Genomic DNA, 109,065 nt, shown 5'->3' with positions numbered 1-109,065 from the left:
ATTTTAATCCATTTAAAATTGATAATTTTTTTATAATAATTATTTATTAAATTTATTTAATGGCGAAGAAAATAACAAGTAACATCATTAACTATCTTCTTTTTGTGATATTTTATAGAAGCTTTACTAGATATGCTTCTAATGATTTTTCAATTGGCGTTAAGCAACTATGTATACAACAAATTCATCTCCCTCATCCTATTGGAATTGTTATTGGTAAGGGGGTTTTGCTAGGTAAAAATTGTGTTATTTATCAGGGGGTAACTATTGGAAAATCTAATGCACACTCTGATTTTTATCCGGTCATTGGTAGCAATGTTACTATTTATACCGGCGCGGTTATTATAGGTAATATAAACATTGGGGATAATTGTGTAATTGGTGCTGGTAGAGTTGTCTCTAGGTCACTAGAGGCTGGAACAATCTTGAAGTGTTTGAGCGATTGAAATGAATAAAATAAAAATCATGTTTCTTATGCCATTTTTGGGGGGAGGAGGAACTGAACGGGTTATAAGTTTATTGTGTAATAACCTCGATCCTGAAAAATTCGATGTTACTTTAACTCTGGTTAAAAAAGAAGGGCGCTACATCGACAATGTATCAGACCATGTAAAAATTATTACTATTGACAAACCAAGAGTGCGTAACGCAATTTTTGATATAGTAAAACTAGTTAACTCAGAAAGGCCTGATATACTTTTTAGTTCTTTAGGTGAGTTTAACTTAGTGGTAAGCATGATTAAATGCTTCTTCAATAAATATACTGTTGTTATTACTAGAGAATCTAATACCGTTTCAAGTGCCAACAAAGATAAATCATACCCAGCATTATACAACTTTCTATATAAGACTGTTTATAAAAATCTAGACAATATCATATGTCAATGTCATTTTATGGAACGTGACTTAATCGAGAACTACGGGATAGACAAAAATTCGATAAAAGTAATAAATAATCCTGTGGATGTAAAGTATATTTGTGGAATTACGGAAAATTCTGAACGATCCTTAAGTCAAATTCAAGATAAATTGCGGATTGTAGTAGCAGGGAGGCTGGAAAATCAAAAGGGCTTCGATTTACTGTTGAGGGCTCTCTCTCGTGTTAAACGAAAATATGAGCTTATCATATTGGGTGATGGTACTAAGAAAGAAGAGCTAGAAGATCTTGCTAGTAAGCTTAACATCTCGGACAAGGTAAAGTTTAAAGGTACAGTATCTAACCCATTTTTTTACTTCAAAAATAGCGATGTTTATATACTAAGTTCACGCTATGAAGGTTTCCCAAACGTAGTATTGGAAGCATGTATTATTGGACTACCTATTATCGCCTATAATTCTCCAGGTGGTACAGCCGACATAATTAATTCGAACATTATAGGTGATTTGGTTACTTACGGTGAGTGCGAAGAAATTAATATTGAATGCTTAGCTGAGTCAATCGAAAAATTTGATTCTGGTCATTACAAAAGTGATGAGATAATAAATGACATCACTAATAGATTTGGCGTGGATAAGATAATTGAAGAATATTCAAGATATTTCTTTAGTTTGGTTGAAAGTCGAGTTGTATAATTTTAGTGCTAGACGTGATATTTTTTTGGTGGTTATCTTGATAGATTATATAAAAAGTGATTTGTGTCGCTACGTTGGAATAGATAAGGTTAATATTATTAACTTTATTAGGCATTACTTATTCAATCCAGGTTTTAAGTTTTCTTTTTGGTTGAGAGTTTGTCGTTTTAGTAATAGTAAGTTTTTGAAGTTTATTGCTAAGGTGCAGCATTATCGTTTTCGAAGAAAATATATGTTAGATATACCAGTGTGTACAAATATAGGTTATGGTCTTTACATCGGACACGGTTACGCAATTGTCATTAACGGCTCTGCGATACTTGGTAATAATATTAATTTATCTCAGTTTACAACAATAGGGTCTAACCATAACAAGGCAGCCGTTATCGGTGATAATGTCTACATAGGACCGAATGTTTGTATTGTTGAAAACGTTATTATTGGAAAAAACGTCAAGATAGGTGCAGGTGCTGTAGTGACACGCGATATCCCAGATAATGCCACATCTGCGGGAGTACCGGCGAATGTATTAAAGATAGATGTAGGTGAAAATAATTACGTAAATAAAAGATGGGAAACAGTAAGTAATTAGTAACGATAAGTTATTTAAATGTATGATATCGTAATTTAATATATAAATATTTCTCTAGTAACACTAATGCTTTATTAAAATATACAAGTAATTGTTGACATGATTCGCCACTGCCTCTTTACAGAAAAGGTTGCAACATGACCAACATGACCAACATGACTGTGGCCACGGGGCGTGCTAAAAGCTTGCAGGCGGATCAGGGCAACCGTATGAGTTAGAAATTTGTTATCAGCAAAAAATTACCAACAAGTGCAGACCGAAAATCGAAATACTAATGTGTGATTTTTAAACGTCATATCTAGATTTTGTTTTCTTTTATAGCGCAATTTCGGCCAGTGATTACAATATATAAGACTTTGGTTAACATAAAACCAACTCATACGGTCGCCCTGGCAGGCGGATTACTTCAATGAGAATTATGATCAGGTGTATCAAAAAGGAATCAATAAAGAACTACTGCGTAGTACATTTTTATTTGCAATGAGATATGAAAGGTCTGGAGCATGAGGTTTGTCTGGCAAGGAATTGTAGGCATAGCCCATTTGCTGTTGTATTGGGGCGTGACTTGTGAATTGCTCAAACTAAGACTGTGAGAAAATGGGAAGATATTATGAAACCGCTGCAAGTTGCAGTCTTGATAGTTATCCTTCTCGGTCTGTAGCGTTAAAAATCAAGGCGAACGCATGAGTAGATTTTTTGTTAACGAAACAAATTAAAAGTGTAGCTAGAAGCTAATCTACGTTTTTGTATCTACATTTAACCATTAATGGCTGATTGAGAAATAACCTATATTTCGCTAATAAGTATTTTTAGAAGTTAAATAAGTGTAACAATTAACGGAATGATAACTCATGCGTTCGCCCTGCGTTAAGAATATTGTTGTTTAACAATTCTGTATCCGTTGGCGCTGCTTTAGATATAAATCCTTGTTATCAGATTATATAAAATCAACAATTTAAAAGTGAACAGATTATGAAAATTGCAATTGCCGGTACAGGCTATGTAGGCTTATCTAATGCGATGCTATTATCACAGCGTCATGAAGTTGTAGCCGTCGATATTATCGAAGAGAAAGTAAAATTACTGAACGATAAATTATCTCCAATTGTCGACGCTGAAATCGAAGATTTCTTGGCGAATAAGTCATTAAACTTCACCGCAACGCTCGATAAAGAATTGGCTTACTCCAATGCTGAGTATGTCATCATCGCAACGCCTACCGATTATGACGTAGAGACGAACTACTTTAATACCTCTTCCGTTGAAGCGGTAATTAAGGACGTGATGGCGATTAATCCTAATGCAGTGATGGTGATTAAATCGACCGTTCCTGTGGGTTATACCGCGCGCATTAAAGAGGAACTTGAATGTGAAAACCTGATGTTTTCACCTGAGTTCCTACGTGAGGGTAAAGCGTTATACGATAACCTGCACCCGTCTCGTATTGTAGTAGGTGAGCGCTCTGAACGTGCAAAAGTTTTTGCGAACTTGTTGTTAGAAGGTGCGGTTAAGAAAGACGTTGAGATCCTGTATACCGATTCAACCGAAGCCGAAGCCGTAAAGTTGTTCTCTAATACCTATTTGGCGCTGCGTGTTGCTTACTTTAATGAGCTAGACACTTATGCCGAATCTCACGGGTTAGATACACGTCAAATTATCGATGGCGTCAGCTTAGACCCTCGTATTGGTTCGCACTACAACAACCCTTCATTTGGTTACGGTGGTTACTGCTTACCAAAAGATACTAAACAGCTGCGCGCTAACTATTCGGATGTACCAAACAATATTATCGGCGCCATTGTTGACTCTAATACCACGCGTAAAGATTTTATCGCCGATTCAATTATTAAAAGAAGCCCTAGACGCGTCGGTATTTACCGCTTAGTGATGAAGTCAGGTTCTGATAACTTCCGAGCTTCAAGCATTCAAGGCATTATGAAACGCTTGAAGGCAAAAGGCATTGAAGTGGTAGTATTTGAACCAGAGCTGAAAGAAAAAGAGTTCTTCCGCTCACTAGTACTCACGGATTTCGAGCAGTTCAAGTCAAGTTGTGATGTCATTGTCTCAAACCGCATGGCTCAAGAGTTGGCGGATGTGAAAGACAAAGTGTATACGCGCGATCTATTTGGTTCAGATTAAGGAAGAAAATAATGAAATATTTGGTAACGGGTGCGGCGGGTTTTATCGGTAGTGCCGTAGTAGAGCAATTAACAGCGAAAGGCCATCAGGTTGTCGGTATTGATAACCTGAATAACTACTACGATGTCGCATTGAAAGAAGCACGCTTGGATCGAATCCAACACGACGACTTCAAATTGGTTCATTTGGATATTGCCGATCGCGATGGTGTTGCTAACTTGTTTGAAGCTGAGCAATTTGATCAAGTGATCCACTTGGCCGCACAGGCTGGGGTTCGCTATTCTATTGAAAACCCACATGCCTATGCAGATTCGAACTTAGTCGGTCATTTGAATATTCTTGAAGGGTGTCGTCATAATAAAGTGAAGCACTTGGTTTATGCCTCTTCAAGCTCTGTTTATGGGTTGAATGCTAAAACACCATTCGCTACGTCAGATTCGGTCGACCACCCAGTTTCATTGTATGCGGCGACTAAGAAGTCGAATGAGCTGATGGCGCACAGCTACTCTCACCTATATGATATTCCAACCACAGGCCTACGTTTCTTTACCGTTTACGGCTCGTGGGGACGTCCGGATATGGCACCGTTTATTTTCACGAAGAAGATTCTCGATGGCGATACGATTGATATTAACAATAACGGTGATATGTGGCGTGATTTCACACACGTGAACGACATTGTTGAAGGGGTGGTGCGTATCACTGATGTGGTGCCAACGCGTGATAACGATTGGACAGTCGAAGCGGGTTCTCCAGCAACCAGCTCTGCGCCTTATGCGGTGTACAACATTGGTCATGGCTCTCCAATCAACTTGATGGATTTTGTGAAGGCAATTGAAGACGAGTTAGGCGTTGAAGCGAAGAAAAACTTCCGTGAAATGCAACCTGGTGACGTTTACCAAACTTATGCTGAGACACAAGACTTGTTTACTGCTACGGGCTACACGCCAAAAGTAACGGTTAAAGAAGGCGTCGCTGAATTTATTCAGTGGTACCGCGAGTTCTACAACAAGTAGAGTTTCAAGTCTCCACTTGGAAACGACTCGGTTTGTTTCAAGTAATACCCTGTCTACCAATAACACCTTCTGATAGCTAAAGTACCTCATTCCATACTGGTTTGAGGCACTTTTCTTCGTTATATCTGTTTTATCCTCAATATTTATATATACGTCAGTTAATAACACATTAGAATTTAAATAATGATCAAACACTGCTTATTCCCCGCTGCCGGTTATGGTACGCGCTTTTTACCTGCAACTAAATCCATGCCAAAAGAAATGATGCCTATTGTTAACAAACCGCTTATTGAATATAGCATTGACGAGGCGATTCAAGCGGGCATGACCAGCATGGCCGTTGTTACTGGCCGTGGCAAAAGCTCATTAATGGATCACTTTGATAAGAATTATGAGCTTGAGCATCAAATTCAAGGCACCAATAAAGAACCTTTGCTCGATGATATACGCTCCTTGATTGATTCGGCGCAGTTCACTTTTATTCGCCAACGTGAAATGAAAGGGCTAGGGCATGCCATTTTAACGGGAAAAGAGTTAGTGGGTGACAACCCATTTGCTGTCGTTCTGGCTGATGACCTTTGCATTAATGATGACCAAGGCGTGCTAGCACAAATGGCCGCGCTGTACCGTCAGTTCCGCTGCTCTATTGTTGCGGTGGAAGAAGTACCAGAATCGGAAACGCACAAGTACGGTGTGATTGCCGGTGAGCACTTAAGTGATGATCTGATTCGTATTACCGATATGGTCGAGAAGCCTGAGCAAGGTACCGCGCCAAGTAACTTAGCGATTATTGGTCGTTATATTCTAACTCCAGATATCTTCGATATTTTAGAAGAGACACTACCAGGTAAAGGCGGTGAAATCCAAATTACGGATGCGCTTTTAGAGCAAGCCAAAAATGGTTGTGTGATTGCGTACAAGTTTAAAGGTAAGCGTTTTGATTGTGGTAGCGTCGATGGCTATATCGAAGCGACGAACTACTGTTATAAAAATGTCTATCTGAAAGGCAGCAAAGCAGAAATGGGCCCAACGGCTACAGAAAAGGTGTAGTGAATCCAATCTCATCCCCTATTGGGGCGTGATCCTTGTGGTTCTTTTTTTCGCCTTTAATACAGTAACCTACAAACAAACTGTCTCAGGACCAAAATACCGGACACCCATGTATTTGACAGGTTTCAAATCGCCGACTAGCCTTAGTCTATCTGTTTGGATTATGTTCACTGGTGGTGTAGTGGTCAACTAACAAAAATACAGGACACCCATCAATTTGACAGATTTCAAGTCGCCGACTAGCCTTACTTTATCTGTTTAGATTATGTTCACTGGTGGTCAGGATGACTCAAGCACGTTCAACTCAAGTTTCCCTTCAAGATACGGCGTACTATCACTGCATTTCACGGTGTGTACGTCGCGCGTTTTTGTGTGGTGAAGACCATTATTCAGGGCAAAACTTTGAGCATCGCCGAGTTTGGTTGGTCGAGCGTATGAGGTTGCTTAGTCAAGTGTTTGCGATTGATGTGTGTGCCTATGCCATTATGTCGAACCACTACCATTTGGTGTTGCATGTTAATACGGCATCGGCGGAATTTTGGAGTGATGAAGAGATCGCTCAGCGTTGGACTGCCTTATACAAAGCGCCTTTACTTGTGAGTCGTTGGCTGGGTGGTGAGTTAAAATCTACAGCTGAAATCAATAAAACGCTTGAGCTTATTGATGAATGGCGTGAGCGTTTGCAAGACATCTCTTGGTTTATGCGTAACCTGAATGAGTATGTCGCCCGTGAAGCGAATAAAGAAGAGGGTTGCAAAGGCCGGTTTTGGGAAGGGCGTTTTAAATCTCAAGCCTTGTTGGATGAAAAAGCACTGCTAAGTTGTATGGCTTATGTCGATTTGAATCCTGTTCGGGCTGATATGGCATCATCGCTTGAAGAGTCTGAGTTTTCCTCCATCTATGAACGCATTCATTCAGTGGCTTGCAAAGGCGATGATGGTAAAGGAGAGATCGCCTCTTTACCCGCTAAAGGCTTGGTTGGCTTTTTAGGTAATGAGCGAAAAATGCAGCCCTCAGTGCTCACCAAGTTAGGTGGTATTGAGTTCTCTTTATTGGATTATTTAGCCCTAGTGGAAGCGTTAGGCCAAGTGGTTCGGCCAAATAAGCGTGGTTATATTCCACCGAGTCATAATACGATTCTTGAGCGGCTTAATATGAGCGCGGAGGAATGGCTGAAACTTTCTGAAAGCTTTGGTGGTAAATTTCGTTGTGCAGTGGGCTCAACCAGAGAGCTTGAAAGTTACGCACTTCATACCAACAGAACCTGGGTGTCGGGGAAATGTGCTATGCAGGCTTGCTACCTTTAGTTTATTTACATTTATTGAGGGATTAGGTAGCTTAAGATTTACGTTAAACTTGTCTCTTCCCTTACCCCTAGGCGGTTAATATGAATTCAAATCCAGACCGTTGGAAGCAACGACTGCAACATTTAATCAAAGCGCAGCAGAGGCTTGAGAGAGCGTGCTCGCAAGAGAGCTATAATGAGCTAGAACTAGCAGGATTGGTTCAAACCTTTGAGTTTTCTTTTGATCTCACATGGAAGACTCTAAAAGACTTACTTGAGTTCGAAGGGTTTGATGTCGCTTCGCCAAGAAGTGTGTTTCGTACCACGTTAGAAGCAAAACACTTATCTTCGGAACAATGTGAAATCATGCTTGAAGCTCTAATAAAGCGAAATTTATTGTTTCATACTTATGATGAGGCAAATGTTCTTGAAGCTCAGGCCCTAATCTTAGAGTCCTTCTCACCCGTGATAGGGCAAGTCACGCGCTATTTAGAGGAGAAATGCGCGCAAGGGGAAAGGCGTGAGCAATAGCAACATGCTCAAGGCTGGCTCTATTGGCCTTAAGCCACATCAATATCAGTTGATTGAGGATATTGTGTTAAATAACGACGTCGTCACCCATGCCTGGGTATTTGGCTCTAGAGCACTCGGAACTTATAAAGATTACTCCGATATTGATATTGTTATCGAGGGAAATGGAATTCCCTTAAGTGTTGTTGCCGTCTTGTAAGATCGTTTAGAGCAGTCGTCATTGCCGTTTAAGGTTGATTTGATCATTAAGCATAAAATTATATCGAGTGAGTTGCTTACCCACATTGAAACGCATGGGACTAAACTAACCCATGTTAGATGTTAGATGTTAGATGTTAGATGTTAGATGTTAGATGTTAGATTTGATTATTGATAATAAAATGGCTAAGTTCATCGTCTGAATTTAGCCATTTTGCTTTCTGGGGTTGGAAATTGTGTAGAGCGCACGGTAATAAGGTTGGCAGATGAATGCTTAGTAAGCCTTCTCTGGTAAGCCTCTAGAGCGGCGAATCCAACTGGTAATGCGCCAAACGTAGTTCATTGCCATGGCATAACAAATAAAGCAAATCATGAATAAAATGAACATCGTTGATTCACGGATAACAGATAACTCACCATAAATACCAAAGCCCGCGAGCAGACTTGCAAAACTGCAGATAACAAACAGTGTTTGGCGAGAGCTTAAACCGAGTCGTTGGAAAATATGATGCAAATGCTCGCGGTCAGGTTTAAAGGGCGAATGCCCGCGCTTAACACGTCGGATCATAATGGCCGCCATATCCATGAGCGGTATCGCGATTAACCAAAGTGCAGTGACAGGTCTAATTGAGTTTGTTGAGTGCTCTTGGCTTGCACCTAGAAGTAACCAGATAACGGTAAAGCCAATCACCATACTGCCGGCATCCCCCATAAACACTTTTCGTTTGCGGCCAAAGATACCCAAGTTCATACAAATGTAAGGGACGATCGCCGCAATGAAAATCACGCAAAGGTAGGCAAGGCCATGCTTACTTTCAATGTTGAGTAAAATCGCAATGCTGGCAAATGTCACTATTGCCAACCCGCCTAATAGCCCATCAATACCATCTACCATGTTAAAAGCATTGATTGCCCCTATAACCGCAAAAGTCGTGACGATAGGGGATAGCAAACCAAAATGAAGCTCACCAGTACCAAATACGTTACCAATGTTTTCTAGCTGGAGATTAGCAAAGACCATCATGCAGATGGAAAGCAATGCCTGAACGGTCAGTCTTATTTTAAAACTAATATCAAACTTATCATCAAGCACGCCCACAAAAATTAATACAGTGAGGCAGAATAAGAACAATTCGCTGTTGGGAATGATATCGGGTTTTGCTGTGAGGTATTGAGCGATGGATAGAAATATCGAAATCCCGCCAACGAGTGGGATCGCACCATCATGAAGTTTTCTTTCATTGGGCTTATCAACCAAGCCGATTGTTTTTGCCACTTTTCGCATCAAGAACAACGATGAGAATGAAAAAAAGCCAACAAAAGATAGTTCAATTAACATGTTAGGAGCTCTAGCCAAAGTGGATGGGAGATGGTTTTTCGAGTAATTATACGCTGTGTGAATGCTGGTGTATATGCAACTTAACAATTAAACCATCCATAGGTTAATTATAATAGTTATTTTATTTTTTATAATAGGTGTAATCATCTGTAATAAAATCACACAGTGAAAAACGGAAGATGATTTTGTATTGAATGTATTTAAAGGAGGGGAGGCGCTTCAGATAAAATAGAAGCAGGGCTGAGGTGTCTCAGCCCTGCTAAGGTCAATGGTGTTTAATGCTGAGTTATTGAACGCTATTGGGCCTTTGACTCCACTGCGAGCGAGCATCGGTTTGGTCAAATAGATAGTATTTTCTACTAAGCATTTGTCCGCCATCACGGGTGATTGGCTGCCAAGAGATTTTAGCTCTATTTGTACTTGGCTTCACGGTCATTAAATCGAATGGAATCGAGACGTAAAAGCCTTTGTTGTAACTGCCTTCGCCGTATTCTTCAGCGGTGAGATCTGTCAATGTTGCGTAAGCGCCTACGATGACGCCAGATTTAAACTGCTTAGAAAAATCCACTCGCGCACCAACGTCGCCACCTAAGAACTTACCCGCACTCACTTTAAATAAGGTGCTCTCAAACAATGCCCATTTTGGCATGTAATAACCGGTTAAGTGGCCAGTGGTGCCTTGGCTTAATACGTAAGCTTGGCACTGTGGCGTTGGGTTATTACAAGTCGCTTCATCGTAGAAGAAGTAATCTTCGCTATAGACGCCAAACCATGAATTCGGGTCACGCTGACTAATCAGGTTTGCATCCAAACCGACAGCCCAGTTTTTGCCATATGGTCGGTAAAGAATTTCACCGCCCACACCTGCAAACATAGACTCTAAGTAACCCCCATACATTTGGGTGTAAATGGCCTCAGCTGGTTGCTCAAACCAGGTTAACTGCAAACGGTTCAAGCGCAGGGGTTCATCCACGTAAGCACGGAACATGGTGCGTACACGTGGCGTGGCATAGTTGCGTACGTGAGGCGAGTTCTCGACATAGTTAAACTTATCGTAGTTATCCACTAGGTTAAGATAGATAGACCCGGCGACTTCAACATTGTCGCTTAGCCAGTAGTTCGATTTGGCATTCACGCCAAGACTGTATAAGTAAAATGCCTCAGGTGCACCGATAGTCTGTTTTAGTACTGGTTCAATGCCATAGCCCCAGCGTTCTTTCGTGGTTGCAATAGATTGATTTCGTTGAGTCGTCGTAGGTTCTCCACTCGAGAAACTGTTCTCTACCTTGGCACCAATCTGCATATTGTTCGCTGCTGCGATGTATTCTTTACGGTCAATGCGCGTTTCAGTTAGTTGCATACCATCTTTTTGCTCTACCACAACAAAAGAGTCGATTGAGTCATCACTGTTATTGGTGAGGATGGCCGCCGCTCGATCTAATGCTTCATTTCGATCGCGATATTTACTTTGCTCACCGGTGACAACGATCGAGTTGTCTTGTTTTGCGATAGTGTTTTTTTCGTAGCCAGCATTACTTTCTAGCTGGTTAGCGACTGTCTGCCAGTTTGTATTGCCGTTTGTGGTATTGCTTGACGGGCGCAGTAGCGATTGCTGCTTAGGCTCGTCTCGCCATACGGCTTGCATCTCATTAAAGTTGGTATAAAGGTTAAAACCGAGCGTCAGCGTGTCACCACGTTGGTAGCTCAGTTTGGCATCGCCCCAATCCCCAAGTCGGTAATTGATACCGATGTTCCAAGGTGTGTGTTGCGGCAATTCTTTCCCTCGTTTTACGGGAAAGTCTTCGCTGTAATCGTTACCTTCGTATTCCAGTTTCAAGCGTAGTGGAGCGTAGGGTGTTTGGTATTCAATGCCACCAAACAGTGAGGCTGGGCCTTTAAACCAACGATCGTAATCCACGCTACCACCGGTGCCTTTATAATCATCAGGGCGAGTACAAAATCGATCACTGGCTTTGCAAAATGGATTGGTGATTGATCCGCTTTGGCCTAAATAGCCCCAGCCTAACCCTAAGGTAAAATCGAGGTTTCCAAAGCGTTTTGTCGCCGCGATGTACTCGGCATCAAATAAACCCGTACCACCAAAGTCGCGCACGCCAATGGAGGTTTCCGGTAGCCATTGGCTCTCTTCGAGCAAGCGAATTTTAAAGTCGATGCCTTTATCGGTGTATAAGTTGTCACCGCTGTATTCACTGTCATTACTGAAATAGAGATCCGGCACACGCGTGTAGCGAATGGTGGTTTCTAACCAGCTCATTAATTGGAGTGAGACATTATAATGATGGTAGTCATCATTGAGGCTGATACCGACATTGAACTCACCTTCATCGGCCATTCGTCCCGTCGGGGTTTGCATCAAGCCTGTGCCACCAAAATCAGTCTGTGACACTTGCCATGTGGCGTCTGCATTTGCATTAGTGGCAGAGAGCAAGCTAAATGAGGACAACAGTAAGGTTAACTTGCGGATCTTCATTTTATGTTTGTTCTCATAGTTATTAGTTTCACGATTTGCTCTTCAAGCTTAAGGGTGTGGTCGGAGTCAGAATCAAAACCTAAAAAGATGACACTATTGGGCGTGAGTTGAATGATCTCTTCATTCCACTGGGCGTAGCCCACTCTGATGGTATGACCATCAGGATAAATGACCCAAGCATAACTAGGGTGGGCACTAGAGAAGATATCGACTTGGTTAATGTAGTCACGCAGCGTTAAGTTTGATGAAAAATTTAATGGCTGCGGTTGAAAGACGAGCCCTTCAATATTAACGAGTGACGAACGATTTTCTGCCACCAGTGCAAAATGGCCACTCAACATCGGATTTGCCGTTGGCTGGGTGCGAATGACATCAAAATCGAGATTGAGATTTTCTCTGTAAGCCACATTCCAACTTTCTATTTGGCGCGCAAGAAGTTCACTGGACGTTTTAAATTTTGAGCGCTCCAACGCTAACGCGTTGAGTTGTTCGAGTACCTGCTGCTTTAGCTGGTTAATTTGCTCTGCTTTATCAAGATTAAATAGCTTGTTGGCCACGAAGTACTGCGCTGGTGAAACACCTCCGCTTTGTGCTATGGCATCGGTAAATACCCTATCTAAACGTACAGGGTGCTCATAGCTGAGAGTAGTTTGTACTGCAGGTAGTGTTACGCTTAATGTGTCCGCTTGAGAGGGTGGGGACATAAATAGGCCAAGTAAGACCAATGAAAGCGCGCTGTTGCAGAGGCGATCTTTTTTATCGTAATTCATTCGGCGAAAATTCATCATTGTTTAGCCTGCATACGGCTTTAATACTTCAATTTCAATAAACAGTTCATTCGGTACCAGCGATTGTTCGCTTTTCACCACTTGGCCTTGTTTATCTATCCAATAGTCGTTTTGCATTTGTTGCTGAGTGTCGGCAAAGGTGATGATTTCACGCACTTGAATGGTGGGTTTAATCCACAACAATGACGAAAGAGTCTTTAAGCCCACAGGAAAGCTCTCCACCTGCGCCAGCTTGCTATAGTGATAGCCTGGTTGCCAATCATATACACTTTGCCAGGACGTCACTTGTCGATTAGGTAAAGCAAGTTGAGTATTTGATGAAAGGCCAACTAAATTTGCGCCAGGTAATGCCGTCGTTTTTATCACACGGCCATTTTCTGTGGTGATCATTGCGCCATCGGATGACATCCATTTTAACTGTTCATTGCCTGTTATTGGATTGATGTCGACCAGTGCCAATACCATGAATATTTGGGGACCATGGTTGATACGTGCATAAATACTGGCGTAATCCAGTTCTGCAACTTGGGCTTGGGTCATATTAATGTCATCAAAGCCTAAAAAGGCTTCTTGCATCGTGGCATTAACATCTTGGAATTTTTGTGAGCAGCCAGAAAGGGTTACGAGTACAAGGATCAGTAGGGCTCTGAAAAAGTGAATCATTAGTTCATCCTAAAAATGAAATAAGGAGAATCGGCTTATTTTGAATTTTATTAATTACGAACGACTAAAAAAACACCCTCAGCGAGGCTAAGGGTGTTTATATTTTGGGCTGAGCAATTATTGGCCAGTGCCGTCAGTGCCGTCAGAACCGTCGTTGTCATCAGAGGCAGCAACCGCCACTGCTGCCACGGTCACCGCAACGCCAACCGCAATTGCCGTTGATGTTGCAACGCCGGTGGCTGCTGCTGCTGCTGTCGTGCCGCCAGCGGTGCCGCCAGTTGCTGTTGCGCCAGCTTCAGTTGCAGCAAACGCATTTGTTGATGCGCCAAGGGCAACTAACATTGCTAAAGCAATATTTTTCATTATTTTATCCTTGTAAATTTACAGATTGAAACATTGGTGTTGGAGTTTTAAGCACTCCATGGCTTATTCTATGTGACATTTCTTATGCGGTAAATTGCACAAGGGTTTGTTTTTATAAATGCCATAAAATGTAATTCAATATAATTAACAGGTAATTATTTGTCACTCTTATACGCATAGTTATAGTAACCATAGCCGTAGGAGCTAGAAGCCTTTTTCTCTACCGCGTTAAGGATGACGCCTTTCACTTCAATACCGGCTTTCTCAAAACGGTCGCGGGCAACGTCAATTTCTTTCACGGTATTCAGTCCAAAGCGGGCCACCATTAAGGTTGTCCCCGCTAAAGCACCCACAATACTTGGGTCGGTAACAGCCAAAACAGGTGGCGTGTCAATGATAACTAAATCATATTCACGGCTAGCCCAATCAAGTAGTTCTTTAAAGCGAGCGTGCATTAATAGTTCGGATGGGTTTGGCGGTATTTGCCCACGGGTAATAATGTCTAAGTTTTCAATGCTCGTTGTTTTAATGGATTGAAGCTTATCTAATTTTCCACTTAATAGATCGGAAAGCCCATTATCCCATTGCATGCCAAAGCTTCTTTGTAGGTAGCCTTTACGCATATCCGCATCGATCAACAGGACACGCTGGCCTGTTTTAGCCGCAACGGCAGCAAAGTTGGTTGAAACAAAAGATTTACCTATACCAGGCGCAGGGCCAGAAATCATTAGTACATTGTTTTGTGCTTCCATCATGGCAAAGTGTAGGCTAGTTCGTAGACCACGAAGAGCCTCTATCGATAGGTCGGCAGGGTTGGCTTCTGCCAAAAGCTGCATTTGCTTCGATGTCGTCGCTTCTTTTTTTCTATTGGTTTTGCTAAAGCGGTTTTCTTGCATTTCAGAGCGAGGAATGCTGGCATACACGGAAAGACCAATCTGCTCAATCTCGTCTGGGTTTTCTACTCCACGATGAAACGCCGCTTTGATCAACACAAACGCCACACTGAGCATTCCGCCAAGTAGAGTCGCTAATACTGCAATTAGTGGTTTCTTTGGTTTTACCGGTGCTGCATACGTTTGCGCTGAGTCAAGAATACGCACATTACCGACGGTACTGGCCTTGATAATACTCAACTCTTGTACTTTATTTAGAAGTTGAATGTAAATCTGTTGATTAACTTCCACATCACGCGTCATGCGTAAAATTTCACGTTGTGTCTTTGGTAGCTTTTGTACTTGTTGGTTTAAGCGGTCTTTTTCGGCCAACAAGGTATTACGCTTGTCTAAGAGCGAAATGTAAGCGGGGTGATCCTTCGTAAAGCGTTGACTGATATCACTCTCTTTAAACGTTAGTTCATTTAACTGCGCTTCCAGCTCTACCATCACCTTTAAGGTGGATTGTGCTTCTAGGCCTAAATCAATCGATTCGTTTTTTTGACGAAAGTTATTCAAGGTATCTTCAGAGGCGGTCAAACTGGTTTTTATGTCCGGCAAATGTTGCTTTAGAAATGCTAGGCTTTTTTGTGCTTCTGCAGAATTGCGTTCCACGTTTTGTAAAAAGTAGGTTTGGCTGATGTGATCGACGATTTGCTTGATTAACGTGCGATCTTCACCTTCAAAACTTAAGCTTAGAATACCGGTTTGTTTACCACGCTCACTAATTGCTAGGTTTTGTTTCAGCCATTCAATCGCTTGCAGAGGGCTGCGTTGTGCAATGTCGAACTCAAATTCATTGTGAGATTGTAAGTCAGTAACAAATAGCGCATAGCCATCTTGCTGAGCAAGTTCACCAGCCTTACCTTCTAAAACAATTCGTTCATCTTCACGGACTAGCTGATACGTCTTTTGATCCGCATTGGTCACCACCAACTTATGCGCCATCATCTCTGCGAATGTTGGAGTGGTGAAACGACTGATACTAATGCGGTTCACATCACCGGAGAGGCGTGCGATACCTTTACCGAATAGAGGGAAGTAGTTAGGGGTCGCAACGGTGGTTAAGTTGAATTCCTCAACGGTATCGCCCAAGATCATGCGTGATTTAATGATCTCAATTTCAGTGGTCGCAGAAGATTCTTGGGAAAACATATCCCCCATGTCACCTACCATTGCAGAAATGCCACCAGAGCTTTTTTCTTCAATTTGCAGAAGGGCGTCAGCTTTATAGATCGGGGTCGATAGCAATGCAACGGTTACACCGATAACCGCAAACAAGGCCGTTACGGCAACAATTAGCCATTTTGCATCCAATAGAATGCCGAATAATTTGCCAAGGTCGATTTCATCAGAGTGATGCTCTGATGTATGTTGTGATTGTTGTGTTGTCATAATGAAAAATGAAGTCTTCTTAATTTGGCCATCCCAAAATTTTGGGGGAGTCACTGGTGAGCCGTTACAGTTTTTTAGCCCAAGCTTGCGCAGACTCTTCAATGAGTTGGTAAGCATAATCAAAGGCTTCCCGACTTTGCCTGTGGGGGTCGGGTATCTCTTTTTGTCCAATCCATTGACCAAAGAGCATCGTTTTACCTCGCGCTTCAGGCGCAATTGAGGTTAAAGCCTCAATATGGCCTTTTTCCATCACTAAAATCAGATCATATTGCGCACATAGTGCCGGCGTGAGCTGTTGTGCTAGGTGAGACGAAATATCAATACCGTGCTCTTGAGCTAATAGTGTGGCTGTTTTATCCGCCGGCCTGCCAGTTAAATGACTTTTTTCTGTGGCAATACCGGCAGACGCGATGTGTTTGTTGGGCAGTAGCTTTTTGAGAACGCCCTCACCGGTTGGAGAGCGACAAATATTACCTACGCAAACAACAAGAATTTTATTAAACATAGTTGTAGTGTCGCCTAACAAGGACCTTGTTAGGCGCTCCTTTTAAATGAATGAGTTACGTTCTATGGCCAGTTGCGTACGCGTAGTACACCCTCGGTTAGTTCATTAAAGCCCGTAATCGTTGGCAGTAGTTGTGCTATTACACGGTTCCAGCGCACGATAGGTGCTGCCGTAACATAAACAATATCGTAGGGCTGCAAGTCAAATTCAGTACCGATAACCAAGGCGGATGCATCATTAATATCCAGTTGGAAGATATCGGCTAGGTGTTCGGATTCTTTATCTGCAGTGCGAATAACAAAAACACCGGTAGCATCTGCGGAAAGTTGATTAATGCCACCCACATTACTTAGCGCTTCAGTGAGGCTCATGCCTGCACGATCTATTTTGAGCAGCTTGGGGTCATTCACTTCACCCATTACAAATACTTTTTGGTTGTCATTGCGTGGCACATGCACAATGTCGCCTGCTTGCAATAGGCGGTTCTGCATCAGATCACCACGTTGCATCAGTGCATAAAGCGAAATAGCCTCTTCTTTACCATTGCGCGTTAAGGTGACATTGCGCCAATCAGCGTCTTCTGCTAACCCACCCGCACGATTGATGGCATCAAGTACGGTTAGGGGGATGTTACTAATCGCTTGTTGTCCAGGTTTTTTTACTTCACCAGTGATGTAGGTTTTTTGTGAACGAAATGCGGCAACATTGACGTCGATTTGAGGGCTTTCAAGATAGCGTGCCAACTGCTGTGCGATATCACTTCTTATCTCACGCACTGTTTTTCCTGCAACGGCTACCGTACCGATGTAAGGATAAAAAATAGTGCCATCAGCGTGTACCCAGTTACCGGCTTCAGATGCACTGCGGTACGATCCTGCCGGAATGGTCAGTTCTGGGTGGTCCCACACGGTGACGTTCAATATATCTCCGGGGCCAATGTGGTATTCGTAATTGGCAACTTGTGAATCAAGTTTTGGATTCGGCTGGGAAGCAAAATGTTGTTGATGAGCAAAAGAACCAACAGTATGTGCCGTTAGCGGATAAAGGTTAATGTGCTCTGCTAACGTTGATTCCTGATTGTCATCAAACTCAACGATGTTTTTGTTGTCGATTGATAAGTGAGAACCTGGCGTAGTACACCCTGCTAATAAAGCGGGAAGGACCAGTGTAAGCAAAAGGTTTTTGTTGAATATCATGTTTACAGAGTCATTTAGTCAGTTTGGCTTACAACGTTCAGTCGTCATTATCAGAGTTTAAGTAAAAAGCGCGTGCCAAATTGTAAGTAATAAAAGTGCACGTATATTCAGATGACGAATATACGCAGTAAAAATTGCGTTTAGGGCTAACTGGTTAATTATCCATTCATTATCATATTGTCGCAACTGGAACTGTGTAAATCACGACCAATAATTGGACGATTCAGTAAAATAAAACGTGTACAGAAAATTCCAGCCGTAAGCTACATATTCTTACATTGCTTATGCGTTATGCAATTTACAAATTGCTTATAAAATGCACCGCGATTCTGCTTAGAAGCAGGAGTGTACTTGAGCATAGTTTTTATACAAGAGCGCAGTAAGATTATTGGGCTGAATGCATCATATGTTTGATGCTTAAGTGTAGAGACATGATTATGATAAATAAAATCACAGATTGAGAATGTGCATACAAGCATGTTCCCTTGAATTTTCTTAAACTGATCCGCATATACTCTTTTAGAAGTACATAACTATATAAGAGGCCCTACACGTGACTACCATCGTTTCAGTACGTCGAAATAACAAAGTTGTCATCGCGGGTGACGGACAAGTATCGCTAGGCAATACCGTAATGAAAGGTAATGCGCGTAAAGTTCGCCGCCTATATAACGGTAAAGTGTTGGCGGGTTTCGCTGGTGGCACGGCGGATGCGTTCACCTTGTTTGAACGCTTTGAAAGCAAGCTGCAAATGCACCAAGGCCACCTGACGAAAGCAGCGGTTGAATTGGCGAAAGATTGGCGCAGCGATCGCGCGCTACGTAAGCTAGAAGCGCTGCTGGTGGTGGCGGATGAAACCGCGTCATTGATCATTACTGGTAACGGCGATGTCGTTCAGCCTGAGCACGATCTGATTGCGATCGGCTCTGGCGGCAACTATGCACAAGCGGCGGCGATTGCCCTATTAGAAAATACCGATTTAAGTGCGCGTGAAATTGCTGAAAAAGCATTAACCATCGCGGGCGACATCTGTGTCTTCACCAACCATCATCACACTATCGACGAACTAGAAATCCCAGCCCAACCGAGCGCTGAATAAAAGATAGTGGAATAAGAACTTAAGGAACCTGATTATGTCTGAGATGACCCCTCGTGAAATCGTTCATGAACTGAATCGCCATATCATTGGCCAAGATAATGCTAAACGCTCAGTGGCGATTGCGCTGCGTAACCGCTGGCGTCGTATGCAGCTTGAAGAGAGCTTGCGCGTAGAAGTTTCACCAAAGAATATTTTGATGATTGGCCCAACGGGTGTGGGTAAAACTGAAATCGCCCGTCGTTTGGCAAAACTGGCCAATGCGCCATTTATCAAAGTAGAAGCGACTAAGTTCACCGAAGTGGGTTATGTTGGTAAAGAAGTGGAAACCATCATTCGCGATCTGACCGATGCAGCGATTAAGATGACCCATCAGCAAGAGATGGAAAAAGTGAAGTTCCGCGCGGAAGAGCAAGCGGAAGAACGCATTCTTGATGCTTTATTGCCGCCAGCACGTGATGCTTGGGGTCAAAATGAGCAACAAGAAGACAACAGCCAATCTAACACGCGTCAAATTTTCCGTAAAAAGCTACGTGAAGGTCAGTTAGACGATAAAGACATTGAGATTGATGTTGCTGCGCCACAGATGGGCGTAGAGATCATGGCGCCTCCTGGTATGGAAGAAATGACCAACCAGCTGCAAAGCATGTTCTCGAATCTTGCTGGCGACACCAAGAAAAAGCGCAAGATGAAAATCAAAGACGCGATGAAAGCGCTGGTTGAAGAAGAAGCGGCGAAACTGGTGAACGCAGAAGATCTGAAAGAGCAGGCGATCTTTAACGTTGAAAACAACGGTATTGTCTTCATCGATGAGATCGACAAGATCTGTAAGCGTGGTGAAAGCTCAGGCCCTGACGTATCCCGTGAAGGTGTTCAGCGTGACTTACTGCCATTGATTGAAGGCAGCACGGTTTCAACTAAGCACGGTATGGTGAAAACCGACCACATTCTGTTTATTGCATCTGGTGCATTCCAAGTGGCGAAGCCATCGGATTTGATCCCAGAGCTGCAAGGTCGTTTACCGATTCGAGTTGAGCTTGAAGCCCTATCAAGCAATGACTTCAAACGTATCCTAACCGAGCCTAAAGCGTCGCTGACTGAGCAGTATATTGCGTTGCTAAAAACCGAAGATGTGAACATCGACTTCACTGAAGATGGCATTACTCAAATCGCTGAAGCCGCTTGGACGGTGAATGAAACCACCGAGAACATTGGTGCGCGTCGTTTGCACACGGTGATGGAGCGCTTAATGGATGAAATTTCATTTGAAGCGACCGAAAAGCCGGGTAGCAGCATGACGATTGATGCGGATTACGTGCAAAAACGTCTTGGTGAGTTTGTTGAAGATGAAGACCTAAGTCGTTTTATTCTTTAATCAACATCAGTAAGAACAACATTGAAAAGTCGACTTCGGTCGGCTTTTTTATTCTCTGGCGTTTGAGAATGACAAATCTATGGGCAATAAAAAAGAGGCAGATGCTGGGCATCTACCTCTTGGCTTATGTTTCTAATCGGTGCTGTTAACACAGCTTGGAGAAGAGATTAGATCATAAAAACGAAAATTACCGCCAGTGCAGAGATTAAACCTGCAAATGCGTAACATGCGATCTTACCTGCCACACCGGTGTGGAATTTAAGGTCGTGCATGCCGTGGTGCACACGGTGCATCGCATGCCACATTGGTAGCGCAAGGCTGCCGATGATAAATAGCGCGCCGATGATGCTGGTCGCGAACTCAGACACACGATCGTAGCTCAATGCTTCCACATCAATAATACCTAGTGGTGCAAGGATGCCCAGTACCAATACCGTGATAGGCGTGATCATGGCAAACCATGTACCGCCCGTGCCAAATAGGCTCCACCAGATAGGCTCATCTGAGCGACGTGGTGAATGATCAACTTTGAAATTTGGGGTCATAACATCGCTCCTTAAACAACGATCAGAACAACAAGAGAAATAAACGCAACCGCTGCCCATTGAGCAAGGACGATCAATTTCTTATCGACTGTTTTGCCTTTGATGCGGATTGGCATCACTTGCGGCATCATGCTAAAGAAGGTTTGCGCGTGCAAAAGGCTACCAGCCAGTGCAACGATGTTGATCGCCACAACCAGTGGGTTGGCCATAAACTCAAGCCAAGCTTGCCATGCTTCTGGTCCTTTTACTAATGAGCCCAAACCGATGGTTAGGAACACAGTAAATAGAATCAAAGGTAGTACCGTTGCTTCACGCATCATGTAGAAGCGATAGAACGGGCTGCTTTGCCACCACGTACGTTTCATTTCACGAACGTAAGGTTTACGATTACTCATCCTTATGCCTCCTCGGTGCTTTTTACAGGTTTACCATCAGGCTTTAGCATCGCAATCACAAAGTCCATTGATGATTCAATTTTACCTTGGTTTACCGCAGCCGCAGGATCGACGTTCTTCGGACACACTTCAGAACAGTAACCCACAAAGGTACAGCCCCAAGCGCCGTTTTTACCGTTGATCAGCGCCATACGCTCAGCTTTACCGTTATCACGGCTGTCTAAGTTGTAACGGTGCGCCATGGTCAGTGCTGCAGGGCCGATAAACTCAGGGTTTAGGCCAAACTGAGGACATGCTGCGTAGCAAAGGCCACAGTTGATGCAGCCAGCAAATTGCTTGTACTTCGCCATTTGCTCAGGGGTTTGCAGGTTAGTGCCGTCTTCAGGTTTACGATCGTTACCGATGATGTAAGGCTTGATAGCTTCTAGGCGCTCGATGAACGGCGTCATATCAACAATCAAATCTTTCTCGATAGGGAAGTTCGCCAGTGGCTCGATCTTCACACCGTTCGGGTAATCACGTAGGAAGCATTTACATGCTAGCTTTGGCACGCCATTGACCATGATGCCGCACGAACCACAGATTGCCATACGGCAAGACCAGCGGTAAGAAAGGTCTTTGTCTAGGTGATCTTTGATGTAGCCTAGAGCATCAAGCACAGACATGGTGTCATCAAATGGCACTTCAAATGTTTGAATGCGAGGTTCTGAATCGTGCGCTGGGTCATAACGTAGAACATCGACTTTCTGGATGCGATTAGCTGACATTATGCTTGCTCCTCTACTTTCTTCTCTGCTGCTTTTGCTTCTTCTGCGGCTGCTTTTTCAGCGGCTTCACCGTACAAACGGGCTTTAGGCTGTGATTTAGTGATAGTGACATCGCTGTAATCAATGTTTGGTGCCGCATCAGGTTGGTAGAAAGCAAGTGTGTGCTTAAGGAAGTTCACATCGTCACGCTCAGTGCAGTTGTCATCAAGACGTTGGTGCGCACCGCGAGATTCTTTACGTAAAATCGCTGAGTGAACCATCGCTTCTGCCACTTCAAGGCCGTAACCGATTTCGATAGCGTAAAGAAGGTCAGTGTTGAACACTTTGCCTTTGTCTTTGATGCTGATTTTTTTGTAGCGAGCTTTAAGCTCAGTGATCTTATCGATCGTCGCTTGCATCAAATCTTCTTGGCGGTAGATACCACAACCCGCTTCCATGGAACGACCCATTTCAGTACGGATTTCAGCCCAGTTTTCATCGCCTTCTTGGTCAAGTAGCGCCGCAATGCGTGCTTCAACCGCTTTCACTTGCTCAGCAATTGACTCGTCATTCCAGCCTTTGAATTCTGCTGCACGAGCAACCGCTTGTTCACCGGCAACACGGCCAAATACAACAAACTCAGCCAGTGAGTTAGAACCAAGACGGTTTGCGCCGTGCAGACCAACAGAAGCACATTCACCAACGGCGAATAGACCTTTGATGCGAGTCTCACACTGGCCGTTAGTTTCAATACCACCCATGGTGTAGTGCACGGTAGGGCGAATTGGAATTGGCTCTTTTGCAGGGTCAACGTTCACGTAAGCTTTAGCGAGCTCACAGATAAACGGTAGACGCTCTTGCAGGTACTCTTCACCTAGGTGGCGAAGGTCAAGGTGAACCACATCACCCAGTGGGTGTTGAATGGTGTTGCCTTTTTGCTGCTCATGCCAGAACGCTTGAGAAACTTTGTCACGTGGACCCAGTTCCATGTATTTGTTTTTTGGCTGGCCAACCGGAGTTTCCGGGCCCATGCCGTAATCTTGTAGGTAACGGTAGCCGTTCTTGTTAACGATGATACCGCCTTCACCACGACAACCTTCCGTCATCAAGATGCCCGTACCCGGTAGACCGGTTGGGTGGTATTGAACGAATTCCATATCACGTAGAGGTACGCCGTGACGGTAAGCCATTGCCATGCCGTCGCCCGTAACGATACCGCCATTGGTGTTACAGTGGTAAACACGACCTGCGCCACCCGTTGCTAATACAACCGATTTTGCTTTAATCGTAACAAGCTCGCCTTCCGCCATATGGATAGCAACAAGACCTTGCACTTCACCTTCGTCAACCAATAGGTCAACCACAAAGTATTCATCAAAACGTTTGATGTTTTGGTACTTTATTGAAGTCTGGAAAAGGGTGTGAAGCATGTGGAAGCCAGTTTTGTCGGCCGCGAACCAAGTACGCTCAACCTTCATACCGCCGAAACGACGAACGTTCACTTCGCCGTTTTCTTTACGGCTCCATGGGCAGCCCCACTGTTCCATTTGAATCATTTCGCGGGTTGAATTCGCCACGAAGTATTCAACAACATCCTGTTCACATAGCCAGTCACCACCACCAACGGTATCGTTGAAGTGATTGTCTAAGCTATCTTCTTCCTTGATAACTGCTGCTGAGCCACCCTCGGCTGCAACCGTGTGGGAGCGCATTGGGTAAACTTTAGAAATTAAAGCAACTTCTAAGTCAGGGTTTGCTTCAGCCGCTGCAATAGCAGTACGAAGACCAGCGCCGCCAGCGCCGATGACTGCGATATCTGTGATGATAGTTTGCACAGTTATCCTCCAGTGTGTAAGTGCGGTCAATTCCGCTTGTTATAGTAAGAGAGTGCGTGCAGGTATTGGTTACAGACAGTGTTCTGTACAAGAATGACGTGCTACACGTAACTCAAAAGTGGTACAACTTAGTGTAAGAGAGGGGAAAGATGTAAAAATTGATGTATTCCGGATTTTGTTCCGGTAATGCAAAAGAGAGCATAGAAAATGCAGGATATGTGAGAGTAATCACGGCATGGTATTTTTATGTGCAGAGGGGGATGTAAATGGTGTTGCGGGCATGTTGAAATTTATCTGTAGCACGTTGGGTTAGGTGTTAATCAATATCCGTTTTTAGACACAAATTTTTCTCAATCAAGCGCGAACTGAAAGGGCTTGGTTGTTGCGCTTGCGTCTAGAATGAAAAGTGATATGTTCGCCGTCTGTGTAAATATGCTTAAAAAAATAAGGCTAAAATATGAATTGGCAACCGACTGCATCGATAGAATTACTTAAACAGCGCGCTGAATTACTCAGCAAAATCCGTCAGTTTTTTTCCTGTCGTCATGTGCTGGAAGTGGATACACCCTCGATGAGTCATGCCACGGTTACCGATTACCATCTACATACTTTTCAAACGGATTTCATCGGCCCTGGTTATGCCGATGGCAGCAAACTGTATTTGATGACTAGCCCAGAATTTCATATGAAGCGCCTGCTTGCGGCGGGCAGTGGCTGCATCTACCAAATCAACAAAGCTTTTCGTAACGAAGAAAACGGCCGTTATCACAACCCTGAATTTACTATGCTGGAATGGTATCGTGTTGGGTTTGACCATCATCAGTTGATGGATGAGATGGATGACTTATTGCAGTTGATCATTCAATGCAGTGCAGCAGAGCGAATGACTTATCAGCAAGCCTTTATGAAGGTGTTGGGGATTTGCCCGCTTGAAGGCTCAATGGCAGAGCTAAAACGCGCGGCGGCATCACTGGGTTTGAGTGACATTGCCGAGCCAGAAGAAGACCGTGATACGTTGCTACAACTGCTGTTTAGCATTGGCGTTGAAGCGAAGATTGGCCAAACCGTACCGGCTTTTGTTTATGATTTCCCCGCGTCACAAGCGGCACTGGCGAAGATCAATCCAAACGACCCGCGTGTGGCGGATCGTTTTGAGGTCTACTTTAAAGGCATTGAATTGGCTAATGGTTTCCATGAGTTGGACAACCCAGATGAGCAATTGGCGCGTTTTGAGCAAGATAATGCCAAGCGCATCGAGATGGGATTGAGCGCACAACCGATCGATTATCATTTAATTGCGGCATTACAATCCGGCTTGCCTGCGTGTGCGGGAGTGGCATTGGGGATTGATCGTTTGATTATGCTGGCGCTCGGCCAAGATCATATTGATCAAGTCACCGCGTTTCCATTTCCGATCGCTTAGGTCTGATTGTTCTGGTTCGATTGTTTAGGTTCGAGTGTTCAGGTCTCATTGCTAGGGCGGCCAATGGGTAAGAAAAGAATTGTCGACAGTAATCCCGCAAAGCGTGGTCACGATCGCTGATTCTTTCGGTTCTGGACTCGCCTAGAACAACCAAGCCCGTTATACTCCCACTCTGATTTAAAACTAGGGCTGATCGTCGGCCCTACTATCTATACAAGAGCACAGGATATGCAAGAGTACATCGCGTTTTTCCAAGAAAATATGATCATGTCTGTGGTTTGGGTCGGCCTACTTATTGCCCTAATCATGAATATCGTTAAAACATCAACAGCGGCTTACAAAGAGATCTCTGTGGGTGAGACCACTCAACTGATCAACCGTGAGAACGGTGTGGTGGTTGATATTCGTGCGAAAGACGAATTTAAAAAAGGTCATATTACCGAAGCACTTCACATTTTACCTTCGGATATCAAAGCGGGTAACTTCGGTAGCCTTGAAAATCGTAAATCAGACCCAATTATCGTGGTATGTAAAACCGGTCAAACAGCACAAGAGAGTGCAAACCTTCTAGCAAAAGCAGGCTTTGAAAAAGTCTACGTGCTGAAGAGTGGTTTGATTGCTTGGAGTGAAGGCAACCTACCGCTTGTTCGCGGTAAGAAGTAATCACCGCAAGTAACGCTGGCGAATTAAGCAGCGGTTGACGCTGAGAGATGTGAAGATTGCCACGAATTTGTTGGCAAGTTTAGTGTTAAGCGCCTCTCTCAGTTAGTCTCAAGCAAACTTTGATATTAAGGCATAAAGGATTCAATAATGGCTGAAGCAGCACCAAAACAAGAAGCACAGAACTTCGCAATTCAACGTATCTTCCTAAAAGACGTTTCTTTTGAAGCGCCAAACTCACCTGACATGTTCCAAAAAGATTGGAACCCAGAAGTGAAGTTAGATCTAGACACGCAAAGCCGTGAACTAGGTGCGGGCGTTTACGAAGTGATTCTTCGTTTAACTGTAACCGTACAAAATGCGGAAGAAACGGCATTCCTATGTGAAGTTCAGCAAGGTGGTATTTTCTCTGCTGATAACATGGAAGCGGGCCAATTGGCACATTGCCTAGGTGCATTCTGTCCAAACGTGCTATTCCCATACGCACGTGAAACGATTTCAAGCCTAGTTGTGAAAGGTACTTTCCCTCAACTAAACCTTGCACCAGTGAACTTTGATGCATTGTTTATGAACTACCTACAGCAACAAGCTCAGCAAGGTGAAGCTCAAGCTGAAGCTTAATTAACGTTTTATCACGTTAAGCGTATTTGAAATGCACAAGGCATCGTAAAGCGAATGCATTGTGCATTTTTCGTTTATAGCAGAGTGGTTGATACCAAAGTGGTTTAATAACCATTAAACTCTTTAGGTATAGCAACTTGTTTATCAGTTAACAGGCGGAACAATGACAAATTCAAACATCAACAATGCCTACGGCAAAGAGATCGCAATGACCGTATTGGGCGCAGGCTCTTACGGCACTTCTCTGGCGATTTCTTTGGCTCGTAATGGCGCCAATGTGGTGATTTGGGGGCATGAGCCTGAGCACATGGCAAAGTTGCAAGCTGAACGTGCAAACCATGAATTTTTACCAGGCGTTGATTTCCCAGAGTCACTGATTGTTGAATCAGATTTAGAGAAAGCCGTGTCGGCCACTCGTGATTTGTTGGTTGTGGTACCAAGCCATGTGTTTGGTATCGTGCTGAAAAGCGTAAAACCATTCTTGCGCAGTGACTCGCGTATCTGTTGGGCAACCAAAGGGCTTGAGCCTGAAACCGGTCGCCTGCTGAGAGATGTCGCGCATGATGCGCTGGGCGAAGGCTATTCATTGGCGGTATTATCAGGCCCTACTTTTGCGAAAGAACTGGCGATGGGTTTACCTACAGCCATTTCAGTCGCTTCTCCTGACGCGCAATTTGTCGCGGATCTACAAGAGAAAATCCACTGCAGCAAAACATTCCGTGTGTACGCGAATAGTGACTTTACGGGCATGCAATTGGGTGGCGCGGTGAAGAACGTGATCGCCATTGGTGCGGGTATGTCGGATGGTATTGGCTTTGGCGCGAACGCGCGCACGGCATTGATTACACGTGGTCTGGCCGAAATGTGCCGTCTTGGCGCCGCATTAGGCGCGCAAAAAGAAACCTTTATGGGTATGGCGGGTTTGGGTGATCTTGTCTTAACTTGTACTGATAACCAATCCCGTAACCGCCGCTTTGGTCTTGCACTTGGTGAAGGCAAAGATGTCGATACGGCACAGGCTGAAATTGGCCAAGTGGTGGAAGGTTATCGCAATACCAAAGAAGTCTGGATGTTGGCGCAACGTATGGGTGTCGAAATGCCAATTGTTGACCAAATCTATCAAGTATTGTACCAAGATAAAGATGCACGAGAAGCAGCAAAGGATTTGTTGGCGCGTGACAAAAAAACAGAAGCATAATTCAGCGGCAGCGAGATGCTGCCCAGAAGGTTACAACATGAAGCATTGCGAAAAACAACAGGTATGGCAAACCATCGTTCAGGAAGCAAGGCAGCAATCTGAACAAGAGCCAATGTTGGCAAGTTTTTACCACGCCACCATTATTAAGCACGATAGTTTATGTGCGGCACTGAGCTATATTCTGGCCAATAAATTGAATACCGCCTCGATGCCTGCCATGGCGGTTCGTGAAGTCGTGGAAGAAGCTTTTGCTTCTGACCCGAGTATTATTGAAGCGGCTGCATGTGATATTTGCGCGACGGTCAATCGTGACCCTGCGGTCGCGATGTATTCCATCCCATTACTCTACCTTAAAGGCTACCACGCTCTGCAAGGCTACCGAGTGGCAAACTGGTTGTGGAAGCAAGGTCGTATTGCGTTGGCGACGTATCTGCAAAACCAGATCTCTGTTGCTTGCCAAGTGGACATTCACCCGGCTGCAACGATTGGTCGTGGCATCATGCTCGATCACGCAACCGGTATTGTGATTGGTGAAACCGCTGTCGTAGAGAACGATGTCTCCATTTTGCAAGACGTAACCTTGGGTGGTACGGGTAAAGAGAGCGGTGATCGCCATCCTAAGATTCGCGAAGGGGTGATGATTGGTGCTGGGGCGAAAGTGCTAGGTAATATCGAAGTGGGCGTTGGGGCAAAAATTGCTTCTTGTTCAGTGGTATTACAGCCCGTTCCGCCGCATACCACGGCCGCAGGCGTTCCAGCCAAGATTGTCGGCCGACCAAAATCGGATATGCCATCACTAGATATGGATCAGCAGTTTAACGGCAAGTCGCAAAACTTTGTTGATGGTGACGGCATTTAGGTAATGGCATTTAGGTGATGCATCTAGGTAATAGCATCTCATTGAGATGACCATTCGTGACTATCCACAAAAAAAGTCTTAAACGAAAAATGGGTTGGCCAAGTGCCAACCCATTTTTTTTGCTCAACTCGCAGTACGAATGAGCCGTAAGCGGTTTTGATTAAGCGATAGCTTCAAGTTCCGCTAGCGTTTCATCAGCCCAAACGATCCAAGCCTGACGTAGCAACAGGTTGCGACGCAGTGTTAAGCGTTCAAGGCGTTGTGATTTATCCAGCGCAGTCACATTCGAGTAGTAAGCGCTTTCGATATCTTGATAGTGCGTAACTAGTTTGCGTGACTCTTCAACCAGTTCAGCAAGTTGTGCTTTGAACGGTGCAGAAGGCTGCACAGAACACGCCATCAGCTTTGCTGAGAACTCATCACGTACTGTTGGGTGCGCGGTTGGTTGATCAAACCATTCACCTAGAGCAATACGGCCTGCATCGGTGATGGAATACACTTTACGGTCTGGTTTACCTTCTTGAGGCTCAAGAACACAAGTAACAAGTTGGTTTTGAGCCATCTTGTTTAGTTCACGATAAACCTGTTGGTGGCTGGCTTTCCAAAAGTAGCCGATCGTCGCAGAAAACTCTTTTGTGATGTCGTATCCAGTTGCATCGCGTGTACTGAGAACGGTCAGAATAACGTGTGGTAATGACATGTCTTTAATCCAAATATGGTCAATTAAACTGTAATTCAACTGCTAACATCTTGGTGTGCTTCTTGAGGCACGTGTATTATGTTGATGAGAGCAGCGCCAACGAAGCGTTGGCCATGTCACCTTGATAAGCCGGTTTGTCACCTAATTCGATAATTGCTTATCGAGACTGCGATATATTATTTTTTTGTGTACCGCAGGAAAGCGTTATTATATCTAAATAATAAGCATAAAGTGGAATAGATGAGTGAAACAAACCAAAAAACTGACAAAAATCTCAATAAAACGATAAGCCCGATTATTGTTCCGATTTTGACTTTTGGTTGTCTCTTTTTTAGTATTTTATTTCAATATTGTCGTTTTTAATGTGATCTACGTCAATGTGGGAGTTATGGGCGGCCTGAATAAAAGGCTGGCCACCCATTGAGTGGCCAGCAAAAATTAGCCTGTGTTTCGCATGCCGGCAGCGATACCGGCAATAGTCACCATGAGGGCTTCTTCAAGCTCAGGTGATGGCTCATCGGTTTGACGAGTACGGTAAAGTAACTCGGCTTGCAGCATGTTGAGCGGCTCAACGTAGATATTACGTAAACGGATGGACTCTTGACCCCAAGGGTCGCTTTGCATCAAGTTTTCATTGTTCTCAACGTTAAGTACCGTTTTAATGTCTTGTTGCAATTGAGCACGTAGGCGATCACCTAGCGGCAGCAATGCTTCATCGGCTAAGCGCTCATCGTAGTAACGTGAAATACCGATGTTACATTTCGAGTAAACCATTTCCAGCATACCTAAGCGTGTAGAGAAGAAAGGCCATTCGCGGCACATCTCTTCCAACAGCTCTTGATGCCCCTTATCAATCGAATATTGAATCGCTTCACCAGCGCCTAACCAGGCAGGCAATACCAGACGGTTTTGGCTCCATGAGAAAATCCATGGGATGGCACGTAAACTTTCTACGCCACCATTTGGGTTACGTTTCGCTGGACGAGAGCCCAGAGGCAGTTTACCCAACTCTAATTCTGGCGTAGCTTGACGGAAGTAAGGGACGAAATCGGCTTCACCACGAACCACATTACGGTACGCTTCACAGCTGACTTCAGACAGCACGTTCATCAGATCGCGCCACTCTTGTTTTGGCTCTGGTGGTGGCAGAAGATTCGCTTCTAATATCGCACTGGCGTACATATTGAAGCTGTTTACGGCAACTTCAGGTAAGCCCAGCTTAAAGCGGATCATTTCACCTTGTTCGGTTACACGCAGACCACCTTTTAAGCTTTTTGGTGGCTGAGAAAGGAGCGCGGCATGTGCTGGCGCACCACCACGACCAACCGTACCGCCACGACCGTGGAATAAAGTCAGCTCCACGCCTTCAGCTTCTGCCACTTTTACCAACGATTCCATCGCGTGATATTGTGCCCAGCCTGCGGCCATAACACCGGCGTCTTTGGCTGAATCAGAGTAGCCGATCATGACCATTTGGTGGTTTTGGATAAAGCCGCGGTAGAGATCGATCCCCATCAATTGTTGGATCACCGATTCTGCGTTATTAAGATCTTCCAGTGTTTCAAACAATGGACAGACGTCCATGCGATAAGGGCAGCCAGATTCTTGCAGTAGCAGGTGAACCGCTAATACATCGGACGCTGTTTTCGCCATAGAGATGACGTAAGCACCAAAAGCATCACGTGGTTGTGCGGCGATAATCTTACACGTGTCCAACACTTCTTGAACGGCTTCAGAAGGCTGCCAGTTACGTGGGAAAAGCGGACGTTTAGAGCTGAGTTCTTGCGTTAAGAACGCCACTTTATCTTGCTCGCTCCAGTGATCGTAATCACCAATACCAAGGTAGCGAGTCAATTCAGAGAAGACATCGGCATGACGGGTGCTTTCTTGGCGAATGTCGAGACGAACGAGGTGAACACCAAACGCTTTTACGCGACGTAAGGTATCCAGTAGAGAACCATCGGCAATCACACCCATACCGCACTCATGTAGTGATTTATAACAAGCCAGTAGCGGCTGCCATAACTGCTCTGCACTTTGCAGTGGCGCTTTAATCGCAAGTTTTTGACCATGGATCTTTGCATCTAGAATGTCTTTTGTGTCGCTCAATAGCGTACGTAGACCTTTTAGAAGGGCGCGGTAAGGTTCGTGCTCGTCATCACCGGCTAATTCACGAACGTCATCATTACAGCGAGTCATCGACAGTTCGCTAACCAGCTCGTTAATGTCGGTGAGGTAAAGGTCAGCGGCTTTCCAGCGAGACAACAGCATGACTTCACGAGTAATGGTGTGCGTGACAAATGGGTTACCGTCGCGGTCACCGCCCATCCACGATGAGAAGTGCACAGGGCGAGCATCGATAGGTAAGCCTTCACCAAGGTGCAATTTTAAACGCTCATCCATTTCACGTAGAAAATCAGGAACGGCTTCCCACAGTGAGTTTTCGACCACTGCGTAGCCCCATTTGGCTTCATCAAGTGGGGTTGGGCGCTGTTGACGGATGACATCCGAGTGCCAGCTTTGGGCAATAAGTTGCTCGAGGCGACGCTCGGTTTTATGGCGTTCTTTGACCGATAGGTCACTCAGTTCAAGTCGAGATAAGCATTCGTTAATTTTGACCAATTTATTGATCATGGTTCGACGGGTAATTTCCGTCGGATGTGCCGTCAGTACCAATTCAATGTTGAGATCGCGCACGGCTTGTGCGGTATCTAACTTGCTGATGTCATTCTGGTTGAGTTTTGAGAACAGCGTGTTGAGTACATCGGGTTCACAAACGTGCGCATCGCAATGGCGTGAAATTGTATGGTACTGCTCCGCCATGTTGGTGAGGTTTAAGAACTGGTTAAATGCGCGAGCGACGGGAGTCAGTTGCTCATTAGGCAGGCTTTTAATTTCTTCAATCAAGCCATCACGGTCTGCTTGGTTGCCTGCTCTCGCGGATTTGGAAAGCTTACGAATCGTCTCTACTTTTTCAAGAATAGCCTCTCCATGTGCATCCTTGATGGTATTGCCGAGCAAGTGGCCTAACATGCTCACATTGCTTCGAAGTGCAGAGTATTTCTCGTTCATTATCATCCTGCCTTGTAAATAAATTACATCCATTGTTCCCTGTTAGGTAGACAATCTAGCTAAAAATATCGTTCCGAGTCAATTGCCACAGCATAAGTTTGCGAAAATTGTGCAATAGGATGCGACAAGAGGATTGAGCACAATTTGGTCTAAATTACTGAAACTTTATTACAAATAATCATTGTTAGACAAATGGTTACATAAGAGTGCGTAGATTGGTTACTTATTGGCCTTGTCGTTTTTGGTCTGTTCTCGGGCACGTAAATTTGCTTTTTCCATCATTCAAGTAAGGCAGGGGCTCGCCCCACCTTACCGATTGAGTTAACGCGCTTAGTCAAAGCAATATTGATGGATCGCCTTGCTGAGAATGTTGATGGTTGGGTCAATAAACTCAAAAGCAAGAAACTCATCGGGCTGATGAGCTTGTTCAATCGAGCCGGGGCCAAGCACCAGCGTTGGACAGAGCTGACTTAAAAATGGGGCTTCGGTGCAGTAGTTAACGGTTTCTGATGGCGTTTGGCAAAGTTGCTCCATACCAACAACAAAAGGGTGGCTATGCTCACATTCAAACCCAGGGACCGGATCATGCAGCGGGGTCACTTCAATGCGGTTTGGCCATTTGGCTTGCACTTCTTTCAGCGCGCCGCGCAGCAGGTTGTCGAGTCCATCTAGGCTGATCCCCGGCAGTGGGCGCACATCGTAATGTAATTCGCAACAACCACAAATTCGGTTCGCACTGTCGCCACCATGGATATGGCCAAGGTTCAGCGTTGGGCTTGGGATGGCAAATCCTGGGTGGTGGTATTCTTTGATGAGCTTGTCGCGCAGCTGCATTAAGGCAAAAAGCACCTCATGCATAATTTCAATCGCATTAACGCCAAGCGCCGGATCCGAAGAGTGACCAGATTTACCGGTGACGCGTACGGCGTTGGCTACGTGGCCTTTATGGCCGCGAATGGGTACTAAGCTGGTGGGTTCGCCAATGATGCAGTAATCCGGTTTGAAAGGGGCGGTATCGGTGAAGTGCTTCGCACCGAGCATCGAGGTCTCTTCATCGCACGTTGCTAAGATATAAACGGGCTTGGTCTGCTTGCTCCAATCGATTTTTTTTACCGCTTCGATAATAAAGGCAAAAAAGCCTTTCATATCAGCGGTGCCTAATCCGTAAAAACGATTATTGGCTTCCGTGAGTGCATGAGGATCAAAACTCCAGCGTCCTTCATCAAAAGGCACGGTGTCGCTATGTCCTGCTAGCAGCAAGCCCCCTTCGCCTTGGCCCTTCTTGGCGATGAGATTGAACTTGTTTGGCGCGGCGGCAACGATCTCGACATCAAAGCCGACATCTTTTAGCCAAGTGGCCAGTTTGTCGATCACTTGTTTATTGCCTTCATCCCAACTCGGATCTGAAGAGCTGATTGAGGAGGTCGAAATTAGGCCACTGTAGACCTCTTTAAAACTCGGTAATTGCATTTTATCTTCGTTTCCCTGTTGACAGAATCACACTAAGAAGGTAAAAACATATTAAATCATTTTTAATGAATAAAAAATCATTAATGAGCGTTTGAAATAGTTTTTTAGTCACCTTGCTGGTGGCCAATATTAAAGAAATGGATGTCTTGAAATGCTGAAAACGACCATCATAGGTGCAACAGGGTATACCGGAGCTGAGCTGGCACTGATGGTGTATAAACACCCAGAGCTTACGCTAGCAGGTTTATATGTCTCCGCCAATAGCGCGGATGCAGGAAAACCGATCTCATCCCTACATGGCAAACTGGCGGGTTTGGTTGACGACAAAGTGCAGCCATTAACGAATATCGCCGAAGTGGCTCAACAAGCGGACGTTATTTTTCTGGCGACGGCTCATGAAGTCAGCCACGACCTTGCCCCTGAATTGCTCAAGCATGGTTGTCAGGTCTTTGATTTGTCCTGTGCATTTCGCGTGAAGAAACAAGGTTTCTATCCAGAATTCTACGGTTTTGAACATCAACACGAATCATTGCTTGATAGCGCGGCGTATGGTTTGGCTGAATGGGCGGTGACTGACATCAAACAAAGCCAGCTGATTGCGGTTCCTGGCTGTTACCCAACGGCTTCACAACTGGCGATCAAACCACTTCTCGATGCGGGCCTTATCGATACCCATCAATGGCCAGTCATCAATGCCACTAGCGGCGCGACGGGCGCTGGCCGTAAAGCGACCCTCAACAACAGTTTTTGCGAAGTGAGCCTACAGGCTTACGGAATCTTCTCTCATCGCCATCAACCAGAGATTGCCTCGCACCTTGGTTGTGATGTGATTTTCACGCCGCATTTGGGTAATTTCAAGCGTGGTATTTTTGCCACGATTACCATGAAACTTAAAGCGGGCATCACGGATGAACAGGTCGCACAAGTTTATCAAGCGGCTTATCAAGACAAGTTAGCGGTACGTTTGGTTGAGGGCGTGCCTAAGCTGCAAAACGTTCAGTTTACGCCTTTTTGTGATATCGGCTGGAAAGTACAAGGCGAACACATTATCACTTGCGCAGCGATTGATAACTTACTCAAAGGTGCATCCAGTCAAGCGATGCAGTGCCTAAATATCCATTATGGATTCCCTGAGCTAACCGCGCTGATTTAGTCAGCACAAGGAATGGTTATGACAGATAACAAGCAAACTCCATTAGTCGTCAAGCTGGGCGGTGCAGCTCTGTCTTGCACAGAGACACTTAACCAATTGTTTGTGGCGATTGCCCATTATCAAGCGCAAGCTCAGCGTCCAATCGTGATTGTTCATGGCGGCGGTGACTTAGTCGATGAACTGATGGCGAAGTTGCAGTTAGAAACGGTTAAAAAACAAGGCTTACGAGTGACACCTTACGATCAAATTCCATTGATTGTAGGCGCACTTGCGGGCACGGCAAACAAACAACTGCAAGGCCAAGCCATCAACGCCGGTTTGCAAGCGGTGGGTTTGTGCTTAGCGGATGGTGGTTTATGCCAAGTCGTGGAGCTTGATCCAGAGTTAGGCGCGGTTGGTAAAGCCTCTCCGGGTAACTCTATGGTATTGCAAGCGATTCTCGCCGCGGGCGCATTGCCAATCATCAGTTCTATTGGTTTAACCCAAGATGGACAGATGATGAATGTGAATGCCGACCAAGCCGCCGTGGCGGTTGCTGGAGCCTTAGATGCTGAGTTGGTTTTGTTGTCCGATGTGAGTGGTGTATTGGATGGAAAAGGGCAGTTGATCTCGAACTTGGATGAGCCAACCGCCAATAAACTGATTGAAGACCAAGTGATTACCGATGGGATGATCGTCAAAGTGAAAGCGGCGCTTGAGGCAGCCAATGATCTTGGACGACCAATCGAAGTCGCCACTTGGCGCTACCCAGAAAAATTAGCCGAGCTTTTTGCTGGCAAGAGTATCGGCACACAATTTTTGCCGCAGTCATAAATAACAAGGATTAATGCTTAAGCACAGGATGCTGCTTAGGCTAGGAGAGTTGAACATGAGTAAAGTAAACGTAAATAAAGTTGTGGTTGCCTATTCTGGTGGTTTGGATACATCGGTGATCATTCCGTGGCTAAAAGAAAACTATGACTGTGAAGTGGTCGCCTTCGTGGCTGATGTAGGCCAAGGTTTCTACGAGTTGGAAGGGATTGAAGCTAAAGCGATCGCTTCAGGTGCATCAGAGTGTTATGTGGTTGACCTAAAAGAAGAGATGGTGGCCGATTACATTTACCCAACGCTTAAAACGGGTGCCTGCTACGAAGGTAAATACCTACTAGGCACATCAATGGCACGTCCTATCATTGCCAAAGCGCAAGTTGAAATCGCACGTAAAGTCGGTGCTGATGCGCTATGTCATGGCTGTACGGGTAAAGGTAACGACCAAATCCGTTTTGAAGGCGCCTTCGCGGCACTTGCCCCAGATCTTGCAGTGATTGCCCCTTGGCGTGAATGGGATCTTGTCAGTCGTGAAGAGTGTTTGGATTACCTTGAAGAGCGCAAAATCCCGTGTTCTGCGTCAATCACTAAGATTTATTCACGTGATGCCAACGCATGGCACCTATCAACGGAAGGCGGCGTGCTTGAAGATACATGGAACGCGACGAACGCAGATTGCTGGGCTTGGACAACTGATCCTGAGCAAGCGCCAAACGAAGCTGAATATGTCTCATTGAAAGTGGAAAAAGGCGAAGTGGTTGCGGTTGATGGCGAAGCGATGACACCTTACAACGCACTGGTTTATCTGAACGATAAAGGCGCGAAACACGGTGTAGGCCGTATCGATATCGTCGAAAACCGTTTAGTGGGCATGAAGTCTCGTGGCTGTTATGAAACCCCGGGTGGCACCATTATCATGGAAGCGTTACGTGCGGTTGAGCAACTTGTTCTGGATAAAACCTCGTTTGAGTTCCGTGAAGAATTGGGTGTAAAAGCATCACATCTTGTATACGATGGTCGTTGGTTCACTCCGTTATGTAAATCGATTCTGGCTGCAGCAGAAGAGCTGGCGCAGGACGTAAACGGTGAAGTGGTGGTGAAACTTTACAAAGGCCAAGCGATGGTGACTCAGAAGCGTTCGGACAACAGTCTGTACAATGAAGAGTTTGCGACCTTTGGTGCCGATGAAGTTTACGACCAAAGCCATGCAGGCGGCTTTATCCGTCTGTACTCACTATCAAGCAGAATCAGAGCGTTAAACGCGGCGAACAAAAAATAGTGAATGGTCACCAATCTGACGAGTAACGGTCTTACCCGTCAGATTGTCATAAGCTCGGCGGAGTCCGAGTCGCCTAATTTGGATCTAGCCAGTGGTTTTGGTTAGATCCTTTGATTATCAGGAGAGATGTAATGGCATTATGGGGCGGTAGATTTACCCAAGCAGCAGACACCCGTTTTAAAGATTTCAACGATTCACTTCGTTTTGATTACCGCTTAGCCGTGCAAGATATTGTCGGTTCTATCGCATGGTCAAAAGCGCTAGTGACAGTCAACGTCCTTTCCTCGCAAGAACAACAGCAATTAGAACTCGCTTTGGCCGAACTAAAAGCGAGCGTCGAAGACAATCCTAAACAAATTTTAGCCTCAGATGCGGAAGATATTCACTCGTGGGTAGAACAGCAGCTGATTGCTAAAGTCGGTGATTTAGGAAAAAAACTGCATACCGGTCGTTCACGTAACGATCAGGTCGCAACGGACTTGAAATTGTGGTGCCGTGAGCAGGCAGAAGTACTGTTAAGCGCTCTTGAACAGCTGCAACAGCAAATGGTGAAGGTTGCACAGGCACACCAAACAACGGTTTTACCGGGATACACGCACTTGCAGCGTGCCCAGCCAGTGACGTTTGCCCACTGGTGTTTGGCTTACGTAGATATGTTTGAGCGTGACCATTCTCGCCTTAAAGATGCCGCGGCACGTTTAAATACCTGCCCACTGGGTTCAGGGGCACTAGCCGGGACGGCTTACCCAATGGATCGCGAGCAAATCGCGCATAACCTTGGTTTTAGCCGAGCGACACGCAACTCATTAGATTCAGTCTCCGATCGTGACCACGTGTTAGAGCTGATGTCGGTCGCTTCAATCTCAATGCTGCACCTTTCTCGTCTTGCGGAAGACATGATTTTCTACAATTCAGGCGAAGCGAATTTTATTGAATTGGCTGATACCGTGACATCAGGTTCATCATTGATGCCACAAAAGAAAAATCCAGATGCGCTCGAGCTTATCCGTGGCAAGACGGGCCGTGTCTATGGCTCGCTCGCAGGCATGATGATGACAGTGAAAGCGTTGCCATTGGCCTACAATAAAGATATGCAAGAAGACAAAGAAGGGCTGTTTGATGCGCTCGACACTTGGTTTGATTGTACTGTCATGGCAGCATTGTGTTTCGACGGCATTAAGGTCAATGCTGAGCGCACGCTCGAGGCGGCGCAGCAAGGTTATGCCAATGCAACAGAACTGGCGGATTACTTGGTTGCTAAAGGTATTCCTTTCCGCGAAGCGCACCATATCGTCGGCGTCGCGGTGGTGGGGGCGATTGAAAAAGGCTGTGCTCTAGAAGCGCTATCTTTGGCAGAGCTAAAAGCGTTCTCTGCAGTGATTGAGGAAGACGTGTATGCCATCCTCACCATTGAATCTTGTTTAGCGAAACGCAATGCCTTGGGCGGCGTAGCGCCAGAACAAGTGGCTTTTGCAATCGAGCAGGCGCAGGCGCGTTTGAAATAATACGGGCATAGCTGTCGCCGTCGCTGTAGTTGTCGCTATAGCCGTCGTCTTCGTTGGTTAAGAGGTAGACAGAGAGCTATCGCGTAACGCTTTGATTTTGCTTTGTTTGAAATAAAGATCAAAAAAGATCGATAAAAAATTGAACCATCAGGAAAAGGCTCGGTCTATATTAATACCACTGCTTTTTCTTAGATGAATCTAAGAGAGCCCCGAAGTCTACTATTGATTTCGGGGCTTTTTTCTTTCCCCCTGCCTAATTGAAGTCACAACGTTGTTAATCTGCATCCTAAAGCACCATCAAACACTTCATCACTTAGTGGCTTATGCCCGATAGGCTATTTAACGATTCGTCACATTGGACTAATTTCTGGACTCTTTTCTTTTGCGCGACTGCAAGGGAAGGACGAACCAACGCATCCATAGGTGCAGAGTCAATAAACCACTAAAAGCAAAGATGGCAGTAAGCAGTGCGATCGATTCAATGCTTTTGGGATTGTGACGAAATGCCAGCCACCAGATTGCTGCGCTGAGCATCGACAGCCCGACCAATTGATATACACAACGCATGCAGCGGCCAATTTTTTGCCAAAACCAGCTTTGTTGACAGGTAGAGCAGCTCATATTTTCTGATCACATAAAGTCGGGGGGAGATGATTGTAATCGCTTCTTCACTGACTTGGTATTCGTCACTTGATCATCGCTAAGCTCGTCATTGAGATCAGATCAAATATGCAAAGTAAGCTTCTCTCGATAACAGTAGCACGCAATTCATGTACTTTGATTGCTGAAATAATAATCAAAATAAGCTTTGCTCGCTAAACGGCGAGACAGAGTGAGGAGACGTAAAGTGAGTACAGAACTAAAAGCGGCCTTAGTGATGGGTTCAAGTTGGTTTGTGATTGGTGCAACAGCAATCGTCATGGTTAGTTTGCATGCCATGCATTGATGTCAGTTCATTGCTATTGAAAACAACAAAGCCTCGCATCGCGAGGCTTTGTTGTTTTTGAGTCTAAATGATTAACAGCCTGGGCCGCAATCTAGGCAGTGTTTGATCATTTCAGGGCCTAGATTGAGTTTCGCATTGAGGTCACGTAGCGCAGTACGAACCCCTTCTTCGATCACTGGGTGGTAGAAAGGCATGTCGAGCATTTCGGATACCGTCATTTTACTTTGATGCGCCCAAGCTAATAGGTGTGCTAGGTGTTCAGCATTTGGTCCCATCATTTCAGCGCCAAGGAAGCGGCCAGTACCTTGTTCACCATAGACATGCAGTAACCCTTTGTTACGCAGCATAACGCGTGAGCGACCTTGGTTTTCAAACGATACTTCGCCAATGGCAAAACAACCACAAGTGCCTAAGCGCGTTTCAATTTGCTTACGGGTTTCACCAACCATGGCAATTTGCGGGTCAGAGAAGACTGCTGAAATCACCGAGCGACGTAGACCGGCACGCATATCAGGGAAGCGGCCTGCATTGTCACCCGCGATACGCGCTTGATCAGCCGCTTCATGCAGCAACGGAATCTGGTTGCTTGCGTCACCGGCAATAAAAATGCTCTTTACTGACGTTTGCAGCGTGTAGTAATCCGCAGTTGGTACGCCACGTCCATCGAGCTCAAGCGAGGTATTTTCAATGTATAGTTTATCCACATTCGGACGACGTCCGGTAGCCGCTAACACATAGTCAACGATGAAGGTTTCTAGTTCGCCAGCGTGATTGATAAATTGAATTTCAACCTTGTCGGCTTCACCTTCATTGGTTGCGGTAATGCGCTTCATGCTTTCTACTTTGACGTCAGGATCAAGGTAGAATTCTTCTTGGAACGCTTTGGTTGCGTAGGCCATGACTTCAGGATCAGTGAGTGGGCCAACTTGACCGCCAAGGCCAAATACTTTCACGTTGACGCCTAAGCGGTGCAGCGCTTGACCCAGTTCAAGACCGATCACGCCAGGGCCAAATACCGCCACTGATTCTGGCAGATCATCCCAATCAAACACGTCATCGTTAATCACTAGGCGATCGCCAAGTTCATTCCAAACGGCTGGATAAGCTGGGCGAGAACCGGTGGCAATCACAATGCGTTCCGCTTTGATGGTGGTATGGTCATCGACGATCAGCGTATTGTTGTCGATAAATTTAGCAAAGCCTGCCACTTTGTCTTCTGCTGGGATTTCATCGACCCCTTCAAGTACAAAGCCAACAAAACGATCGCGCTCGCGTTTTACTCGGTCCATTACTTCACGACCATTGATGACGATCTCACCTTGAGGGTGAATACCAAAGCCGGGTGCTTTTTCAATTTGGTGCACGCTTTCTGCCGCCGCAATCAGCAGTTTTGATGGCATACAACCAACGCGCGCACATGTAGTGCCGTAAGGGCCGCCTTCAATCATCACTACGCTGTCAGTATGTGCTTTTGCTGCACGATAAGCGCCAAGGCCTGCAGTACCACCACCAATCACGGCTACATCAACAATTAATTGTTTCATAATGGATTCTCGCTTTTTGTTTCTCACCGATAGTCGAACCGATAAGAAAGAAATTTATTTCATAAAACCTAGATAAATAGAGACCCTTCGATAAGGATTGCTACTTATCTAGATTGGAATTTAGATTTTGAGGATGAATCCCGGGCCATTGAGACCCGGGAGAATAATAGGCTTACCACTCAATGAGAGGGTTTACCTATCAGACTAAGAGATTAGCCTAGGAATGCTTCTAGCTCTTCGCTACCACCGATGTGTTTGCCACCGATGAAGACTTGAGGCACAGTCGTACGACCAGAGATAGCACGCAGACTTACGGTTGTTGCATCTTTACCTAGAACCACTTCTTCGTAATTCAGACCTTTGTCGATAAGGTTCTGTTTCGCTTTCATACAGAAAGGACAGCCAGGTTTCGTGAATACCGTGATTGATTCTTGCTCTTTGTGTTCTGGAGCAATGTGGTTCAACATGGTGTCTGCATCAGACACTTTGAACGGGTCACCTGGTACGTCTTCTTCGATAAACATTTTTTCTACCACGCCGTTTTTAACCAGCATGCTGTAGCGCCATGAACGTTTGCCAAAACCAATGTCATTTTTCTCAACCAGCATGCCCATGCCATCGGTGAAATCGCCGTTACCGTCTGGAATGAAAGTGATGTTTTCAGCTTCTTGATCTGCTTTCCAAGCGTTCATTACAAACGTATCGTTAACAGAGACACATAGAATGTCATCAACACCGTTTTCTTTGAATACCGAGTATAGTTCGTTGTAACGTGGCAGATGGCTTGAAGAGCACGTTGGTGTAAATGCACCAGGCAAGCTGAATACGATAACGGTCTTGTCTTTGAATAGCTCTTCTGTTGTTACGTTAACCCATGCATCGCCTTGGCGAGTTGGGAAAGTAATTTGTGGTACCGCTTGACCTTCTTTAGATGCAAACATAATTGTTTCCTTAATAATTGGATAATTCGGTTCAGAGCTTAATCTTTTTTGCTGCTCTGTTTCGTTTTGTTGAGCCCATTATTATAAAAAACTTTTGATAGCTCTAATCGTTTGATGCTATGGTTTTAATAGTTTTTGCCTATTAAGTGTATTTGTACGGGATATAAGAGAATGAATATTCGGGATTTTGAGTATCTGGTGGCATTGGCCGAACATAAGCATTTTCGTAAAGCTGCGGAGTCTTGCTATGTGAGTCAGCCAACGTTGAGTGGTCAAATTCGTAAGTTAGAGGACGAGTTAGGTACAACGCTATTAGAGCGTAGCAGTCGTCGCGTATTGTTCACGGATGCTGGCCTGCAATTGGTCGAACAAGCCAAAAAAATTCTGAGTGAGATTAAGCTATTTCGCGACATGGCCAGTGATCAAAGTGGCGCGATGACCGGTCCGATGCACATTGGTTTTATTCCCACCGTTGGGCCATATATCCTGCCTCGTATCGTCCCTACACTCAAAGATCAGTTCCCGGAACTCGAACTGTATCTGCATGAGGCGCAAACTCAGCAATTGGTGCACCAGCTTGAAGAAGGCAAGCTCGATTGTTTGGTTTTGGCTTCTGTGGCTGAAACGGCACAATTCAAAGAAATCGAAGTCTACAACGAGCCACTCAGTGTCGCGGTGCCATGTGATCATGAATGGGCGCAGTTAGATGAAGTTGATATGTTGGAACTTAATGGACGCACGGTACTGGCGTTGGGTGATGGTCATTGTTTACGTGACCAAGCATTAGGTTTTTGTTTTGCCGCAGGGGCCAAAGACGATGAACGATTTAAAGCGACCAGCTTAGAGACGTTGCGTAACATGGTCGCGGCGGGAGGCGGTATTACATTGCTTCCTCAATTGGCGACACCGAAAGAAAAACAAAAAGACGGCGTTTGCTACTTGCGAGCGATAAATCCAGAGCCAACACGCAGCATTGTGGTGGCCTATCGTGCTGGTTCGCCTTTTAAAGCGCGTTTTGAGCAGCTAGCGGAAACCATTAAAGCGAAGCTGTGTTGATCGCTTAGGAATGGGCGATAGCGCAGATTAATCCTCGGTGATGAATAAAAAAAGAGGCTGACGAAAACTCGTCAGCCTCTTTTTTCAGCGTTCGTTAATACGATGGGTGTTGATTAGAACAGTCCTTCGCTTTCCTCACTGCTGTAGATGGTGTCGGTCAATTCATCCGGCACATACTCGGTTGGCTGGTGGCCTTCACGGAAATATTCAAACATTGAACTGCCATCAAACTTATTGGTGAGTAAGCCAGAGTCACGGTCGATGCGAATACGAACAATCCCTGCGGGAATCGCTTTTTCTTGTTCAGGAGAAAGCGAAAGGGCAGTGCGCATAAAATCAATCCATGCAGGTTGCGCCGTTTTGGCTCCCGCTTCAGCGCCGGTCACTTGATCTTTACTCAGATTATTGTTGTATGAGGTTCTACCTAGCTTACGGCTGTGATCATCAAAGCCGACCCAAGCGACAGCAACCACACCAGGACCATAACCGTTATACCAAGCATCTTTTGAATCGTTGGTTGTACCGGTTTTACCCCCAATATCACGACGCTCTAGTTTCTGACCACGCCAGCCAGTGCCGTTCCAACCTGTACCTTCGCGCCAGTTACCACCGCCCCAAATGTTGCTGTACATCATTTCACGCACCAAGAACGCCGATTGCTCAGACATGACTTGAGGCGCGTATTGAGGTGCTTGCGGTGGTAGGGCATTGCTATCCGTCTCGCTGCCCATTTCAATGCTTGTTTCAACGGCAATATCTTGCTCGTTGAATTCATTGGCTGGGCTGCCAGGTTTAGGACAATCTTGCTGACAAATTTGTTTCGGTGTCGCTTGATATTCAAGATCACCATAAGGGCCAGTTATGTGGTCAATGTAAAACGGTTCTACATAGTAACCGCCATTGGCAAAGACCGAATAACCTTGCGCCATTTTCATTGGCGTTAAGCTACCTGCGCCCAGCGCGATAGTTTCAGAGCGTGGGACATCGTTGATATCAAAACCAAAACGAGTAAGGTACTGACGCGTTTCATCCAGACCCACTTCACGTAATACGCGCACGGCCATCACGTTCTTTGATTGTGCTAAACCCACACGTAAGCGAGTTGGACCGACGTAAGTAGGCGGTGAGTTTTTTGGACGCCATGCGGTGCCTTGGCTCTTATCCCATTGGTTGATCGGAGCATCGTTGATCAGCGTGGCCAGCGTGAGACCTTGATCAATCGCGGCAGAATAAATAAAGGGTTTGATACTTGAACCCACCTGACGCACTGACATTGTCGCTCGGTTGAATTTATTGTGAACGAAGTTAAAGCCGCCGACTAATGACAGTACGGCACCATTTTCTGGGTTCATGGCAATAAACGCGGTATTCGCGTTAGGCACTTGGCTTAATTGCCAGTGATACACGACATCGCCTTTTTCTTGCTGAACGGAAATTTCGCGTACCCAGATTTGTTCTCCGACCGCCAGAATATCACTGGCTTTACTCGGCGCTGAGCCTTGGCGTTCATCATTGCGGAATTTACGCGCCCATTTCAAACCGTCCCAAGTCAGCGTGGCTTCCCCTTGACGTTTGATCACGACATTGGCCGATTTACCGTCCACTTTGGTGACGACCGCTGGAATCAATTCACCGTAGCTTGGGACGTTTTTCAGGGTTTTCTCGATGTCAGCCAATGACATTGGCGTCGCTTTTGGCTCCCACAATACTTTCTCTGCGCCGCGGTAACCGTGACGTTCATCGTAAGAGAAGAGGTTGTTGATGGCAGCAGTATTGGCCGCATCTTGTAGCTTAGCGTTCACCGTGGTGTAGACATTCATGCCCGAGGTGTAAGCTTCTTCGCCGTAACGCTCAACCATCCATGCGCGAGCAAGTTCCGCCACGTATGGCGCACTTAACTCAATCTCAGCACCGTGGTAGCGAGACAAAATCGTTTCTGAACGTGCTTGGTCGTATTCTTGCTGGGTAATGTATTTCTCTTCCAGCATACGCATCAACACAACGTTACGACGATTGGTTGCACGTTCAACGGAATAAATAGGGTTCATGGTGGATGGTGCTTTTGGCATACCCGCCAGTGTCGCCATCTCGCTCAACGTCAGATCTTTAAGATCTTTGCCAAAGTAAACGCGTGCTGCCGCGCCAAAACCGTATGAGCGGTGACCTAAGAATATCTTATTCACATACAACTCCATGATCTCTTGCTTCGTTAGCAATTGTTCAATGTGAATCGCAATAAAGATCTCTTTAATTTTACGCATGATCTTCTTCTCGTTAGACAAGAAGAAGTTACGCGCAAGCTGCTGAGTAATGGTACTTGCGCCTTGCTTTGCTGAGCCAGACATCGCTACGACGATCGCCGCGCGCGTAATGCCGATAGGGTCAATACCAGGGTGGTCGTAAAAGCGGCTGTCTTCGGTCGCAATAAGAGCTTCTATCAGATGAGGCGGTATTTCATCGTATTTGACGGGAATGCGACGCTTCTCACCGAATTGAGAAATCAGCTTGCCATCTTGGCTATACACCTGCATCGGTGTTTGCAGCTTAACATCACGTAATGTTGCTACGTCAGGTAGTTCTGGTTTTACATAAAGATAGAAACCAAAAATTGTCCCCACTCCAAGAATAATGCAAACCAATGTGAAAATGAGCAATCGCTTTATGAACTTCACCGGATATTCCCTGATTAATTGAGGCTGACTAGGCCCTTTGCCTAGTAACCTTAGCTAACAATTTAGCTTGCGTTTATTTTGTGCTTTGCCGCCACTGATGCGGTCGAGTCACTGAAACCGACATCTGGAGCACTGCGAGATGAGCTTTTCACTTATCACTGGCGTTGACATTGGCCATTACAGCATTAAGGCCGTAGTGCTAAAGCCAGTAAAAGGTACTCTTACACTCTCGGGGTATCGAGAGTTGGTTATCGAGGAGAGCATTTTCTCCGATAACCATCTATTAAGTTATCAGGAAATTGTAAATAAACTAAAAGAACTAAGAAAGGGTTTGCCTTTTTTTAGTCATAAAGTCGCATTATCGCTACCAGATAACTCAGTTATTTCAAAAGTATTGCATGTTGAGAAGGGGTTAACTCCTCAAGAAAGAGATTATGCCATCATTGAGGCTTTTTCTCATCAATCCCCATTCGACCTTGATGAACTGTGCCTCGACTATTGCGATCTCTCCAATGAGGCTGGCTCTTCTCAAGGCGTACAGGTTTATGCCACCAAAAAAGAAGTGGTCGAGAACCGAATGAGCGTGTGCCGTAAAGCGGGGTTTCGTCCGGTGCTATTCGATGTGCATGCTCATAGCCTTGTACGTTTGTGGCAAGCCGTTTCGCAAAAGCAGAGCCGGAGTAATTGGTTGTTATTGGATGTAGGCCATCATCACTCTTCAATGGTGATGGATTTTGCCAATAAAGCGCCTTTCGCCAAAGACTTGCCTATTGGTATCTCGAGTATGTTGGCGAGCAGTGAAGAACCCTCTGCGCTTCATCATGATGTTACGCATCAGTTTATCCAATCGCTGGTTGAAAGGATTCAACGCCATTTACACCTTATTGAGTCGATGGATTCTTCTAAATTGGAAGGTATTTGGTTGACGGGCGGTGGAGCAAATACGCCTGCGTTGGCCGACGAGCTTGCCCAGCGACTGAATTTAAAGTGTGAGTTATTGGACCCGTTAAGTTTATTTGAAAATAAAAACAGTCGTAAGAAGGCGTCGCACGCTTGTGGATACAGTTTTTCCTCATCAGTGGGACTGGCATTGTTAGGTCAAGATTGGATGGGGCGTCGCCATGCTTCATAGAGTGAATTTATTACCCTGGCGTGATGCAAAGCGCCAATATCATCAACGCCGTTTTTTTGTTTTAGCGTTTTCGGTGTTAATTCTGGGGGGCCTAGCTCAATGGGGAGCGGGGGTCTTTATTGAATATCAACAAAACGAACAACAACAGAGAATCGTGTTTTTACAAGCGCATATAGCCAGCTTGGATTACAAACTCAGTGAATTAAAACGTGTCGAACAACAACACGAATCCCTGATGACGCGTTTAAAAGTGGTCGAAGATCTGCAAGAGCAGAGAAACAAAACCACCTATTTGATGAATCTCGTCCCGACCTTAATCCCAGAAGGGGTTTACGTGGATAAAATCAAAATGAACGGCGAACGAATTGAACTGACGGGGATCAGTGATACCACCTCTCGTTTGGCGACGATGCTTGACCACCTAGAAAATTCAAAGTGGCTCAGCAATGTTGAAATGCATTCTATCGTGCATGACAAAGCAAGGTTCGGACAAAAATTCCAGACATTTAATGTTTCTTTCTTATTTCAACCTCAAGAGATAGTTGAAGGAGAAAACCCTCATGGCTAATTACAACGAGCTTGATGTTGAAGAAATTATCCAATGGCCATTCCCTGCTCAGTTGGTGGTGTTAAGCGTGTTGTTGTTAGCGCTTCAGGCGGTGGGTTATTGGTGGTATTTAGATGAAAAACGCAGTGATCTGACACAACTTAAGCAGCAAGAGCAAACGCTCAAGCAAACCTTACAAGTAAAAGCCAATCAAGTGGCGGCTCTGCCTCATATGCAGGATCAGTTAGATGAGTTATCAGAGCGCTATCAGTATCTATCGCAACAACTGCCTATGGAAAAAGAGCTGGCCACGATGCTGGCATCGGTGAACGAAGAGGGATTAAAAAACAAGCTGACGTTTACCCGAATCGATTGGGGCTCGAAAGAAAATCAGAATTTTCTCTATCGACTTCCTCTCAATATCGAGCTAACCGGGGATTACGACAATATTGGTCAGTTCTCTCAGGCGATCGCGTCTTTGTCTCGAATCATTAATTTTGTTGATGTGGATTGGCAGCGAGTGAGTTTGGAAAGTAAAACCCTGCACTTCCGTGTTCGTGCGTTTACTTACCAATTTAAGCCGGAGGTAAAAGATGAAAGCTAATCATTGGCGTTGGGGGGTAGTGATCAGTGTTTTATTGGTGGGCTGTCGGGCGAACCAAGATCCTCTCGATGAGTTTGTTTTGCACGCGCAACAAAAGGCGCAAAAAACCGTGCAAGAGCTTGCACCTGCTTTAGTGTTTCGCAGTGCGGTTTATACCGGAGGGCCAGAGCGAGAGCCCTTTACGTTGCCCACCGCCGCCTTGGTACTTGATCAACCTGAAGTGCGAAGAGATTGTTGGCAGCCGAAACCAAGAAAAGCCAATGGTCAGCTAGAACGTTATGCGCTGAACAAGTTGAGTTTGAAAGGGGTAATGAGCCGCAATGGTAAAAACTCGGCATTGGTTCAAACCCCAAGCGGGCAGGTTGTCTCAGTGCGCACGGGGCATTATATCGGCCTGAATAACGGTCGAGTAACGGAAGTGTCGGCTTCCTATATCCAAATTAACGAAACATTACCAGATGGGTTGGGCTGCTGGAATAAGCGAAGCATCAAATTGGCCCTTAAATAATTAGTTTAGAAATTGAGAAAATAAAATGAGAAATGGACTGAGATCAACAACCCAATGGATAGTCAGGTTCGCCTGCGTGGTGAGTGTTATTTTCTCTGCGCTAAGCCTGGCTTCTTCGCCGACTAACCGTGTGGTTGCGGTTGATTTTCGCGTGGATGACGACAAGAACGGTAAAATTATTGTCGAGTTAAATAGCGACAAAATCGTCGTTGATATTCAAAAGTTGCCGGAAGGTTTAGCTATCGAGCTCATTGATACCGCGGTGGACGATAAACAACTGTCATTATTTGACGTGCAAGATTTTGCAACGTCAGTTAAAACCGTCGAACTTTTCCGTAAATCGGATCGCGTGCGCTTATTGGCAGAAGTGTCTGGACGTTACAGCTACGACTACACCTTAAATGGCAAGGTCCTTGAAGTGGTTGTTAGTGCGTTGAAGACAAAAGAAAAAGAAAAAGAAACCACGTTCTTAGACAAACCCGGCAAAAAAATCTCAATCAATTTCCAAGATATTCCCGTGCGTAACGTATTGCAGCTCATTGCGGATTATAACGATTTCAACTTAGTCGTTTCTGATTCGGTCAGTGGCAACTTGACGTTACGTCTTGACGGCGTGCCATGGCCTCAAGTGTTAGACATTATTTTACAAGTGAAAGGGCTCGATAAGCGCGTGGATGGCAATGTGGTCTTAGTTGCGCCAAAGGCTGAACTGGATCTGCGTGAGAAGCAACGCCTTGAAAATGCACGTGTGGCGGATGAGTTAGGTGAACTTCGTTCTGAAATCATCAAAGTCAATTTTGCCAATGCTGGTGAAATTGCAGAGATGATTGGCGGGGAAGGCACGATCAGTATGTTGTCAGAGCGTGGGTCAATCACGGTTGATGAACGTACCAATTCAATATTGATGCGCGATCTCCAAGAGAACATTGATGTGGTGCGTAGCATCATTGAATCGTTGGATATTCCCGTCAAGCAAGTGCAAATCGAAGCGCGCATTGTTACGGTCAGTGAAGGTAATTTGGATGAACTAGGCGTGCGTTGGGGCTTTTCTAACGCCAACAAAACGGGCGTGTCTGTCGGCGGAACCATTGAAGGTAACGTGCTGGATAACCCAAGCATTGATGACATGCTAAACGTTAACCTAGCCGCGTCGGCTGAAGCTTCTACAATTGCTTTCCAAGTGGCGAAGCTAGGTTCTGATATGTTATTGGATTTGGAGCTTTCGGCGTTGCAACGTGAATCGAAAGCGGAAGTGATCTCAAGCCCGCGCTTGATCACCACCAACAAAAAATCGGCGTATATCGAACAAGGTACAGAAATCCCTTATCTTGAATCATCATCAAGTGGTGCAACGAGCGTTGAATTTAAAAAAGCCGTACTGAGTTTAATGGTAACGCCTCAGATAACGCCTGATAACCGTTTAGTCTTGGATCTGAGTGTGACTCAGGATAGACCGGGCGAAGTGTTTAAGGTGGGGACAGGGGAAGCGGTATCGATAGAAACGCAACGTATTGGTACGCAAGTATTGGTTGAAAACGGCGAAACGGTGGTGCTAGGGGGTATTTTCCAACATAACATTACCGACACGGTTGATAAGGTGCCTTTGCTCGGCGATATCCCATTATTAGGGACATTATTTAAGCGTAGCTACCAAAAAATGGGCAAAAGTGAGCTGTTAATTTTTGTGACTCCGAAAGTTGTTGTGCAGTAAATAGAAAAATAAATTTGCATTAGATCCTCCTTACCCCGATAATTTCGGGTCTTATCACGAAATATCGGTGAGGAATCGGTGTCACAAGCATTTTCAATGTCAGCATAAAACTGACCCTTCTTGTGGCGATGTCATTGAATTAACGTTGTAAATTACTGCTAAAACATGGCTGAGAAACGCAATATTTTCCTTGTTGGCCCGATGGGCGCCGGCAAAAGTACAATTGGTAGACACCTGGCTCAACAACTTCACATGGAGTTTGTTGACTCAGACACTGTGATTGAAGAACGCACTGGTGCAGATATCGCATGGGTTTTCGACGTAGAAGGCGAAGCTGGCTTCCGCGATCGTGAAGAGAAAGTGATTAACGATCTTACCGAAGAACAAGGCATTGTCCTTGCGACTGGCGGTGGCTCGATCATGAGTAAAGAAAACCGTAACCGTCTTTCTGCTCGTGGTATCGTTGTTTACTTAGAAACCACTATTGAAAAACAACTTGCACGTACAAACCGTGACAAGAAACGCCCTCTGCTACAAACGGATAGCCCTCGTGAAGTGCTTGAAGAGTTAGCTGGTGAGCGTAACCCACTCTATGATGAAATTGCGGACTACACAGTACGCACCGATGATCAAAGTGCAAAAGTGGTAGCCAATCAGATTGTAAAAATGCTAGAAGAGAGTTAAGAACTTCTTAACTCAAATTGGAGCATACCCATGGAACGGATTACGGTCAGCTTAGATGAACGTAGCTATCCAATATCAATAGGTGCCGGATTATTTAATAATCCGGCTCACCTTTCTCACTTATCCTCAAAACACAAAGTTGTCGTGATCAGTAATGTCACTGTTGCACCTTTGTACGCGAATAAAATCCTCTCTTTGCTACAACAACAAGGCTGCCAAGCATCACTGCTTGAATTGCCCGATGGCGAGCAATACAAAACACTCGATACCTTTAACACCGTCATGAGCTATCTGCTGGAAGGGAATTACAGCCGAGATGTCGTGATCATTGCGTTAGGTGGCGGAGTGATTGGTGACTTAGTCGGTTTTGCCGCTTCTTGTTACCAACGCGGCGTAGACTTTATTCAGATCCCTACCACATTACTCTCTCAAGTTGACTCTTCAGTCGGCGGAAAAACAGCGGTTAATCACAAGCTCGGTAAAAATATGATTGGTGCATTTTACCAACCCAAAGCGGTGGTGATTGATACCGACTGTTTGGCGACTCTGCCAGAACGAGAATTTGCTGCCGGTATGGCGGAAGTGATTAAGTACGGCATTATTTATGATGGCGATTTTTTCACTTGGCTTGAAGATAATCTTGAGGCGCTCTACCGCTTAGATGAGCAAGCGCTCTCGTATGCGATTGCCCGTTGCTGCCAAATCAAAGCTGACGTTGTTGCTCAAGATGAGAAAGAATCGGGCATTCGTGCTTTGCTCAATCTGGGTCATACATTTGGTCATGCGATTGAAGCGGAACTGGGTTATGGCCAATGGTTGCACGGTGAAGCGGTTTCCTCTGGTACTGTGATGGCCGCGAAAACCGCGCAGTTACAAGGTTTAATTCCCCTTGAACAACTCGAGCGAATTATTACGTTACTGAAACGCGCTAAGCTGCCAGTACACACGCCAGAAACGATGTCATTTGATGATTTCATCAAGCATATGATGCGTGATAAAAAAGTATTGGCGGGTGAGTTACGCTTAGTGTTGCCGACCAGTATCGGAAGTGCCGACGTAGTGAAAGGTGTGCCTGAAGCCATCATTAAGCAAGCAATCGACTTTGCTCGCGATATTTAGCGGCGATGGTTTGTCATGATCTCGCGTTATGATACGTTGTTATTGCAACTGAGTAAGACGGCTTTAATGGTTTAGGTAGGGTATGGGTTATACACATCAATCGCGGGTTTTAGAGTTAAAAACCCAAATTGAATTGCTTGAGCGTTTACAATTATTAACGCATTTTAATTCTAACTTTGTGCATGTTTCGGGGGCTGTCGGTTCAGGAAAAACCTGGATAGCACAGCGCTACTTAGAAGCGTGGGCAAACGATAAAAACCAAGCGTTATTGATGTGTCATCCCAATCAAAATGATGAGCAACATCGTACGACGATATTGAGTCAGATTTTGCCTGAACCGTTGTTTAACCCAGCGGATAACTTAGCGGATAGCTTTGCTCGCTGCATGGCTCATGAGTCGTGTGATGTCGTGATTGTGATCGACGATGCGCATTTATTAAGTGAGCTCGTGTTGTCTGAATTGTGGCAACTGGCGTTATTCTCCCAACGGCAAAATCGTTGGAATATAAACATTGTTCTTTTTGCTCTGCCTAACCGATTGGATAAATGGCTGTCACGTTTGAGCCAGGGGCAAGAGTTCAATCCCGTTGATCTTGAAGTTGAATTGCTGAGTTCGCAAGAAGCCGGACGTTTTTTTGAGCAATTAGTGATGCGGTTTGTTGATGATGATATGGAACGGCGTGTGCGCAATGCGTATCGAACCGTGGCACATCGTCCGGGGTGTATTATGGCATTAGGGGATCAAAAAGTGGAAAAACGCATTATTGTTCGTTCAATCGTGGGCTCTCCGCTCAATATTGCACTGATCGTCATGGTATTACTCGTTCTGATTTCAGGTGGTTATTGGTGGCTGATGAGTCAACCAACACCAGATGAAGCGGCGGAATCCATCACGCAACAAACCGTGATTCCGACATTACCTGAGCCGGATGCAAACACCAACCAAGCCTCCCTAACGTTAGAACAGCAAAGTGCGCAAGCGCAGCAATTGGCGGATCTCTCTTTTGCTGGGGCAGAAGATGACAGTACCTCTTTGCCGCCGGAAGTGGTCGATGATCCACAAAGTGTTGGCGTGATAGAAGATCACTCTCAACGTGTGGTTATTACCTCTGAAGTGGTTGATGCTTTACTGCTGAACGAAGGGCAGTCTGTCCCAGCGACGAATGGTCAGTCTACCGCGGATGATGCCAGCTCTGAGGGGGCAAATGGCGCGGACGCTTCTGCTGTTCAAACGCCAAATCCTAATCAAGCGACGATTAACTTTTCGTTTGCGAAAGACCAGCTCAACCGTTTTTCACCACGCAGTTACACACTGCAACTGGCCGCGGTAAAAAATCTAGTGGATGCGCAGGCTTTTCTCAATCGTCACGACTTGGGCGATAACGTTTATGTTTATCCGGCCATTCGCAATGAGGCGAAGTGGTTTATTATTACTTATGATAATTACCCAACCATCCAATTGGCACGCGATGCGGTAGCGCAATTACCTGAATCGCTACAAAAATTGGGGCCTTGGGCAAAATCACTCAATCAAGTTCAACGCGAAATCGCACAAGCGAACTAGTTCTATGCTGACGGAGTGACTTTCTCGTCGCTCAGTCCAATTGAGTACGCCAATCGCTTTGGGTATGGCGTTAAATATGTTACATTCCGCCCCCTTAATTTGTGGTTGATAAGATAAATAGAGCAGTCAATGAAAAAGCAGCGTGCCTTCCTTAAATGGGCTGGTGGAAAATACGGATTAGTTGAAGACATTCAGCGTCATCTGCCTGAAGCACGCAAGTTGGTAGAACCGTTTGTTGGCGCAGGTTCGGTTTTCTTGAACACCGACTATGACCAATATTTATTGGCCGACATCAACCCAGATTTGATTAACCTCTACAATCTTCTTAAAGATGATCCAGAAGATTACATCAACGAAGCGAAGCGCTGGTTTGTGGCTGAAAACAACCGCAAAGAATTTTACTTGGATGTACGCGCGCAGTTTAACCAAACTGATGATGTGATGTATCGTTCACTGGCCTTCCTATACATGAATCGTTTTGGTTTTAATGGTCTATGCCGTTATAACAAAAAAGGCGGCTTCAACGTGCCGTTTGGTTCGTATAAAAAACCGTATTTCCCAGAAAAAGAGTTGGAGTTTTTCGCTGAAAAAGCCAAGAAAGCCACTTTTGTTTGTGAAGGGTACCAAGAGACCTTTAAACGCGCGCGCAAGGGCAGCGTGGTTTACTGTGATCCTCCCTATGCACCACTTTCCAGTACTGCAAATTTCACTTCGTACGCGGGCAATGGTTTCTCGTTAGATGATCAAGCGGCGCTGGCTAATGTTGCCGAAACGGCCGCGAAACAACGCGGTATTCCAGTGCTTATTTCTAACCATGATACGACGCTGACACGTCGCCTTTATCATGGTGCTGAGCTGAATGTGGTGAAAGTAAAACGCACCATTAGCCGTAATGGCGCTGGTCGCAATAAAGTGGATGAACTGCTGGCTCTGTTTCGTGCTGACAGCCATATCGAACTGGGTTCGGAAAATAGCGGCGAATAAGCTCGACCACACATTTCTTTTAATACCTCTATCATCTGCCTGATCGCTTCGGTAGAATTGCGCCAAATTTACGCAATGATGCTAATTATTATAGAGGTCAGGTATGAAAGATTTCCTTATCGCTCCGTCGATTCTGTCTGCAGATTTTGCTCGTCTTGGTGAAGACGTAGAGAAAGTACTCGCAGCAGGGGCTGATGTTGTGCACTTCGATGTTATGGACAACCACTATGTGCCAAACCTGACTTTTGGTGCGCCAGTGTGTAAAGCGCTACGTGACTACGGCATTACTGCGCCAATCGATGTCCACCTGATGGTGAAACCGGTTGATAGCATCGTTCCTGACTTTGCGAAAGCAGGCGCGAGCATGATCACTTTCCACATTGAAGCGTCTGATCACGTTGATCGTACTCTGCAACTGATCAAAGAGCACGGCTGTAAAGCCGGCGTGGTTCTAAACCCTGCAACGCCTCTGGCACACCTTGAATACATCATGGATAAGGTGGATATGATCTTATTGATGTCGGTGAACCCAGGCTTCGGTGGTCAATCTTTCATCCCAAATACTCTGGATAAACTGCGCGCTGTGCGCAAAATGATCGATGAATCTGGTCGCGATATTCGTCTAGAGATCGATGGCGGCGTGAAAGTCGACAACATTCGTGAAATCGCGGAAGCGGGCGCGGATATGTTCGTTGCGGGTTCGGCTATCTTCAGTCAGCCGGATTACAAGCAAGTGATCGATGAAATGCGCGCAGAACTAGCGAAAGCGAAGTAATTGACCCCAGCAGTAGGAAAGAGCATGAAAGAATTAAAACTGATCGCTTTTGATCTTGATGGCACCTTACTAGACAGCGTACCTGATCTGGCCGTCGCGGCCGATCAAGCGGTACAAGCGCTTGGTTTTGCCTCTGTGAGCGAAGAGCTTGTTCGAGACTATGTGGGCAATGGCGCAGATATCTTAATTGGTCGTGCTCTTAGCCAAAGCCTCACGATCAATCCAGAATTAAGCCCTGAGTTGCTGGCGCAAGGTCGAGTGCTGTTTGATGACTTTTATGAGAAAAGTGGTCACAAGCTAAGTCATCTGTACCCTGCGGTAAAAGAGACGTTAGCAGAACTGCAACAAGCCGGTTTTACCTTAGCATTGGTGACCAACAAGCCATCGAAATTTGTTCCAGATGTATTGGCTAAACACGACATTGCAAAATATTTTAGTGATGTCTTGGGGGGCGATGCCTTCCCTGAGCGTAAACCAAACCCTGTCGCGCTTAACTGGCTAATGGAGAAACATGGCTGTACACCGAGTGAAATGCTGATGGTTGGTGATTCGAAAAATGACATTCTTGCGGCGAAAAACGCCGGTTGTCATTCGTTTGGCCTGACGTACGGTTACAACCACGGTGAAGCGATTTCGGTTTCTGAGCCTGATTTTGTCGCAGACAATATCGCTGAATTACTCGAAGTGATCGCTGTTTCCGCTTAAGCGCAACAAAAGATCTTCCAAAATACTCATCAATGAGTACACTGAGAAAACCGCATCTGATTGGGTTTTTGGACGTTGTAGGGGCATCAATTGCTTGCCTTGCTACCACCGCCATTAACCTAATGAGAAATAAGGCGGTTTTTTCTATTTTATCTAATTAAGAATTCAAAGGAATCCATCCATGAGCAAGCCCATCGTATTGAGTGGCGTTCAACCATCAGGTGAACTAAGTATCGGTAACTACTTGGGTGCTCTACGTCAATGGCAACAGATGCAAGATGATTACGATTGCCAATACTGCGTGGTTGACCTTCATGCGATTACGGTTCGTCAAGACCCGAAAGCTTTGCATGAAGCAACGTTAGACGCATTAGCAATCTGTCTTGCTGTTGGTGTTGATCCACAGAAGAGCACGCTATTTGTTCAGTCACATGTACCAGAGCATGCTCAACTTGGTTGGCTTCTTAACTGCTACACCCAAATGGGCGAACTGAGCCGTATGACTCAGTTTAAAGATAAGTCAGCGCGTTATGCGAACGATGTTAATGCTGGCCTATTTGGTTATCCAGTCCTAATGGCTGCGGACATTCTGTTGTACGGCGCGCATCAAGTGCCAGTGGGCAACGACCAGAAGCAGCATCTAGAGTTAGCGCGTGATATCGCGACGCGTTTTAACAACATCTACTGCCCAGAAGCGCCGATCTTCCAAGTGCCAGAACCGTACATTCCACAAGTGAATGCACGTGTAATGAGCCTGCAAGATGCGACGAAGAAGATGTCGAAGTCAGATGATAACCGTAAGAACGTGATCACTTTGCTTGAAGATCCTAAGTCGATTCTTAAGAAGATCAACAAAGCGCAAACGGATGCTGAAACCCCACCACGCATTGCCAGCGATTGGGAAAACAAAGCGGGTATCTCTAACTTGATGAGCCTGTACTCTGCGGCAACCGGTATGAGCTTTACTGAAATTGAAGCGAAATACCAAGGCGTAGAAATGTACGGTCCATTTAAGAAAGATGTGGGCGAAGCACTCGTTACGATGCTGGAGCCTATTCAAGCGGAATACCACCGTATTCGTGCGGATCGTGCATATATGGATCAAGTGATGAAGCAAGGTGCTGAAAAGGCCTCTGCTCGCGCGGCGGTGACATTGAAGAAAGTGTATGAAGCGGTTGGTTTCGTTACTCGCCCATAGGCCGATATAACATCATCAAGCATTCATGATTGAGGCCAGCCTATTGCTGGCCTTTTTTATTGAAGCGGTCATTTAAAATACGCTTTGACGCTCTCGATCTTAAGGGGGCAAGCACAACTTTTCCTTTGCCTTTGTGGCGCACTATTGCACAATACGCCTCCAATAAGTGGAGAGCTGTATTTCTGTTATGTTGCTGATCATCGATAACTACGATTCGTTTACCTATAACCTATATCAATATTTTTGCGAACTTGGCGCTGAAGTACAGGTGGTGCGAAACGATAAAATTGATTTAGCAGGCATTGAAGCGCTGCAACCCACGCATCTCGTTATTTCTCCTGGGCCATGCACGCCCAACGAAGCGGGCATCTCATTAGCCGCGATTGAACACTTTGCCGGTAAACTGCCAATTTTAGGCGTTTGTCTTGGTCATCAAGCCATTGCGCAGGTATTCGGTGCAGAAGTGGTGCGAGCACGACAAGTGATGCATGGAAAAACCTCTCCAATTCGCCACACCGGACGTAGTGTATTTAAAGATCTCAATAACCCGTTGACCGTGACGCGTTACCACTCTCTTGTTGTTCAGAAGGACTCGCTACCGGAGTGTTTTGAATTAACCGCTTGGACAGAGTGTGACGACGGGACAATGGATGAGATCATGGGCTACCAACATAAAACCTTACCCATTGATGCGGTTCAATTTCACCCTGAATCGATTAAGACGGAGCAAGGGCATCAACTCTTAGCCAATTTTCTTTCTCGCTAGTTTACGCACCACCTTTCTATGCACTGATTCCATCGTTTTATTATGACGACCGAATACAGTGATGGATCACCTTTCTTAACATTCATTCCTACCATCACAATAATGCCTTTTGTGCGTTTTTATGCGTCTGTGCATTTTGAAAATCTCTTAGTCTTCAACTCTCAGTACTTTATTCATCGCTAAATAAAATATCTATGGCAATGGTGCGAGAAAAGTGCTCTTATCTAAATTGAATATTTAATCATCTTTAGTGCTTTTTTATATTCCCAGTGGTGGTAAGAAAGAATAAATCACTATTGAAATGGTTAATTAAATGTAAATACTATGCTGTGTGAGTCGATGTGCAATATAAATACTTATTTCTATACTTATTGATAGTAGTAAGAGTCGCTAGGCGAACCTGTATTGGCACACGGTCGTGGAGAAGGAATGTACGATGATGGAAGAGATGAAAGTGCAACGTGGTTGGTTTGATGAGGTGATGGTGCCTTGTTATAGCCCGATGGAGATGATCCCTGTAAAAGGTGAGGGCAGTCGCGTTTGGGATCAAGAATGTAACGAATATATCGATTTTGCCGGCGGTATTGCGGTGAGTTGTTTAGGTCATTGCCACCCAGCAATGGTGGCGGCATTGACGGAGCAAGGACAAAAATTGTGGCATCTTAGTAATGTCATGACGAATGAGCCTGCGCTGCGTTTAGCGAAAAAGCTAACGGATTTATGCTTTGCCGACAAAGTCTTCTTTGCCAACTCTGGCGCCGAAGCGAATGAAGCGGCCTTGAAATTGGCTCGTCGCTATTCTGCGGATGTCTACGGCGCAGAAAAATCAGAAATTATCGCATTCAAACAGGGCTTTCATGGCCGTACTTTCTTCACGGTTACAGTGGGCGGACAAGAAGCCTATTCGGATGGATTTGGCCCAAAACCCGGCGATATTACGCACTTACCCTACAACGATGTGGAAGCGTTACGTCAGCATGTATCTGGGCGTACTTGTGCGATCATGATGGAGCCTTTGCAGGGAGAAGGTGGCATTATTGAACCGAGCGATGAGTTCATTCAAGCGGTTCGTGAAGTATGCCAGCAGCATAATGCTCTCCTGATTTTTGATGAAGTGCAAACCGGTAATGGACGCACAGGGCATTTTTACGCTTACCAAGGGTTAGGAATCACGCCCGATATTTTGAGCACAGCAAAGTCGCTTGGCGGCGGTTTTCCGATTGGCGCAATGCTGACAACCAATAAACTGGCTGAGCATCTTAAAGTCGGCACTCATGGTTCAACCTATGGGGGCAATCCGCTGGCTTGTGCCGTGGCGGAAGCGGTCGTGGATGTGGTTAGCCAACCTGAAACGTTGGCGGGTGTGGCGGAACGTGAAGCGTTATTTCGTCAGGGATTGGCTAAAATTAATGATAAGTACGCCATCTTTAGCGAGATTCGTGGCAAGGGGTTACTCCTTGGTGCTGCGCTCAACGAGCAGTGGCAAGGCCGAGCTCGTGATGTGCTCGTCGCCGCCGGTGAACAAGGATTGATGGTGTTGGTGGCGGGGCCAAACGTGGTACGTTTCACGCCGTCACTGGTGATTAGTCATCAAGATATTGCTCAAGGATTAGAAAAGCTGGAGAAGGCGATTGCTTCACTCGCTCAATAATATCGCAATAGATGAGGTTGGCCATCTGGCTAACCTCACAAGCATCAGGAGGGAATGTCGATGCTGGTTGTTCGTCCTATCTCAATGTCAGATTATGATGCGCTTCATGCCTGTGCGGTGGAATCCGGTCACGGTTTCACCTCACTGCCGGTGAATGAAGAACTGCTGACTAATCGAATTACTCACTCTGAATACAGTTTTGCTAAACCGAATGTGACGGCACCGGGTGATGAAGGTTACCTGATGGTTGGCTTTGACCGTGATAGCGGAGAAGTGGCTGGTTGCACCGGCATTGAGGCTGCCATTGGTTGGGATGTGCCTTTTTATTCTTATCACATTAGTACGATTGTTCATTCCTCTCCCAAACTCGGTGTTAACAATGTAGTTAAGCTGTTGACCTTCGGCAATAACTACACAGGTTGCAGTGAAATCTGCACCTTGTTCTTACGCCCTAAATTTCGTGGCGGCAATAATGGCCGATTGATGTCGAAATGCCGTTTTCTGATGATGGCAGAGCACCCACATCGTTTTTCTAAAACGGTATTTGCTGAAATGCGTGGTGTGTCCGACGAAGAGGGGAATTCTCCCTTCTGGCAATGGCTGCAAGAACACTTCTTTTCGATAGAATTTACCTTAGCCGATTATCTTACTGGGATTGGCAAAAAGGGTTTCATTGCCGACCTGATGCCAAAGCTGCCGATCTACGTCAATTTACTGAGTAAAGAAGCACAAGCGGTAATCGGTCAGGTGCACGACAACACCAAGCCCGCCTTACGCTTATTAGAAAAAGAAGGTTTCACCTGCCGTAATTATGTCGACATTTTTGATGGTGGCCCTAGCGTGGAGTGTGATCGAGAAAATATCGAATCGGTGCGTCATTCGTTTCGCGGAAAAGTGCATATCGCCGACCATGCCAGTTCACAAGATTTTCTGATCAGTAATACCTTGTTTGAAGATTTTCGTGCTGTGGCGGTGAAAGCGGCGTTTGATCAAGCAAGCGATACGGTGATCATAACGAATGACGTGGCGGAAGCTCTGCAAGTGAAGCAAGGCGATAACGTTCGATTGTTGCCTCTGTAACGATCACGGGCTCTTATTGGATAACGGATCATAAACTGAAAAGGAATGATTATGTCACAGTGGATCGCAGGAGAATGGGTGGTCGGGCAGGGTGAACCGATGAATTCCATCAGCCCTTATAACGATGAGGTAATTTGGCAAAGCGACAGTGCCAGTGTGGCGCAAGTCGATGCCGCGGTCGCTGCTGCTCACAGTGCCTTTCTGACCTGGAAAAAAACAACCTTTGCTGAGCGTGAAGCGCTGGTACTGCGTTTTGCTGAGTTGGTTAAGCAGCAGGCGGAGTCGATTGCGGAAGTGATCGCCAAAGAAACCGGCAAACCGATGTGGGAAGCACGTACCGAAGCGGCCGCGATGGCGGGCAAGGTTGCCTTATCCATCGCGGCTTATCATGAGCGAACAGGGCAGAAGCAGCGCGAGGCGGCGGGGAATCAAATCGTTTTGCGCCACCGACCGCTGGGCGTTATGGCCGTATTTGGTCCGTATAATTTTCCTGCGCACCTACCGAATGGTCACATCGTCCCCGCTTTGTTGGCGGGTAATGTCGTGGTCTTCAAACCGTCAGAGCAAACTCCGGTGATGGGCGAGCTTGCAATAAAGCTGTGGCAACAAGCGGGTGTACCGGACGGAGTGATCAACTTAGTGCAAGGGGGGCGAGCAACGGGCGTCGCTTTAGCCGAGTCCAAAGGCATTGATGGCTTGTTATTTACCGGCAGCGCGAATACGGGGCACCTTCTACATCGCCAGTTTGCTGGCCAGCCCGATAAAATGTTGGCTCTAGAAATGGGCGGTAATAACCCGCTGGTGATATCGCCTCATTACGGGGACGTGGATGCGGCGGTGTACACCATCATCCAATCCGCTTTTATTAGTGCAGGGCAGCGATGCACCTGCGCACGTCGGCTTTATTTGCCACCAGGTGACAACGGTGATGTGCTGCTGGCTAAGTTACTGCGTGCGACGAAAAACATCGTTATGGGGGATCCCTTTGCCACACCTGCACCCTTTATGGGGCCACAAATTTCACTCGAGGCTGCACAAGGTATTTTAGCCGCTCAGGCGCATTTGCAATCATTAGGGGGGCAAAGCCTGCTTGAAGCAAAGGCGGGAAAAGCGGCGTTTGTCTCTCCAGGTATCATTGATGTGAGCGCTATTCGTGAACTGCCTGATGAAGAATATTTTGGCCCATTACTGCAAGTCATTCGTTATCAAACATTTGAACAGGCGGTTGAATTAGCCAATGAGACTCGGTTTGGTTTATCGGCTGGTCTCGTGACGACCCAAGACAGCGAGTGGGCGTATTTTGTTGACCACATCCGAGCGGGTATTGTAAATCGAAACCGCCCATTAACGGGAGCCAGCGGTGATGCGCCATTTGGCGGGCCTGGTGCATCGGGTAACTTAAGGCCAAGTGCCTACTATGCGGCGGATTACTGCGCTTATCCTATGGCGTCCATCGAGGGGCGAGAAACCGAATTACCAGAGACGTTGAGTCCCGGATTATCCCTCTAAAATCCACGAGAAAAGAAAGGCCAGAGAAATTGCTCCACTGGCCTTTTCTTTAACTACACTAATAATCCTAACTGAGAATACAGAGATAAAAACAATGCCAAGGAGGCATCATGACGCCAGATCGACTGTTTGAATCGTTATGGAATGACTATATTGATCGCCTATGTCCTTCTGCGGGCAACATACATAAACTTTTGCAGCAAAGTGAGCCATTGATTAACGATCATATTGCCTTACGCACTTTCAATCTTGACCCCGTGAGTCTTGAAGTCTTAGCGCAACCCTTTATTGATTTGGGTTATCAAGACGCGGGTGACTATATCTTTGAAAGTAAAAAATTAGTGGCCAAGCATTATGAGCATCCAGACGCGACACAACCTAAAGTGTTCATTAGCGAACTGAGGGTTGAGCAATGTTCACCAAGGTTACAACACATCGTGACGCAGTTAGTGGCGCAAGTTAGCCAACAAGAGATGCAAGGCGATGATTTTCTATCGGCTGGCCGGCCTTGGCAACTAAGCCATAATGAGTATTTATTGTTGGCCGAAGAGAGCGAGTATGCTGCCTGGCTTGCAGCGCACGGTTATGGAGCGAATCACTTTACGGTGAACGTGAATCAGCTTGAGCAGTTTGATGAGGTGCAACAGGTAAATGATCATCTCTCTGCGGCGGGCTTTTTGATTAATCAGGCCGGTGGTGAAGTAAAAGGTTCACCTGAAGTATTACTCGAGCAGTCTTCAACGATGGCAGATAAAGTCCAAGTTGAGTTTGATGATGGTGTTGTGTTATTGCCGGGTGGGTTTTATGAATTTGCCAAGCGATACCCAATGCCCAATGGCATGTTGTATAGCGGCTTTGTTGCGGCGTCGGCAGATAAGATCTTTGAGAGTACGGATAATTCACGATAACGACAGTGAAAAACAAAAAAAGCCACCGAAGCGGTGGCTTTTTAAATCGGTGTTTAATTCACATTGAATTAACGCGTACCGTATACAACGATAGTCTTACCGTGAGCAGAGATTAGGTTCTGCTCTTCTAGCATTTTCAAGATACGACCAACGGTCTCACGAGAACAGCCAACAATTTGGCCGATTTCTTGACGAGTGATTTTGATTTGCATACCGTCTGGGTGAGTCATCGCATCAGGTTGTTTTGCTAGGTTAAGTAGCGTTTGAGCAATACGGCCAGTTACGTCTAGGAAGGCTAGGTCGCCTACTTTTTGGCTAGTCACTTGAAGGCGACGAGCCATCTGTGAAGACAGACGCATTAGAATATCAGGGTTAACTTGAATCAACTGGCGGAATTTCTTGAATGAAATTTCTGCTACTTCACAAGGAGATTTAGCACGAACCCAAGCGGTACGCTCTTGATCTTCTTCAAATAGACCAAGCTCACCGATGAAATCACCTTGGTTTAGGTAAGAAAGGATCATCTCCTTACCTTCTTCATCTTTAATAAGTACAGCAACAGAACCTTTAACAATGTAGTACAAAGTTTCTGCTTTTTCGCCCGCGTGAATCAGCGTGCTTTTTGATGGGTACTTATGAATATGACAGTGTGAAAGGAACCACTCTAATGTTGGATCGGTTTGAGGTTTACCTAGAACCATAATATCTCACTTCCTCTGCAGGGTACGCTTGCTGCTTTCCATAATTTAGCTGGGCCCGAAGTCGGGAAAACTAGGCTATGAGCACTCAAATAGTGCTGCAAGCTATCATGTGTTTCGGTTACAAATAGTATCCTGTTTCAGGATCGATTTCTTGATTTTAATCGGGTCCATCCACGGATTTGCTAAGCAAAAACGTGCACATGATCACGGTATGAAAAGTAATCGTGTTCTACACCTGAGTTTTAACCAATTTTCCCCGTTTCGATTAACTGCTGCAAGATTGGCCGAACGATTAATTCCATCGCAAAGCTCATTTTCCCTCCTGGCACGACAAGTGTGTTGTGGCGTGACATAAATGAACCATCAATCATGGCCAGTAAGTACGGATAGTCGACCTTTTTGAAGCCACGTAAACGGATAACAACAAAGCTTTCATCAAGGCTAGGAATGCCTTTGGCATCCAGCGGATTTGAAGTGTCGACGGTTGGAACGCGCTGAAAATTGATGTGGGTGCGGGAAAATTGCGGAGTAATGTAATTGAGGTAATCGTCCATTGAGCGAACAATGGAATCCATGACGGCTTCTTTTGAGTGGCCTCTGTCACGGGTGTCGCGAACAAATTTTTGGATCCATTCCAGATTGACGATGGGAACCATGCCAATCAAAAAATCGACATGTTGTGCGACATTCGTATTGCCATCGACGACACCGCCATGCAAGCCTTCATAAAATAAGACGTCGCTCTTTTCGGGCAAGTCTTGCCAGGGCGTAAATGTGCCGGGCATTTGGTTGTAAGGAACGGCCTCATCAAAGGTGTGTAGATAGCGGCGTACTTTGCCTGTTCCATCTTGGCCAAATTGGCGAAAGAACGCCTCAAGTCCAGGGAAGTCATTGGCTTGCGGGCCAAAATAGCTGATGTGTCGCCCTTGCTCACGAGCCTTGCGTATTTCGACATCCATTTCAGGGCGAGTAAAGCGGTGAAAGCTATCCCCTTCAACCCATGCCGGTTTGATTCCCGTCATGTTGAACATTTTTCGGAAGGCTTCAGACGTGGTGGTGGTACCTGCGCCAGAAGAACCAGTGACGGCAATGATTGGGTGCTTTGCGGACATGACAAACCTTGTCTAGTAATAACGTTCCTGTGATGAGTCTAACTCTACCGAGGTTTTGTTGGAAAAGCATTACACTTTTGACGCATGTTCATAACATAAGGTGACTTTTGCGAATCAGCCACGCTATTGTCACGTTTCGGTTTAGAACTTTTGTCGCAGTTGAATATCCACCGTTTCATGTAACTCAGAGAACACGATAACCGCTTCTCCAGTTTCAAGTTGATGTTTTACCTGGTCAATTTTGTCTTGTACTGAAATCTCAAATTCACCGTAATCGGTGCCTTCTCGTAGGACAAACTCGCGGAGTAGACTTTCTAATGTATCGGGCGCAATTTGCTGCCAAGGAACAATCATAAATACCTCGTTCTTCTATGATGCTGTACCAGAGGGCGAATTATGCCGTTTTTAATGCTTGATAGTAAGCAGGCAACATCTCTTCAAGCCAAAAACGTGGCTTCATAACACTGCCGGTCACAAACCCCACGTGGCCACCTTGCTCAAATAAACGGTAATGGATGTTCGCAGGTAACACAAAATGCGGGATCACCGCGTCGGTCATAAAAGGATCGTCTTTGGCGTGGATGATCTGCGTCGGTAATTTGATTTGTTGTAGACGATGAATGCCCGAACAGCGCTGATAGTAGTCTTCGGCATCTTGGAATCCATGCAGCGGTGCGGTGATTAAGTCATCAAAATCATGCAATTTAGTGACGCGTTTTATGGATTGATAAGAGAGCCCCAGTTCGCCTTTTAGCAGGTGATGTTTACGCAGCGCATTGCGTTTTAATGATCGTAACAAATAGGTTTTATAGACTTTAGAAAACCCTTGTTCGATGCGTTCAGAGCAGGCGGATAAATCGAGTGGCGCGGACACAATCGAGGCGGCATTGAGCAGTGGGTCATCCGCGTATTGCGCTAAGTAGTTGGCCAGCATATTGCCACCCAGTGAAATACCTACCGCCACTTTGACTCGATTGGGGAATTGCTGATCTAAATACTCTAGGAAAAAACGCGCATCTTCAATTTCGCCAGAATGATAGGCGCGAGGTAGACGATTGGGCTTACCGCTGCAACCGCGAAAATGCATCATTACCGATAACCAACCTTCTTTTGCAAAGGCGTTCATAAGGCCATTGGCGTAAGGGCTATAGAAGCAGCCTTCAAGACCATGGAACAAGACAAACAGAGGTTTTGCTTGGGCTGCATCGCTTTGGCTATCTTCACTCCAAGCGAGATCGAGAAAGTCGCCATCGAGTGTATCGAGCGTTTGCCAAATGGGCTCAAACAACGCCTTTTTACGAATAAAGCGTGGTGCGAGGGTTTGAAGGTGCGGGTTTGATATCCCGCTGGCAGCAGTAAAATGAGTCATAGGCGTCAGTCGCTTTCTTTTGCATCCAAATTGAGTTTAAAAGGGCGGATAAAGATGGAGTACAAATGCTCTCCACCCAACTGACAACAGTAGCGTCGCGTAAGCGGTTGATCATCGGCATGAGTTAAAGCGAGCTGGTTAACACAATCGACAAGGTCCGATTGTTGCTGTTTTTCTAGCTGGAGCTCAAATTGCAGCGCTTCGCGATAGAGTGTATCGGTTAGCGGTTGTTTGAGCTTACGTCTTAGCTCTCGATAGCTTTGCAAGAGTGCCTCTGAGCGACCAAGGCATTCTTCGACCTTGTGCCAATCCTGCTCTGCGATAGTGACTTGTTGTTCATCAAGCCACTTGAGTAACAGTAGCAGGTTTACATTCCCTTTGAACTGATTCTGTAAATTTAAGCACGCTTGCTTCACTTCATGAACGCCGTAGTACTGCAAACTGAATTGCCATAAACGCTCTAAGGTGAGTGAAACACTAACGTGCTCTTTAGTCATCAGTTACTGAACTCCTGTTCCATTCCTTCAAGCTCTTCTTGCAGAGCCATCCATTCCATTTCTGTTTCTTCTAAATCCGACTTACCACGTGCTTGCTGGGCGAGTACTTGAGTAAGTTTAGCTTTGTTTTCGGCATCATACAGAGAGTTATCACTTAAATGCTCTTCTGCTTGTGCAATCACCTGGCCAAGCTTATCCATGGTTTCTTCTAACTTGGTCAGCTTTTTGCGCAGTGGCGCGGTGAGAGTACGAAACTCTGCTTCACGTCGTTTCTGCTCTTTCTTCGCGGCGGCGCTGTTTTGGTTGTCTTTAACCGGTTGCTCGGCTTGTGCTTCGCGGCGCTCGACTTTTTGTTGTTCGGTAAGCCACTTGTAGTAATCGGTCAGGTCGCCATCGAAGGGAGCGACTTGACGATCATGCACCAAGTAAAGATCATCGGTGGTAGCGCGCAGTAAATAGCGGTCGTGCGAGACAATCACCATGGCACCTTCAAAGGTTTGCAGGGCAAAGGTCAGCGCTTGGCGCATATCGAGATCTAAGTGGTTGGTGGGTTCATCGAGCAGTAATAGGTTCGGTTTTTGCCATACCAGCAAGGCCAGAACCAGACGTGCTTTTTCACCACCAGAGAATGGTGCGACTTTTTCTAGCGCTTTGTCGCCTTGGAAGCCAAAGCTGCCCAAGTAGTCACGCAATTGCTGCTCAGTATGTTTAGGCGCAATTTGCATCATGTGCTGCAAAGGTGTCTCTTCTGGGTGCAGTGTTTCCAGTTGATGCTGTGCGAAGTAACCCATTTTCACGCCTTGTGAGTAGGTCAGTTCGCCACCTTGTGGATTCAGTTCGCCAGAGAGCAATTTGATTAGGGTTGATTTACCTGCGCCGTTGCGACCGAGCAAACCAATGCGACTACCCGGAACGAGGTTAAGACGAATCTTCTCTAGGATCAGATTGTCGTCATAGCCTGCCGAGACTTCATCCATCATCATGATGGGATTTGGTAATGCATCGGGTTCGCGAAATTCAAAGTTAAACGGGTTATCAAATTGCGCCGGTAGTACTTGTTCCATTTTCTCCAAAGCCTTAATACGGCTTTGCGCTTGGCGTGCTTTCGACGCTTTGTAGCGGAAACGGTCAATATAACTCTGCATGTGCGCCATTTGCTTTTGCTGCTTCTGGAACATCGCTTGCTGCAAAATCAATTTCTGTGCGCGTTGTGATTCAAACGAAGAGTAGTTACCGGTGTATTCATTCAACTGTTGGTTTTCAACGTGAATGATGCGGTTAACAATAGGATCGAGGAAATCGCGGTCATGCGAGATCAACGCCAGTGTGCCAGGATAGTTCTGCAACCAACGTTCTAGCCACATCACTGCATCAAGATCTAAGTGGTTGGTTGGTTCATCGAGAAGCAATAAGTCAGAACGGCAAAGTAGGGCTTGAGCCAGGTTCAAGCGCATGCGCCAACCACCAGAAAACTGGGTTAAGTTCCAACTCATTTGTTCTTGGCGAAAGCCTAAACCGTCAAGCAGTTCCGAAGCGCGAGCGCGAATGCTGTAGCCGCCGATGGTTTCAATTTTACCATGCAGTTCGGCAACCAAAGTGCCGTTGTCAGCAAGATCGGCATCCACCAACTGCTGTTCTAGCGAGCGGTACTCGCGATCGCCATCAATGACGTATTCTAGCGCGGTTCGGTCAAGGGCCGGGGTTTCTTGGGCAACCCATGCTAATTCCCAATGAGCGGGTTTGCTGAAGTTACCTGCATCGGTGGAGAGCTCATCTTTGATCAGAGCGAACAAGGTGGATTTACCACAGCCATTTTTACCTACCAAGCCGATCTTGTCGCCGGGATGGATGGTTGCCGAAGCGTTCTCAAGCAGGGGTTTACCACCGCGTAAGAGTTGAATATCAGAGAAGGTAATCATAATGCTTTGCTTTATCTTTAATCGTTTCGCCACGCATAGTAGGAGGATTGACCATAAAAGTCGATCATTGCGTTCTCAGCGTCAACCGCGTATAACAAACTGATAACGAAAACGATAAGGGAAGCTGTTCACGGAATGAATTTATCAGCCACTTCTCAACCCAACGTATTGATTATTTACGCTCATCCGGAGTCTTCTACTTCTATTGCTAATCAAGTGATGCTGCAGCAAATCGGCTTACTTGATCACGTCACTGTGCACGATCTTTATGCGCGCTATCCTGATTTTTTTATCGATGTAAATGCTGAGCATGATTTGCTTTTAGCGCACGATGTCATTGTTTTTCAACACCCTATGTATCTCTATTCATGTCCTGCACTTATGAAAGAGTGGCTTGATCGGGTACTAGGTAAAGGTTTTGCCTATGGTGACGAAAGTGCGCTACGAGGCAAGTACTGGCGCAGTGTCATTACCGCCGGTGGCAAAGAAGAAGCCTTTGGTGAGCATGGATACAATAAATACCCCTTAGAGCAAATCTTACAACCCTTTGAGCTCACCGCGGCATTGTGCCAAATGGAATGGCTAGAGCCCTTAGTGCTCTATTGGGCACGCAATGTCTCAGAATTGGAACGGGAACAACACGCCGAACGTTATCGACAATGGTTGCGCGATCCGATGGCATTAAAATGTTCGGATACCGGCCCCATCAATGAACAAGGAGAAGATCATGGCGCTTGAGAGTGACTTTTTACAAAGCAGCGCCATCTTCCTCACGGCGGCAGTGTTAGCGGTACCGCTTGCGCAGCGCCTGGGGTTAGGCTCCGTACTTGGGTATCTGATTGCGGGGGTAGCCATTGGTCCATGGGGGCTTGGGCTCATTCGAGATGTTGATGCCATCTTACATTTCGCTGAATTTGGTGTGGTATTGCTGCTGTTTTTGATTGGTCTTGAACTGAATCCTAAAAAGTTATGGCAGATGCGCGGGCCGATACTTGGGCTGGGTGGCGCGCAGGTGTTGCTGACCACTGCACTGATCACCGCCATTATCATTGCGTTTGGTTTTGCTTGGCAAATCGCCTTAGTCGTGGGCATGGGGTTGGCCTTGTCTTCGACGGCGATCGCCTTGCGGGTTATTGAGGAGCAAGGCTTGGCTGGCACTGAAACGGGGCAGTCGGGTTTTGCGGTTCTGCTCTTTCAAGATATCGCGGTAATACCGATGTTAGCGCTGCTTCCTGTTCTTGCTGGGAACACGAGTGGTAATTGGCAAGATGCCCTTTGGATGCTTGGCGGCGTAACTGCCTTATTGATTGGCGGACACTTTTTATTGCGTCCGTTATTTCGCTACGTCGTGATGAGTGGGGTGCGTGAACTGTTTACCGTCGCGGCATTGTTACTCGTGATTGGTATCGCGTTGATCATGAAACAGCTCGGTCTATCGATGGCTCTGGGGGCTTTTCTGGCGGGCGTATTATTGGCCGAAAGTGAGTATCGCCACGAGCTGGAAATTGCCATTGAACCCTTTAAAGGTTTATTGCTCGGATTGTTCTTCATCGCCGTGGGTATGGCGGTCAACTTAGGCTTGCTTGCGTTACATCCCTTCAAAATTCTTGCCTGCGTCATTGCGCTGGTGGTCTTAAAAGCTTATCTCTTGTATTTCCTTGCTCGCGTCTACGGCAGTCGTGCCAAATCCCGTAGCCGAATTGCGGCGATTCTGAGTCAAGGGGGCGAGTTTGCCTTCGTCATTTTTACTGCGGCATTAGCACAAGGCATATTAAATGCCGATCAAACGGCCTTTTTACTCGTCGTGGTCAGTCTGTCTATGGTCACCACACCGCTGTTATTGATGGGGCAGAAAAAGTGGTACGCCAAGAAACTGAATCATTTAGAGGACGAAGAACGGTTAGATACCGATGTGATGAATAAGCAGTCTCGAGTGATCATTGCCGGCTTTGGTCGTTTTGGTCAGATTGTAGGGCGCTTGCTTTACGCCAATAAAATTAAACTGACCATCTTGGAAAGCGATGCCAGCCAGATTCGGCTATTACGCAAATATGGTTATAAGGTTTTTTATGGGGATGCCACGCAATTGGATCTATTGCGCGCAGCAGGGGCTGATCAAGCCGAAGCCATCATTCTGTGTACTGACTCCCCGGATGAAATCATGCAAATTGTCGATCTCTGCCGACAGCACTTCCCGCATTTAAAAATACTCGCGCGAGCACGTAGTCGAGTGGAAGCGTATCAGTTGTTAAGTCATGGCGTAGATAAGTATTCGAGAGAAACCTTCTTGGGCGCATTGGATCTTGGTAAGCAGGCTTTGATTGAGCTTGGCATGCATCCTTATCAGGCGCAGCGTTCTGAAGCGCATTTCCGTAAGCTGGATAATGCAATGCTGAAAGAATTGCTTCCGCAGCACCATGAAGACAAACAATTGGCTTTGAGATCGAAAGAGGCGCGTAAAGAGTTGGAAGAGATTTTTGGTCGAGAGATGGAAAATGATCGCCAAGGAAAGCGTTTCTGGGATTAACCTGACTCAACCGTTTTCTGTGTTTCAGTGATGTTGTGAATAGGAATAGTCTGGTCGGAATAGTTTGGTAGGAATGGAATGAAAAAACGATTTATCGCAGGCGCCAACTGCCCTAAGTGTCAGCAACAAGATACATTGCGTTGGTGGATAGAGAATAATATTGAGCTGGTGGAATGTGTTGATTGTGGCCATCAAGACCAGAGAAAACCGGAAGCGGTAGAAAAAACTCAGCACGAGAGTGAACAAATGATCGGCATTTTTAAACCGGATTGATTGAGTTTCTCGAATTCATCCCCATAATAGCAGGGTTATTGTTATATTCCCCACTGGGGAGCTAATCGCCTCGGAGCAATTATGAAAATCGAAAAAAACGTAGTCGTAAGCCTTGCGTACCAACTTAAAGTAGAAGACGCAGTTGTTGACCAATCAACAGTTGACGCTCCACTTGATTACCTACACGGTAATGACAACCTAATCTCTGGCCTAGAAACAGCGCTAGAAGGTAAAGTTGCAGGCGATAAATTTGAAGTAACTATCGCACCTGAAGATGCATACGGCGAGCACAACGATGAACTTGTTCAACGTGTTCCTGCAGACGTTTTCCAAGGTGTAGAAGAAATTGAAGTTGGTATGCGTTTCCTAGCGGATACTGACCAAGGTCCAATCCCTGTAGAAATCACTGAAGTTGACGGCGACGAAGTTGTTGTTGATGGCAACCACATGCTTGCTGGTCAAACGCTAACTTTCGTTGTTGAAGTTGTAGCGATTCGTGAAGCAACTGAAGAAGAAATTGCACACGGCCATGTACACCAAGCTGGCGGTTGTGGTCATGACCACGACCACGAAGGCGGCTGCTGTGGTGGCGAAGAAAAAGGCGACGACCACGAATGTTGTGGCGGCGGCGGTTGTGGTTCACACTAATCGCACGCAATGACCGTTAAACGGTCATTTTGAGTCGAATACGAAGCGTTGCTTGGAAACAAGCAGCGCTTTTTTATTGAAATGCATTTGCGTTATTAAGTACGTATAGGGACGACCACATGACGTTTCCATTTTCTATTGCCGTTCATGGCGGGCCATTGACCTCGGCGGCTGAGCCGTTGAGTGCCGAACGAGACGCCGATCTCCGAGCTACATTGGCGCGCTCAGTGACGGTAGGGCATCAAATTCTTGCCAGCGGTGGTGATGCGCTGGATGCAGTGGTGGCATCCGTTAAGGTGTTGGAAGACTCTGAGTATTTTAATGCGGGGCGAGGTTCGGTTCTTAACGCCAAAGAAATGGTTGAGATGGACGCCTCCGTCATGGAGGGTAAGTTGAAGCAAGTTGGCTCGGTCGCAGGGATACGCCATATCAAAAATCCGATTGAGCTCGCGCGCGAAGTGATGCTTTTTTCTGGACATTCTCTGCTCGCGGGAGATGGCGCAGAAGCCTTCGCTTTTGAGCGTGGGTATGAGTTTTCAGAGCAGGACTATTTTTTTACTGACCATCGTTACGATCAGCTAATGCGACTGAAATTTGCCGCGAAAGGTTCGCCGACCGATTTGGATTTACTCGCCTTATCAGAGTGTGACCTCGCAGAGGAGGGGAAGGCCGATGACCCAGTTTACGGTTCCGTCGGGGCAGTGGCTCTTGATCAGCATGGCAACTTAGCCGCGGCCACCAGTTCGGGTGGGGTGGCAAATCAACGCTTCGGCCGCATCGGTGACTCGGTGATGATGGGGGCGGGGATGTTGGCTGAAAATGATCTCGTCGCGATTTCATCGGCAGGTCCATCAGAATTGCTCATTCGACATAGGGTGGCAAGTGAGATTGCTGCGCGCACGCGTTATTTCAACGAAGGCGCCAAAACAGCCAGTGATTTTGTGGTTTCTCGAGTGTTAAAGGGGCCGGAAAGTGATGGCGGTGTGATTGCCATCGATCATCTAGGCGAAATACACAGCACGTTGAGTGGGGCTGGTTTATATCGTGCAAGTGTTGATATTCAAGGCAAGCTCAGTATTAAACTCTTCGCAAATGAGTGATAGAGCCGTGATGTTGCCGGATCTATTGGCAGCTCAATAGTTTAATTCTGTGTGAAACTTCTATGACTAAAAAATGACTGCAAGACAGAGGATTCAGTGCTAGAATCCTTTTTTAACTAGCAATCAGACTTGGAAAGATGGGAAATAACGTAGTCGTTCTAGGCACCCAATGGGGTGACGAAGGTAAAGGTAAAATCGTAGACCTTTTAACTGAAGATGCAAAATACGTGGTTCGCTATCAAGGCGGTCACAATGCAGGTCACACACTTGTAATCGACGGTGAAAAAACCGTTCTTCACTTAATTCCTTCAGGTATCCTTCGCGATAATGTTAAATGCATTATCGGCAACGGTGTAGTTCTATCACCTGACGCATTAATTAAAGAAATGAAGCCTCTTGAAGAGCGCGGCATTGAAGTTCGTAACAGTCTTTTCATTTCTGAAGCATGTCCTCTAATTCTTCCTTACCATGTTGCTTTAGACCAAGCGCGTGAAATCGCTCGTGGTAAAAAAGCAATTGGTACGACTGGTCGTGGTATCGGTCCTGCTTATGAAGATAAAGTTGCTCGTCGCGGTCTACGCGTTGGCGACCTATTCGACATGGAAGCTTTTGCAGAGAAACTAAAAGAAGTAATGGAATACCATAACTTCGCACTAGTGAACTACTACAAAGCGGACGCAGTAAGCTACGAAGAAGTACTTGAGCAAGCGAAAGGCTATGCTGATCTACTAACATCAATGGTTATCGACGTAACTGACGAACTAGATGCAGCGCGTAAGCGTGGCGACAAGATCATGTTCGAAGGCGCACAAGGTACACTACTTGATATCGACCACGGTACTTACCCATACGTAACGTCTTCTAACACGACTGCTGGTGGTGTTGCTGCAGGTTCTGGTTTTGGTCCTCGTCACCTAGGTTACATCCTAGGTATCGCGAAAGCATACTGTACTCGTGTTGGTTCAGGTCCATTCCCGACTGAGCTATACGATGGTCTAGATAAGCAAGATCCAGTTGGTAAGCACCTAGGTACTGTTGGCCATGAATTTGGTGCAACGACGGGTCGTCTACGCCGTACTGGTTGGTTTGATGCTGTTGCGATGCGTCGCGCGATTCAAATCAACTCAATCACTGGTTTCTGTCTAACTAAACTAGACGTACTAGATGGCCTAGAAGAGCTGAAAATCTGTACTGGTTACAAGATGGACGACGGCTCTGTACTAGAAGTTTCGCCAATGGCTGCTGAATCATTTGATAAAGCGACGCCAATTTACGAAACTATGCCTGGTTGGTCTGAAAACACCTTTGGTGCTAAATCTATCGACGCGCTTCCACAAGCTGCTCTAGATTACATCAAGCGTATTGAAGAGCTAACTGGCGTACCAGTAGACATCATCTCAACTGGTCCAGATCGTAACGAAACTATCATCAAAGTTCACCCGTTTGAAGCTTAATTGATAGCGTTATAGATTGAAGAGAAGCCGACACATCGTGTCGGCTTTTTTTATGTCTTAACGAAATGATGTTGAATACTCGTTAGGATTATTGTGTTTGCTGCTGTGATCACATTTGGATTTTTGGTGGCAAATTATTGCCAACTTACGGCAACTTTTGACTAAAGAATTTTGTGATTTTGCCGATATTGATATCAAGCCCGCCAATAGAGTCCATCGTGTCGATGGTGGGTTAACGATGTATGACAGATTCAGCAAAGAGTGCAAGTATGAAGCTACGAACAGTAGCAGCTTCGTTAATACTGGTGCTAAGCTCATCATTCAGTTTTGCAAGTGCAGCTGACATTGGCGAGCCAGTGCCAATTTATACCGAAGCTGAACTTATTAAACTGATCGATCAGAACAAACATTTAGAGCAAGTCAAAGCAGACAATTGCCAGTTGGTGGAAGATATTGTGGCGCGTGCTACTCGCATCAGCTTACCTTCGTATGAGTTTTTATATGGGGACATGCTCGCGTGGGGTGTTTGTGTTGAGCAAGATGTTGAGCTCGGCCTCTATTATATGGAAAATGCGGCCCATCAAGGCTTGCCCTCTGCTTTGGAGCAATTAGGTCGTTACTATTCACGTGGCACGTTGGTGCAACAAGATAAAGAACGCGCCATTCCTTATTTGCGTGAAGCCGCCGCGATGGGGAACTTAAACGCTCGTATCCACTTGGCAGAATTGCTGCTGCGTGATTATGGTAGCCCGCTTGATTACGAAGATGCTTATCGCTGGCTTTATAATTCCGTGACGGCAGATCAGCGTCAATATAAGCGAATTTCTCGTTTGCGTACGGGACTAGAACGCCGTATGCCAGAGAATATTATTGCTCGCGCTAAGCGTCGTGATACCTTCTGGTAATCAGTCGTGAAAGCGATACTCTTAAAGCCCTTTCAATAGGCACATACAAAAATGCCCAGCCTAAGCTGGGCATTGTCTTTTTTAGTCAACCTTATTGAACCACTTCACCTGATTCGATAACGGTTTTACGCACGATGTCTGTAAACTCAAGTGCTTCTTTACGAATTTGGTCTTCATCAACCGTTAAGATTTGGCGATCTTTCATCAGCAACTTACCGTGCACAATAGAGTGACGCACGTTTGCTGAGTTTGCTGAGTAAACCAAAGCTGAGTAAGGGTTGTAAACCGGTACCATGTTTGGTGCTTTGGTATCGATTACGATGATATCAGCGAGCTTACCCACTTCTAAAGAACCAATCTTGTCTTCCATATGCAGTGCCTTCGCCGCACCCATCGTCGCCATGTCGATCACTTTTAGTGGTGGCATCGCCGCGCGATCTTGGTTCACTAGCTTGTGAACTTTCGCCACTTGGTTGAACTCATCAATCGTGCTTAGTGTGTTGCCTGACATTGGGCCGTCGGTACCAAGACCGATACGAACATCTTCGTCGTACATTTTCAGGGCAGGCGAGACACCTTTCGCTGATTTGATGTTAGCACTCATATTGTGTGCTACGCCCATGTCAGATTTTTTCACGAGTTCGATATCGTTGTCATCAACGAGGATCATGTGTGCGCCGACTAAGTTTTTGTTCAGCGCGCCAATGCTTTCCATGTAAGCCACTGGTGATAAGCCGTTAGAACGTTCTGCAATCACTTCTTGCTCACGATCTGATTCTGCTAGGTGCGTCATCACTGGAACGCCTTTTTCTAGAGAAAGCTTTGCCACTTTCTGTAGGGTTTCAGTGGTGTTGGTGTATGGGCCGTGTGGAGCAAAAGCAGGGGTAATACGTGGGTGATCTTTATATTGTTCAATAAAGTTCAGCGTGTATTCGATACCAGCATCGGCATTTTTTGCTGACGCAACTGGGAACTTGATGATGGTTTCGCCTAGGATTGCGCGCATACCGATCTTATCGACAGTCTTTGCGACTTCATCTTCAAAGTAGTACATGTCTGCGTAAGTCGTTACGCCACCTTTTAGCATCTCAACGTTGCCAAGGTTCGCACCGATACGAACCATGTCACGTGACACCAATTTCGCTTCCAGTGGGAAAATATAACGGTGCAGACGATCTGGCACGTCATCCGCTAGTGAGCGGAATACGGTCATTGAAACGTGAGTATGGGTATTGATAAGACCTGGCATCACGATGTCACCATCGACATCAAGAACGTTATCAGCCTTATATTTTTTCTCTAAAGACTCGTCGCCAACCGCGATGATTTTATTGTCTTTCACAACCACAGTACCGTTTTCATAAACGGTTTTATCTTGGTTCATAGTCAGAACCATTGCGTCAGTGATGATTAAATCAGCGTGTTCTGCCGCATGAGAAAAAGCAGAGAATAGACCTAAGCTTGCAATCGCGGTTGCTAATAGAGTGCGTTTCATAGAGATAACCAAACCTAAAAAGGGGGAGATAGGAAATTGCCGCAGAATATCGCAACAAGCCGACCTTATTGCAAACGTTTGCTTTGTTGTTTGCATGTAAATGTGATCTAGATCATTTTTTGGTTGTGAGGTTAATTTTGACCAATCTTGGCGCTGTTTTTATCGGTAATTCCGCGCGGTGAAAGGCGTTCAAATACGCTCGAAGCGGGTGTGCATTCCGTTTACTGAGCGCCGGTAAGTTATGAGAAGTTCGAATCTATTTAGTCTTTTTGTAACCACTTTACTGTAGCTTAAGCTGGGACTCGGATATACTAGCCCTATACCTTCCTTGCTATAGTTGGGCTTGCTTATGTCAGACCAAATTCAAAACGATCCGTTTGCTGATCGTGAATCTCAAAATTACGACAATCCTATTCCAAGCCGTGAGTTCATTCTCGAGTTCTTGAAACAGGCCGGTGTTCCAATGAACCGCAATGACCTGTTTGAAGCGCTAAAACTTCAAGGAGAGGAGCAATACGAAGGCCTACGTCGTCGTCTCCGTGCGATGGAGCGTGATGGACAGCTCGTCTTTACTCGCCGTCAGTGCTATGCATTGCCTGAAAAGCTAGAAATGATTAAAGGTTATGTCATTGGCCATAAAGATGGACATGGCTGGGTTCGCCCTGAGGGCAGCACAGGCAAAGACAATGACATCGTGTTGCCTCACCATCAGATGAAAAACATCATCCATGGTGATTTTGTTTTAGTGCAACCGACGGATAACTCGAAGCGTGGTCGCAAGGAAGGCCGTCTAGTTCGAGTTCTAGAAGAGCGCAAAACACAAATTGTTGGCCGCTTTTTCCTAGAGTATGGTTACTCATATGTTGTGGCTGACGATTCACGTATTTGCCAAGACATTTTGATCCCAAATGAGCATAAATCAACGGCTCGTATGGGTAACGTTGTTGTCATCGAAATTACCGACCGTGGCACGCGCTCTCGTGGCATGATGGGCCAAGTTGTCGAAGTGTTGGGTGAAAAAATGGCACCGGGTATGGAAACGCAAATTGCGATTCGTACTCACCAAATTCCACACGAGTGGCCAGAAGTGGTCGACAAGCAAATTGAACATCTGGGCGAAGAAGTACCAGAAGAAGCGAAAGCGGGCCGTGTCGATTTACGTCAATTGCCATTGATGACTATTGATGGTGAAGATGCGCGTGACTTCGATGATGCGGTTTACTGTGAAGCGAAGAAAGGCGGCGGCTGGCGCTTATGGGTCGCGATTGCCGACGTAAGCTACTACGTTCGCCCTGAAACGGCTCTTGATAAAGAAGCAATTAACCGTGGTAACTCGGTTTATTTCCCTTCTCAAGTTGTTCCTATGCTGCCTGAAGTACTTTCAAATGGTTTATGTTCGCTTAACCCGCAAGTAGACCGCTTGTGTATGGTGTGTGAAATGACGATTTCAGTGTCGGGCAAACTATCAAGCTACAAACACTATGAAGGTGTGATGAACTCACACGCTCGCCTAACTTACAATAAAGTTGGCGCAGTACTTGATGGTGATGAAGAGCTACGCGAACGTTACGCACCACTTGTTCCGCATCTTGAAGAACTGCACAAGATGTACAAAGTACTCAAGACGGCACGTGATGCTCGCGGTGCGATTGAATTTGAAACGGTAGAGACCAAGTTCATCTTTAACGCAGAGCGTAAGATTGACCGCATTGAGCCGGTGATTCGTAACGATGCGCACAAGTTAATTGAAGAATGCATGATTTTGGCCAACATCGCTTCAGCCTCACTGGTTGAGAAAGCAAAAGAAGCGGCGTTATACCGAGTGCATGACACCCCAAGCGAATTACGCTTACAAGGTTTCCGTGATTTCCTAGGAGAACTTGGTCTGCATCTTAACGGCGGCTTAGAACCGTCACCGACAGATTATGCGGATCTGGTTAAACTGATTGCTGATCGTCAAGACAAAGAATTGATTCAAACCATGCTGCTACGCTCAATGAAGCAAGCAGTATATAACGCGGATAATGGCGGTCACTTTGGTCTCGCATTGAAGCGCTACGCGCACTTTACGTCGCCGATTCGTCGTTACCCAGATTTGCTATTGCACCGTGCGATTAAATACCTGATCGCCAAAGAAGAAGGTCGTACTCAAGATCGTTGGACGCCAACCGGTGGTTACCACTACTCTTTTGATGACATGGATTTCTATGGTGAGCAGTGCTCGATGACGGAACGTCGCGCGGATGATGCGACTCGTGAAGTATCTGATTGGCTAAAATGTGAATACATGCAAGACCATGTTGGTGATGAGCTTGAAGGCGTCATTGCTAACGTAACCAGTTTTGGCTTCTTTGTCCGTTTAACGGAACTGCATATTGATGGCTTAGTGCATATTTCATCTCTAGCGAATGATTACTACCACTTTGATCCGGTAGGTCAACGACTTGTCGGTGAAAGCTTTGGCGCGATTTACCGCCTAGGTGATGCAGTAAAAGTAAAAGTGCAAGCGGTTAACCTTGATGACCGTCAAATTGACTTTGCATTAACCGAAACAAGCCGTAAGCTACGCGGCGAAGGCAAGACGGCTAAAAAGCGTGCGGTTGAAGCTCAGCAAAAAGCCAAAGCTAAAAAGCGTGCCGCGACGGGCGGTCGTTCGGAAGGGGCTCGAACAGAGCGTCGAGCAAAACCGGCAATTGAGCCGGTAAAGAAACCTGAAAAAATTGAAACCAAGGGTGAAGAGACAAAGCCTAAGGTGAAAAAAGCCCGTAAGAAAAAACCGCATAGCAATTCCAAAAAGGGAAAGCGCAGCAGTAGCAAAAGCGAATAGTCGATTCAACAACAGGTTTAGAAAATGAGTAACGAATTTCTTTATGGCATCCATGCTGTAAAAGCAGTATTGGAACGTGAACCAGAACGCTTTATCGAAGCGTACGTACTTAAAGGTCGTCAAGATGACCGCTTAATGCCTATTTTGAATGAACTGCAACGATGCGGTGTTTCGATTCAACAAATGGGGCGTAAAACGCTGGATGACAAAGCGCAAGGCGCTAACCACCAAGGTGTTATTGCGCGCGTTAAGCCAGCTAAACAACTTAATGAAAATGACTTAGACGATATTATCGCTCAGCATGAAGCGCCATTATTGTTGGTGCTTGATGGTGTGACTGATCCTCATAACCTAGGTGCATGTTTGCGTAATGCAGACGCGGCAGGTGTGGCGGCAGTGATCGTACCGAAAGACAAGTCAGCGCAGATGAATGCCACGGTAAGTAAAGTGGCGTGTGGCGCAGCAGAAACAGTGGCACTTGTTCGCGTAACTAACCTTGCTCGTACCATGCGCGCGCTGCAAGAGAAGGGCGTTTGGTTTGTGGGTACGGCTGGTGAAGCAACACACGATATCTACCAAGCAAAACTGACCGGGCCACTGGCTATCGTTATGGGTGCAGAAGGGGACGGTATGCGTCGCCTAACTCGCGAAACTTGCGATGACTTAATCAAGATCCCAATGGCAGGCAGTGTATCAAGCTTAAACGTATCGGTTGCATCTGGTGTTTGCTTGTTTGAAGCGGTTCGCCAACGATTGGTTCGTTAATCTTGCTCTCTCTAATCTAAATAGAGGGGAAGTGGCCAATATAGAGAACGCAGAGTGTGTAAACAGTCTGCGTTTTTTTTATTCTTTTTCCGGGCCAGGATGGAAATTTTACCTACTCAAAATTTCCTTCGTTTATTTTTCACTCGGGTATTGAAGTTAAAACTGTGATCTGTATAATGCCTCCCACTGGTTAAGCCAGTTGTGAACCAATGAGCGGTGAGGAGCTGAGAGTCGTATCGATTTTCAGGTAATGTAGACTCAGCTTATGTTCGCGGTTAATACAATTAGGTACCTTTCCTTTAGGTAAACGGCGTTCAGAGGTGACTCTGCTTGCTGGGGTAGTTAATCGAAAATTAACTGACAATGCGTCCTAATCTTGGATGCTACGGTTTCACATAAATCAATCGGCATTCTCTCGCCTTATGCGAGTCTGAGTGGCGATATTGTTTGTGTAATATTAAATAATTGGAGCTCTGTCTCATGCAGAACCAACGTATCCGTATCCGCCTAAAAGCGTTCGATTACAAGTTAATCGATGCTTCTACAGCGGAAATCGTTGAAACAGCTAAGCGCACAGGCGCACAGGTTCGTGGTCCAATCCCACTACCTACTCGTAAAGAGCGTTTCACAGTTCTTATCTCTCCACACGTTAACAAAGATGCACGTGATCAGTACGAAATTCGTACTCACAAACGTCTAATCGACATCGTTGAGCCAACAGACAAAACTGTTGATGCTCTGATGCGTCTAGACCTAGCTGCAGGCGTTGACGTTCAAATTAGCCTAGGTTAAGGGAGATTAGAATAATGATTGGTCTAATCGGTCGTAAAGTGGGCATGACCCGCGTATTTACTGAAGACGGCGTTTCTATCCCAGTAACTGTTGTTGAAGTTGAAGCAAACCGTGTAACTCAAGTTAAATCTCTTGAGACTGACGGTTACGCAGCAATTCAAGTTACAGCTGGAACTAAGAAAGCTAACCGCGTTACTAAACCAGAAGCTGGTCACTTTGCTAAAGCAGGTGTTGAAGCTGGTCGTGGTCTTTGGGAATTCCGTTTGGAAAACGGTGAAGAGTTTGCAGTTGGCGCTGAGCTAACAGTTGAACTATTCAACGAAACTAAAAAAGTAGACGTTACTGGTACATCTAAAGGTAAGGGCTTCCAAGGCGCTGTTAAGCGTTGGAACTTCCGTACTCAAGATATGACTCACGGTAACTCATTGTCTCACCGTGCACCGGGTTCAATTGGCCAATGTCAAACTCCAGGTCGCGTGTTTAAAGGCAAGAAAATGGCAGGTCACATGGGTGCTGAGCGTGTAACGACTCAAAACCTAGAGATCGTACGTGTTGACGCTGAGCGCAATCTGCTTCTTATTAAAGGTGCAGTCCCAGGCGCAACTGGCGGCAACGTGATCGTTAAACCAGCTATTAAAGCATAACGTCTCAGGAGTAAGTAATGGAACTTATGGTTAAAGGTGCTGATGCACTGACTGTTTCTGAAACTACTTTCGGACGTGAGTTTAACGAAGCTCTGGTACACCAAGTAGTTGTTGCATACGCAGCAGGTGCTCGTCAAGGTACTCGCGCTCAAAAAACACGTTCAGAAGTTTCTGGCGGTGGCGCTAAGCCATGGCGTCAAAAAGGTACTGGCCGTGCACGTGCTGGTACAATCCGTAGCCCAATCTGGCGCTCGGGTGGTGTTACTTTCGCTGCGAAACCTCAAGATCACAGCCAAAAAGTAAACAAAAAAATGTACCGCGGTGCTATGAAGAGCATTCTTTCTGAGCTAGTTCGTCAAGAGCGTTTAATCGTTGTTGATAACTTCTCTGTAGAAGCTCCAAAAACTAAAGAGCTAGTAGCTAAGCTAAAAGAGCTTGAGCTTAACGATGTACTAATCGTAACTGGCGAAGTAGATGAAAATCTATTCTTAGCAGCTCGTAACCTATACAAAGTTGATGCACGTGATGTTGCTGGTATTGATCCAGTATCTCTAATCGCATTCAACAAAGTATTAATGACTGCAGACGCAGTTAAGCAAGTTGAGGAGATGCTAGCATGATCACTGAAGAACGTATCCTAAAAGTTCTACGTGCTCCGCACATCTCTGAAAAAGCAACTATGGCAGCAGAGAAAGCGAACACTATCGTTTTCAAAGTAGCTAAAGATGCAACTAAGAAAGAGATCAAAGCAGCTGTAGAAAAGCTATTTGAAGTTGAAGTTAAGTCTGTAAATACTCTTATCACTAAGGGTAAGACCAAACGTCAAGGTATGCGCCAAGGCCGTCGTTCAGACGTGAAGAAAGCGTACGTTACTTTGAACGAAGGTCAAGATCTTGACTTTGTTGGCGGCGCGGAATAACAGGAGTAGTTGAGAAATGGCTATTGTTAAATGTAAGCCGACTTCCCCTGGTCGTCGTCACGTAGTAAAAGTTGTTAATGCTGACCTGCACAAGGGTAAGCCTTACGCACCACTTCTAGAGAAAAACTCTAAGAATGGCGGTCGTAACAACAACGGTCGTATTACAGTACGTCACATCGGTGGTGGTCATAAGCAACACTACCGTTTGATTGACTTCAAACGTACTAAAGACGGTATCCCAGCGAAAGTTGAACGTCTAGAATACGATCCAAACCGTAGCGCTAACATCGCTCTAGTTCTGTACGCAGACGGTGAGCGTCGTTACATCCTAGCACCTAAAGGTGTTAACGCAGGTGATGCAATCCAGTCTGGCCCAGATGCGCCAATCAAAGCTGGTAACACTCTACCAATGCGTAACATCCCAGTGGGTTCAACTGTACACAACGTTGAACTAAAACCTGGTAAAGGTGGTCAGCTAGCTCGTTCGGCTGGTGCATATGCTCAAATCGTTGCTCGCGACGGTTCATATGTAACTATCCGTCTACGTTCTGGCGAAATGCGCAAAGTATTGTCTGAAGGCCGTGCAACAATCGGTGAAGTAGGCAACTCTGAGCACATGCTACGCGAACTTGGTAAAGCTGGTGCTTCACGCTGGCGCGGCGTACGTCCAACCGTACGTGGTGTAGTAATGAACCCGGTAGATCACCCACACGGTGGTGGTGAAGGTCGCACATCTGGCGGTCGTCACCCTGTATCACCATGGGGTATGCCTACTAAAGGCTTCAAGACTCGTAAGAACAAACGCACTGACAAGTACATCGTACGTCGTCGTAATAAGTAATTTATAAAGAGGAATCGCCATGCCACGTTCTCTCAAGAAAGGTCCTTTTATTGACCTACACTTGCTGAAGAAGGTAGAGAAAGCGGTGGAAAGCGGAGACAAAAAGCCACTTAAGACTTGGTCCCGTCGCTCAATGATCATCCCTACTATGATTGGTTTGACCATCGCTGTCCATAATGGTCGTCAGCACGTACCAGTATTTGTAACTGAAGAAATGATCGGTCACAAACTGGGCGAATTCGCACCAACTCGTACTTACCGCGGTCATGCTGCGGATAAGAAAGCTAAGAAGCGTTAAGGAGTAAATGATGGAAGCATTAGCTAAACATAACTTTGCTCGCATTTCTCCTCAGAAAGCTCGCTTAGTAGCAGACCAAATTCGTGGTAAATCAGTTGATCAAGCTCTAGAAATCTTGACGTTCAGCAACAAAAAAGCTGCTGAACTAATCAAGAAAGTTCTTGAATCAGCTATCGCGAACGCGGAGCACAACGAAGGTGCAGATATCGACGATCTAAATGTCGCTAAAATCTTCGTAGATGAAGGCCCAACCATGAAGCGTATTATGCCTCGTGCTAAAGGTCGTGCGGATCGTATCTTGAAGCGTTCAAGCCACATCACTATTGTTGTAGCAGATCGCTAAGAGACTAGGAGAGTAAGCAATGGGTCAAAAAGTACATCCAAATGGTATTCGTCTAGGCATTGTTAAGCCTTGGAATGCTACATGGTTTGCTAACACCAAAGATTTCGCTGACAACCTAGACGGCGACTTCAAGGTGCGTCAGTTCCTTACAAGCGAACTGAAAAAAGCATCACTATCACGTATCGTTATCGAGCGTCCTGCTAAGAGCATCCGTGTGACTATTCACACTGCTCGCCCAGGCGTAGTTATCGGTAAGAAAGGCGAAGACGTAGAAAAACTACGTGCAGCTGTAGCGAAAATCGCAGGTGTACCAGCGCAAATTAACATCGCTGAAGTACGTAAGCCTGAGCTTGACGCTCAACTTGTTGGTGACAGCATCGCGTCTCAACTAGAGCGTCGCGTTATGTTCCGTCGTGCTATGAAGCGCGCGGTACAGAATGCTATGCGTCTAGGCGCTCAAGGCATCAAAGTGGAAGTAAGCGGTCGTCTAGGCGGCGCTGAAATTGCACGTTCTGAGTGGTACCGTGAAGGCCGTGTGCCTCTACACACTCTACGTGCTGACATTGATTACGCAACTTCTTCGGCTCACACCCAATACGGTGTGATCGGCATCAAGACTTGGATCTTCAAAGGTGAAATCCTAGGCGGCATGCCAGCAGCTAACGCTGTAGAGCCTAAAGGCGATAAGCCTAAGAAGCAGCGCAAAGGCCGTAAGTAAGGAGCTGACAGATGCTACAACCTAAACGTACTAAGTTCCGCAAGGTTATGACTGGTCGTAACCGTGGTCTAGCTAAAGGCACTGATGTAAGCTTCGGCGAATTCGGTCTTAAAGCTGTTGGCCGTGGTCGTCTGACTGCTCGTCAAATTGAAGCAGCACGTCGTGCAATGACACGTCACGTTAAGCGTCAAGGTAAAATCTGGATCCGTGTGTTCCCAGATAAACCAATCACAGAAAAACCACTTGAAGTTCGTCAGGGTAAGGGTAAAGGTAACGTTGAGTACTGGGTAGCCCAAATCCAACCTGGTAAGGTTATGTACGAAATGGGTGGCGTTCCTGAAGAGTTGGCACGTGAAGCGTTCCGCCTAGCGGCACGTAAACTGCCATTCAAGACGACATTTGTAATTAAGCAGGTGATGTGATGAAAGCACAAGATCTACGCGAAAAAAACGTTGAAGAGCTTAACGCTGAGCTATTGAATTTGCTACGCGAACAGTTCAACTTGCGCATGCAAGCTGCAACTGGTCAGCTTCAGCAAACTCATACTCTAAAAGCTGTACGCCGTGATATCGCACGTGTGAAAACTGTTTTGACTGAGAAGGCAGGCGCATAATGAGCGAAGTAAAACGCACTCAACAAGGCCGTGTAATCAGCGACAAGATGGACAAGTCTATCGTAGTTGCTATCGAACGTTTCGTAAAACACCCGATTTACGGTAAGTTCGTTAAACGCACGACTAAAGTACACGCACACGACGAAAACAACACTTGTGGCCTAGGCGACAAAGTTGAAATCGCAGAGTGTCGTCCACTGTCTAAGACTAAAGCTTGGACATTGGTAACAGTTCTAGAAAAAGCAAAAGGTTAATCCTTAGCTAATTCTATGAAACTAAACGGCTCCAAAAATATTTTGGAGCCGTTTATTTTTTGACTACCCAATCACAAAAAAGGGTGGTACAATTCGCGTCCCTTTTAAAGAGGCAGCCCGACCCGTGATGGGTCTAGTTATTAATATTTAGCGGAGCACTAACAATGATCCAAATGCAAAGTACACTTGACGCTGCAGATAACTCTGGCGCGCGCAAGGTAATGTGTATTAAGGTCCTGGGTGGTTCTCACCGCCGTTATGCACATATCGGTGACGTCATCAAGGTTACAGTTAAGGAAGCAATTCCTCGCGGTAAAGTTAAGAAAGGTGATGTTCTGAAGGCGGTAGTAGTGCGCACCCGTAAAGGCGTTCGTCGCCCAGACGGTTCTGTCATTCGCTTCGACCGTAATGCTTGTGTATTGCTTAACGACAATACTGAGCAACCAATCGGTACACGTATCTTTGGCCCTGTGACACGCGAACTTCGTGGAGATAAATTCATGAAGATCGTTTCACTTGCTCCAGAAGTTCTGTAAAGGAGCGCTATAATGGCAGCTAAAATCCGTCGTAATGACGAAGTAATCGTTCTTGCTGGTAAAGATAAAGGCAAGAAAGGTAAAGTAACTAAGGTTCTGACAACTGGTAAAGTTGTTGTTGAAGGTATCAACCTAGTTAAGAAACACCAAAAACCTGTTCCTGCTCTAAATATCCAAGGTGGTATTGTTGAGCAAGAAGCGGCAATTGATGCTTCTAACGTTGCAATCTTTAACGCAGCAACTGGTAACGCGGACCGAGTAGGTTTCCGTTTTGAAGAAGGCAAAAAAGTGCGTTTCTTCAAGTCTAACGGTGAAACAATTAAGTAATTTGGAGTTCTACTATGGCGAAACTGCATGATTACTACAAGTCGTCTGTAGTCGCTGAACTGACCAAAGAGTTCAGCTACACAAGCGTCATGCAAGTCCCTAGAATCGAAAAGATCACCCTAAACATGGGTGTGGGTGAAGCAATCAATGACAAGAAACTGCTAGAAAACGCAGCAGCTGATATGGCAACGATCTCTGGTCAAAAGCCACTTATCACTAAAGCGCGTAAATCTGTTGCAGGTTTCAAAATCCGTGAAGGCTACCCAATCGGTTGTAAAGTAACCTTGCGTGGCGAACGTATGTGGGATTTTCTTGAGCGTTTGATTAACATCGCTCTTCCACGTGTACGTGACTTCCGTGGTGTTAGCGCTAAGTCTTTTGACGGACGCGGTAACTACAGCATGGGCGTTCGCGAGCAAATCATCTTCCCGGAAATCGACTTTGATAAAGTTGATCGTGTACGCGGTCTTGATATTACTATCACGACGTCAGCTGGCACAGATGCGGAAGGCCGAGCTCTGCTGGCTGCCTTTAACTTCCCATTCCGTAAGTAAGGTGAAGGGTTACTGTTATGGCTAAAAATTCGATGAAAGCACGTGAAGCTAAACGTGCAAAACTAGTAGCTAAGTTCGCTGAAAAGCGCGCTGCGCTAAAAGTTATCATTAGCGATGTAAACGCATCTGAAGAAGCTCGTTGGGAAGCAGTTCTTAAACTGCAATCACTTCCACGTGATTCAAGTGCATCACGTCAGCGCAACCGTTGCAACCAAACTGGTCGTCCACACGGTTACCTGCGTAAGTTCGGTCTAAGCCGTATTAAAGTTCGTGAAGCTTGCATGAAAGGCGAGATTCCTGGACTTCGTAAGGCTAGCTGGTAATTGCCACTTAATCATTTGGAGTAAATCTTATGAGCATGCAAGATCCGATTTCGGATATGCTGACCCGCGTTCGCAACGGTCAGGCAGCAAACAAAGTTGCTGTAAAAATGCCTTCTTCAAAGCTTAAAGTTGCTATTGCTGCACTACTTAAAGCTGAAGGTTACATCGTTGACTTCGCTGTTGAAGGCGAAGTAAAACCTGAGCTAGAAGTTACACTTAAGTACTTCCAAGCTAAACCAGTTATCGAGCAACTTAAGCGTGTTTCTCGTCCAGGTCTACGCGTTTACAAGAAGAAAGATTCTCTTCCTTCTGTAATGGGTGGTCTAGGTGTTGCTATCGTTTCTACTTCCAAGGGTCTTATGTCAGACCGCGCTGCTCGTAAAGCAGGTCTTGGTGGTGAAATCATCTGTTACGTTGCCTAAGGAGTAGACTATGTCTCGTGTTGCTAAAGCACCTGTCGCTATTCCAGCTGGCGTAGAGGTGAAACTAAACGGCCAAGAAGTTACTGTAAAAGGTGCTAAAGGCGAACTGACTCGCGTTCTAAACAACGCTGTAGTTATCGCTCAGGAAGAAAACAACCTTACTTTCGGTCCACGTGAAGGTGTTGTAAACGCATGGGCACAAGCAGGTACTGCTCGTGCACTAGTTAACAACATGGTGATCGGTGTGACTGAAGGCTTTGTGAAGAAGCTAACCCTTAAGGGTGTTGGTTACCGTGCTGCTATTAAAGGCAACGCTGTAGGTCTAACTCTAGGCTTCTCTCACCCTGTTGAGCATGAACTGCCTGCAGGTATTACAGCTGAATGTCCAAGCCAAACTGAAATCATTATTACTGGTTGCGATAAGCAATTAGTAGGTCAAGTTGCGGCTGATATTCGTTCTTACCGTGCTCCTGAACCTTACAAAGGTAAAGGTGTTCGTTACGCAGATGAAAATGTGCGTACCAAAGAAGCTAAGAAGAAGTAAGGTAACACTATGGATAAGAAAGCATCTCGCATCCGTCGTGCTACACGTGCACGTCGTAAGATTGCAGAACTTGGTGCAACTCGCCTGGTAGTACACCGTACTCCTCGCCATGTTTACGCTCAAGTTATCGCGGCAAACGGCTCTGAGGTTATCGCAGCTGCTTCTACTGTAGAAAAAGCGATCCGTGAGCAAGTGAAATACACTGGTAACATCGATGCAGCTAAAGCAGTTGGTAAAGCTGTTGCTGAGCGCGCTCTTGAAAAAGGCGTGACTTCAGTTGCATTCGATCGTTCTGGTTTCCAATACCACGGTCGAGTAGCGGCGCTAGCAGATTCTGCTCGCGAAGCTGGTCTGAAATTCTAAGGTAGGGTTGGAAGATGGCTAAAGAACAACAAGTTCAAGCGAATGATTTGCAAGAAAAGCTAATCGCAGTTAACCGTGTTTCTAAAACGGTTAAAGGCGGTCGAATCATGAGCTTTACTGCACTAACAGTAGTTGGTGACGGTAACGGTCGCGTAGGTTTCGGTTACGGCAAAGCACGTGAAGTACCTGCAGCGATTCAAAAAGCAATGGAAAAAGCACGTCGTAACATGACTACGATCGCGCTTAACGAAGGTACTCTTCACCACCCAGTGAAAGGTCGCCATTCGGGCTCTAAAGTTTACATGCAGCCTGCTGCTGAAGGTACTGGTGTTATCGCCGGCGGCGCAATGCGTGCAGTACTTGAAGTTGCTGGTGTACACAACGTACTATCTAAAGCATACGGTTCTACGAACCCTATCAACATCGTTCGTGCTACGATCGATGCGCTAGGTAGCGTTAAGTCACCAGAAATGGTTGCTGCTAAACGTGGTCTAACTGTTGAATCTATTTCGGAGTAAGCACACGATGGCAACTATTAAAGTAACTCAAACTAAAAGCTCAATTGGTCGTCTGCCAAAGCACAAAGCTACTTTGCGCGGTCTTGGCCTTCGTAAAATCAACCACACAGTAGAACTTGAAGATACTCCGTGCGTGCGCGGCATGATCAACAAGGTTTACTACATGGTTAAAGTAGAGGAGTAATCACAAATGCGTTTGAATACTCTATCACCGGCTGCTGGTTCTAAACATGCTCCTAAGCGTGTAGGCCGCGGTATCGGTTCAGGTCTAGGCAAAACTGCCGGCCGTGGTCATAAAGGCCAAAAGTCACGCTCTGGCGGTAAAGTTCGTCCAGGTTTTGAAGGCGGTCAAATGCCTCTGAAACAACGTCTACCTAAATTCGGTTTCACTTCTCGTAAGAGCCTAGTGTCTGCTGAAATTCGTCTAGCTGAGCTAGCGAAGGTTGAAGGTGACGTGGTAGATCTAAACAGCCTTAAAGCTGCTAACCTAATCACTAAGAACATCGAGTTCGTTAAGATCGTTCTTTCTGGTGAAGTTAACAAAGCAATGACTGTTAAAGGTCTACGCGTGACTAAAGGCGCTAAAGCTGCAATCGAAGCTGCAGGCGGTAAAATCGAAGAATAATCTTCGAAGGAAAGGTACAGATGGCTAAAAAACCAGGACAAGATTTTAGTAGTGCGAAAAATGGATTGGCGGAGCTTAAATCGCGCCTTTTGTTTGTATTAGGTGCTCTTTTAGTATTCCGCGCCGGTTCATTCGTACCAATCCCTGGTATTGACGCTGCTGTACTTGCCGATTTGTTCGAACAGCAAAAAGGTACCATCGTAGAAATGTTTAACATGTTCTCCGGTGGTGCTCTTGAGCGTGCGTCTATATTAGCGTTGGGCATCATGCCGTATATTTCGGCGTCAATTGTTGTCCAACTGCTAACTGTAGTTCATCCAGCGTTAGCCGAACTCAAGAAAGAGGGTGAAGCAGGCCGTCGTAAGATAAGCCAATATACACGCTACGGCACGCTTGTACTTGCAACATTCCAAGCTATTGGTATTGCAACTGGCCTACCAAACATGGTCGATAATCTGGTTGTTATCAACCAAACCATGTTTACGCTAATTGCTACCGTAAGTTTAGTAACCGGTACCATGTTCTTAATGTGGTTAGGCGAACAAATTACAGAGCGCGGAATTGGTAACGGTATTTCGGTACTGATCTTTGCAGGTATTGTTGCTGGATTGCCTTCGGCAATCGGTCAAACAATCGAGCAAGCGCGTCAAGGTGAACTGCATGTACTTCTTCTGCTGTTGATTGCTGTACTCGCTTTTGCAGTTATTTACTTCGTTGTTTTCATGGAACGTGGCCAACGCCGTATCGTCGTTAACTACGCAAAACGTCAACAAGGTCGTAAAGTATTTGCTGCGCAAAGCACTCACTTGCCACTTAAAATTAATATGGCAGGCGTTATTCCAGCAATTTTTGCATCAAGTATTATCCTGTTCCCAGGAACATTGGCTCAGTGGTTTGGTCAAAACGGTGAGAGCAGCGCGTTCGGTTGGTTAACTGACGTGTCTTTGGCTCTTAGCCCAGGTCAACCTCTGTATGTAATGCTTTATGCTGCAGCGATTATCTTCTTCTGCTTCTTCTACACGGCGTTGGTCTTCAACCCGCGTGAAACAGCAGATAACTTGAAGAAGTCTGGTGCATTCGTACCCGGTATCCGCCCAGGCGAGCAGACAGCGAAATACATTGATAAAGTGATGACACGTTTAACCCTAGCGGGCGCACTGTACATTACCTTTATCTGTCTGATCCCAGAGTTCATGATGGTCGCGTGGAACGTACGTTTCTACTTCGGCGGTACATCACTACTTATCGTAGTGGTTGTAATCATGGATTTTATGGCACAGGTACAGACTCATATGATGTCCCAACAGTATGATTCTGTGTTGAAAAAAGCAAATCTGAAAGGCTATGGCCGTTAATTCGGCGGTAACCTCAGATTTCAATTACGGAGTTTAGCAATGAAAGTTCGTGCTTCCGTTAAAAAAATCTGCCGTAACTGTAAAGTAATCAAGCGTAACGGTGTCGTTCGCGTGATTTGCAGTGAGCCAAAGCATAAACAACGCCAAGGCTAATAGTAGAAATTTTTACTTGAAATGTAAGGTAGTGTCGAGTATATTTCTCGGCCTACCTTTTGCGTGCAAAAGAAGTAGTACTCCGCAGCGTATCCTAGACGGGCTTTGCTGCGGCTAATTCTTTTATGAAACACTTTGGAGTGAATAATGGCCCGTATTGCAGGCATTAACATTCCTGATCAAAAACATGCTGTGATTGCACTAACGTCAATCTACGGCATCGGTAAGACTCGCTCAAAAGCTATTCTAGCTGAAGTGGGTATTGCTGAAGATGTTAAGATCAGTGAACTATCTGATGAACAGATCGATCAACTGCGTGATGGTGTAGCTAAATACACTGTAGAAGGTGATCTACGTCGTGAAGTATCTATGAACATCAAGCGTCTTATGGACCTTGGTTGTTACCGTGGTCTTCGTCATCGTCGCAGTCTACCACTACGTGGACAGCGTACTAAAACCAACGCTCGCACCCGCAAGGGTCCGCGTAAGCCGATCAAAAAATAATCGGGAAGGTAGAGTACAATGGCTAAACAACCAACTCGCGCGCGTAAACGCGTTCGCAAACAAGTTGCAGACGGTGTTGCGCACATCCATGCTTCTTTCAACAACACAATCGTAACCATTACTGACCGTCAAGGTAACGCACTAGCTTGGGCTACTGCAGGTGGTTCAGGTTTCCGTGGTTCTCGTAAGTCTACTCCGTTCGCTGCACAGGTTGCTGCTGAACGTTGTGCTGAAATGGCTAAAGAATACGGTCTAAAGAACTTGGAAGTTATGGTTAAGGGTCCAGGTCCAGGTCGCGAATCTACTGTTCGTGCACTGAACGCTGCTGGTTACCGCATCACCAACATCGTTGATGCAACACCAATCCCTCATAACGGTTGTCGTCCACCTAAGAAACGTCGCGTATAACGTTTCTAGGACAATTGGAGAAGAATCATGGCAAGATATTTGGGTCCTAAGCTGAAGCTTAGCCGTCGTGAAGGCACTGACTTATTCCTTAAGTCTGGTGTTCGCGCGATCGATACCAAGTGTAAAATTGATAACGCACCAGGTGTACACGGCGCTCGTCGCGGTCGTCTATCTGAGTATGGCGTTCAGCTTCGTGAGAAGCAAAAAGTTCGTCGTATGTACGGCGTTCTAGAAAAACAATTCCGTAACTACTATAAAGAAGCTGCTCGCCTTAAAGGCAACACAGGTGAAAACCTGCTGCAACTTCTTGAAGGTCGTCTTGATAACGTAGTTTACCGTATGGGTTTTGGTGCTACTCGCGCTGAAGCACGTCAACTTGTTAGCCACAAAGCTATCGTAGTTAACGGTAAAGTTGTAAACGTTCCTTCTTTCAAAGTAGCGGCGAACGACGTTGTTGCAATTCGTGAGAAAGCTAAACAGCAATCTCGCATTAAAGCAGCTCTAGAAGTTGCTGAACAACGTGAAAAACCAACTTGGATTGAAGTAGATGGCGGCAAGATGGAAGGTACATTCAAGCGTAAGCCTGAGCGTTCTGATCTGTCAGCTGACATCAACGAACAATTGATCGTCGAGCTTTACTCTAAGTAAGGTTTAAACTAAAGAGAGGACACAATGCAGGGTTCTGTAACAGAATTTCTTAAGCCACGTCTTGTTGACATTGAACAAATCAGCACGACACACGCAAAAGTAACTCTTGAGCCGTTAGAGCGTGGTTTCGGCCATACTCTTGGTAATGCACTTCGTCGAATTCTTCTATCTTCTATGCCGGGTTGTGCGGTTACTGAAGTTGAGATTGAAGGCGTTCTACACGAATACAGCACTAAAGAAGGCGTTCAAGAAGATATTCTTGAAATTCTTTTAAACCTTAAAGGTTTGGCTGTACGCGTTGCCGAAGGCAAAGATGAAGTGTTTATTACGCTGAATAAATCAGGCTCGGGCCCTGTGGTTGCAGGTGACATCACCCATGATGGTGATGTAGAGATCACTAACCCTGAACACGTTATTTGTCACCTAACGGATGACAACGCTGAGATCGCTATGCGTATCAAAGTTGAACGTGGTCGTGGTTATGTTCCTGCTTCTGCTCGTATCCATACTGAAGAAGATGAGCGTCCTATTGGCCGCCTACTGGTTGACGCAACATACAGTCCAGTAGATAAGATTGCCTATTCTGTTGATGCTGCTCGTGTAGAGCAACGCACAGACTTAGACAAGCTTGTTATCGATATGGAAACGAACGGTACTCTAGACCCTGAGGAAGCTATCCGTCGCGCAGCTACTATCCTAGCTGAGCAATTGGATGCGTTCGTAGATCTTCGTGATGTACGTGTACCTGAGGAGAAGGAAGAGAAGCCAGAATTTGATCCTATCCTACTGCGTCCTGTAGACGATCTTGAACTAACAGTTCGCTCTGCTAACTGTTTGAAAGCAGAAGCGATTCACTACATCGGTGATCTTGTACAGCGTACTGAGGTTGAGCTTCTTAAGACTCCTAACCTTGGTAAGAAATCTCTTACTGAGATTAAAGACGTACTTGCATCACGTGGTCTTTCTCTGGGCATGCGCCTAGAAAACTGGCCACCAGCGTCTATCGCTGAAGATTAATCGATACTAGTTAGAAGGATTAGGTCATGCGCCATCGTAAGAGTGGTCGTCAACTCAACCGCAACAGCTCACATCGTAAAGCGATGTTCAGCAATATGGCTAGCTCTTTAGTACGTCATGAAGTTATCAAGACTACATTGCCTAAAGCAAAAGAGCTACGTCGCGTAGTTGAGCCTTTGATTACACTAGCTAAGACTGACAGTGTTGCTAACCGTCGTCTAGCATTTGCACGCACTCGTGATAACGAAGTAGTTGCAAAACTGTTTAACGAACTAGGTCCACGTTTTGCAGCTCGCCAAGGCGGCTACACACGTATCCTAAAAGCTGGCTTCCGTGCTGGTGATAAAGCTCCAATGGCTTACATTGAGCTTGTAGATCGCCCAGTTGCTGAAGCTGCTGCTGAGTAATCAGTAATCAGGTTCGAAAGAACAAAAAAGCCGAGCATTAGCTCGGCTTTTTTTATGTCTAAAAAATGATGTGCATATTTAGTGCTCTTCTCTTCTAAGACTCAGCGTCCTTATGGTTCCGCCTTCCACAAATTACCAAGCGAACCCAACAACCCCTCGCTTGCGCCATTATCACCTAAGTAATTTAGAACGACGGGGACGAATTGATTAATCATCGATGGATCCAGCCCTGCTTTTTCGAATACGCTTTTAACGGCATCCATATTTTCTACGTTGCCTAAAAGGCTCTGTGCATCGGGGATACTTGATGACCAAGGGATCAACGATTCCAACTCAGAGAGATCGCCAGAAGAGAGTTGGTTTTCAGCGAGAGAAAATAATGCGTTAGTTCCTGTTAAAGCTTGTTCTGGCGAGACATCAAGCTTTTGCGTCAATAAATCACTCATCGGTAATGAATGACCTGCAGCGTCATATTTTTCACTCACACTGCTTATCAGATCAGTCGCATCTTTGCTGGTCGCGCTATCTAAGAATGAACTGGCATTGACCGTTGTCGCGAAAAATACGATAGCGAAGGTTGCGGCACTTTTTTTCATTTCTATATCCCTTTGTATTGTTTGTCCTTATATTTTAGTTAAAAAAAAACGACGCTGTGCGCCGTTTTATAGATAACTAAGTTTGAACTAAATTGTTTTTACTTAATTACAGAATATCTAGAAGTTCTACTTCGAACACAAGAGCTGCGAACGGAGGAATTGCAGCGCCAGCGCCACGCTCACCGTATGCAAGATCTTGAGGGATGTATAGTTTCCACTTAGAACCAACAGGCATTAGTTGAAGAGCTTCAACCCAACCTTTGATTACGCCAGTTACTGGGAACTCAGCAGGTTGACCGCGAGATACAGAGCTGTCAAATACAGTACCGTCAGTTAGCTCGCCGTGGTAGTGAACGCGAACTTGCTTATCAGAAGTTGGGATTGCACCAGTACCTTCAGTGATGATTTCATACTGAAGACCAGATTCAAGAACGGTTACTTCTGAACGCAGAGCGTTGTCGCTTAGGAATGCTTCACCGTCAGCGGCTGCTAGTTTTGCCACTTCTTGACGCGCGCTTTCTGCACGAGTGTGAAGCTCTTGCAGTGCATTGTTGATTTCGTCGATTTCGATTGCTGGCATATCACCAGTCAGTGCAGTTGCAATACCTGCCGCGATAGCATCAACGTTAAGGCCTTCAATACCAGAACCCGCTAGTTGTTGGCCCATTTGTAGACCAATGCCGTAGCTTGCTTTTTGCTCTACAGTTTCAAATTTAACTTCAGACATGATGTTTCTCTTTCATCGCTATATAAAGTCCCAAAGGATACCAGTATTAGCGCTGTGAGGAAACGCCAGCTCAACCACTTTGTTGCCCTGCGATCACAGTGTGAGCTAGGTCTTAACTTTTGGTTCAAAGTAAGAGTTTTGACACGAGCATTACTTTCAAACTCGAAATTACCTATACTCATGAGCGTTAGATTTTTATACTTGATGCTCAGTTGTTTGGAGACAGGTTCAATGAATCGCCGTAAGAAAAAACCACAGCAAGTCGATTACCTTCAATTGGTAAAAGAGAAATTTGCCAAATTAGATTGGGCAAAGATAAAAGCTGACGCACTAAGCCAGTGGGCACGTTTGCCTAAGTTGCATCAGCGCGGCTTAATGGTGCTGATACCTTTGGTGTTGGTTCTTCTTTTAATTCCGTCGCCGACACCGTCATCGTCCTCTGATCCTCAAACATCGGATCCAGCGCAGCGAGTTGCGATTAATATCAACACGCAGAGCCTTAGCGAACAAGGTGAAGTGCATGTAGCACAGACGCAGGATGAGGAATGGAAAGATTACACGGTAAAAAATGGCGATACTTTAGCGCAAGTTTTCCGGGCAAATGGCTTGCCGATGACTGACCTTAACGCGTTAGTTAAAGTCGAAGGCAGTGATAAGCCGCTGAGCCGAATCAAAGCTGGCCAACTGGTGCGCTTTAAATTAGCGCAAGATGGTTCGCTTGATATCATTGAACTTGAAAAATCAGCCCAACTAGTGATGTTCTTTCGTGTCTCTGATGGTGGATTTACTCGCAGTAAATAGCCGAACAAGGTAAGTAGCGCGTAGAAGTAAATGGTTGCTTACCTTTGAACTATCATTTGTTTTTTCGCCGTTGAATGAGCTCTTTTAACGGCAAAAGCGGAATGATGATCAATAAAATACCCAATGCCGTCTTACTATCGGGTATTTCATTAAACCCCCACACGCCAATCAGCACCACAAAAACCAATCCCGAATATTCCGCTAAGGCAATTTGCCCTGCGGGCGCTGCCTTGTACGCTTTTACCGCGAGTCCGTTGTAGATCAATATTAATGCGGCACTTGTAGTGACTAATGCTAATTGCTGCCCAGAGATCGGCTGCCAAGTGAGATAGGCTAGCAATGCGGTTATCGGCAGTGAGATGAGCGAGGTCCAAAATAAGGTCGTAACAATCGTTTGTTGTGGCGGCAGTTTTCGGGCTAATAGATTAAACAACGCCAGAGTTATCGCGGTACCTAAAGCAAAATAACCGGCCCAGTGAAATTGGGATGGGCGCAGGACGATTAGGACACCAATAAACCCAATCATTGTTGATAGTGTTTTCCCCCATGGTGGTATCTCTTTTAACAGCAATACCGACAGTGGCAGCATTAATAGTGGCGCCGCGTAAAAGATCGCATTCGCAGTCGCTAATGGTAAGTGAGTGATCGCTATCATCATGCAGCCACTGCCTATGATGATAAGGAATGCACGTAAACTCGTAATCCCGCGAGCGGTCAATGCACGCTGTGCTTTGTTTTGTTGAAACCAAAATGGAAAAATAATGAGTACGGAAAGTAATTGGCGTAGAAAGACATACTGAAAAGTGGCGATGCCTCCTTCGAGCATTTTGACCGCGACATCCGACAATGATGCCGCCAGGTTACCCAGGACCAGTAAAGCAATGGCCGTTGTCGCGATCGACCAGTTCATTAATGAGCGTCTTGTGTCGTCATACTTTTTTTCATATCGACATGGGGAATACCATCTTCTAGGTACATTGCTGATGTTTGAACAAACCCATGTTGTTGATAGAAAGCCGTGAGGTGTTGCTGGGCCCCAATTTCAATCGATTGGTTTGGCCAAAGTTGATGACATTCCGCGATCGCTTGCTGCAACAATTGATGCCCTAAGCCACCGCCTCGCGCACTTTTTTTGGTTGCGACGCGGCCAATGCTGACACTAGGATAAGTGGTGCCTTTGGGTAATAATCGCGCACAAGCGATGATTTGCCCTTGTTGGTAGCCCAGTAGGTGCATCACGCCATTGAGCGTATCGTTATCATCCAATTCTGGATAGGGGCAAGTCTGTTCAACAACAAATACATCAACGCGTAGTTTCAGTAATTGATAAAGTTCGTGGTTAGTCAGTTGCTCAAAAGAGTGTCGTTTCCAAGTAATCATAAAAAATCGTCGAAATGTTTATCTTTGCTCACCATAGCAAGAGAGCAGATTGTCAGCATTAACATTTGTTAAGCTCTGCGTTCATTCGCCGAAATTTAATCGCGATTGCGTAAAGGCTGATGCCTTGGTTATATGCGGTTATCGGCTCACTCGATTTTTAATCCGACTGAGACTAACGGAAGAGATTCCAAGGTAAGCCGCAATTTGATAATCGGCGAGGCGTTGTTCAAGCTGAGGGAAATGCTGGCAGAATAATTGATACCGCTCTTCTGGGCTAAAAAGCAACATAAAGCGCTCTTTGTTCTCTTTGTATAGCAATTGTGCTTCAACCAATTTTAAATAGATCGGATGATGGGTTAATCGCCATTGCTGCAAGGTGTGAATAGGCAGACAAAGGATCAAACATGGCGTTAGGGTTTCAATTAAAAAAGGAGAACCTTGCTGTTTGATCAGGTTTTCGAAGCCAATGATCCAATCTTGTTCCCAGTAAAATTCTTTACTGAATTCTTTGCCTTGTTCGGTGAGATAACTGGCATGGCATAAGCCTTCCAGTACAAAATAGAACGTCTCCGTCGATGCCCCTTGTTCAACCAATATATGCCGTGTTGGCAGTTCTAATGGACTGGCAAGTGCCACCAATTGATGGATTTCGTCGTTAGAGAAATGGTGTTGGCTGAGGTAGTCAGTAAAACGCGAGTCCATGAAATGCTTCCTTTCTCATGATAGAGAATAAAGTGGGCAACAAAAAAAGCCGCTATACAATGATAGCGGCTTGATACTAACCTCTTGTCCTACAACAAGGTAGGCAATGAGCGATTATTTTTGTAGATCAATTTGGTAAATCGCAAAGCCCACTTCATCAGTCGCGACTTGCTTCATTGGGTATTGACCTTTGTCTTTAATAAACTGAGTTGCTTTTTCGCTTGGTGAAGTTTCAAAGCGAATATCAAGTGCTTTGTCTGCAGTGATAGGGGCAAATGTCCAGTTGTTATCAGCGCTTGGTGTTACTTCACCTTTCTCTTTGCTTACGCGAGAGATGTAAGCGGCAACCACAGAGCGGTTTTCATCTGGTGAATCAAACGCAATGTGATCGGTACCTGTACCGGCAAATTTGTTGCTGTATGCACGGTAGTTATTGGTCGCAACGATAAACTCTTGGTCTGGATTGATTGGTTTACCTTGGAATGTTAAGCCAACAATACGTTTAGCGTCAGCGTTAACCAGTTTACAGTCACCATCGTATTTTGCTGGTTGAGTGATATCCACTTGGTAGTTAACCCCATCCATCACATCAAAGTTGTAAGTACGGAAACCATCCCAGTTAATCAGAGATTGTGGCGCCGTTGTGTTGATGTCGATTTGATTAAATTGACCTGCAGAACACTCTAACCACTCTTGTACATCTTTACCGGTCATCTTCAACGCAACCAGTGTATTTGGGTATAGGTAAAGATCTGCAGCGTTGCGGAATGTTAGCTGACCTGATTCCACTTCAGTGAAGCCTGATGGGTCATCCTTACGGCCGCCCGCTTTAAATGGTGCAGCAGCAGAAAGTACCGGGATATCGGCTAGATCAGGGTCGCCTTGGATAAAGCGCTCTACGTAGTCTTGTTGAGCAAGGTTAACGATTTGTACGGTAGGATCATCTTGTACTAGCGATAGGAAGCTGTACATCACGTCATTTGCTTTACCAATCGGTTGGTTTACAAATTCACGCGTGCCTTTATGGTCTGCTTCTAGAGCGTTAACCATGCCTTCATCGGCTTTCGCAAGTGATTTTTTGTTGATGCCATCGTAGATAGGACGAGCTTCCGCTTTGCCTTCTACAACTTGCCACTTGCCATCTTTCTGCGCTAATTGCAGATCAATTACACCAACATGGCTGCCCCAACGGCCTGGCATCACAGATGCTACGCCATTAATTGTACCTTTTTCATTGTCAACGCCAGGGATGTTATCAAACCCTTTACCTGGGAATACCGCGTGTGAGTGACCAAAGGCAATCGCATCGATGCCTTCAACGTCTGCAAGGTAGTAAGTTGAGTTTTCAGCACCAGATTTGTGCGGGTCAGAAGCTACGCCTGAGTGCGGGATAGCGACAATAACATCAGCGCCTTCCGCTTTCATCTGTGGTACGAGCTCTTCAGCAGACTCTTTGATGTCTTTGGCGAAAACTTGGCCTTCTAGGTTTTTCTTATCCCAAATCATAATTTGTGGTGGTACAAAACCAATGTAACCCACTTTGATTTGATGTTCCGCACCGTCTACATCCGTAAAAGTATGCGTTTTGATGATGTATGGTTTGAAGTAGTGCTTGCCCGTTTTTTTATCAAATACGTTGGCACTCACGTAAGGGAAGTTAGCATCATTAATGGTTTCAGCTAAGAATTCTAAACCGTAGTTAAATTCATGGTTACCAATGTTCCCCACATCATAGTTCAACTGGTTCATTGCTTTGTAGACAGGATGAACTTCGCCAGCATCAATGCCTTTATCGGCCATGTAGTCGCCCATAGGGCTGCCTTGGATCAGGTCCCCGTTATCAACCAGTACGCTGTTTTCCACTTCTGCGCGAGCTTGCTTAACTAAAGTAGCAGTACGCGTAAGACCGATTTTTTCAGAGGCTGAGTCTTTGTAGTAATCGTAATCCATCACGTTAGTGTGAATATCAGTGGTTTCAATAATACGAAGTTTAATCGTATCTGCCATCGCCGGACCTGCTATGGTTAGCATTCCGCCGAGAACAGCAAGAGTTAGAGGTTTCACTGCTACTTTCATTTTTATTCGCTCCAAATAGCGTTATTTGCACTGCGGCTAATGTAACAAAATGATATGAAATTATATTTAAAATGCATTTCAAAGTGTGACATTGAGCGCCTGAATAATAGGGTTATGTCTATGTATACTCAGATTTATCCTGTCAGCAATCCCCCTTCAAATTTTCCCTTATCAGTTATTGGTATAAAAAATGAAATTTTAGAATTTCAGGTAATATGCCTAGAAGTCCATAATGCAGTTATTCACATGGAAGGATGGCAATATGGCGAGCAAGGAAAAAGTGTCTCAACTCCCCCTGAGTCACTTAAGAGCAACAACACATCATCGTCCAGCATTGACGGTCAGCAGCCAATTGCGTCATGGCGAAGTCGCTTTGGTGGGGGCTGGTCCTGGAGATGCCGAGCTACTCACGATCAAAGCATTGAGTTTTTTACAGCAAGCGGATGTCGTGCTTTACGATTATCTCGTCTCTGATGAAATTTTAGCGCTTATTCCAGACGACACTATTTTAGTTTGTGTCGGTAAGCGTGCTGGCCATCACAGTGTTCCGCAAGAAAAAACCAACCAATTACTTGTCGACTTTGCCAAGCAAGGCCATCGCGTTGTGCGCATTAAAGGTGGCGATCCATTTGTGTTTGGTCGTGGCGCGGAAGAGCTTGAAGTTCTGGCAGATGCCGGCATACGTTTCCAAGTTATTCCGGGCATTACCGCTGCCGCTGGTGCAACTGCCTATGCTGGTATCCCTCTAACTCACCGTGATCACGCGCAATCTGCCATGTTCATTACCGGCCATTTGAAAGCAGAAAGCGATGAAATGGATTGGTCAACATTAGCGCGTGGTAATCAGACGCTTGTGATTTATATGGGATTGATGAAATCCGATTACATCCAAGAGCAATTAATTCGTCATGGGCGCCAATCAAGTACGCCAATTGCGATCATCGAACGTGGCACTCAGGCATGCCAAAAAGTATTTAAAGGTCAGCTATCACAGCTTGCCGAATTGGCGCAAGACGCTCAAGCCCCGTCTTTGATCGTGGTGGGAGAGGTGGTTGCGCTATCAGAAAAATTACAGTGGTTTGATCAAGAAGATCAATCGCTGCAGCAACGTCAATACGCATAAAGTTTAAAGACTAGCCGAAACGCTCAGAAGAGCCGCAAAGGAAGCACCAACATGGACCAAGAACGTTTAACTCACCTTAAACAGTTAGAAGCCGAGAGTATTCACATTATTCGTGAAGTCGCGGCAGAGTTTGATAATCCGGTAATGATGTACTCAATCGGGAAAGACTCATCGGTAATGTTGCATTTGGCAAGGAAAGCCTTTTACCCAGGTAAAATTCCTTTTCCACTGCTGCACGTAGATACCGATTGGAAATTCAAAGAGATGATCGATTTTCGCGATAAAGCCGCGGAAAAGTATGGCTTTGAGCTTTTGGTACATAAGAACCCAGAAGGTATCGCGATGGGCTGTAGCCCATTCGAGCATGGTTCATCAAAGCATACCGACATCATGAAAACCCAAGGGCTAAAGCAAGCCCTGAATAAATATGGCTTTGATGCCGCTTTTGGTGGTGCACGCCGGGATGAGGAGAAGTCTCGTGCTAAAGAGCGTGTTTATTCGTTCCGCGATAAAAATCATACGTGGGATCCGAAAAACCAGCGCCCTGAATTGTGGAAGACCTACAACGGTCAAATCAATAAAGGTGAGAGTATCCGCGTCTTCCCGCTATCTAACTGGACCGAGCTGGATATCTGGCAGTACATCTACTTAGAGAACATCGACATTGTGCCGCTTTACCTAGCCGATAAGCGTCCAGTGGTTGAGCGCGATGGCATGTTGATCATGGTCGATGATGACCGAATGAAGATTGAACCGGGTGAAGTAGTAGAAGAAAAGAACGTTCGCTTCCGTACGCTTGGCTGTTACCCACTGACAGGAGCTGTTGAATCCGACGCGAACACGCTGACCGGTATTATTGAAGAGATGTTGGTGGCGACATCGAGTGAGCGCCAAGGGCGCGCGATCGACCACGATCAGTCAGGATCGATGGAGCTGAAAAAACGCCAAGGCTACTTCTAATTAGGATCTAAGGAAAGAACATGAACAGTGCAGTAGAAGCGCAATTAGCGGAGCTGGGTATTGAAGGATACCTAACCCAACACCAATACAAGTCATTACTTAGATTTCTAACGTGTGGCTCAGTCGATGATGGCAAGAGTACTTTGATCGGTCGCTTGCTGCATGACTCAAAGCAAATTTATGAAGATCAATTGGCCGCCGTTCACAATGATAGCCAACGTGTTGGGACCACGGGCGAGCGCCCAGACCTTGCGCTATTGGTTGATGGCTTACAAGCCGAGCGTGAACAAGGCATCACCATTGATGTCGCTTATCGTTATTTCTCTACCCAAAAACGTAAGTTCATCATTTCAGATACCCCGGGGCACGAGCAGTACACGCGTAATATGGCCACGGGCGCCTCTACCTGTGATGTTGCCGTGATCTTAATTGATGCACGCAAAGGGGTGTTGGGTCAAACTCGTCGTCATTCATTTATCGCTAACTTACTGGGTCTTAAGCATTTTGTGGTTGCGGTAAACAAAATGGATCTTGTCAATTACTCTCAAGATCGGTTTGAGACGATTCGCGATGAGTATTTGAAGTTCTCAGAAAACCTACGCGGTGAAACCAATATTCAGATCTTGCCACTCTCGGCGCTTGAAGGCGATAACGTGGTTGAACCAAGTTCAAAAATGAGCTGGTTTGATGGTCAGCCGTTGTTGGAAATCTTGGAAAATATCGACATCGATCAGGATAAGGACGGCGGGGATTTCCGTTTCCCAATCCAATACGTCAACCGACCAAATCTCGATTTCCGTGGCTTTGCTGGCACGATAGCCTCAGGCACGATCAATGTCGGTGATAGCGTTCAAGCTTTGCCATCAGGCAAAAGCTCGAAAGTGGCGCGAATTGTTACCTTCGATGGTGACTTACCTACCGCGTATGCCGGACAAGCCGTTACGCTAACGCTCGAAGATGAAATTGATATCAGCCGTGGTGATTTATTGGTATTGGACAACGCCCAAGTGGAATCAAGTAATCACTTGTTGGCGGACGTCGTATGGATGACAGAGCAAGCGCTGCAGCCGGGTCGCGAATACGATATTAAAATCGCCGGTAAGAAGACGGTAGGTTGTGTTGAATCGATTCGTCATCAATATGACATCAATAACCTTTCAACTCATAGCGCCGTCGAACTACCACTCAATGGTATTGGTTTATGTGAGTGGACACTCACTGAATCAGTAGCACTGGATAGCTATACCGATTGCCAAGATACCGGTGGTTTTGTCGTGATTGACCGCTTAACGAACGTGACGGTGGGGGCGGGTTTGGTACGAGAAAGCTTGAGCCAAGTGGAACTGCAAAGCGGAGATATTTCTGCTTTTGAATTAGAGTTCAACGCGTTAGTTCGCAAGCACTTCCCACATTGGGAAGCAAAAGATATCAGCCAATTACTTAAATAATCACCCAGTAGTGATGTATTAAGTCGTCGAAATCTGCACCGAGCAGGAAAGCGAAGTGCAGGTTTCGATGGCCGATAAAGACAATGGATTGGTGAAGTGGGGAAGCGGTATGTGGCAACAAGGATTTGTGTTAGCTATCTTACTGGGCATTGTCGTATGTCTGATCGTAACACGTGCCAAACCAAGCTTTATTTTTGCTGGCGCAGCGTTTATTGCTTTTATGGCTGGCTTAATTGAACTCAATGAAGTGGCAACTAACTTTACGAACTCCTCTTTACTTACACTAGTGCTACTGATCTTAGCCTCTAGTGCATTAGAGAAAACGTTATTGATAAGCTGGGTTAGCCGCAGTCTGTCGACGGGCAGATTAGCCTCGGTTGTCGCAAAAATGGGGATATCGACAGCATTACTGTCCTCGTTTACCAACAATACCGCAGTGGTCGTTTCTTTGATTGGAGCGATTAAGCGCAATCAACAACATGCACCATCAAAATTGCTTATCCCGCTCTCTTATGCGGCCATCTTAGGCGGTACGCTAACCTTGATCGGCACTTCGACTAACTTGATCATTAATAGTTTTGTCGAAGATGCGGGGCTGCCAAGTTTGGGCTTTTTTACCCCAACCTTGATCGGTTTGTCGGTCTTGTTTGGTGGCATGTTGATCTTGATCCCTCTGAGCTACTTATTACCCAATTACGACGATCAATCACAAGATGATTTGCCTTATTTTCTTGAAGCTCGAGTTGAGCCGGGATCCCCTTTAGTGGGGCGCAGTATCGCGAAAAATAATTTACGCGCTTTGCGCAAACTGTTTCTTGCTGAAGTGATCCGCAATGGAAAAACCATGCCATCGGTTGATCCTGAGTTTGTGCTAGAAGCGAGAGATAGACTGTTGTTTTGTGGTGATATTGAAAGTGTCGCCACACTCCAAGAGATTCAAGGTTTAACCTTATTTGGCCAGCACCACTTAAATGGGCAAAGTTTTATGGAGGTGGTGGTCAGTTCCTCGGCCAGTTTTTGTAATAAGACGCTCAAAACCAGTCATTTTCGTGATCGTTTTGATGCGGTCGTCGTCGCGATTCGCCGTGGTCATGAGCGGTTAGAAGGCGGCTTAGGTAATGTCACGCTGAACGCCGGTGATACCTTAGTATTGGTGCCAGGAAAACGTTTTGAAGCGGAGCGTCGTGCACACCGCAAAGAATTCGTCTTGATCAATGACCTTGATTCGAGCGCGCGTCTCGATTTCCAAAAATCGAGCTTCGTGCTACTGGGTTTTAGCTCGGTGATTGCATTGGCTTTGCTAGAGTGGGTGCCATTGATCAAAGGCTTGTTGGTTTATCTATTAGCCTGTTTGGTATTCGGCATCGTTCAGCTTGGGGAACTGCGTCGTCGCTTTCCCATTGATATTGTCGTGATTGTGGGTTCAGCGTTATCCATCGCACAACTGATGCTTTCATCGGGCTTGTCGGAGAAACTCGGGCAAGTCTTTATCGAAACCTTTAATGGTTGGGGAGTCTTTGGTGCGCTGGTGGCAACTTACTTACTTACGCTGATCTTAACCGAGCTCGTTACCAATAATGCCGCGGCTGCGCTGGCGTTTCCTATTGGCTATAGCATGGCACTCGGTTATGGCGTTGACCCAATGCCCTTTATTATGGCGGTGCTGTTTGGCGCGAGTGCGAGCTTTATCTCTCCCTATGGTTATCAAACCAATTTGCTGGTGTACAGCGTAGGAAATTACAAATTAACGGATTATGTACGAGTTGGGATCCCACTATCGATTGTTTATTCGGTCTTAGTACTGACTTTAATCCCACTCTTCTTCCCTTATTAAGGACGTAAATAATGACAACGGATACGGCAGTGAAAGATGAGAACATCGTTTGGCATCAACATAGTGTTGATAAAACCCAGCGTGCTAAATTAAAACAACAAAAACCCGTTCTATTGTGGTTTACCGGTTTATCGGGCGCAGGTAAGTCGACGATCGCGGGTGCGTTGGAAAATAAATTGGTTGAGCAGGGCTTTCATACCTATCTATTGGATGGGGATAACGTACGTCATGGTTTGTGCGGTGATTTAGGTTTTTCGGATCAAGATCGCCGTGAGAATATTCGCCGCATTGGAGAGTTAGCGAAGTTGATGGTGGATGCGGGATTGATCGTATTATCCGCTTTTATTTCACCGCATCGCGCAGAGCGCCAATTAGTGCGTGATTTATTTCCTGATGGAGAATTTTTGGAAGTGTTCGTCAATGCGTCTTTAGATGTTTGTGAGCAACGCGATCCCAAAGGGCTATATAAAAAAGCGCGAGCAGGCGAGATCGCTAACTTCACGGGTATTGATTCTGACTACGAAGCGCCATTAAAAGCGGAGATTGATTTGCCAGCAGGAGAGCAGCCAATTGAAGCGTTGGTCGAGCAGTGTATTGTCGTGCTTAAGCAGAAAAATGTGATTCAATAGCCGATTGAGAGGATAAATAGCTTTCGGTTACCCATGTACTAAAAGCCGCTTAACCTGCGTAGGGGTTGCCATGATCCAAAAGCTCTTTGAGCTGAACGAATCAATTGGAAAACAAAAAAGCTTCCAGAAGGAAGCTTTTTCATTGGTGGCCTGATGTTTATTCGAAACAAATTTCGATAAAAGCATTTCCCCACTGAGAGGTAAAAGGCATCAGAATGATCGCACCGTCGCACTTATGTCGAATGGTGTGGCCTTTACCTGATACGACAATGGGGGTTGCCATATCAAAATCAAAGCCGCTTTCGGCAAGAATACGCTTTGCACCACCAGTGACCATATTGGTAATTTCACCGACCATATCGGTTACTTCATCATTAAGACCATTTGGGCGTTCACCCAGCATGTTCTCCATGATTTCTAATGCTAAACTTTCATCAAAAGTAATCGACATTGAACCGCGAGTCTGCGGACCAACCATCCCGATTAGGCCTGATACATCACCACGTGCAATCTCGTCTTTCTTTACACGAGGCTTTTGCGGCTTCAGCTCTAGCGAAGCCATCGTTTTTAGGACGTTCATCAGTGAAGCCAAAAACGGGTTTACAAATTCAGCGCGCATAATACTCTTCTATACCATCATTATTCTTTGTTATCAGAAGAACATGACTGACAAATTCCATGAGATTCAATCACATGATTTGTAATGGTAAAGCCATGTTTTTCTGCGTTACTCGCCAGCAGGGCGACTAAATTATCATCTTGTAGCTCGATCACGTTACTACATTTGTCGCAAATAAGCAGATGCGAATAATGTTTATGTGCGTTACACGAGCAACATTGAATAAAACTGTTGGTTGACTCTACTCGATGGATAAAGCCTTGCTCTAATAAAAAGTCCAGGGCCCGATAAACCGTCGGTGGCTTTGCTTGTGGTTCAGTGGCCTTCAATTGCTCTAATAATTCATAAGCACTTGATGCTTTTGGACTGGCACAGATCAATTGAAAAACGGTTTTTCTTTGAGGTGTCAGTCGAACGCCTCTCGTGGCACAAATCTCTTCGATCTGTTTCACTAGCTCTAGATCCAAGTTCATCACCATAACCATTGGATTTTGTTAATATTATACCATTTAACAATCAATGGTGTTGTTTGTTCATTTTGTTATCGACAGCAATCTAGACTTTACATACCTACAGCGTCGAACTCTCTAACTTATCAATATTACGTGATAAACGATATACCTTAAGATAAATTGGCGCACAACTTTGGAAGTGATTACAATATTCGGCTTATTTTAATCGCAAAACCTACGCCAATAGACTGGAACTCAGATTTATGACTCACTCGTGCAAGTTCTCCATCGCTCCAATGCTTGATTGGACGAACGCGGACTTATTGTCATGTATTTGAAGGGGTTATAATTTTGAAGGGCCCAATTTGTGCCCAGCTTTTGCCGTATAGGTGCTTTTTGGGCCTAAACACTGCTAAAAGTTGTTCCGCTTAACTTGCCAAAAAAGCCTGACTAATGCAAACAGGCTAACGAATCCTCTTCCATAGTATAGACTCCTCACAACGGAGATTGGTGCTATGAGACAAATTAAATCCTCTTTGACTTTCCAGTTGCTGCTAGAGCAACACAACGGCCAAGTTCTTGTTCCGCTATCTGTCATTTGC

Annotated in this window: 112 protein-coding genes and 3 pseudogenes; 81 read left to right on the top strand and 34 right to left on the bottom strand. The window is 45.7% G+C overall.

Annotation, left to right across the window (positions count from 1 at the left end; all coding sequences use genetic code 11):
• Positions 1 to 59: 59 nt before the first annotated feature.
• From OJ16_RS11125 to OJ16_RS20265, 9 genes and pseudogenes are all read left to right on the top strand, one after another.
• On the top strand, positions 60 to 446 hold the full coding sequence (locus tag OJ16_RS11125; protein ID WP_052811644.1) for a serine O-acetyltransferase: 387 nt from the start codon (positions 60 to 62) through the stop codon (positions 444 to 446).
• Between the two features lies 1 nt (position 447).
• Complete coding sequence (locus tag OJ16_RS11120; RefSeq protein WP_040990635.1) at positions 448 to 1,572, top strand: glycosyltransferase; 1,125 nt, start codon at positions 448 to 450, stop codon at positions 1,570 to 1,572.
• Positions 1,520 to 2,164 (top strand): serine acetyltransferase, encoded by a 645-nt coding sequence (locus OJ16_RS11115; RefSeq protein ID WP_236688398.1) that lies wholly within the window; start codon positions 1,520 to 1,522, stop codon positions 2,162 to 2,164. Before OJ16_RS11120 ends, OJ16_RS11115 begins: the two co-directional genes overlap by 53 nt.
• 972 nt (positions 2,165 to 3,136) lie before the next feature.
• Positions 3,137 to 4,303, top strand: a complete 1,167-nt coding sequence (locus OJ16_RS11110) for a nucleotide sugar dehydrogenase (RefSeq protein WP_040990633.1) — start codon at positions 3,137 to 3,139, stop codon at positions 4,301 to 4,303.
• A gap of 11 nt (positions 4,304 to 4,314) precedes the next feature.
• Positions 4,315 to 5,319 (top strand): NAD-dependent epimerase, encoded by a 1,005-nt coding sequence (locus tag OJ16_RS11105; RefSeq protein ID WP_040990631.1) that lies wholly within the window; start codon positions 4,315 to 4,317, stop codon positions 5,317 to 5,319.
• A 183-nt stretch (positions 5,320 to 5,502) separates the two neighbouring features.
• Positions 5,503 to 6,369 carry a UTP--glucose-1-phosphate uridylyltransferase GalU gene (gene galU / locus OJ16_RS11100; protein WP_040990629.1) on the top strand — a complete coding sequence of 289 codons (867 nt, stop codon included), beginning with the start codon at positions 5,503 to 5,505 and terminating at the stop codon, positions 6,367 to 6,369.
• Positions 6,370 to 6,653: 284 nt separating this feature from the next.
• Positions 6,654 to 7,676, top strand: coding sequence for a transposase (locus tag OJ16_RS11095; protein WP_052810294.1), 1,023 nt, complete (start codon positions 6,654 to 6,656; stop codon positions 7,674 to 7,676).
• 80 nt (positions 7,677 to 7,756) lie between these two features.
• Positions 7,757 to 8,185 carry an HI0074 family nucleotidyltransferase substrate-binding subunit gene (locus OJ16_RS11090; protein WP_040990627.1) on the top strand — a complete coding sequence of 143 codons (429 nt, stop codon included), beginning with the start codon at positions 7,757 to 7,759 and terminating at the stop codon, positions 8,183 to 8,185.
• Positions 8,186 to 8,189: 4 nt separating this feature from the next.
• Positions 8,190 to 8,510, top strand: a pseudogene (locus tag OJ16_RS20265) (nucleotidyltransferase family protein).
• A gap of 147 nt (positions 8,511 to 8,657) precedes the next feature.
• Here OJ16_RS20265 and wecA read toward each other — a convergent pair.
• From wecA to OJ16_RS11045, 8 genes are all read right to left on the bottom strand, one after another.
• Positions 8,658 to 9,722 carry a UDP-N-acetylglucosamine--undecaprenyl-phosphate N-acetylglucosaminephosphotransferase gene (gene wecA, locus OJ16_RS11080; protein ID WP_040990626.1) on the bottom strand — a complete coding sequence of 355 codons (1,065 nt, stop codon included), beginning with the start codon at positions 9,720 to 9,722 and terminating at the stop codon, positions 8,658 to 8,660.
• 286 nt (positions 9,723 to 10,008) lie between these two features.
• Entirely contained in the window at positions 10,009 to 12,213 is a 2,205-nt protein-coding gene (locus tag OJ16_RS11075; RefSeq protein ID WP_040990624.1) for a YjbH domain-containing protein, read from the bottom strand.
• Positions 12,210 to 13,001: a capsule biosynthesis GfcC family protein gene (locus OJ16_RS11070; protein ID WP_052810292.1), complete on the bottom strand. Its 792-nt coding sequence runs from the start codon at positions 12,999 to 13,001 to the stop codon at positions 12,210 to 12,212. The genes OJ16_RS11075 and OJ16_RS11070 overlap by 4 nt, the downstream gene beginning before the upstream one ends.
• Before the next feature lie 3 nt (positions 13,002 to 13,004).
• Complete coding sequence (locus OJ16_RS11065; protein WP_040990622.1) at positions 13,005 to 13,664, bottom strand: YjbF family lipoprotein; 660 nt, start codon at positions 13,662 to 13,664, stop codon at positions 13,005 to 13,007.
• Between the two features lie 117 nt (positions 13,665 to 13,781).
• Positions 13,782 to 14,027 carry a hypothetical protein gene (locus OJ16_RS11060; protein ID WP_040990620.1) on the bottom strand — a complete coding sequence of 82 codons (246 nt, stop codon included), beginning with the start codon at positions 14,025 to 14,027 and terminating at the stop codon, positions 13,782 to 13,784.
• Between the two features lie 155 nt (positions 14,028 to 14,182).
• A complete protein-coding gene (locus tag OJ16_RS11055; protein WP_040990618.1) occupies positions 14,183 to 16,354 on the bottom strand; it encodes a polysaccharide biosynthesis tyrosine autokinase in 2,172 nt (723 codons plus the stop codon).
• A 64-nt stretch (positions 16,355 to 16,418) separates the two neighbouring features.
• Positions 16,419 to 16,859: a low molecular weight protein-tyrosine-phosphatase gene (locus OJ16_RS11050; RefSeq protein ID WP_040990616.1), complete on the bottom strand. Its 441-nt coding sequence runs from the start codon at positions 16,857 to 16,859 to the stop codon at positions 16,419 to 16,421.
• Positions 16,860 to 16,921: 62 nt separating this feature from the next.
• A complete protein-coding gene (locus OJ16_RS11045; protein ID WP_040990615.1) occupies positions 16,922 to 18,055 on the bottom strand; it encodes a polysaccharide export protein in 1,134 nt (377 codons plus the stop codon).
• Positions 18,056 to 18,608: 553 nt separating this feature from the next.
• Here OJ16_RS11045 and hslV point away from each other — a divergent pair.
• Together hslV and hslU are read left to right on the top strand one after the other, a co-directional pair.
• The gene (gene hslV / locus OJ16_RS11040) at positions 18,609 to 19,154 is read left to right on the top strand and encodes an ATP-dependent protease subunit HslV (protein WP_006714764.1); all 546 of its coding nucleotides are present in this window, start codon (positions 18,609 to 18,611) and stop codon (positions 19,152 to 19,154) included.
• Positions 19,155 to 19,188: 34 nt separating this feature from the next.
• Positions 19,189 to 20,526 (top strand): HslU--HslV peptidase ATPase subunit, encoded by a 1,338-nt coding sequence (hslU, locus tag OJ16_RS11035; RefSeq protein WP_040990612.1) that lies wholly within the window; start codon positions 19,189 to 19,191, stop codon positions 20,524 to 20,526.
• Between the two features lie 167 nt (positions 20,527 to 20,693).
• Here hslU and frdD read toward each other — a convergent pair whose 3' ends face one another.
• Genes frdD through frdA form a run of 4 tightly spaced genes read right to left on the bottom strand, consistent with a single transcriptional unit; the run spans position 20,694 to position 24,047 of the window.
• Positions 20,694 to 21,071, bottom strand: coding sequence for a fumarate reductase subunit FrdD (gene frdD / locus OJ16_RS11030; RefSeq protein WP_040990611.1), 378 nt, complete (start codon positions 21,069 to 21,071; stop codon positions 20,694 to 20,696).
• A gap of 11 nt (positions 21,072 to 21,082) precedes the next feature.
• Positions 21,083 to 21,466, bottom strand: coding sequence for a fumarate reductase subunit FrdC (gene frdC / locus OJ16_RS11025; protein WP_040990609.1), 384 nt, complete (start codon positions 21,464 to 21,466; stop codon positions 21,083 to 21,085).
• A gap of 2 nt (positions 21,467 to 21,468) precedes the next feature.
• Positions 21,469 to 22,233, bottom strand: coding sequence for a succinate dehydrogenase/fumarate reductase iron-sulfur subunit (locus tag OJ16_RS11020; RefSeq protein WP_040990607.1), 765 nt, complete (start codon positions 22,231 to 22,233; stop codon positions 21,469 to 21,471).
• Positions 22,233 to 24,047: a fumarate reductase (quinol) flavoprotein subunit gene (gene frdA, locus OJ16_RS11015; RefSeq protein WP_040990605.1), complete on the bottom strand. Its 1,815-nt coding sequence runs from the start codon at positions 24,045 to 24,047 to the stop codon at positions 22,233 to 22,235. The genes OJ16_RS11020 and frdA overlap by 1 nt, the downstream gene beginning before the upstream one ends.
• A 457-nt stretch (positions 24,048 to 24,504) precedes the next feature.
• Here frdA and epmA point away from each other — a divergent pair, with 457 nt between their 5' ends.
• The 5 genes from epmA (at position 24,505) to cysE (ending at position 28,808) form a co-directional block, all read left to right on the top strand.
• Positions 24,505 to 25,470 (top strand): elongation factor P--(R)-beta-lysine ligase, encoded by a 966-nt coding sequence (epmA, locus tag OJ16_RS11010; protein ID WP_040990603.1) that lies wholly within the window; start codon positions 24,505 to 24,507, stop codon positions 25,468 to 25,470.
• 228 nt (positions 25,471 to 25,698) lie between these two features.
• Entirely contained in the window at positions 25,699 to 26,133 is a 435-nt protein-coding gene (locus tag OJ16_RS11005; protein ID WP_040990601.1) for a rhodanese-like domain-containing protein, read from the top strand.
• 147 nt (positions 26,134 to 26,280) lie between these two features.
• Positions 26,281 to 26,751: a protein-export chaperone SecB gene (gene secB / locus OJ16_RS11000; RefSeq protein WP_040990599.1), complete on the top strand. Its 471-nt coding sequence runs from the start codon at positions 26,281 to 26,283 to the stop codon at positions 26,749 to 26,751.
• 163 nt (positions 26,752 to 26,914) lie between these two features.
• Complete coding sequence (gpsA, locus tag OJ16_RS10995; RefSeq protein ID WP_040990597.1) at positions 26,915 to 27,949, top strand: NAD(P)H-dependent glycerol-3-phosphate dehydrogenase; 1,035 nt, start codon at positions 26,915 to 26,917, stop codon at positions 27,947 to 27,949.
• A gap of 37 nt (positions 27,950 to 27,986) precedes the next feature.
• Positions 27,987 to 28,808: a serine O-acetyltransferase gene (gene cysE / locus OJ16_RS10990; protein WP_040990639.1), complete on the top strand. Its 822-nt coding sequence runs from the start codon at positions 27,987 to 27,989 to the stop codon at positions 28,806 to 28,808.
• A gap of 160 nt (positions 28,809 to 28,968) precedes the next feature.
• Here the strand turns inward: cysE and OJ16_RS10985 are convergent, their stop codons facing one another.
• The 3 genes from OJ16_RS10985 to argE form a co-directional block, all read right to left on the bottom strand.
• Complete coding sequence (locus tag OJ16_RS10985) at positions 28,969 to 29,508, bottom strand: PadR family transcriptional regulator (protein ID WP_040990595.1); 540 nt, start codon at positions 29,506 to 29,508, stop codon at positions 28,969 to 28,971.
• A gap of 438 nt (positions 29,509 to 29,946) precedes the next feature.
• Positions 29,947 to 32,580, bottom strand: coding sequence for a phosphoenolpyruvate carboxylase (gene ppc / locus OJ16_RS10980; protein WP_040990593.1), 2,634 nt, complete (start codon positions 32,578 to 32,580; stop codon positions 29,947 to 29,949).
• Between the two features lie 330 nt (positions 32,581 to 32,910).
• Complete coding sequence (gene argE, locus OJ16_RS10975) at positions 32,911 to 34,050, bottom strand: acetylornithine deacetylase (RefSeq protein ID WP_040990591.1); 1,140 nt, start codon at positions 34,048 to 34,050, stop codon at positions 32,911 to 32,913.
• A 151-nt stretch (positions 34,051 to 34,201) separates the two neighbouring features.
• Between argE and argC the strand changes: the two genes are divergently transcribed.
• From argC to argH, 4 genes and pseudogenes are all read left to right on the top strand, one after another.
• The gene (gene argC / locus OJ16_RS10970) at positions 34,202 to 35,203 is read left to right on the top strand and encodes an N-acetyl-gamma-glutamyl-phosphate reductase (protein ID WP_040990589.1); all 1,002 of its coding nucleotides are present in this window, start codon (positions 34,202 to 34,204) and stop codon (positions 35,201 to 35,203) included.
• Between the two features lie 18 nt (positions 35,204 to 35,221).
• Positions 35,222 to 36,016: an acetylglutamate kinase gene (argB, locus tag OJ16_RS10965; protein WP_040990587.1), complete on the top strand. Its 795-nt coding sequence runs from the start codon at positions 35,222 to 35,224 to the stop codon at positions 36,014 to 36,016.
• Positions 36,017 to 36,071: 55 nt separating this feature from the next.
• Entirely contained in the window at positions 36,072 to 37,289 is a 1,218-nt protein-coding gene (locus tag OJ16_RS10960; protein WP_040990585.1) for an argininosuccinate synthase, read from the top strand.
• 131 nt (positions 37,290 to 37,420) lie between these two features.
• Positions 37,421 to 38,788, top strand: a pseudogene (gene argH, locus OJ16_RS10955) (argininosuccinate lyase); the annotation flags it as partial.
• A 366-nt stretch (positions 38,789 to 39,154) separates the two neighbouring features.
• Here argH and OJ16_RS10950 read toward each other — a convergent pair.
• From OJ16_RS10950 to OJ16_RS10940, 3 genes are all read right to left on the bottom strand, one after another.
• A complete protein-coding gene (locus OJ16_RS10950; RefSeq protein ID WP_040990581.1) occupies positions 39,155 to 39,415 on the bottom strand; it encodes a DUF3624 domain-containing protein in 261 nt (86 codons plus the stop codon).
• A 396-nt stretch (positions 39,416 to 39,811) separates the two neighbouring features.
• A complete protein-coding gene (locus OJ16_RS10945) occupies positions 39,812 to 41,284 on the bottom strand; it encodes a dihydrolipoyl dehydrogenase (protein WP_040990579.1) in 1,473 nt (490 codons plus the stop codon).
• A 212-nt stretch (positions 41,285 to 41,496) separates the two neighbouring features.
• Positions 41,497 to 42,225 (bottom strand): glutathione peroxidase, encoded by a 729-nt coding sequence (locus OJ16_RS10940; protein WP_040990576.1) that lies wholly within the window; start codon positions 42,223 to 42,225, stop codon positions 41,497 to 41,499.
• Between the two features lie 171 nt (positions 42,226 to 42,396).
• On the opposite strand from OJ16_RS10940, the gene oxyR reads away from it, so the two are divergent.
• On the top strand, positions 42,397 to 43,281 hold the full coding sequence (oxyR, locus tag OJ16_RS10935) for a DNA-binding transcriptional regulator OxyR (RefSeq protein WP_040990574.1): 885 nt from the start codon (positions 42,397 to 42,399) through the stop codon (positions 43,279 to 43,281).
• A gap of 113 nt (positions 43,282 to 43,394) precedes the next feature.
• On the opposite strand, the gene OJ16_RS10930 is transcribed toward oxyR, so the two are convergent.
• Positions 43,395 to 45,953 carry a penicillin-binding protein 1A gene (locus OJ16_RS10930; protein ID WP_040990572.1) on the bottom strand — a complete coding sequence of 853 codons (2,559 nt, stop codon included), beginning with the start codon at positions 45,951 to 45,953 and terminating at the stop codon, positions 43,395 to 43,397.
• Positions 45,954 to 46,092: 139 nt separating this feature from the next.
• Between OJ16_RS10930 and pilM the strand changes: the two genes are divergently transcribed.
• The 17 genes from pilM (at position 46,093) to OJ16_RS10845 (ending at position 63,398) form a co-directional block, all read left to right on the top strand.
• A complete protein-coding gene (gene pilM / locus OJ16_RS10925; protein ID WP_040990570.1) occupies positions 46,093 to 47,085 on the top strand; it encodes a type IV pilus assembly protein PilM in 993 nt (330 codons plus the stop codon).
• Entirely contained in the window at positions 47,075 to 47,653 is a 579-nt protein-coding gene (locus OJ16_RS10920; RefSeq protein ID WP_040990568.1) for a PilN domain-containing protein, read from the top strand. Before pilM ends, OJ16_RS10920 begins: the two co-directional genes overlap by 11 nt.
• A complete protein-coding gene (locus tag OJ16_RS10915; RefSeq protein ID WP_040990566.1) occupies positions 47,646 to 48,236 on the top strand; it encodes a type IV pilus inner membrane component PilO in 591 nt (196 codons plus the stop codon). Before OJ16_RS10920 ends, OJ16_RS10915 begins: the two co-directional genes overlap by 8 nt.
• On the top strand, positions 48,226 to 48,744 hold the full coding sequence (locus tag OJ16_RS10910; RefSeq protein ID WP_040990563.1) for a pilus assembly protein PilP: 519 nt from the start codon (positions 48,226 to 48,228) through the stop codon (positions 48,742 to 48,744). Before OJ16_RS10915 ends, OJ16_RS10910 begins: the two co-directional genes overlap by 11 nt.
• A 25-nt stretch (positions 48,745 to 48,769) precedes the next feature.
• The gene (locus OJ16_RS10905) at positions 48,770 to 50,455 is read left to right on the top strand and encodes a type IV pilus secretin PilQ (protein WP_040990561.1); all 1,686 of its coding nucleotides are present in this window, start codon (positions 48,770 to 48,772) and stop codon (positions 50,453 to 50,455) included.
• A 165-nt stretch (positions 50,456 to 50,620) separates the two neighbouring features.
• A complete protein-coding gene (aroK, locus tag OJ16_RS10900) occupies positions 50,621 to 51,139 on the top strand; it encodes a shikimate kinase AroK (RefSeq protein ID WP_040990559.1) in 519 nt (172 codons plus the stop codon).
• 30 nt (positions 51,140 to 51,169) lie between these two features.
• A complete protein-coding gene (gene aroB, locus OJ16_RS10895; protein ID WP_040990557.1) occupies positions 51,170 to 52,258 on the top strand; it encodes a 3-dehydroquinate synthase in 1,089 nt (362 codons plus the stop codon).
• A gap of 82 nt (positions 52,259 to 52,340) precedes the next feature.
• Positions 52,341 to 53,822 carry an SPOR domain-containing protein gene (locus OJ16_RS10890; protein WP_040990555.1) on the top strand — a complete coding sequence of 494 codons (1,482 nt, stop codon included), beginning with the start codon at positions 52,341 to 52,343 and terminating at the stop codon, positions 53,820 to 53,822.
• 129 nt (positions 53,823 to 53,951) lie between these two features.
• Positions 53,952 to 54,806 (top strand): Dam family site-specific DNA-(adenine-N6)-methyltransferase, encoded by an 855-nt coding sequence (locus OJ16_RS10885; protein WP_040990552.1) that lies wholly within the window; start codon positions 53,952 to 53,954, stop codon positions 54,804 to 54,806.
• Between the two features lie 103 nt (positions 54,807 to 54,909).
• A complete protein-coding gene (gene rpe, locus OJ16_RS10880; protein ID WP_009386397.1) occupies positions 54,910 to 55,581 on the top strand; it encodes a ribulose-phosphate 3-epimerase in 672 nt (223 codons plus the stop codon).
• A gap of 24 nt (positions 55,582 to 55,605) precedes the next feature.
• On the top strand, positions 55,606 to 56,286 hold the full coding sequence (locus tag OJ16_RS10875) for a phosphoglycolate phosphatase (RefSeq protein WP_040990548.1): 681 nt from the start codon (positions 55,606 to 55,608) through the stop codon (positions 56,284 to 56,286).
• A gap of 181 nt (positions 56,287 to 56,467) precedes the next feature.
• Positions 56,468 to 57,484, top strand: a complete 1,017-nt coding sequence (gene trpS, locus OJ16_RS10870) for a tryptophan--tRNA ligase (RefSeq protein ID WP_040990546.1) — start codon at positions 56,468 to 56,470, stop codon at positions 57,482 to 57,484.
• A 187-nt stretch (positions 57,485 to 57,671) separates the two neighbouring features.
• A complete protein-coding gene (locus tag OJ16_RS10865; protein WP_040990544.1) occupies positions 57,672 to 58,250 on the top strand; it encodes an aminodeoxychorismate/anthranilate synthase component II in 579 nt (192 codons plus the stop codon).
• A 436-nt stretch (positions 58,251 to 58,686) separates the two neighbouring features.
• On the top strand, positions 58,687 to 59,901 hold the full coding sequence (locus OJ16_RS10860; protein ID WP_040990542.1) for an aspartate aminotransferase family protein: 1,215 nt from the start codon (positions 58,687 to 58,689) through the stop codon (positions 59,899 to 59,901).
• 60 nt (positions 59,902 to 59,961) lie between these two features.
• Positions 59,962 to 60,981 (top strand): arginine N-succinyltransferase, encoded by a 1,020-nt coding sequence (astA, locus tag OJ16_RS10855; protein ID WP_040990540.1) that lies wholly within the window; start codon positions 59,962 to 59,964, stop codon positions 60,979 to 60,981.
• A gap of 51 nt (positions 60,982 to 61,032) precedes the next feature.
• On the top strand, positions 61,033 to 62,490 hold the full coding sequence (astD, locus tag OJ16_RS10850; protein WP_040990539.1) for a succinylglutamate-semialdehyde dehydrogenase: 1,458 nt from the start codon (positions 61,033 to 61,035) through the stop codon (positions 62,488 to 62,490).
• A 110-nt stretch (positions 62,491 to 62,600) separates the two neighbouring features.
• A complete protein-coding gene (locus tag OJ16_RS10845; protein ID WP_040990537.1) occupies positions 62,601 to 63,398 on the top strand; it encodes a DUF1338 domain-containing protein in 798 nt (265 codons plus the stop codon).
• Between the two features lie 68 nt (positions 63,399 to 63,466).
• Here the strand turns inward: OJ16_RS10845 and crp are convergent, their stop codons facing one another.
• From crp to OJ16_RS10815, 6 genes are all read right to left on the bottom strand, one after another.
• Positions 63,467 to 64,099, bottom strand: coding sequence for a cAMP-activated global transcriptional regulator CRP (gene crp / locus OJ16_RS10840; RefSeq protein ID WP_005597159.1), 633 nt, complete (start codon positions 64,097 to 64,099; stop codon positions 63,467 to 63,469).
• 242 nt (positions 64,100 to 64,341) lie between these two features.
• Positions 64,342 to 65,211, bottom strand: a complete 870-nt coding sequence (locus OJ16_RS10835; RefSeq protein ID WP_040990535.1) for a phosphoribulokinase — start codon at positions 65,209 to 65,211, stop codon at positions 64,342 to 64,344.
• Positions 65,212 to 65,352: 141 nt separating this feature from the next.
• Positions 65,353 to 65,565: a YheU family protein gene (locus OJ16_RS10830; protein ID WP_040990533.1), complete on the bottom strand. Its 213-nt coding sequence runs from the start codon at positions 65,563 to 65,565 to the stop codon at positions 65,353 to 65,355.
• A 40-nt stretch (positions 65,566 to 65,605) separates the two neighbouring features.
• Positions 65,606 to 66,580: a hydrolase gene (locus tag OJ16_RS10825; RefSeq protein WP_040990530.1), complete on the bottom strand. Its 975-nt coding sequence runs from the start codon at positions 66,578 to 66,580 to the stop codon at positions 65,606 to 65,608.
• A 5-nt stretch (positions 66,581 to 66,585) separates the two neighbouring features.
• Positions 66,586 to 67,077 (bottom strand): TIGR02444 family protein, encoded by a 492-nt coding sequence (locus OJ16_RS10820; protein WP_040990528.1) that lies wholly within the window; start codon positions 67,075 to 67,077, stop codon positions 66,586 to 66,588.
• Positions 67,077 to 68,996 carry an ABC transporter ATP-binding protein gene (locus tag OJ16_RS10815; RefSeq protein ID WP_040990526.1) on the bottom strand — a complete coding sequence of 640 codons (1,920 nt, stop codon included), beginning with the start codon at positions 68,994 to 68,996 and terminating at the stop codon, positions 67,077 to 67,079. Before OJ16_RS10815 ends, OJ16_RS10820 begins: the two co-directional genes overlap by 1 nt.
• A gap of 135 nt (positions 68,997 to 69,131) precedes the next feature.
• On the opposite strand from OJ16_RS10815, the gene kefG reads away from it, so the two are divergent.
• From kefG to motX, 7 genes are all read left to right on the top strand, one after another.
• On the top strand, positions 69,132 to 69,734 hold the full coding sequence (gene kefG, locus OJ16_RS10810; RefSeq protein WP_040990524.1) for a glutathione-regulated potassium-efflux system ancillary protein KefG: 603 nt from the start codon (positions 69,132 to 69,134) through the stop codon (positions 69,732 to 69,734).
• Positions 69,724 to 71,523: a glutathione-regulated potassium-efflux system protein KefB gene (gene kefB, locus OJ16_RS10805; protein ID WP_040990522.1), complete on the top strand. Its 1,800-nt coding sequence runs from the start codon at positions 69,724 to 69,726 to the stop codon at positions 71,521 to 71,523. The genes kefG and kefB overlap by 11 nt, the downstream gene beginning before the upstream one ends.
• Before the next feature lie 78 nt (positions 71,524 to 71,601).
• Positions 71,602 to 71,796 (top strand): YheV family putative zinc ribbon protein, encoded by a 195-nt coding sequence (locus OJ16_RS10800; RefSeq protein ID WP_040990520.1) that lies wholly within the window; start codon positions 71,602 to 71,604, stop codon positions 71,794 to 71,796.
• A gap of 81 nt (positions 71,797 to 71,877) precedes the next feature.
• Positions 71,878 to 72,444, top strand: a complete 567-nt coding sequence (gene slyD, locus OJ16_RS10795) for a peptidylprolyl isomerase (protein WP_040990518.1) — start codon at positions 71,878 to 71,880, stop codon at positions 72,442 to 72,444.
• Between the two features lie 119 nt (positions 72,445 to 72,563).
• Complete coding sequence (locus tag OJ16_RS10790) at positions 72,564 to 73,544, top strand: isoaspartyl peptidase/L-asparaginase family protein (RefSeq protein WP_040990515.1); 981 nt, start codon at positions 72,564 to 72,566, stop codon at positions 73,542 to 73,544.
• A gap of 137 nt (positions 73,545 to 73,681) precedes the next feature.
• Positions 73,682 to 74,998: an adenylosuccinate synthase gene (locus OJ16_RS10785; RefSeq protein WP_040990513.1), complete on the top strand. Its 1,317-nt coding sequence runs from the start codon at positions 73,682 to 73,684 to the stop codon at positions 74,996 to 74,998.
• A gap of 269 nt (positions 74,999 to 75,267) precedes the next feature.
• A complete protein-coding gene (gene motX / locus OJ16_RS10780; protein ID WP_040990511.1) occupies positions 75,268 to 75,903 on the top strand; it encodes a flagellar protein MotX in 636 nt (211 codons plus the stop codon).
• 91 nt (positions 75,904 to 75,994) lie between these two features.
• On the opposite strand, the gene OJ16_RS10775 is transcribed toward motX, so the two are convergent.
• Positions 75,995 to 77,404 (bottom strand): amidohydrolase, encoded by a 1,410-nt coding sequence (locus OJ16_RS10775; RefSeq protein WP_040990637.1) that lies wholly within the window; start codon positions 77,402 to 77,404, stop codon positions 75,995 to 75,997.
• Positions 77,405 to 77,747: 343 nt separating this feature from the next.
• Between OJ16_RS10775 and rnr the strand changes: the two genes are divergently transcribed.
• From rnr to rplQ, 30 genes are all read left to right on the top strand, one after another.
• Positions 77,748 to 80,225 (top strand): ribonuclease R, encoded by a 2,478-nt coding sequence (gene rnr, locus OJ16_RS10770; protein ID WP_040990509.1) that lies wholly within the window; start codon positions 77,748 to 77,750, stop codon positions 80,223 to 80,225.
• A 24-nt stretch (positions 80,226 to 80,249) separates the two neighbouring features.
• Entirely contained in the window at positions 80,250 to 80,990 is a 741-nt protein-coding gene (gene rlmB, locus OJ16_RS10765) for a 23S rRNA (guanosine(2251)-2'-O)-methyltransferase RlmB (RefSeq protein WP_040990507.1), read from the top strand.
• Positions 80,991 to 81,470: 480 nt separating this feature from the next.
• Complete coding sequence (gene rpsJ / locus OJ16_RS10760) at positions 81,471 to 81,782, top strand: 30S ribosomal protein S10 (protein ID WP_001181007.1); 312 nt, start codon at positions 81,471 to 81,473, stop codon at positions 81,780 to 81,782.
• A 14-nt stretch (positions 81,783 to 81,796) separates the two neighbouring features.
• Positions 81,797 to 82,426: a 50S ribosomal protein L3 gene (gene rplC / locus OJ16_RS10755; protein ID WP_005597133.1), complete on the top strand. Its 630-nt coding sequence runs from the start codon at positions 81,797 to 81,799 to the stop codon at positions 82,424 to 82,426.
• A gap of 17 nt (positions 82,427 to 82,443) precedes the next feature.
• On the top strand, positions 82,444 to 83,046 hold the full coding sequence (rplD, locus tag OJ16_RS10750) for a 50S ribosomal protein L4 (protein ID WP_005597132.1): 603 nt from the start codon (positions 82,444 to 82,446) through the stop codon (positions 83,044 to 83,046).
• Complete coding sequence (gene rplW, locus OJ16_RS10745) at positions 83,043 to 83,345, top strand: 50S ribosomal protein L23 (protein ID WP_040990484.1); 303 nt, start codon at positions 83,043 to 83,045, stop codon at positions 83,343 to 83,345. The genes rplD and rplW overlap by 4 nt, the downstream gene beginning before the upstream one ends.
• A 16-nt stretch (positions 83,346 to 83,361) precedes the next feature.
• Complete coding sequence (rplB, locus tag OJ16_RS10740) at positions 83,362 to 84,186, top strand: 50S ribosomal protein L2 (protein ID WP_006714818.1); 825 nt, start codon at positions 83,362 to 83,364, stop codon at positions 84,184 to 84,186.
• Positions 84,187 to 84,205: 19 nt separating this feature from the next.
• A complete protein-coding gene (gene rpsS / locus OJ16_RS10735) occupies positions 84,206 to 84,484 on the top strand; it encodes a 30S ribosomal protein S19 (protein WP_011078827.1) in 279 nt (92 codons plus the stop codon).
• A gap of 10 nt (positions 84,485 to 84,494) precedes the next feature.
• A complete protein-coding gene (gene rplV / locus OJ16_RS10730) occupies positions 84,495 to 84,827 on the top strand; it encodes a 50S ribosomal protein L22 (RefSeq protein ID WP_005597124.1) in 333 nt (110 codons plus the stop codon).
• Positions 84,828 to 84,846: 19 nt separating this feature from the next.
• The gene (rpsC, locus tag OJ16_RS10725; RefSeq protein WP_040990477.1) at positions 84,847 to 85,545 is read left to right on the top strand and encodes a 30S ribosomal protein S3; all 699 of its coding nucleotides are present in this window, start codon (positions 84,847 to 84,849) and stop codon (positions 85,543 to 85,545) included.
• Between the two features lie 11 nt (positions 85,546 to 85,556).
• Complete coding sequence (rplP, locus tag OJ16_RS10720; RefSeq protein WP_006714819.1) at positions 85,557 to 85,967, top strand: 50S ribosomal protein L16; 411 nt, start codon at positions 85,557 to 85,559, stop codon at positions 85,965 to 85,967.
• Positions 85,967 to 86,158 carry a 50S ribosomal protein L29 gene (rpmC, locus tag OJ16_RS10715; protein ID WP_004736737.1) on the top strand — a complete coding sequence of 64 codons (192 nt, stop codon included), beginning with the start codon at positions 85,967 to 85,969 and terminating at the stop codon, positions 86,156 to 86,158. Before rplP ends, rpmC begins: the two co-directional genes overlap by 1 nt.
• Positions 86,158 to 86,412 (top strand): 30S ribosomal protein S17, encoded by a 255-nt coding sequence (gene rpsQ / locus OJ16_RS10710; protein WP_040990470.1) that lies wholly within the window; start codon positions 86,158 to 86,160, stop codon positions 86,410 to 86,412. The genes rpmC and rpsQ overlap by 1 nt, the downstream gene beginning before the upstream one ends.
• 164 nt (positions 86,413 to 86,576) lie before the next feature.
• Positions 86,577 to 86,948: a 50S ribosomal protein L14 gene (gene rplN, locus OJ16_RS10705; RefSeq protein WP_004745883.1), complete on the top strand. Its 372-nt coding sequence runs from the start codon at positions 86,577 to 86,579 to the stop codon at positions 86,946 to 86,948.
• A gap of 12 nt (positions 86,949 to 86,960) precedes the next feature.
• Positions 86,961 to 87,275, top strand: coding sequence for a 50S ribosomal protein L24 (gene rplX, locus OJ16_RS10700; RefSeq protein ID WP_040990466.1), 315 nt, complete (start codon positions 86,961 to 86,963; stop codon positions 87,273 to 87,275).
• A gap of 14 nt (positions 87,276 to 87,289) precedes the next feature.
• Entirely contained in the window at positions 87,290 to 87,829 is a 540-nt protein-coding gene (gene rplE, locus OJ16_RS10695) for a 50S ribosomal protein L5 (RefSeq protein WP_005597112.1), read from the top strand.
• 17 nt (positions 87,830 to 87,846) lie between these two features.
• Complete coding sequence (rpsN, locus tag OJ16_RS10690; protein ID WP_005597110.1) at positions 87,847 to 88,152, top strand: 30S ribosomal protein S14; 306 nt, start codon at positions 87,847 to 87,849, stop codon at positions 88,150 to 88,152.
• Between the two features lie 29 nt (positions 88,153 to 88,181).
• Positions 88,182 to 88,574, top strand: a complete 393-nt coding sequence (rpsH, locus tag OJ16_RS10685; protein WP_040990463.1) for a 30S ribosomal protein S8 — start codon at positions 88,182 to 88,184, stop codon at positions 88,572 to 88,574.
• Between the two features lie 10 nt (positions 88,575 to 88,584).
• Positions 88,585 to 89,118, top strand: a complete 534-nt coding sequence (gene rplF / locus OJ16_RS10680; protein WP_040990461.1) for a 50S ribosomal protein L6 — start codon at positions 88,585 to 88,587, stop codon at positions 89,116 to 89,118.
• A gap of 9 nt (positions 89,119 to 89,127) precedes the next feature.
• Positions 89,128 to 89,481, top strand: coding sequence for a 50S ribosomal protein L18 (rplR, locus tag OJ16_RS10675; protein ID WP_005597104.1), 354 nt, complete (start codon positions 89,128 to 89,130; stop codon positions 89,479 to 89,481).
• A gap of 14 nt (positions 89,482 to 89,495) precedes the next feature.
• A complete protein-coding gene (rpsE, locus tag OJ16_RS10670; protein ID WP_005597103.1) occupies positions 89,496 to 89,999 on the top strand; it encodes a 30S ribosomal protein S5 in 504 nt (167 codons plus the stop codon).
• A 7-nt stretch (positions 90,000 to 90,006) separates the two neighbouring features.
• Positions 90,007 to 90,183, top strand: coding sequence for a 50S ribosomal protein L30 (gene rpmD / locus OJ16_RS10665; RefSeq protein WP_000201159.1), 177 nt, complete (start codon positions 90,007 to 90,009; stop codon positions 90,181 to 90,183).
• 6 nt (positions 90,184 to 90,189) lie between these two features.
• Positions 90,190 to 90,624 (top strand): 50S ribosomal protein L15, encoded by a 435-nt coding sequence (gene rplO, locus OJ16_RS10660; protein WP_005597101.1) that lies wholly within the window; start codon positions 90,190 to 90,192, stop codon positions 90,622 to 90,624.
• A gap of 20 nt (positions 90,625 to 90,644) precedes the next feature.
• Positions 90,645 to 91,979, top strand: a complete 1,335-nt coding sequence (gene secY / locus OJ16_RS10655) for a preprotein translocase subunit SecY (protein ID WP_005597099.1) — start codon at positions 90,645 to 90,647, stop codon at positions 91,977 to 91,979.
• 39 nt (positions 91,980 to 92,018) lie between these two features.
• Complete coding sequence (rpmJ, locus tag OJ16_RS10650; protein ID WP_000868186.1) at positions 92,019 to 92,132, top strand: 50S ribosomal protein L36; 114 nt, start codon at positions 92,019 to 92,021, stop codon at positions 92,130 to 92,132.
• A gap of 147 nt (positions 92,133 to 92,279) precedes the next feature.
• The gene (rpsM, locus tag OJ16_RS10645; protein WP_005597097.1) at positions 92,280 to 92,636 is read left to right on the top strand and encodes a 30S ribosomal protein S13; all 357 of its coding nucleotides are present in this window, start codon (positions 92,280 to 92,282) and stop codon (positions 92,634 to 92,636) included.
• An 18-nt stretch (positions 92,637 to 92,654) separates the two neighbouring features.
• The gene (gene rpsK, locus OJ16_RS10640; protein ID WP_005597095.1) at positions 92,655 to 93,044 is read left to right on the top strand and encodes a 30S ribosomal protein S11; all 390 of its coding nucleotides are present in this window, start codon (positions 92,655 to 92,657) and stop codon (positions 93,042 to 93,044) included.
• Between the two features lie 27 nt (positions 93,045 to 93,071).
• Positions 93,072 to 93,692, top strand: a complete 621-nt coding sequence (rpsD, locus tag OJ16_RS10635) for a 30S ribosomal protein S4 (protein WP_040990280.1) — start codon at positions 93,072 to 93,074, stop codon at positions 93,690 to 93,692.
• A gap of 24 nt (positions 93,693 to 93,716) precedes the next feature.
• Positions 93,717 to 94,709 carry a DNA-directed RNA polymerase subunit alpha gene (locus OJ16_RS10630; protein WP_005597091.1) on the top strand — a complete coding sequence of 331 codons (993 nt, stop codon included), beginning with the start codon at positions 93,717 to 93,719 and terminating at the stop codon, positions 94,707 to 94,709.
• A 26-nt stretch (positions 94,710 to 94,735) separates the two neighbouring features.
• Positions 94,736 to 95,116: a 50S ribosomal protein L17 gene (rplQ, locus tag OJ16_RS10625; protein WP_040990278.1), complete on the top strand. Its 381-nt coding sequence runs from the start codon at positions 94,736 to 94,738 to the stop codon at positions 95,114 to 95,116.
• 110 nt (positions 95,117 to 95,226) lie between these two features.
• Here the strand turns inward: rplQ and OJ16_RS10620 are convergent, their stop codons facing one another.
• Positions 95,227 to 95,712, bottom strand: coding sequence for a DUF2780 domain-containing protein (locus tag OJ16_RS10620; protein WP_040990276.1), 486 nt, complete (start codon positions 95,710 to 95,712; stop codon positions 95,227 to 95,229).
• Between the two features lie 106 nt (positions 95,713 to 95,818).
• Positions 95,819 to 96,439 carry an FKBP-type peptidyl-prolyl cis-trans isomerase gene (locus tag OJ16_RS10615; protein WP_040990274.1) on the bottom strand — a complete coding sequence of 207 codons (621 nt, stop codon included), beginning with the start codon at positions 96,437 to 96,439 and terminating at the stop codon, positions 95,819 to 95,821.
• 231 nt (positions 96,440 to 96,670) lie between these two features.
• Between OJ16_RS10615 and OJ16_RS10610 the strand changes: the two genes are divergently transcribed.
• Positions 96,671 to 97,240 (top strand): LysM-like peptidoglycan-binding domain-containing protein, encoded by a 570-nt coding sequence (locus OJ16_RS10610; protein WP_040990271.1) that lies wholly within the window; start codon positions 96,671 to 96,673, stop codon positions 97,238 to 97,240.
• A 52-nt stretch (positions 97,241 to 97,292) separates the two neighbouring features.
• On the opposite strand, the gene OJ16_RS10605 is transcribed toward OJ16_RS10610, so the two are convergent.
• From OJ16_RS10605 to cpdB, 4 genes are all read right to left on the bottom strand, one after another.
• Complete coding sequence (locus OJ16_RS10605) at positions 97,293 to 98,150, bottom strand: DMT family transporter (RefSeq protein WP_040990269.1); 858 nt, start codon at positions 98,148 to 98,150, stop codon at positions 97,293 to 97,295.
• Positions 98,150 to 98,620, bottom strand: a complete 471-nt coding sequence (locus OJ16_RS10600; RefSeq protein ID WP_040990267.1) for a GNAT family N-acetyltransferase — start codon at positions 98,618 to 98,620, stop codon at positions 98,150 to 98,152. Before OJ16_RS10600 ends, OJ16_RS10605 begins: the two co-directional genes overlap by 1 nt.
• Positions 98,621 to 98,758: 138 nt before the next feature.
• Positions 98,759 to 99,322: a Crp/Fnr family transcriptional regulator gene (locus OJ16_RS10595; RefSeq protein ID WP_040990266.1), complete on the bottom strand. Its 564-nt coding sequence runs from the start codon at positions 99,320 to 99,322 to the stop codon at positions 98,759 to 98,761.
• Between the two features lie 114 nt (positions 99,323 to 99,436).
• The gene (cpdB, locus tag OJ16_RS10590; RefSeq protein ID WP_040990264.1) at positions 99,437 to 101,398 is read right to left on the bottom strand and encodes a 2',3'-cyclic-nucleotide 2'-phosphodiesterase; all 1,962 of its coding nucleotides are present in this window, start codon (positions 101,396 to 101,398) and stop codon (positions 99,437 to 99,439) included.
• A gap of 262 nt (positions 101,399 to 101,660) precedes the next feature.
• On the opposite strand from cpdB, the gene cobA reads away from it, so the two are divergent.
• The 5 genes and pseudogenes from cobA to cysC all read left to right on the top strand — a co-directional run bounded on the left by cobA (position 101,661) and on the right by cysC (position 107,392).
• The gene (gene cobA, locus OJ16_RS10585) at positions 101,661 to 102,521 is read left to right on the top strand and encodes a uroporphyrinogen-III C-methyltransferase (protein WP_040990262.1); all 861 of its coding nucleotides are present in this window, start codon (positions 101,661 to 101,663) and stop codon (positions 102,519 to 102,521) included.
• Between the two features lie 15 nt (positions 102,522 to 102,536).
• Positions 102,537 to 103,481 (top strand): annotated as a pseudogene (gene cysD / locus OJ16_RS10580) (sulfate adenylyltransferase subunit CysD); the annotation flags it as partial.
• A gap of 20 nt (positions 103,482 to 103,501) precedes the next feature.
• A complete protein-coding gene (cysN, locus tag OJ16_RS10575; RefSeq protein ID WP_040990258.1) occupies positions 103,502 to 104,929 on the top strand; it encodes a sulfate adenylyltransferase subunit CysN in 1,428 nt (475 codons plus the stop codon).
• 109 nt (positions 104,930 to 105,038) lie between these two features.
• Positions 105,039 to 106,763, top strand: a complete 1,725-nt coding sequence (locus OJ16_RS10570; RefSeq protein WP_040990636.1) for an SLC13 family permease — start codon at positions 105,039 to 105,041, stop codon at positions 106,761 to 106,763.
• 11 nt (positions 106,764 to 106,774) lie between these two features.
• On the top strand, positions 106,775 to 107,392 hold the full coding sequence (gene cysC, locus OJ16_RS10565; protein ID WP_040990256.1) for an adenylyl-sulfate kinase: 618 nt from the start codon (positions 106,775 to 106,777) through the stop codon (positions 107,390 to 107,392).
• A gap of 157 nt (positions 107,393 to 107,549) precedes the next feature.
• On the opposite strand, the gene OJ16_RS10560 is transcribed toward cysC, so the two are convergent.
• Positions 107,550 to 108,011: a chemotaxis protein CheX gene (locus OJ16_RS10560; protein WP_040990254.1), complete on the bottom strand. Its 462-nt coding sequence runs from the start codon at positions 108,009 to 108,011 to the stop codon at positions 107,550 to 107,552.
• Positions 108,012 to 108,031: 20 nt separating this feature from the next.
• A complete protein-coding gene (gene zur, locus OJ16_RS10555; RefSeq protein WP_173424994.1) occupies positions 108,032 to 108,490 on the bottom strand; it encodes a zinc uptake transcriptional repressor Zur in 459 nt (152 codons plus the stop codon).
• Positions 108,491 to 109,065 lie beyond the last annotated feature (575 nt).

The organism is Vibrio renipiscarius (assembly GCF_000827885.1).
Taxonomy (GTDB): domain Bacteria; phylum Pseudomonadota; class Gammaproteobacteria; order Enterobacterales; family Vibrionaceae; genus Vibrio; species Vibrio renipiscarius.
Note: the sequence above shows the minus strand (reverse complement) of the source record. Positions and strands in the feature narration are given on the sequence as shown.

Bases quoted from the DNA above. Each gene is read 5' to 3' on its own strand.
- OJ16_RS11065 (WP_040990622.1), bottom strand. From the start codon at position 13,664: ATGATTCACTTTTTCAGAGCCCTACTGATCCTTGTACTCGTAACCCTT.
- pilM (WP_040990570.1), top strand. From the start codon at position 46,093: ATGAGCTTTTCACTTATCACTGGCGTTGACATTGGCCATTACAGCATT.
- rpsQ (WP_040990470.1), top strand. From the start codon at position 86,158: ATGAGCGAAGTAAAACGCACTCAACAAGGCCGTGTAATCAGCGACAAG.
- astD (WP_040990539.1), top strand. From the start codon at position 61,033: ATGTCACAGTGGATCGCAGGAGAATGGGTGGTCGGGCAGGGTGAACCG.
- zur (WP_173424994.1), bottom strand. From the start codon at position 108,490: ATGGTGATGAACTTGGATCTAGAGCTAGTGAAACAGATCGAAGAGATT.
- cobA (WP_040990262.1), top strand. From the start codon at position 101,661: ATGGCGAGCAAGGAAAAAGTGTCTCAACTCCCCCTGAGTCACTTAAGA.
- rpsJ (WP_001181007.1), top strand. From the start codon at position 81,471: ATGCAGAACCAACGTATCCGTATCCGCCTAAAAGCGTTCGATTACAAG.
- OJ16_RS11055 (WP_040990618.1), bottom strand. From the start codon at position 16,354: ATGACAACACAACAATCACAACATACATCAGAGCATCACTCTGATGAA.
- crp (WP_005597159.1), bottom strand. From the start codon at position 64,099: ATGGTTCTAGGTAAACCTCAAACCGATCCAACATTAGAGTGGTTCCTT.
- OJ16_RS10800 (WP_040990520.1), top strand. From the start codon at position 71,602: ATGAAAAAACGATTTATCGCAGGCGCCAACTGCCCTAAGTGTCAGCAA.
- OJ16_RS10610 (WP_040990271.1), top strand. From the start codon at position 96,671: ATGAATCGCCGTAAGAAAAAACCACAGCAAGTCGATTACCTTCAATTG.
- rplN (WP_004745883.1), top strand. From the start codon at position 86,577: ATGATCCAAATGCAAAGTACACTTGACGCTGCAGATAACTCTGGCGCG.
- rnr (WP_040990509.1), top strand. From the start codon at position 77,748: ATGTCAGACCAAATTCAAAACGATCCGTTTGCTGATCGTGAATCTCAA.
- rplW (WP_040990484.1), top strand. From the start codon at position 83,043: ATGATCACTGAAGAACGTATCCTAAAAGTTCTACGTGCTCCGCACATC.
- OJ16_RS11070 (WP_052810292.1), bottom strand. From the start codon at position 13,001: ATGATGAATTTTCGCCGAATGAATTACGATAAAAAAGATCGCCTCTGC.
- cysE (WP_040990639.1), top strand. From the start codon at position 27,987: ATGAAGCATTGCGAAAAACAACAGGTATGGCAAACCATCGTTCAGGAA.
- OJ16_RS11105 (WP_040990631.1), top strand. From the start codon at position 4,315: ATGAAATATTTGGTAACGGGTGCGGCGGGTTTTATCGGTAGTGCCGTA.
- rpmJ (WP_000868186.1), top strand. From the start codon at position 92,019: ATGAAAGTTCGTGCTTCCGTTAAAAAAATCTGCCGTAACTGTAAAGTA.
- rpsS (WP_011078827.1), top strand. From the start codon at position 84,206: ATGCCACGTTCTCTCAAGAAAGGTCCTTTTATTGACCTACACTTGCTG.
- kefB (WP_040990522.1), top strand. From the start codon at position 69,724: ATGGCGCTTGAGAGTGACTTTTTACAAAGCAGCGCCATCTTCCTCACG.
- OJ16_RS10885 (WP_040990552.1), top strand. From the start codon at position 53,952: ATGAAAAAGCAGCGTGCCTTCCTTAAATGGGCTGGTGGAAAATACGGA.
- OJ16_RS11090 (WP_040990627.1), top strand. From the start codon at position 7,757: ATGAATTCAAATCCAGACCGTTGGAAGCAACGACTGCAACATTTAATC.
- epmA (WP_040990603.1), top strand. From the start codon at position 24,505: ATGAATTGGCAACCGACTGCATCGATAGAATTACTTAAACAGCGCGCT.
- OJ16_RS11125 (WP_052811644.1), top strand. From the start codon at position 60: ATGGCGAAGAAAATAACAAGTAACATCATTAACTATCTTCTTTTTGTG.
- OJ16_RS11110 (WP_040990633.1), top strand. From the start codon at position 3,137: ATGAAAATTGCAATTGCCGGTACAGGCTATGTAGGCTTATCTAATGCG.
- OJ16_RS10820 (WP_040990528.1), bottom strand. From the start codon at position 67,077: ATGACTAAAGAGCACGTTAGTGTTTCACTCACCTTAGAGCGTTTATGG.
- argB (WP_040990587.1), top strand. From the start codon at position 35,222: ATGACAGATAACAAGCAAACTCCATTAGTCGTCAAGCTGGGCGGTGCA.
- rplO (WP_005597101.1), top strand. From the start codon at position 90,190: ATGCGTTTGAATACTCTATCACCGGCTGCTGGTTCTAAACATGCTCCT.
- OJ16_RS10835 (WP_040990535.1), bottom strand. From the start codon at position 65,211: ATGTCCGCAAAGCACCCAATCATTGCCGTCACTGGTTCTTCTGGCGCA.
- galU (WP_040990629.1), top strand. From the start codon at position 5,503: ATGATCAAACACTGCTTATTCCCCGCTGCCGGTTATGGTACGCGCTTT.
- cpdB (WP_040990264.1), bottom strand. From the start codon at position 101,398: ATGAAAGTAGCAGTGAAACCTCTAACTCTTGCTGTTCTCGGCGGAATG.
- OJ16_RS10605 (WP_040990269.1), bottom strand. From the start codon at position 98,150: ATGAACTGGTCGATCGCGACAACGGCCATTGCTTTACTGGTCCTGGGT.
- OJ16_RS10910 (WP_040990563.1), top strand. From the start codon at position 48,226: ATGAAAGCTAATCATTGGCGTTGGGGGGTAGTGATCAGTGTTTTATTG.
- OJ16_RS10600 (WP_040990267.1), bottom strand. From the start codon at position 98,620: ATGATTACTTGGAAACGACACTCTTTTGAGCAACTGACTAACCACGAA.
- aroB (WP_040990557.1), top strand. From the start codon at position 51,170: ATGGAACGGATTACGGTCAGCTTAGATGAACGTAGCTATCCAATATCA.
- OJ16_RS10940 (WP_040990576.1), bottom strand. From the start codon at position 42,225: ATGTTTGCATCTAAAGAAGGTCAAGCGGTACCACAAATTACTTTCCCA.
- rpsK (WP_005597095.1), top strand. From the start codon at position 92,655: ATGGCTAAACAACCAACTCGCGCGCGTAAACGCGTTCGCAAACAAGTT.
- OJ16_RS10960 (WP_040990585.1), top strand. From the start codon at position 36,072: ATGAGTAAAGTAAACGTAAATAAAGTTGTGGTTGCCTATTCTGGTGGT.
- rplE (WP_005597112.1), top strand. From the start codon at position 87,290: ATGGCGAAACTGCATGATTACTACAAGTCGTCTGTAGTCGCTGAACTG.
- OJ16_RS11020 (WP_040990607.1), bottom strand. From the start codon at position 22,233: ATGTCAGCTAATCGCATCCAGAAAGTCGATGTTCTACGTTATGACCCA.
- hslU (WP_040990612.1), top strand. From the start codon at position 19,189: ATGTCTGAGATGACCCCTCGTGAAATCGTTCATGAACTGAATCGCCAT.
- OJ16_RS10875 (WP_040990548.1), top strand. From the start codon at position 55,606: ATGAAAGAATTAAAACTGATCGCTTTTGATCTTGATGGCACCTTACTA.
- OJ16_RS10560 (WP_040990254.1), bottom strand. From the start codon at position 108,011: ATGCGCGCTGAATTTGTAAACCCGTTTTTGGCTTCACTGATGAACGTC.
- rpsE (WP_005597103.1), top strand. From the start codon at position 89,496: ATGGCTAAAGAACAACAAGTTCAAGCGAATGATTTGCAAGAAAAGCTA.
- OJ16_RS11120 (WP_040990635.1), top strand. From the start codon at position 448: ATGAATAAAATAAAAATCATGTTTCTTATGCCATTTTTGGGGGGAGGA.
- slyD (WP_040990518.1), top strand. From the start codon at position 71,878: ATGAAAATCGAAAAAAACGTAGTCGTAAGCCTTGCGTACCAACTTAAA.
- secY (WP_005597099.1), top strand. From the start codon at position 90,645: ATGGCTAAAAAACCAGGACAAGATTTTAGTAGTGCGAAAAATGGATTG.
- rpsN (WP_005597110.1), top strand. From the start codon at position 87,847: ATGGCTAAAAATTCGATGAAAGCACGTGAAGCTAAACGTGCAAAACTA.
- OJ16_RS10915 (WP_040990566.1), top strand. From the start codon at position 47,646: ATGGCTAATTACAACGAGCTTGATGTTGAAGAAATTATCCAATGGCCA.
- OJ16_RS10945 (WP_040990579.1), bottom strand. From the start codon at position 41,284: ATGAAACAATTAATTGTTGATGTAGCCGTGATTGGTGGTGGTACTGCA.
- rpsH (WP_040990463.1), top strand. From the start codon at position 88,182: ATGAGCATGCAAGATCCGATTTCGGATATGCTGACCCGCGTTCGCAAC.
- wecA (WP_040990626.1), bottom strand. From the start codon at position 9,722: ATGTTAATTGAACTATCTTTTGTTGGCTTTTTTTCATTCTCATCGTTG.
- rlmB (WP_040990507.1), top strand. From the start codon at position 80,250: ATGAGTAACGAATTTCTTTATGGCATCCATGCTGTAAAAGCAGTATTG.
- OJ16_RS11045 (WP_040990615.1), bottom strand. From the start codon at position 18,055: ATGATATTCAACAAAAACCTTTTGCTTACACTGGTCCTTCCCGCTTTA.
- OJ16_RS10825 (WP_040990530.1), bottom strand. From the start codon at position 66,580: ATGACTCATTTTACTGCTGCCAGCGGGATATCAAACCCGCACCTTCAA.
- rpe (WP_009386397.1), top strand. From the start codon at position 54,910: ATGAAAGATTTCCTTATCGCTCCGTCGATTCTGTCTGCAGATTTTGCT.
- OJ16_RS10920 (WP_040990568.1), top strand. From the start codon at position 47,075: ATGCTTCATAGAGTGAATTTATTACCCTGGCGTGATGCAAAGCGCCAA.
- OJ16_RS10790 (WP_040990515.1), top strand. From the start codon at position 72,564: ATGACGTTTCCATTTTCTATTGCCGTTCATGGCGGGCCATTGACCTCG.
- rplC (WP_005597133.1), top strand. From the start codon at position 81,797: ATGATTGGTCTAATCGGTCGTAAAGTGGGCATGACCCGCGTATTTACT.
- OJ16_RS10865 (WP_040990544.1), top strand. From the start codon at position 57,672: ATGTTGCTGATCATCGATAACTACGATTCGTTTACCTATAACCTATAT.
- OJ16_RS11095 (WP_052810294.1), top strand. From the start codon at position 6,654: ATGACTCAAGCACGTTCAACTCAAGTTTCCCTTCAAGATACGGCGTAC.
- astA (WP_040990540.1), top strand. From the start codon at position 59,962: ATGCTGGTTGTTCGTCCTATCTCAATGTCAGATTATGATGCGCTTCAT.
- gpsA (WP_040990597.1), top strand. From the start codon at position 26,915: ATGACAAATTCAAACATCAACAATGCCTACGGCAAAGAGATCGCAATG.
- OJ16_RS10860 (WP_040990542.1), top strand. From the start codon at position 58,687: ATGATGGAAGAGATGAAAGTGCAACGTGGTTGGTTTGATGAGGTGATG.
- rplP (WP_006714819.1), top strand. From the start codon at position 85,557: ATGCTACAACCTAAACGTACTAAGTTCCGCAAGGTTATGACTGGTCGT.
- cysC (WP_040990256.1), top strand. From the start codon at position 106,775: ATGACAACGGATACGGCAGTGAAAGATGAGAACATCGTTTGGCATCAA.
- oxyR (WP_040990574.1), top strand. From the start codon at position 42,397: ATGAATATTCGGGATTTTGAGTATCTGGTGGCATTGGCCGAACATAAG.
- rplQ (WP_040990278.1), top strand. From the start codon at position 94,736: ATGCGCCATCGTAAGAGTGGTCGTCAACTCAACCGCAACAGCTCACAT.
- OJ16_RS10785 (WP_040990513.1), top strand. From the start codon at position 73,682: ATGGGAAATAACGTAGTCGTTCTAGGCACCCAATGGGGTGACGAAGGT.
- rplV (WP_005597124.1), top strand. From the start codon at position 84,495: ATGGAAGCATTAGCTAAACATAACTTTGCTCGCATTTCTCCTCAGAAA.
- OJ16_RS11075 (WP_040990624.1), bottom strand. From the start codon at position 12,213: ATGAAGATCCGCAAGTTAACCTTACTGTTGTCCTCATTTAGCTTGCTC.
- OJ16_RS10830 (WP_040990533.1), bottom strand. From the start codon at position 65,565: ATGATTGTTCCTTGGCAGCAAATTGCGCCCGATACATTAGAAAGTCTA.
- argE (WP_040990591.1), bottom strand. From the start codon at position 34,050: ATGCAATTACCGAGTTTTAAAGAGGTCTACAGTGGCCTAATTTCGACC.
- OJ16_RS11060 (WP_040990620.1), bottom strand. From the start codon at position 14,027: ATGAAAAATATTGCTTTAGCAATGTTAGTTGCCCTTGGCGCATCAACA.
- cysN (WP_040990258.1), top strand. From the start codon at position 103,502: ATGAACAGTGCAGTAGAAGCGCAATTAGCGGAGCTGGGTATTGAAGGA.
- rpmC (WP_004736737.1), top strand. From the start codon at position 85,967: ATGAAAGCACAAGATCTACGCGAAAAAAACGTTGAAGAGCTTAACGCT.
- rpsM (WP_005597097.1), top strand. From the start codon at position 92,280: ATGGCCCGTATTGCAGGCATTAACATTCCTGATCAAAAACATGCTGTG.
- rplB (WP_006714818.1), top strand. From the start codon at position 83,362: ATGGCTATTGTTAAATGTAAGCCGACTTCCCCTGGTCGTCGTCACGTA.
- OJ16_RS10985 (WP_040990595.1), bottom strand. From the start codon at position 29,508: ATGTCATTACCACACGTTATTCTGACCGTTCTCAGTACACGCGATGCA.
- OJ16_RS10570 (WP_040990636.1), top strand. From the start codon at position 105,039: ATGTGGCAACAAGGATTTGTGTTAGCTATCTTACTGGGCATTGTCGTA.
- aroK (WP_040990559.1), top strand. From the start codon at position 50,621: ATGGCTGAGAAACGCAATATTTTCCTTGTTGGCCCGATGGGCGCCGGC.
- frdD (WP_040990611.1), bottom strand. From the start codon at position 21,071: ATGACCCCAAATTTCAAAGTTGATCATTCACCACGTCGCTCAGATGAG.
- OJ16_RS10890 (WP_040990555.1), top strand. From the start codon at position 52,341: ATGGGTTATACACATCAATCGCGGGTTTTAGAGTTAAAAACCCAAATT.
- OJ16_RS10595 (WP_040990266.1), bottom strand. From the start codon at position 99,322: ATGGACTCGCGTTTTACTGACTACCTCAGCCAACACCATTTCTCTAAC.
- OJ16_RS11005 (WP_040990601.1), top strand. From the start codon at position 25,699: ATGCAAGAGTACATCGCGTTTTTCCAAGAAAATATGATCATGTCTGTG.
- OJ16_RS10620 (WP_040990276.1), bottom strand. From the start codon at position 95,712: ATGAAAAAAAGTGCCGCAACCTTCGCTATCGTATTTTTCGCGACAACG.
- OJ16_RS10905 (WP_040990561.1), top strand. From the start codon at position 48,770: ATGAGAAATGGACTGAGATCAACAACCCAATGGATAGTCAGGTTCGCC.
- secB (WP_040990599.1), top strand. From the start codon at position 26,281: ATGGCTGAAGCAGCACCAAAACAAGAAGCACAGAACTTCGCAATTCAA.
- motX (WP_040990511.1), top strand. From the start codon at position 75,268: ATGAAGCTACGAACAGTAGCAGCTTCGTTAATACTGGTGCTAAGCTCA.
- rpsC (WP_040990477.1), top strand. From the start codon at position 84,847: ATGGGTCAAAAAGTACATCCAAATGGTATTCGTCTAGGCATTGTTAAG.
- rplF (WP_040990461.1), top strand. From the start codon at position 88,585: ATGTCTCGTGTTGCTAAAGCACCTGTCGCTATTCCAGCTGGCGTAGAG.
- OJ16_RS10630 (WP_005597091.1), top strand. From the start codon at position 93,717: ATGCAGGGTTCTGTAACAGAATTTCTTAAGCCACGTCTTGTTGACATT.
- rplD (WP_005597132.1), top strand. From the start codon at position 82,444: ATGGAACTTATGGTTAAAGGTGCTGATGCACTGACTGTTTCTGAAACT.
- trpS (WP_040990546.1), top strand. From the start codon at position 56,468: ATGAGCAAGCCCATCGTATTGAGTGGCGTTCAACCATCAGGTGAACTA.
- rpmD (WP_000201159.1), top strand. From the start codon at position 90,007: ATGGCAACTATTAAAGTAACTCAAACTAAAAGCTCAATTGGTCGTCTG.
- argC (WP_040990589.1), top strand. From the start codon at position 34,202: ATGCTGAAAACGACCATCATAGGTGCAACAGGGTATACCGGAGCTGAG.
- rplR (WP_005597104.1), top strand. From the start codon at position 89,128: ATGGATAAGAAAGCATCTCGCATCCGTCGTGCTACACGTGCACGTCGT.
- OJ16_RS10615 (WP_040990274.1), bottom strand. From the start codon at position 96,439: ATGTCTGAAGTTAAATTTGAAACTGTAGAGCAAAAAGCAAGCTACGGC.
- ppc (WP_040990593.1), bottom strand. From the start codon at position 32,580: ATGAACGAGAAATACTCTGCACTTCGAAGCAATGTGAGCATGTTAGGC.
- rplX (WP_040990466.1), top strand. From the start codon at position 86,961: ATGGCAGCTAAAATCCGTCGTAATGACGAAGTAATCGTTCTTGCTGGT.
- rpsD (WP_040990280.1), top strand. From the start codon at position 93,072: ATGGCAAGATATTTGGGTCCTAAGCTGAAGCTTAGCCGTCGTGAAGGC.
- frdC (WP_040990609.1), bottom strand. From the start codon at position 21,466: ATGAGTAATCGTAAACCTTACGTTCGTGAAATGAAACGTACGTGGTGG.
- OJ16_RS11050 (WP_040990616.1), bottom strand. From the start codon at position 16,859: ATGTTTAATAAAATTCTTGTTGTTTGCGTAGGTAATATTTGTCGCTCT.
- kefG (WP_040990524.1), top strand. From the start codon at position 69,132: ATGAATTTATCAGCCACTTCTCAACCCAACGTATTGATTATTTACGCT.
- OJ16_RS10845 (WP_040990537.1), top strand. From the start codon at position 62,601: ATGACGCCAGATCGACTGTTTGAATCGTTATGGAATGACTATATTGAT.
- OJ16_RS10950 (WP_040990581.1), bottom strand. From the start codon at position 39,415: ATGAGCTGCTCTACCTGTCAACAAAGCTGGTTTTGGCAAAAAATTGGC.
- OJ16_RS10815 (WP_040990526.1), bottom strand. From the start codon at position 68,996: ATGATTACCTTCTCTGATATTCAACTCTTACGCGGTGGTAAACCCCTG.